The sequence below is a fragment of the Curtobacterium sp. PhB172 genome (assembly GCF_003752545.1).
Lineage (GTDB): Bacteria > Actinomycetota > Actinomycetes > Actinomycetales > Microbacteriaceae > Curtobacterium.
Window position 1 is genome coordinate 1 of the sequence record NZ_RKIF01000013.1, and the last position, 115,343, is coordinate 115,343.

Sequence of the window (115,343 nt, forward strand, 5' to 3'; positions counted from 1 at the left end):
GGGCCCCGCCCGCGCCGCGGGGGGGGGGGCGGCGCGTGGCGTGGGGGGGGGGGGGGGCCTTGTTTCTTTTTTCGTTTTCTTTCTTGCTGGCGGGGGGGGGGGGGGGGCCCCCCCCCCCCCCCCGACCCCGGGGAGTTGGTGCCGGTGCTACTTGGTCGAGACCGTGAAGCCCTGGTCCTTGCCGTACTTGGCGAGGGCCTTCTGCCAGGCCTCGAGGCCGGCGTCGAGCGAGGTGCCGTTCTCGTACGCCTGACCGACGGTGTCGGCGTAGACGCTGTTCGCGTACACCTGGTACGGCAGGTAGGTGAAGTCGTTGTCCGAGGACTTCGACGCGTCGACGAGCACCTTGTTGATCTGCTGCCCACCGAAGTAGGACGGCTTCTCGTCGAGGAAGGCCGACGAGTCGAGGTCAGCGGTCGTCGAGGGGAACCCACCGGACTTCATGAAGACGCCGGTCGACTCCTTGGACGAGTTCAGCCACTTCAGGAAGCCCGCGGCGAGGGCCGGGTTCTTCGACTGCTTCATGACGACCTCGGCGCTGCCGCCGTTGTTCGCGGTCTGGGCGGTGCCGCCGTCGTAGGTCGGCATCGGAGCGACGCGCCAGTCACCCGAGGCCTGGGCGACGCCGGACTCCAGGTTGCCGGGCATCCAGGCGCCGGTGATCATCGTGGCGATCTCACCGTTGCCGAGCTGCTTGTACCAGTCGTCGGTCCAGCCGACGGTCTTCGACAGCAGGCCCTGCTCGACGAGCTCGTTCCAGGTGCTCGTCCACTTCTTCGAGCCCTCGTCCTGCAGGTTGATGGTCACCTTGTCACCGTCGGTGGTGAACGGGGTGCCGCCGGCCTGGGCGATCATGCTCGTGGTGAACCCGGCGTCGCCGGAGTCGGCCGCGATGTAGGCGTTCGGGTCGGCCTCGTGCAGCTTCTTCGCGGCAGCGACGTACTCGTCCCACGTCTTCGGCACGGCGATGTCGTGCTTGTCGAAGACCGTCTTGTTGTAGAACAGCGCCATGGGGCCGGAGTCCTGCGGCAGGCCGTAGACCTTGTCGTCGATCGAGACCGAGCTCCAGGTGCTCTTCGCGAACTTGTCCTCGAGCGAGTCGAAGCCGTAGCCGGACAGGTCGAGCAGCGAGTCGGACAGGGCGAACTGCGGCAGCGCGAAGTACTCGACCTGGGCGACGTCGGGGGCGCCCGAGCCGGCCTTCACGGTGTTCTGCAGCTTGGTGTACTGGTCGGCGCCGGTGCCGGCGTTGACGAGCTTGACCTTCACCTTGGGGTACTGCTTCTCGAACGCGGCGACCTGGGCCTTGGCGGAGGGGGTCCACGACCAGTAGGTCAGGGTGCCACCGTCCTTCAACGCCTTGGTGATGTCGTCGGACGAGCCACCGGACGACGAGCCGCCGGTCGCGCAGGCGGCGAGGGCGATCGTGGCGGTGACGCCGATGGCGAGGGCGCTGAGCCCGCGCCGGAGACGCTTGTTCATGGGGGTGCCTTTCACTTCTTCGTGGAGAGGGGGTAGTGCTGCTGTGTTCCGGACCGGAGGGCGCGGGGCGGGGTCGCCACGGGCCTCCCGTCCGACGGATCAGGCCTTGACGGACCCGGCCGCGAGGCCGGACTGCCAGAAGCGCTGGAGGAAGAGGAACGCGACCACGATCGGGATGATCGTGAGGAGCGATCCCGTGACGACGAGGTTGTAGATCGGCTGCGCACCGGACCCGGTGGCCTGGGCGTTCCACTGGTTCAGGCCGACCGTCAGGGGGTACCACTTCGGGTCGCTCAGCATGATGAGCGGCAGGAAGTAGTTGTTCCAGGTGGCGACGACCGCGAAGAGCAGGACGGTGACGACACCGGGAGCGAGGAGGCGGAGCGCGATGGTGAAGAAGATCCGGAACTCGCCGGCGCCGTCCATGCGGGCGGCCTCGAGGAGCTCGGCGGGGATCGCGTCGACCGCGTAGGTCCAGATCAGGTACATGCCGAACGGGCTGATGAGCGACGGCAGGATGATCGACCACGGGGTGTTGGTCAGGCCGACCTGCGAGAAGAGCAGGAAGGTCGGGACCGCCAGGGCCGTTCCGGGGACCGCGATGGCACCGAGCACGATGGCGAACACCGCGCGGCGTCCGGGGAACTGGAACTTCGCCATGCCGTAGCCGGCGACCGTCGCGAGCAGGGTGGCGCCACCGGCACCGACGACCACGTAGAGCAGCGTGTTGCCGAACCACTGCAGGAAGATGCCGTCGTTGTACGTGACGGTGTCGACGATGTTCTGCCAGAGGTTGAAGTCTCCGCCGAACCAGAGCCCGAACGTGGAGAGCAGCGACGCCTGCGTCTTCGTGCTGTTCACGAGCAGGTAGAACAGCGGCGCGAACGAGTAGACGACGAAGACGACCATGACCGCGGTCAGCAGGCCGGAACGCTTCGGCTTGCGTCCGTCGACGTGCTGCTCGGCCTTCCGCTCGGCCTTCCTGGAGGCCCGGGTCGAGCGGGTGCGCGGGTCGCGCTGCGTCGTGGTCGCCTCGGTGACCGTGGCCGGCCCGGCGGCGCCGGTCGCGGGGTGCTGGATGGTGCTCATCGGTTCTCCTGGCGGGTTCCGCGGACCTGGACGACGTAGGCGATCACCGCGGTGATCACGCCCATCACGATCGCGACGGTGGCGGAGTAGTTGAACTGCTGGCCGCTGAAGGACAGCGAGTAGGCGTACATGTTCGGGGTGAAGGCACTGCCGATGACGTTCGGGGCCAGGGTCTTCAGCAGGTTCGGCTCGTTGAAGAGCTGGAAGCTGCCGATGATCGAGAAGATCGTGGCGATGACCATCGGGCCGCGCAGGGCCGGGAGTTTGATCGAGAAGACCGTGCGCAGGGGGCCGGCGCCGTCGAGCTCGGCGGCCTCGTACAGCTCACCGGGGACCGTGCGGAGTGCGGCGTAGAAGATCAGCATGTTGTAGCCGAGGAACTCCCACGTGACCACGTTGCCGATGGAGGTCAGCACCCAGCTGGGGCTGAACGGCTGCAGCAGGTCGATGCCGAGCGCGTCGTTCGCCGCACCCGTCAGGCCGAACTGGTTGCCGTAGATGAAGCCCCAGATCAGGGCCGCGACGACACCGGGGACGGCGTAGGGCAGGAACACCGCGATGCGGAAGAACGACGTGCCCCAGAGCCGTGCGCTGTCGAGCGCGAGGGCGGCCACGAGTGCGAGCCCGAGCATGATCGGCACCTGGACGACCAGGAAGATCGCGACCCGACCGAAGCCGGACCAGAACTTGGCATCCTGGAAGAGCTGGACGTAGTTGGCGAACCAGACGAACTGGTTGCCGCCGATGAGCTGGTCGCGGAACAGGCTGAGCCAGAGGGCGTAGCCGATCGGGACGATGAGCATGGCGATCAGGACGACCACGAAGGGGCCGACGAACAGCCAACCGGTGTAGCGCCCCCGCGCCTTGGTCCGGCGACCTGCCGGGCGGGGGGCTGCCGGCTGCGCTGCGGCTGCCTCGCCGGGCCGCGCTGCGAGCGTGCTCATGTGACTCCTTCGTCTGCTGCGTTCGGGTGTCCGGTGTCGTCTGCCGCGACCCGGGCCCGGTGACGGGCGCTCTGGCGGTCGCAGATGTTGACGTCAACATCGAACGTCAGGACGATAGCATGGCAACGTCAACATGCGCTAGCGTCCGGGAACGCAGACTGCGTGATCCCGCAACGGAAGGAGCTCGAGCCGATGACGACCGAGTCCCCCGCCGGCACCCGCCGCTCCCCCTCGATGGCCGCCGTCGCCGACGCCGCCGGGGTCTCGATGCAGACCGTCTCGCGCGTCGCACGCGGGTTCGACAACGTCAGCCCGGACACCCGCGACCGCGTGCAGCGCGCCATGGACACCCTGGGCTACCGGCCGAACCGTGCCGCGCGGGCCCTGCGATCGGGGCGCTTCCGCACCATCGGCGTGATCATGTTCACGCTCGCGTCCTTCGGCAACATGCGCACGCTCGAGGCGATCGCCGACGCCGCCGGTGCGGCGGACTTCACGATCACGCTGCTGCCGATGGCCTCGCGCACCGAAGAGGGCGTGCGCTCCGCGTTCTCCCGCCTGCACGAACAGGCCGTCGACGGCGTCGTGATCATCATCGAGTCGCACATCATCGACACGGCCGAGGTCGTGCTGCCCGACGGCGTGCCCATGGTCATCATCGACTCCACCGGCAGCACCGACCACCCCGCGATCGACACCGACCAGACCGACGGCGCGCGCCAGGCCACCCAGCACCTGCTCGACCTCGGCCACGAGACCGTCTGGCACGTCGCCGGACCGACCTCGTCGTACTCCGCCGCACGCCGGTTGGCCGCGTGGCAGGACACCCTCGAGCGCGCCGGGCGGCACGTCCCGCCGGTGTTCCACGGCGGGTGGAGCACCGACTCCGGCTACCGCGCCGGCCTGACCATCGCCGCACGCCCGGACATCACCGCCGTGTTCGCCGCCAACGACCAGACCGCGCTCGGGGTGCTCCGCGCCGCGCACGAGTTCGGGCGGTCCGTGCCGTCGTCGCTCAGCGTGGTGGGGTTCGACGACTCCCCCGAGTCCGACTCCTTCTGGCCGCCGCTCACCACCGTGCACCAGTCCTTCGACGAGGTCGGGCGCCGAGCCGTCGCGAACCTGCTCGCCCAGATCGACGGCGAGTCCGTGTCCTCCGCCCCCGACCTGGTGCCCGTGCGCCTGGTGGAGCGGGCGAGCACGGCGCCGCCGCCTGCCGCGCGCTGACGCGCTGCGCGCTGCCGCGGTTCGCCCCGGTTCGCGAAAGCGACACTGTGCCGCCAACCTTCCGCGGAGAACTGTCGCGTTCGCGGACCCGACGGCGCAGCCGGCCGCACATCTGTCGCTTTCGCGACCAACAGGCGGACGGGAGGCACGGTGCCAGCCCGCCACGGGCCTCCCGTCCGCCGCCCGGGGCACACCCGCGAAAGCGACAGTGTGCCGCCAACCATTTGCGGAGAACTGTCGCTTTCGCGGTCCGGACGCCGCAGCATGCCGGGCGACTGTCGCTTTCGCGAACCGGACCCGACCGACACACGACACGCGACACGCGCGCGGAACGAGCAGAGGACGTCGGGCGCGAGCGCCCGACGTCCTCTGTGCTCACTCGACGCCCGCCGCAGCGAACGCCGAGGCGTCTCAGCCGATCGACACGGCAGTCCAGGACACGGGCGGCAGCTCGATCGTGATGGTGTCGCCGTCGCGGCTCACCGTCTCGTTCGTGCGGAGCCCGACGCGCTCGGTGGACGAAAGGTCGTTCACGGCGTGGATGTCGTCGTCCCAGACGCCCTCGGCACGGACGTCGCCCGAGGCCGCCAGGCCCGCGAGGTCGATCGTGACGGTGGTCGACTCGGACGGGTGACGGTTGATCAGGAAGACCGCTGCCGTGCCGTCCTCGGTCACGGTGGCGGCCGAGTCCACGACCGGCACCTCGCCGTACTTGCCGCCGTCGACGGTGTCACCCGAGGACTTGACCTGCAGCGACGTGCCGTTCGCCAGGCGCGACGTCACCGAGAACGGGAAGAACGTCGTCTGGCGCCAGGCCGGGCCGCCGGGCTCGGTCATGATCGGGCCGATGACGTTGACGAGCTGCGCGAGCGAGGCCGAGGCGACGCGGTCCGCGTGGCGGAGCAGCGAGATGAGCAGCCCACCCACGACGACGGCGTCGGCGACGGTGTAGACGTCCTCGAGCAGGCGCGGGGCGACCGGCCAGTCCTGCGGCCCGAAGGTCTTCTGCTGCTCGTTCCACTTCGAGATCGACCAGACGTTCCACTCGTCGAACGAGATGTCGATGCGCTTGTCGGACTTCTTCTGCGCCTGCACGTGGTCGGCGGCGGTGGTGACCGTCTTGATGAAGTGGTCCATGTTGACGCCGGCGGCGAGGAACGACGGCAGGTCGTCGCCCTCTTCGTAGTAGGCGTGCGCCGAGATGTAGTCCACGTCGTCGTAGGTGTGCTCGAGGACGGTGCGCTCCCACTCGCCGAACGTCGGCATCGACGCTCCGGACGAACCGCAGGCGACCAGCTCGAGGTCGGGCTGGATCTGGCGCATGGCCTTCGCGGTCATGGCGGCGAGCTTGCCGTAGTCGTCGGCGTTCTTGTGGCCGAGCTGCCACGGGCCGTCCATCTCGTTGCCGAGGCACCACATCTTGATGGCGAAGGGCTCCTGGCGACCGTTGGACTTGCGGTACTCGGACAGTGCGGTGCCGGCGTCGATGTTCGCGTACTCGAGCAGCTCGATCGCCTCGGCGGTGCCACGTGTGCCGAGGTTCACGGCGAGCATGAGCTCCGAACCGACCTGGTCGAGCCAGTGCTGGAACTCGTGCAGGCCGACCTCGTTGGTCTCGGTCGAGTGCCAGGCCAGGTCGAGGCGCTTCGGGCGCTGCTCGACGGGGCCGACGCCGTCCTCCCACTTGTAGCCGGAGACGAAGTTGCCGCCGGGGTAGCGGATGGCGGAGACGCCGAGTTCCTTGACGAGCTCGACGACGTCCTTGCGGAAGCCGTGCTCGTCGGCGGTCTCGTGCGCGGGCTCGTGGATGCCGTCGTAGACGTGGCGGCCGAGGTGCTCGACGAACCCGCCGAACAGGCGACGTCGCACCGGCCCCACGGTGAACGCGGCGTCGAGGACGAGGTGTGTGCGGGGCATGGATCTCCTTCGATCGTGCGAGAGCGGGTACTGCGGGTCGTGCGGTGCGCGTGCTCGGTCCGGCGCCAGGGGTAGCGAAGCGGACCGTCACGAAAGTGAGCGCTCACCTGACAGAAACGCTACCGGGTTCCACGGCGACGCGAAAGGGGTGGCGGATGATCTTCGCGAGCGCTAATGTGAGCGCTCACGGAGCACCGACCCACGGCTCTCGTGCACGGAGCAGCAGTGTTCCGCGAACGGAGCAGCGATGCCCCGGCGGGAGCACCGACCCTGCTCCCGAGCCCGGCCCATCCCGATGGAGTGATGCCATGCCGAACCGCCCAGCAACACCCGCGTCGCGCCTCTCGCGCCGCGGCTTCCTCGCCGCAGGAGCGGCGGCCGCGACGGTCCTGCCGCTCGCCGCGTGCTCGAGCCCGATCGCAGCCGGCCTGGCCGGCAGTGCCCTCAACCCCGAGACTCTCGTCTTCTGGAACCTCTTCGGCGGCGGTGACGGCCTCCGCATGCAGGCGATGGAGGACGGCTACGCGAAGCAGCACGGCGGATCGAGCTCGCTGCAGGCCACCACGTTCGCGTGGGGCAACCCGTACTACTCGAAGCTGACACTGGCCACCGTCGGGAACAAGCCGCCGGACGTCGCGGTCGCCCACCTGACCCGGGCGAAGCCGCTGTGGGACGGCGACCTGCTCGACCCGATCACGTCCGAGGACCTGGCGAGCGTCGGCCTCAGCGCCGCCGACTTCAACCAGAAGGCCTGGACGGCGCAGAAGACCGACGGCAACAACATCGCGATCCCGCTCGACACCCACCCCTTCGTGCTCTTCTACAACGTTGACGTGTGCAAGAAGGCGGGCCTGCTCGACAGCGACGGCAACCTCAAGGACCTGTCCGGCATGGACACGTTCGAGAGTGCCCTCGCCGCGGTCGCGAAGGTCACCGGCGGCACCGCGCTCAACGTCGCCAACGTCGTGCCGGAGACCGCCACCCCGTGGCGCTTCTTCTGGACGATGTACAACCAGATCAACGACGCGACCCCCTTCATCAGCGACGGCGGCGCGAAGCTCACGGTCAACGAGGACGCCTACAACGAGGTCACCAGCCGCACCCAGAAGTGGGTCAAGCAGGGCTGGATGAACAAGGCGCTCGACTACGCCACGGCGCAGTCCCTGATGTTCGACGGCAAGGCCGGCTTCTTCATGCAGGGCGAGTGGGAGATCAGCACGGCGCAGTCCATCAAGGGACTGAAGTTCGGCATGGCCCCGATCCCGCAGCTGTACGACAAGCCCGCGACGCAGGCGGACTCGCACACCTTCGTGCTGCCGAAGAAGGACCGCACGCCGGAGCAGCGCAAGCAGCACATGCTCTTCATCAAGCAGATGCTCGAGCAGAGCCTGACCTGGGCCGAGGGCGGGCACGTCCCCGCCTACATCCCGACCTTCGACAGCAGCGCCTACAAGGAGCTCAAGCCCCAGTCGAACTACGCGGCCGCAGCCGAGACCGCCGTGTTCGACGACCCCGCCTGGTACGGCGGCTCCGGCTCGACCTTCGAGGGCACCGTCGGCGCCCAGCTGGCCCTCGTGCAGCAGGGCAGCTCGTCGCCCGCACAGGCGCTCAGTGCCATCAAGTCGCAGCTCGCGACCTACCTGAACACCCCGAGCCCCCTGTGACCGGGCACGCGACCACCGGGCATGCACCTGCCCGGCACGTGAACGCCGTGAACACCGCGCGAAAGGCACGATGACGTGACCACAGCACCTGTCCTCGACCGGCCCACGGATGCGGCCACCGCGTCGCGTCCGCGCCGGAACCGCACCTACGGCACCAGCCTCACCCGTGGCCAGGGCCGCAGCGGCTGGCTCTTCCTCGCCCCGTTCGGCCTGTTCTACGCGGCGTTCCTGCTCGGCCCGACGGTCTGGATGATCGTCTCGAGCTTCTTCAACACCTCGACCGTCCGCACAGGCCTCGGCAGCTTCGCCGGGTTCGCGAACTACGCGGAGATGCTCGGACGCTCCGACTTCTGGTCGTCGCTCTGGCACACGCTGCAGTTCACGCTCTACACGACGCCGCCGCTCGTCATCCTGGCGTTCGTGTTCGCCGTACTGACGAACCGGATGAACCGCGGCCAGTGGTTCTTCCGACTGGCGTTCTTCCTGCCGTTCATCCTGCCGTCGGCGACGATCTCGCTCATCTGGGTGTTCATCTTCACGCCGGCGACCGGCCTGTGGGCGAGCATGCAGTCGGCCATCGGCCTCACCCCGGGCTCCGGCATGCTGTCCAGCCCGAACACCGCGATGATCGGTGTCGCGATCGCCACCGTCTGGTGGACCCTCGGCTTCAACTTCGTGCTCTACCTGGCCGGCCTGCAGGAGATCCCGCGCGAACTGTACGAAGCGGCCGCCGTCGACGGTGCGTCGAACTGGCAGCAGATCAAGTCGATCACGCTGCCGCTGCTCGGCCGCACCACGACGCTGGTCATCCTGTTGCAGATCATCGCGAGCCTGAAGATCTTCGACCAGGTGTACCTGATGACGAACGGCGGACCGGGCATCTCCACCCAGGTCTCGCTGCAGCTCATCACGGGCGTCGGCTTCACCGACAACCGACTCGGTGCCGCCTCGGCAGCGTCGGTGCTCCTGTTCATCGTGATCGTCGCGATCGCGGTCATCCGGCAGCTCGTCGAGCGCGCTGCCGCCAAGCGAGAGATCGGGGCCTGACATGACCGCCACCGAGAGCATCACCACCGGCCGCGCCAAGCTCCGCACCGGCGTCTCGGCCGCCGCCCCCGCGAACGCCGCCAAGATCGGCGTCTCCGGCAAGGGCTTCAACCTGGTCGCCGGGATCATCCTGATCGTCTTCGCGATCATCTGGCTCATCCCCAGCCTGTTCGCCCTGAAGACGTCGCTGTCCGACAACGGCGTCGCCGCCCTCGGCGCGAACTCGATCCTGTCGAACTGGAACCCGACGCTGCACTCGTACGCGTCGCTGTTCCAGGCCGGCGACATCTGGAACTGGTACCTCGCCAGCGCCATCACGAGCGTCATCACGGCCGTCCTGACGGTCATGTTCGCCTCGATGGCGGCGTTCGCGCTGTCCCGCCTGGTGTTCCGCGGTCGGAACATCGCGTTCCTGCTCATCATCCTCGGCATCATGATCCCGACGCAGGTCCTGATCATCCCGATCTTCCAGGAGCTCAACGCCGTCGGCCTGCTGAACACCTACTGGTCGGTCATCTTCCCGCAGGTGCCCGCCGTGATCGCGGTGTTCATCTTCAAGCAGTTCTTCGACGGGATCCCGAAGGAGCTGGAGGAAGCGGCACGCATCGACGGTGCCAACATCTGGAAGATCTACTGGTCGGTCATCCTGCCGCTGTCGCGTCCGGTGATCGCCGCGGTGACGATCCTGACCTTCGTCGGTGTCTGGAACAACCTGCTGCTGCCGCTGTTCGTGCTGTCGAACCCGGACCTCATGACGATCCCGGTCGGGCTCGCCACGGTCCAGGGCAGCTTCGGTCAGCGCTACGCGGACATCCAGGCCGGAGCGATCCTGGCGGCGTTGCCGCTGATCATCCTCTACCTGATCTTCCAGCGGCAGATCGTGGAGGGCGTGACGGGTTCCGGCCTCAAGGGCTGACGCCACCCCACGACGGACGGGAGGCCCGGTGCCAGCTGGCAGCGGGCCTCCCGTCCGTCCTGTTGGTCGCGTTCCAGGCGTGGGTCGCCTGCCGAATCGGGCGTACCTGGCGAACTCGGGCGTACCTGGCGAGAAGTTCCGTGCCGGTACGCCCGAAAGCACCAGGCATCGCACATGCCATGGGAAGGAACGTGCACCGCTCAGGCGGAGACGGACTCCTTGGCCTCGTGCTTCCAGAAGCCGGAGAACGTGATGCGCGCCTTCGGCAGACCCGCACGGTGCAGGTGCCGGCGGCCCTCGGTGGCGAGGGTCGACTCGCCGACCACGAAGGCGTAGCCCCGGTCGTCGACGGGCACGTGCCGCTGCAGTTCGGCGAGCGCCGCGCGGCCCGGGACGGCGTGGTGGTCGACCTCGTCGCGGACGATCCACGTGACCGTGACCCCGGCCGGTGCGTCGATCTCGCGGACGTCGCCGGCGGTGGGGACCTCTTGGATGATGCGGCCGACGGCGTTCCGGGGCAGTGACGCGGCGATGCCGAGCACGCCGGGCAGCCCGGTCTCCTCGGCCGCGATCACGATCTCGCTGGTGTCGTCCGGGCAGTCGAAGATGCAGCCCTGGTCGAGCATCGCCAGCTGGTCGCCGGGGCGGGCACCGCAGGCCCAGATCGCGGCACGGCCCTCGGGCTCGCCGGCGGCGTCGGTGTGCACGACGAAGTCGATGTCCATCTCGGCGGTGCCGTCGGGCATCGGGCGGAACGCGGCGACGGTGTAGTTCGCGCAGTGCGGCCGGACGTCCTCGGGGATGGCCAGGAACGTCGGCCACCACTTCTTGCCGTCGAGGTCCGGCATCCGGAACGCGTCCTGGTCCGGGCGCCCGGTGAACAGGCGGAACCAGTGGTCGAAGCCGAGGAACGGGAACTCGTGCAGGTCGTCGCCGGTGACGGTGACGCGCTGCATCGACGGCGTCGTGCGCTCGGTCCGCAGGACTCGGGCGCGGAAGAGCCGGGGATTCTCGGGCAGGAGCCGCGGAGTCTTCGCCATGAGGCAAGGCTAACCTAAGATGTTCTCCGTGCCAGCCCCCTCCCCTGCCCTGGCTTCCGTCTCGGAGGCCCGCACCGCCGATGCGTCAGCAGCCCTCGGTGTCCACCGCACCGCCGTCCGTCGCCGCGTCCTGGTGATCGCCGGACTGGTCGTCGTGCTGGTCCTGGTGGCGGTCGCGAGCATGCTCCTCGGCAGCAACCGGATCGGCGTCGACCGGGTGCTCGACGGCCTGTTCCGGACCGGCTCGACCACCGACGAGGCGATCGTCTGGGGCTCCCGGGTCCCGCGCACGCTCATCGGTGCCGCGGTCGGTGCGGCCCTGGGGATCGCGGGGCTCCTGATGCAGGGACACACCCGCAACCCGCTCGCCGACCCCGGACTGTTCGGGGTCTCGTCGGGTGCCGGGCTCGCCGTCGTCCTCGGCGTCTACGTGTTCGGGGTCACGAGCACCGGCGCGACGGTGTGGTTCGCCCTCGGCGGGGCACTGGTCGCGAGCGTCGTGGTGTTCTCGGTGACCATCGCGGGCAGCGGGACGGCGAGCCCGGTCCCTCTCGCCCTCGCCGGCGCTGCCGTCTCGGCCCTGTTGGGCGCGCTGACCTCGTTCGTCGTCCTGACCGACCAGGACTCGCTCGACGCGTACCGGCTGTGGGTCGTCGGTTCCCTCGCCGCACGGCAGCTCGACATCCTCGGCGCGGTGTGGCCGTTCCTGGTCGCCGGGCTGGTGCTCGCGGTCCTGAACGTCCGGGCACTCGATGCACTCGGGCTCGGCTCGGACCTGGCCAAGGGCCTGGGCGAGAACGTGCTCGTCGCGCGGCTCGTCGGACTCGGGGCCATCACGTTGCTCGCAGCCGGAGCGACCGCCGCCGCCGGACCGATCGGGTTCGTCGGCCTGACGGTGCCGCACGTCGCCCGGGCCCTCGTCGGCACCGGGCACCGGTGGACCCTGCCGGTCTCCGGGCTCGTCGGAGCGGCGCTCGTGCTGCTCGCCGACGTCGTCGGACGCCTGATCGGCGGGTTCTCGGAGGTCGAGGTCGGCATCGTCCTGGCCGTCATCGGCGGCCCCGTCTTCGTCGCCGTCGCCCGTCGCCGATCGCTGGTGTCCCTGTGACCGGCACGACCGAACGAGCATCCGTGTCCATGTCCGGCGCAGCCGTCCGAGCGCCCGGCCGGACCGGGGTCCGCATCGGTCCGATCGGCCTCGCCTGGCGCCCGCGGGTGTTCTGGTACACGGTGGCCTCGCTCGGTCTGGTCCTGGTGCTCGTCGTCCTCGGTGTCGCGATCGGCTCGACCTGGATCGCCCCGGGCATCGTGCTCCGCTCCCTGGTCGGGCTCGAGACCGGCCCGGACGGCTTCATCATCACCACACTCCGGCTCCCCCGTGTCCTCACCGGCGCGCTCGTCGGGCTGACCCTCGGCATCGCCGGCGCACTGACCCAGACGTTCACGCGGAACCCCCTGGGCACCCCGGACATCATCGGCGTGACGTCGGGCGCGAGCGTCGGCGCCGTGGCGGCCATCGTGCTCGGTGGGGGCACGTACTCGGTGTCCTCGATCGTGCTCAGCGGCGGGATCCCGGTGGCCGCGACGATCGGCGCGCTCGTGGCCGCCGCCGTCGTGTACGGCCTCGGCTGGCGCGGCGGGGTGCAGAGCTACCGGCTCATCCTGGTCGGCATCGGCGTGAGCGCGACCCTGGACGCCGTGACGAGCTACCTGCTCGTCCGCGCCAAGATCACCATCGCGACCGCGGCGTCGCAGTGGCTCGTCGGCAGCCTGTCGAGCACCTCGTGGTCGAGCGTCTGGCCGCTCCTCATCGTCGCCGCGGTCGCGGTGCCGATCGCCCTGGCGACGAGTGCGGCGCTCGGCATCGGACAGCTCGGTGACGAGGTCGCGACCGGGGTGGGGCTCGCGGTCCAGCGGCACCGCCTGCTCGTGATCGCCCTGGCCGTCGTGCTCACCGCCGCCGCCGTCGCCGCTGCGGGACCGGTCGGCTTCGTCGCGTTCGTGGTGCCGCAGGTCGGACTCCGGCTGGCCGGGACGAACCGGCCGCCACTGCTGCTCGCCGGTCTGCTCGGCGCCGCGCTGGTCCTCGCGGCGGACCTGCTGTCCCGATCGGCGTTCCCGTGGCAGGTGCCCGTCGGCATCATCACGACCGTGATCGGCGCCCCGTACCTGATCTGGCTCCTCATCCGTCACCGCAAGGAGATGTCCCGATGACTCCCCCGTCGACACCCCCGTCCACCCCGGTCCTCGAAGCCCGCGGCCTGTCCGTCGGCTACGACCGGCACCCCGTGCTGACCGACCTCGACCTGCGCATCGAGCGCGGGACAGTGACGACGTTCCTCGGCGCGAACGGCTGCGGCAAGTCGACCCTGCTCAAGGCCTTCGGGCGCGTGCTGAAGCCGCAGTCCGGCGAGGTCCTGCTCGACGGTGCCCCGATCCGCAAGGAACCGAACCGCCAGGTCGCACGGAAGCTCGCGATCCTGCCGCAGTCCCCCGTCGCTCCTGCGGGCACGAGCGTGCTCGACCTGGTGATGCGCGGCCGCAACCCGCACCAGTCGTGGGCGAAGCCCTGGACCGCGGACGACGCCGACGTGGCGGAGCATGCCATCGCGGCGACCGGGCTGACCGACGTCGCCCACCGCGACGTCGCGAGCCTGTCGGGTGGCCAGCGACAGCGTGCGTGGATCGCCCTGGTGGTGGCGCAGCAGGCCGACACGTTGCTGCTCGACGAACCGACGACCTACCTGGACCTCGCACACCAGCTCGAGGTCCTGCGCCTGGTCCGCCGACTCAACCGCGAGCAGGGCTCCACCATCGTGATGGTCCTGCACGACCTGTCGCTCGCGGCTCGGTTCTCCGACCGGCTCGTCGTCCTGCACGACGGCGGCGTCGCTGCCGACGGGGCACCGCACGAGGTACTGACCCCCGCGTTGCTCGAGCGCGCCTTCGGGCTGCACGCGCGCGTGTTCCCGGACCCCGTGACCGGCGCCCCGATGATCGTGCCCGAGGCCGACGAGCACGACCCGGCGCCGCATGCCGAACCGGACGTCGAACTGGCGGGTGCCGCGCACTTAGGTTAGCCTCTCCTAACGTGAAGCTCTCCCGACGCGGCTCCCTCCGAGCCACCCTCCTGACCTCCGTGGCCGTCTCGGCCCTCCTCCTCGCCGGCTGCTCGAGCACCGACTCGAACGACTCCGACGGTGACACCGCGGCGTCGAAGGCCTGGTCCTACGAGGACGCCACCGGCACGACCGTCAAGGTCGACCACACGCCGAAGCGCGTCGTCGTGCTGAACGACATCGCGATCTCGTTCATCGAGTACGGCCTGAAGCCGGTCGGCACCTTCGGCCAGCTGACCATGGCGAAGGACGCCCGGTTCGACGACCTGGACACCGACGGCATCACGCAGCTCGGCACCGCCTACGGCGACATCGACCTCGAGAAGCTCGCCGCGCTGAAGCCCGACCTCATCGTGACCTCGGTCTACCCGACCGACGAGAAGGGCACGCTCGACGACACGCAGCCCGGCTACGGCTTCAAGGACAACGAGCAGGAGAAGCAGATCGAGGCCATCGCGCCGGTCGTCCAGGTCAAGTGGGGCGGCAAGGGCGAGGACGTCATCGAGAAGATCGCCGACCTGAGCGAGTCCCTCGGCGCGAAGGAGTCGACGATCGAGGCCGCCGAGAAGCGCTTCGACACCGCCGGCGACGAGCTCGAGAAGGTCGCGAAGGAGAAGGACCTGTCGGTCGTCTCCATGTACGCCGACGGCGACGGCGCCTACGTCACCCGTCCGACCGACGAGCCGCTGCTGCAGATGTACTCGTCCTTCGGGGTCGACTTCGTGACCCCGAAGCCGAAGGGCTTCTACTGGGGCATCTACTCGTGGGAGAACGCGGGCCAGATCACCGGTGACGTGCTGCTGCTGTCGCAGCAGGGCTACCAGGTCGCGGACCTCGAGAAGCAGCCGACCTTCGCCGACAACGCAGCGCTCGAGGCCGGCCAGGTGCACAGCTTCACCTTCCCGGCGCTCGACTACGCCTCGCAGGCCGACTACATGAAGCAGCTCGCGGGCTGGCTCGAGGACAGCAAGAAGCTGTCCTAGAACGCAACCGACGAACAGACGGGAGGCCCGTTGCCAGCTGGCAACGGGCCTCCCGTCTGTTCGGTGTCGCGTCTCGTGCACGTGACCCGCTGCTGTCGTCAGCCCACCGGCAAGGCGGCGTTCACAGCGGTCTGCGCATCGCGCCAGACCGCTGCGCGGGACCCCGCGTAGGTGCCGCCCTGACCGTTCGAGTAGTACCGCAGGTTGTGCTTCCCGCCGTCGGTGTTGCCCTGCCAGTACGCGGTCACCGCGCGCGAGCTCCCGCCGACCAACCACACCTGGTCGGCGGCGTCGGCCGTCCCGGTCTTGCCGAACAGCGTGGTGCCGTCCGGGGTCTGGCCGCCGCTCGCCGTGCCGCCTCGGAACGCGCCCTGCATGACCTCGAACGCCGTCGCCGCGGTCTGCGGCGAGACGGCCTGCGAGCAGGTGCGCGGCTGCCCGCCGAGCTCCGTGCCGTCCGGTGCGGTCACCTGGTCGATGACGACCGGCGCGCAGTACCGACCACCGTTCGCGACGCCCGCGTACGCCGCCGCCATCGTCAGCGGCGCGATGCTCTCGGTACCGAGCAGCGACGCTGGGTTCCACGGCAGCTCACCGCCGGCGGCCAGGTGCACACCGAGGCGCTTCGCGACGTCGCGGATGTCGCACAGGTCGAGCTGCGCGGCCATCGACTGGTAGGCGGCGTTCACGGACTGGGCCGTGGCGGAGCGCACCGAGTACGGCCCCTTCTGGCCGGGCGAGTCGTTCTTCGGCTGCCAGAACGCCGTCGTCTGCTCGCCGCACGCCGTCCACGTGCTCTGCGGGTGCGGGGTGCCGTTCACGACCGTGTCCGGGCTGCGGCCGGCCTCGAGCCACGCCAGCAGCGTGAACATCTTGTACGTCGAGCCGGTCTGGAAGCCCGTCGAATCTCCGTCGGCCTGGTCGACGGCGTAGTTCAGCGACGTCGCCGTCGGTGGCGCCTGCTCCGACCGGTCGTAGTCGGTGTTCTGCGCCATCGTGAGCACCCGGCCGGTGCCCGCCTCGACGGTGTTCAGCGTCGCGCCCAGCGCGAGACGAGTCTCGGTCTTCGGGTCGTACCGGTCGAGCAGGTCCTTCTGCTTCGCGTTCAGGTCGAGGTCGAGCGTCGTCTGGATGCGGTACCCACCCGTCCGCCAAGCATCGGCGCGCTGCTGCTTCGTCGCGCCGAGCTGCGGCAGCCGTGCGGCGACGCGCTTGGCGTAGTCGCAGAAGAACTCCGCCCCGGTCTCGACGGCCTCGCACCCCTGCTGCGGCGCGGTGATGCGCACGTAATCAGCCACCTGAGACAGCCGTGCCGTGCGGTACTCGTCGGTCGTCAGGTGCCCCTGCTCGTGCATCGAACGGAGGATCACGTTCCGCCGTGCGGCGTTGTCGCGGTAGTGCTCCGGCGTGGACAGGTCGCGGCGCTCCGGCCACTGCACGATCGCGATGAGCGATGCCGCCTCGGCCGGGGTCAGGTCGGTGGCGGACTTGCCGTAGAAGTGCTGCGCGGCCGACTGCACGCCGTAGGTCTGGTCGCCGAAGTAGGCGATGTTCAGGTACGCCGTCAGGATCTGCTCCTTGGTGTACTTCTTCGCAAGGCCGATCGCGAGCTTCATCTCGGCGAGCTTCCGCTGGGGCGACCGCTTCGTCGCCTCCTTGTAGCCGGCCTTCTGCTCCACGAGCGTCGGCAGCTCGCTCGCCCGCTGGATCTTGATGTTGCGCACGAGCTGCATCGTGAGCGTCGAGCCACCCGAGCCGCCCTCGCCCTGCGACGCGGCGACGCTCACCAGGGAGCGGACCATCGACGTCGCGTCCACACCACCGGTCTCGTAGAACCGCTTGTCCTCACCGTCGACCGCAGCGTGCTTGAGCTGGTCGCTGATCTGGTCGAAGGACAGCTCCTGCCGATCCTGCGCCCACACGTTCGCCAGGTGCACCGGTTCACCGCCACGGTAGGCCCAGACCTCGTTCCGCTGCGGCAGGTCCCCGATCTCGATGTGCTCCGGCAGCGACTCGAACACCCCGATCGCCGACGTCGTGCTCACGCCGGCGACCGCGATCATCGGCGTCACGCCGACCCCGACCATCAACCCGGCGAGCACACTGCCGCCCACGAAGCCGAGCGCGGCTCCCCCTGCACGTCTCATCGTCATCGCTGTGGATCCCCCGTGGTGCATCACGCACCGATCTGGTGCAGTAGTTCGGGAGCGTCCCAGCCGATCTCGGGCGGTCGCCGGGACTTCGCCGCGGAACGCCGCCGTGTCCGCTGGGAAAGCGCCCGTCGTGACGGGATCGTGACGTCAGCGGGGGCGATCTCGGCCCGCCGGACGATGACGGGCGGCTCCGAGAGTGCCCGCCTCTGCCCGTTCGTCGCCGGCGGTCATCTCAGTACGAGCGTGCAGCACGTGAGACACGAGATCCCGATGCACCTCCATCGACAACACGTCGGTCGTCGCGGCGCACGCCCGCGGCAACGAGGGGTCCTCGCGCCGAGCCGTGTCCCCCTGCCGGACCCACAGGCGAGCCGGACCCGATCTGCGTCGCCACCCTTGTCTCGCAAGCCACTGTCAATGACACCTTCACCGAAGACGCTTGCGAGACATGGTTGTGAGAACCGCCGCACCCCGGATTCCGCGGGACGGAGCGCCTCGGCGGTGCTACCGACGAGACGTTTCGCAACCGTAGGGGTGCAAGACGGTACTCGCGGCCCTACTCGGGCGAGTCCGCGAGCCAACGAGTCCGAGCGAGTACCTCGTCGAAGGCAAACACTTCGCAGTCCGGCAGCGGGCACTGGTTCGCACCACGGTCGAGACGGGTGAGAGCTCGAATGACTAGCGAATGATGTCGACTCAGGTCCGATAATGGTGCCTCTCGGAACGTTTCAGCGGAGATGGAAGCGCTCCTCACCGTTTAGGGAGCCGTGACAGCACAAGACCCCGACACCCCGGTGAGGGGCAGTCGGGGCCGGAGCGGGTGTCCCGGCCGTCACGCTGACAACGACTCAGCGACCGAAACGAGAGAATATGCCAAGGAAGGGGCGGGAGCGGGAACGCCCTCGCCCCTTCTCGGCGTGTTAATAGATATTAACTTGCACGCCGCTTCGCCCGGATGACTCCGACAATGAGAGCAACCACAAATGTGACGATTCCCGCAACGCCAATGACCATCCCCCCAACGAAAGCACCGGCTGCACCGAACGGGAAGCCTCCTTCGGAGGGATCAAGCAGGACGCTTCCACCCCAAGCCGTCAGCACAAAGCCTGCAATCAGCAATGAAGTGCTCACTAGATGAGCCGCGCGTGAGATATTCATGCCTTACTACCCTTCCCAACATAATGGGACTTACCGTACTTTCGAACGAAGGCGTAGTACACGCCTGCCCAAGCAGGGCAACCCGCGAGAACTGCCCCCACCTTACCGCCATATGCAGCGTAGCAAGCCTTGAGCATGTTGGCCTTCAAAGCTTTATCGCAGTTCAAGCGCGACGTCTTTGAGTTTTTTCCGTAACAAATGTCATGTGCGTCACAGGCCGGTTTGAAGTTCGCCAAGAAGATGCGGTCTGGGGATTTCGTGCATCCATTGGGAGCAGCCCTCACGGACATGCCCCCGCCCTCGGCGGCAAATCCGGGCTGGGTGGTTGCTTCGCCTTCAGCCGCAACTCGGAAGTGCCAGGACGGCGACTCGAGCGACCCGGTCGTACCCCAACTGTTCGCAGCGTGCACGATCGTCGACCACGCGTAGGAATGCCCTCGAATGAGGGGTTCGTCGTCAATTAAGAGGGGCTCGTCTTGAAGCTGCTCCACCCGCACTGCACCCGTGGTCTCGTCGACAAGGGTGTACGAGACGCGAGCGTCCGAAGGGAGGACTGCCGACGTTGAGAGGAACGGGAATAGCGCGATCGTTGGCTCCGTGATAGCCCCGTCTTCAGTTGACGGGATGAGGCTTTCCGAGTCCCAGGATCCCACACCGAACTGAGTGCTAGTCGTCGCACTCGATGTAGTGCCGTCGGTCACGACAGCTTCGATCGTGACTATCCCGGTCAGATACTGCAGGTTGTACGTGAAGGTTGAGCGGCCGGATTCATTGAGCACCTCAGTTGAGTCCAGCGCACCGTTCACAATGAATTGAAGCTCTTGGCTGCTCGTGCTTGCTGCCGGGGCGGTGACTGTACAAGTAACACCGTTTGCCTGCGCTTGTTCGTCCCGAACCCAGGAACCCGCAGCAAAGGGTGCAGCGCAGCCAATTGTCGGCGCAGTGGGGTCTACATACCACCCCTGCACGTCGATGACGTAGTTGGTGGGGTCGGCGACGTTGTTGAGGTTGATCTTCCCGTTGGCGCCGAGGGCGACGGTGACGGTGTTGGTGCGGATCTCGTCGGTCTGGAAGTTGATCGACGTCGTCTCCGGCTGCGTGGTCCCGTTGGCCCAGACGGATGCGCGACCGTCGCTGCCGCCGTGTGCGGCGGTCAGTGTCAGCACGACTGCGGTGATGCCGGAGCCCATGACGGGGACACCGGCCTGCCCGGCGACCTGGATGGCGCGGGTTTCGTTTTTGGCGAGGATCGTGTTTCCCGTCGCGCGGGAGTCGAAGACCCGACCGATGCCGGGCGTGAAGGTTGCGCCAGTGACGCCGGCCTTCGTGAAGTACCCCTGGAGGTCGATGACGAGGTTGATGGTGGACGAGCCGTTGTAGATCGTCATCTTCCCGCTCGAGGACAGGCGCACCTGCGCCTGGATCGAGGTGTTCACCGACGGTGCGTAGTGCAACGCGTTGTCGGGACGGGTGGTCCCGGTCGCGTACGGGGTGAGGTAGCCGTCGGAAGCGGTGGAGTTGATCGGGAGGAGGTTCACGACCGCGCTGGACGCGCCGGCCGGGACGCCGTTGGCACCGGTGACCTGAATGTCGACGCTCTTCCCGGGTGCGAGGAGCGCCTTCGGGGCGCCGAGCCCGGAGCGGGTGTCGACGATGCGCTTGCCTGCGACGGGGACGAAGCCGCCGGCGGCGGTGCCGTCGGTGTTGGCGGTGTAGTAGCCCTGCACGTCGAGGATCAGTCGTGCGGCCGTCTCGGTCGACACCTGGATGGTGCCGGCGGCGCTGACGGCGACGATCGCGGTGTTGGAGACGTACTCGCCAGTGTTGGCGTTGTAGATAAGCATCGTCGTGCGCGACGTGTCCGCATCCGGACGACCGAAGAGCGTGCCTGCGGACGGTGTACCGCTGACGGTTGCGTTCAGCGAGACAGCACCGACGGTGCCGTCATTGGGGATCCCGGCGACGCCGGCGATCTTGATGGTCCGGTACTTGCCCGCCTCCATCGGCGTAGTGAACCCGCCTGTACCAGCCTTGGTGTCCAGGACACGGCCGGATGCGGGCACGAACACGCCCCCGGTTCCGGTGTCATTGATGGCCTGCGCCGGTGTGGCGACGAGTAGTGATCCGACAAGTGCGAGCGCGCCGAGGGTTGCAGCAGCGATACTGCGCTTCCTCGTGCGCGGAGCGTGCAGCAGTGTGCGCACGAAACCCCCTACGTGATCGACAGCACGGGTTGCTGTCAGTTTGCGCAGCATATGAGGAGGCTGGGTGTCGGCACCCGGCCCCCGTCCTGGGGGCAGAACGCAAAACCCCAGGTCAGAACAGGTAGTTTCACATCGGGCTTAATGAATGCTCAGACAAGGGTTATGCCCACGTGATCTTTATCGCTCGAGGCAGCTTCCGGGTGAATCCTGGTGCAGGGCGGCGCCAGGCGCCGTGCTGGCCGGCACAACAGTCAGAGACGATCGTTCGTGAACGCGATCCCGGCCACACCTGCACGCACCAAGCTGGCCGCCGAGTGCTGGGGCGATGAGGGGTGCGCCGCCGGCAACCGAGGGGCCGACGGGCTCGTGACATCAGCTGGCCGAGGACTCCATCGGGACGGTACCCGCGAGCAGATCGAGCACGCCGTCCGGGAACACCGGCGCGTCCGTCTCGGCGGGCACCCAGCGCACCGGGCTGCCCTCGTCCAGCACCACGAGTTCGGCGTCGAGCGGCTCTTCGTCCAGATCGGCCGACCGGACGGCGAACACGTGGACGTACTCGTGCCCGGGCTGCCCCTCGTACTCGAACAGGTTCTCGAGGACACCGAGCTGCCGGACCTCGTCGAGTGCGACGTCGAGCTCCTCGCGGAACTCGCGACGGAGCGCCTGGACGGCGGTCTCCCCGAACTCGATGCCGCCGCCGACCGCGCGGTGGAAGCGCAGGCCGCGCCTCTGGTCGAACGACTCGGACAGCAGCACGTGGCCGTCCTTGACCGGCAGCCCGACCGCGATGTTCCGGATGCTCCCCATCACGCCACTCTGCCACCGGTGCGGGTTCGGTAGGTTCGGACCATGCACCACATCCGCTCGATCGTCACTCTCGCGATCGTCTTCCTCGGTCTGGGCTTCCTGCTCACTGCCGGTGGTTCCGTCTGGACGATCCTCACCCCGGACGGCACCGGCGTGAACTTCGCAGCGGGGTTCATGTACATGGGCGGCATGGTCATCGGCATCGCCGGGATCGCACTCGGGGTCGCCGCGCTCGTGACCGTCGCCCGGGCGGCGAAGCGCTTCGGCCGCTAACCGGCGAGCGCCCCGGCGGCAGCGCCCCACCCGGTGGGGTCATCCCCCGGCGGGACGAACAGCATCGTGTTCCAGAGCACCAGGACGTCCCACCACGCGAGCTCGTCGGCGGTGAGCGCGCTCACCGAGCGGTAGCCGTCGAGCAGCTGCCGATGGACGGTTTCGGGGACCGGCCCCCAGTCGTGGAAGAGCGTCCCGAGCAGGACGGCCGACCGCGCCAGTTCGACGATGCGGTGGTCGCGGCGCAGGTCCTCGAAGTCGATGACGGCGACGACGTCCGCGTCAGCGCACAGGACGTTCGCCGCCCGGTAGTCCCCGTGCACGATCTGGACCGGCAGCCCGTCGGACGGCGCGGCCGCCAGCAGCCGTCGCAGTGCCACCCGGGCACGGTCCGGCACCTGCCCCGGCGCGCCGTTCAGCCAACCCTCGATCTGCTGCGTGAGTGGGGTCGGCGGCGGGCGCACACCGGTTGCACGCGCCCGATCGGGGCTGTCGCGCAGGGCGTCGTGGAAGCGGGCCAGCGTCGCACCGGCCGCGCGGACCTGTGCCGGTTCACGGACGTCCAGCAGTGTTCCGTCGATGACGTGCTGGAGCCCCATCGAGACTCCGTCGTCCTCGACCTGCACCCGTCCGTCGGGCGTCGGCACCGGGGTGGAAACGGGCAAGCCGCGCTCCGTGAGCCACGTCGTGACGTCCGCCGCGAACGCCAAGCGCTCGAACCCCTCCGGTGCGATCGACCACTTCAGGAGCATCCGTCCCTCGGCGGTCGACACCCAGGCGAGTGCGTTGTGGTCACTCATCACGATGCGCTCGCACGCGACGACGTGCACGTTCCACCACCGGTCGAGCGTCCGGATGACCCAGTCCTCGGCAGCGTCGACGTCCGTGAACCCGAAGCGGCTCCGCAGCACCTGGGCTGGATCGGCTCGTTCCCAGAGCATCTCGAGGGTCATCGCTCCACCCTCGCAGGTCGCGCTACCATCCGGTACCGGTCCACGCACGGAAGCGAGTCGCCATGACCTCCCAGAGCACGAGGGTCCTGCACCTGATGTGCACGGTGTTCCTGTTGGGCGCCTTCCTGTCGGTCGGGATCGGTGCGTGGTCGCTCGCGAACGACACCGGGGGCGGTGCGAACATCGGCGGCGGAATCCTGATGCTGTTCGGCTACCTGCTCGGTCTGATCGGGATCGCGCTCGGCGTCGCCACGCTCGTCGTCGCCACCGTGTCGCGGCGACGGTCACGCACGCGCAGCTGACGCCTCAGCGGCGAGTGCGGAGTCGCTGCACGCCCACCCATCCGGCGACCGCGAAGCAGCCGAGCGCGAGGACGTACGCGACGAGCAGGTCGGCCCATGCGCGCGGGTTGATCGATCCGTCGGGCAACCGCTCCTGGAGTTGGAACGACGTCGGGAACAGCCAGTAGGACGTCGCGTAGACGGTCAGCGCCAGTCCGACGACGACTGAGCCGACGATGATCCACCGAGCGGCGCGCGCTCCGACGGTCACGCGGACGCCCCCTTCACGGATCGTCGCGACGCCGACCGCGGTGGGTTCGATCGCAGGTGCTCGCTGATGCGCCCGAGGACCCGGGCGAGGTCATTGGCATCGTCGTCCGAGATGGGAGCGAACAGGAGTCCGTGCACGGTGCCGATGTGGCCGGGGAACACGTCGGCAAGGACGTCGCGCCCCGCGTCGGTGATCGCGACGACGGTGCTGCGTTCATCGTCCGGCGACGGGGACCTCGTGACGAGCCCGCGCTGTTCGAGCAGTTGCGCCTGGTAGGTCAGCCCGCTGCGGCTGTAGACGACACCGTCGGCAAGGTCCGTCATGCGCAGGTGCCCCTCCGGAGCATCCCCCAACCGCGCCAGGAGCTGGAACTGCACGGTGCTCAACCCGCCGACGTCGCGGAGCTGCTTCTCGACCGCGGGGCGCAGGAGTGCACTCACCTCGGTCAGCGCGAAGTAGGCGCCGAGCTGTGTCGGGGTCAGCGCGGTTGGGGTGTTGCTCATGCAGCCATCTTACCTGTTGCTTCGAGTTCGAAGCAGTGTTAGCGTCTCCAGCAAGCGCTTCGAATTCGAAGCAACTACGAAAGGCATGACCATGCAGGCAGTGCAGTTCCACGAAGTCGGCGGACCCGAGGTCCTCCAGTACGGCGAGGTCGAGCAGCCGACTCCGGCAGCAGGACAGGTGCGACTGCGCGTCGCGGCGTCCGCGTACAACGCCGCGGACAACGGCATGCGGGCCGGCTTCCTGCCGATCCCGATCCAGCTACCGCACGTCCCCGGCTACGACGTCTCCGGCACGGTCGAGGCGATCGGCGAGGGCGTGACCGGTCTGACCGTGGGCGACGCGGTCATCGCGTTCCTCCCCATGGACCGCGACGGCGGGGCAGCCGAGTACGTCATCGCACCGGCGGACGCCGTGGTCGCAGCACCGACGAGCATCCCACTGACCGACGCAGCCGCGCTGCCGTCCGTCGCGCTGACGGCATGGCAGGCCCTGTTCGACGACGGCCGACTCACCGCCGGGCAGCGTCTGCTCGTCGTGGGTGCCGGCGGGGTCGTCGGCAAGTACGCCGTCCAGCTCGCCAAGCGCGCCGGAGCACACGTCATCGCGACCGCCAGCCCACGCAGTGCCGACGCCGTGCGCACGGCCGGTGCCGACCAGGTCATCGACCACACCGACACCGACCTGCTCGACGCCCTCGACGGTCAGGTCGACGTCTTGCTCAACCTGGCGCCGATCGAGCCCGAGCAGTTCGCGGCGGACGTCGCAGCGGTCCGTGACGGCGGAGTCGTCGTGAGCACGACGGCGTTCATGGCCACGCCGGGTGACGAGTCCCGAGGCGTTCGTGCAGCGACCGTGTTCGTCCTGCCCAACCGCGAACGCCTGACAGAGCTCGTCGCACTGGTCGACGACGGTGCTCTGACGGTCGAGGTCACGCGACGCATCCCGCTCGCCGAGCTGCGCGCACTGCACGCCGAGGGCGCAGCCGGGCGGATCGCCGGCAAGGTCATCGTCCTGCCCTGAACCCGATCACGGGAGCGGCCAGTGCCCTGGACGGTCGAGGTCGTCGGGCAGCACCGAGGACGCATCGCCCTGCGCAGCGTTCACCTGGGGTTGAGTCAAGAACAGCGCGTTCGACAGGTCCGCTCCCCCGAGCCGGGTGTCGCGCAGGTCCGCCCCGAGCAGGTCGACACCCGACAGGTCGCATCCCCGCAGGTCCGCGGCGATCAGGACGGCACCTCGGAGATCGGCGCCGACCAGGAAGTGAGATCGCAGGTCGCGGCCAGCCAGGTCGGCCGACGGGTGCAGGTCGCCGGCCGCCTCGCCGGCGGCGGGGTACCCGCCTCGGGCCTCGGCACTGACGTCGATCAGGACGGAACGGACCTCGGACCGGAGCGACTCGACGTCCACCGCGAGGAGGCCCGACAGCTCGCCGTCGAGGATCTGCTGGACCCGGTGCCGGAGCCCGGTCGGCACTTCCGCCGACCCCAGAGTCGTCGAGCGGGACACCGCCTCGGCCAGGTACCAGAGCATCTCGTGGAGCTGCCGGGCGACGGCGAAGGCCCGGAACATCTCGGGCTTCGAGTCCGGCCGGTCCACCCAACTCGTGCCGTCGAACAGGACCTGCGAGACGTACTGGCCAGCCCCGAAGCAGTCGAACGTGGTGCACCCGGTGAAGCCCCGCGGACGGAGCGTCTGGTGGATCGTGCAGGAGAAGTCGTCGGCCAGGTTCCGGCACGGGGTGCCGGCGGGCTTGTCGATCGGGAAGTCGCTGGACCGCTGGAACCCGAAGGCGGTGCAGCAGAGGGCGAAGCAGTCACCGCACGAAGCGCGGAGCCCCGAGCGGTCGGCGGGAGCAGAAGGAGAGGATGAAGAAGAAGACGATGACATGGACGAACGGTCTCTCTGGAGTGGTCTCGACAGGGCGCCGGGTTGCTGGGGAACTCCGTCGGGAGTCCCCGTTCCGGGCGCACGAGATCACCGCCCCTCGTCCGAGGAGCGAACCGGTGTCGCTGGATGGGCTCTGCGTCACAGAGCGGGAGAACGTGTCACTGCGGCCAGGCTAGCGGCGCGCGACTGCGCCCGTCCGCAGTCCCGTCGCGTACGGTGCACCTGTGACCAGAACCCACCCGGCAAGACCGCACCGCCTCGTGCTGATCGCCGCCGCCGTCGTGCTGGTGATCGGCATCGTGCTCCTGTTCACCCCGTGGGACGGGCTGATCCCCGTGCTCGCCTGGGTGCTGATCGTCGCGTCCATCGCCCTCGGCGCGATCACCCTGTTCTTCGCGAGGGCCCCGCGCAGCTAGGACCGCGGCACGAGACCGTGCTCGTAGGCGAAGATCACCGCGTGCACTCGATCGCGCAGGCCGAGCTTGCCGAGCACCCGCCCGACGTGGGTCTTGACCGTGGACTCGCTCGTCACCAGGTGTGCGGCGATCTCGGGGTTCGACAACCCGCGGGCCATCGCGAGCAGCACGTCGCGCTCCCGCGGGGTCAGGGGCTCCAGCGGGTCCGGGCCCGCCGGCCGTTCGTCCGGCAGCACGGAGCCGAAGAGCTCGAGCATCCGCTGCGTCACCCGCGGTGAGACGGCGGCCTCCCCCGCTGCCACGGACCGGACGGCGTCGAGGAGCTGCGCGGCACTGACGTCCTTGAGCAGGAACCCGCTCGCCCCGGCACGCAGGCCACCGAACGCGTACTCGTCCAGGTCGAACGTCGTCAGCACGAGCACCCGGGTCTCGGGGACCTGCTCGACGATCGCGGCCGTCGCCGTCACGCCGTCGACGTGGGGCATCCGGACGTCCATGAGCACGACGTCCGGACGCAGGGCACGCACGAGCCGAACACCCGCGCCGCCGTCACCGGCCTCACCGACGACCTCGATGTCGGGCTGCGCCTCGAGCAGCAGCCGGAACCCGGTCCGGATGAGCTGCTGGTCGTCGACGATCGCCACGCGGATCACCGGTCCTCCGTCCTGACCGGGATCGTCGCCCGGATCTGCCAACCGTCGGTGCCGTCGCGGGAGCCCGCGCGCACCTGCCCACCCAGCGCGCGGATGCGCTCGTCGATCCCGATGAGCCCTCGACCCGACCCCGCTGGGGCGTGGGCCGATCCGCCCGGCCGAGCCGGGCCTCCTGGCCGTCCGTCGTCGGTGACGACCACGGTGACCTCGGTGGCGGACGCTGCCACGCGGACGTCGACCGATCGGACGCGCTGCGCGTGCCGGGCGGTGTTGGTGAGGCCCTCCTGCACGACCCGGTACACGGCGAGCTGCAGGGCATCGTCGTCGGGGACGACGCCGATGCGTTCGAGGGCGACGGGGGTGCCCAGCGCGCGGAACCGGTCGACGAGCTGCGGGACGTCGTGGATGCCCGGTTGCGGCGCGAGCGCGGGTTCGCCGTCGCCTCCGAGCACCCCGAGCATGCGGCGCATGTCGCCCATCGCGCCACGGCCGACGTCGGCGACTCCGCGCATGGCAGCGGCAGCGGACCCCGCCGAACCGGTGGGAGTACCGGCGGACGCCCCCGCCGCCGCGCCCTCGGCCAGCCGCACCATCACCGTGAGCGAGTGCGACACGATGTCGTGCATCTCCCGCGCGATCCGGGCCCGCTCCGCGGCGGTGGCGAGCTGCGCCTGCTGGTCGCGCTCCCGGGCCAGCTGGTGTGCCCGGTCGATCAGCGCCTGCGTGTAGCGACGGCGGTTCGACACGTTGACCCCGATCAGGACCGCTGCCAGCAGGAACGTCGTGGGCTGCGGGTACAGGACGTCCGCGAGTCCTCCGGACCCCGGCGCGACCACGAAGACGCGCAGCGCAGTCGCCCCCGCGGCCAGCACGACGGCGACCGCGGCCGTCCACCACCCGGCGGCACGCGACCACCACACGGTCGCGGCGTACACGGTGAAGAGCACCGGCGAGTACCCCGCTTCCGTCCACGTCATCGCGACGACGGAAGCGAGCCCGAGCACCGCCGTCACCGCGGGGTGCGTGCGCCGGAGCGGGATGCCGGAGACGGCGATGACCACGAGGACGACGACCGTGACCCGCGCAGCGGGGCTCCCGTCGACCTGCCACGCACTCCGGAACGCCACGACGACCTCGATCGCACCCCAGAAGACCATGAGCAGCACGTCGGTCATGACCGGGTGGCGCGCCCAGAACCGCCGGAGACGACCGGGTGCATCGGGCAGGGCGATGCCCCCGATGCCGTCCACGACGGCACCGGGGGCGAGGTCGGCAGGGGTCACGCGTCCCGCTTCTCGACCAGGGCGAGTGCCGTCACCGAGGCGACGACCACCCAGGCCAGCAGTACCGCGAATCCGCTCCATCCCCCCAAGGCTAGGACGCCGTCGTGCCACCCCGACGTCACCTCGGTGCCGAACTGCATGAGCGGTTGGCCCGCGTTCTGCGGCAGCAGGTTCGTCAGCGTGCCGAGCCAGTCCGCTCCCGTGAACGACTGCACCAGCTGCACGACGACCGGGGCGACGAGCATCAGCCCGAGCACACCCGCGATCGCCCCGGCGGTGGAACGCAGGACCACACCGACCGCGAAGGCGAGCAGGGCGATGAGCGTCAGGTAGACGGAGGCACCCAGCAGCGGCATCGCGACGCTCGCGTCCAGCGACGCCTCGACGTTCCGTCCCGCGGCGATGGGCAGGGTGATGAAGGCGGTGGCCCAGACGCTCACGGCACTCGTGACGAAGACGGCCACGGCGAGGACGATCCCCTTCGCCGCCAGTGCGACCGACCGCCGTGGGACCGCCGCGAACGAGGAGCGGATCATGCCGGTGCCGTACTCGCCGGTGACGACGAGGGCACCGATCACCGCGACGATCAGCGACGAGAGCATCGTGCCGCTCGTGCTGTAGAGGACGAGCGCGTTCCGAGCCGCGTCACCCGTGAGCCCCTGACCGCCGTTGTCCGCGAAGGCCGCCAGGAGCACGCCGATGCCGATCGGCAGGACGAGCACCAGCAGGAAGCTCCACGCCGTCGACCGCAGCGAGCGGAGCTTGATCCACTCCGAGCGCAGGACGCCGGAGAAGTGGACGCCGGACGAGTGGCTGCCGGCTCCGTCGTGCCGCGGCAGGGCGTTGCTCGTGACCGCGCTCATCGGGCCACCTCCGATCGGTACTCGACCTGGTCGTGCGTGAGTTCGAGGTAGGCCTGCTCCAGGCTCGCCTCGGTGGTGGCCAGCTGGTGCAGGACGATCCCCGCGGCACCGGCTGCCTCGCCGATCTGCTCGGCACCGAGGCCACGGACCTGCAGCGCCCCGTCGCCCTCGTAGCCGATCGTGACGTCCGGGCCGGCGATCGCGTCGAGGAGCCGCTCGGGCTCCGGCGTCCGCACGGTGACCGACCGCTCCGTGGCGGCGGCGACCAGGTCCGCGATGTCCGTGTCCGCGAGCACCCGGCCGCGACCCATCACGACGATGCGGTCGGCGGTCAGCGCCATCTCGCTCATGAGGTGGCTCGAGATGAAGACCGCACGCCCCTCGGCGGCCAGGCTGCGGGCGAGTCGACGCACCCACACGACGCCCTCGGGGTCGAGGCCGTTGACCGGCTCGTCGAGGATCAGCGTCTGCGGATCGCCGAGCAGAGCCGCCGCGATCCCGAGCCGCTGCCCCATGCCGAGCGAGAACCCGCCGACGCGCTTCTTCGCGACGTTCTCGAGGCCGGTCATCCCGATGACCTCGTGCACCCGGGCCGTCGGGATCCGGTGCGTCGCGGCGAGCGCCGACAGGTGGTCGAAGGCACTGCGTCCCTTGTGGACCGCCTTCGCCTCGAGCAGTGCGCCGACGCGACGCAGCGGGTCGCGCAGCTCGCGGTAGGGGCGTCCGTCGACGTGGGCGGTGCCCGAGGTCGGCCGGTCCAGTCCGACGACGGCGCGCATCGTGGTGGACTTGCCCGCGCCGTTCGGACCGAGGAAGCCGGTGACGACGCCGGGGCGCACCGTGAAGGACACGTCGTCGACGGCGACCTTCTCGCCGTAGCGCTTGGAGAGGTTCTGGATCTCGATCATGCGGCAACGGTACGGAGACGACCGGGTCCGCCACATCGCCGTCGCAGACGATCTCCGCGGAGCGACCGTGGTACCCCGGTACCACCCGCAGCGGCGCCGGATACGGTGGGGTCATGGTCGTCCAGCGGTGGCACGAGGACGTCCTCGGGGCGCCCTACGAGCAACTCGAACTGCCGCTCGGCACCGACTCCGAGGGGCTGGTCGTCGCCACCCTCGTCCGTCGTCGGCACACCCCGACGGACCTGCTGCTGCACGGGCGCGGACCGCTGCACGGCGCCGACGTGCTGTACGTGCACGGGTGGTCGGACTACTTCTTCCAGACCGAGCTGGCGGAGCGGGTCGAACGGCTCGGGGCCCGCTTCCACGCGTTGGACCTGCGGAAGTACGGCCGGAGCCTCCGCCCCCACCAGACCCCGGGCAACGTCGACGACCTGGCGGTGTACGACGAGGACATCGCCGCGGCGCTCGACGCGGTGTCCGCCGAGCACCCCGGTCCCGGCGAGCGGCGGCTCGTGCTGATGGGGCACTCCACCGGCGGTCTGACCCTGTCGCTGTGGGCTGCGCGCCACCCCGAACTCGTCGACGGCATCGTCCTGAACAGTCCGTGGCTCGAGTTCCAGGCGACCGCCGTGGGCCGGGCGATCGTCGCGCCCGTCATCAAGCTCGGCGCCAAGCGGAACCCCCTCGCCCCGATGCCCGCCGTCGACCCCGGCTTCTACACGCGCACCGTGTCGGCCGCCGGCGAGGGCTCGTGGACGTACGACCAGCAGTGGCGACCGGACCGCGGGTTCCCCCTGCACCCCGGTTGGCTCGCGGCGGTCTTCGCGGGGCAGGAGACGGTCGAGCACGGGCTCGACATCCAGGTCCCCGTCCTGGTCATGCTCAGCGACAAGAGCATGTTGCAGCCCCGGTGGGACCCCGGGATGGCACACGCGGACGTCGCGTTGAACGTCGACACGGTGGCCCATCGCGCCCTGTCGCTCGGCAACGAGGTGACGGTCCGGCGGTTGCCCGGAGCCGTACACGACGTGGTGCTGTCCGCGCCCGACGTGCGGGAGCAGGCGTACGACGCGATCGGACGCTGGGCCACCACGCTGCGTCCCCGCTAGCGTGGCGGGATGACCGAGCGCTCCGTCCGGCTGACCCGGCTCGACCCGATCGGGATCGACCACGATGCCCTCGTCGACTTCCTGTCGACCGAGGACTTCCCGTTCCACGTGCGGCGGTCGTGGACCCGTGCGGAGGCCGTCGAGGCCGTGGCGTCCGGCTCGTACCGCGACGACGAGCACGACTCGTACTGGGTCGACCACACGGAGCACGGCCGCATCGGGTTCGTCCGGCTGGAGGACCTGGAGGACCCGGTCCCGCTGTTCGACCTGCGCATCGCCGGCGCGTTCCGAGGTCGCGGACTCGGCGTCCCGACACTGCGTGCGGTCACCGACCACGTCTTCGGCACCCTGCCGTCAGTGACCCGCTTCGAGGGCCAGACCCGCGAGGACAACACGGCGATGCGCCGGGTCTTCGTGCGTGCCGGGTGGGTCAAGGAGGCGCACTACCGCGAGGGGTGGCCGATCGAAGGCGGCCGCGCGGTCGCGTCGGTCGGGTACGGGGTCCTCCGCCACGACTGGGAGACGGGCGAGACGACGCCGGTGCCGTGGGCCGACGACGTGCTTCCTGACAGCTGAGCGGACGGGAGGCCCGGGTGGCGCCCGCCACGCATCCTCGCGCCAGCCAGGTGGACGCGTCCAGGGCATGACGTGCGATCAGCCGCCGGTGGCCGCCCGCAGCGCGGCGCACGTCCGACGGAACGCCGCGCCGAGCAACTCCCCCGCGGGGCGCTCCGCCCACGCGTCGAACGCGGCGCGCAGCGCGAGCAGGGCCAACGGCACCGCGAACCGGTCGGCGCCCTGCCACGCCGACTGCAGCTCCAGCGTCTGCGCGGCGTCCCGCTCGAGCACGGCGGACAGCAGTGCCGGATCGGCCACGAGCAGCGCGCGCACCCGGACCAGGCGCTCGAGGTCGTCGTGGCGGTCGCGCTCGAACGTCCCGAGCACCTCGGCGATCACCTCGGTCAACGCACCGAACGGCACCGGGGCGGTCACCGCGGCGGTGACGGCGTCGTGGACGTCGCGCGAGACGAACAGGAACGCGTCGACCTTCGAAGCGCAGTACCGGAAGAACGTGCGCTCGGTGATGCCGGCCGCGGTCGCGATCTCGGCCCCGGTGACGACGTCGAACCCGCGCGCGCCGACCAGCGCGACCGCTGCGTCCTCGACGGCACGCTCCGTCGACCGCCGGTTCTGCGCCCGCCGGTTCTGCGCCCGGACCTCCGTCACGACACCGACCGCCCGGAGACCGTCTCGCGCTGCCAGAGCTCCGGCAGCCGGAGGTCGACACCGTCGGCGTCCGCCAGGCGTGCGAACGCGCGCATCGTGACGTCGAGGCGGTCGAGCTTCTTCGGCAGCGGCCTGAGCGGACGGGTCAACGGACGCCAGAACGCGTCCCAGTGCACCGGTCGGACGACGCTCGAGTGCAGGGCGCCGACGGTCTCCTGCCAGTACTGCTCGATCCAGGCCGTCGGCTTCGCGCCGGCGGCGCCCGCACCCAGGTAGACGGCGTCGGCGTGGAGCCCCGCGAACGCTCCGGGGATGCAGTTCGCCGTCGGGTGGACCAGCACCGATCCGTCCGGGTGCTCGAACAGGAACGAGAAGCAGCCGCCGGTCCGGAAGTCGCGCATCCGGGCCGGCAGGATGACCGGCTCGGTGATCTCGCCCGGCACCGCGTCGCCGTCACTGTGCAGGGCGTGCAGCGGCGTGACCGTGAAGGCCCCCACCGCGAACGACTCGCGGTCGTGGAGCTCCCGGAAGGGCACGCGGTCGAGCCCGTACCCGGTGGCGATCATCCGGGTGGACGCCGAGCCGCCGAGTTCCGCCCCGGTCCGGTCCGCGACCACGGGAGCGTCGAGGGCGTGGTCGGCGTGCGAGTGCGAGACGAGCACGGCATCGAGGTGGTCGACGTCGAACCGGGCGAGGGCGTCCTCGATCCGGGTGACGTCCGGTCGGAGCCGGCCGAGCATCAGCCGCGGGAACGAGGGACGACTGAAGAAGCCGTCCACGAGCAGTGACGTCGTGCCGTCCGTGACGAGCACGTTGGACACCCCGCCGAACACCGTGGTGACGCTCATGCGCGGGCCCCGCCGAGCACGTCGTCGAGGAGCCGCATCGTGCGCGCGGCGTCCTCCATCGCGAGGTCGTGGTGCACGCCGCGCACCCGTTCGACGTCCCACCCGAGGCGCTCGTAGACCGGTACCTCGGCGTCGGGCACGACGTGTCGACCGTCGTCGGTGAGCACGAGCGTCGACGGCACGAACGGGGCCGCCGGAGCGACCGGTGCCGTCGCGACCGCTCGCAGGACGTCGCGCAGCATCGTGCGGTCCCAGTGCCGGTGACTCTCCTCGGCCCGGGCGACGTTTGCCGGACCCCACCGCGGATCGGTGCGGTCGTAGGCCTGCACGAGCAACGGCTGCAGCCCGGGCAGCGCCCAGAATGCCTGCCCGAGCACGCTCCGCCCCGGTGCCCGCAGGTGGAAGCCGGGGTCGAGGTACACCGCGCGGGCCGGGCGCAACCGGTCGACGGCGTCGAACAGCACCCGTCCGCCGAGCGAGTGTCCGACGACGGCGTCGAGCCCCTGCGGCAGCGTCTCGGCGAGGTCGTCGGCGAACGCGGCGAGTGTGTACGACGCCGCGCGGTCGCTCTCGCCGTGACCCCGCAGGTCCGGCACGAGGAACGTGTACCGGTCCGGATCGGCGTGGGACACGAGGTCGCGCCACACCAGCGCCGAACCGAGGATGCCGTGCACGAGTCCGACCCGGACAGGGCCGTGTCCGTGGGTCTCGACGTGGAGCTGCATGTGCACTCAATTCTGTCAGTGACTGACAGAATACACGGTCAAGCGGGACGGCTGAAGAGGTTCACGAGGTTGCCGTCAGGGTCACGGAACAGCGCCGATCGGTTTCCCCAGGGCATCGTCGTCGGCGGCAGCACCACGTCGTCGAGGTCGCCACGCAAGACAGCGAACGCGGCGTCGACGTCGTCCACCACGAACTCGAGGAACACGCTGCCGTTCGTGCGGGGCTCGGGCGCGGCCGGTCCGAGCATCGCCACGGTCGCCGGGGTCGCGAGGGCGAGCACGGCGCCGCCGGTCACGATCTCGGCGAAGACGGGTGCGGGTCGCCGCGCCTCGGTCCCGGTGACGCGTTCGTAGAACCGCACCATCCCGTCGAGGTCGTCGGTGATGATCCGGACGGATGCGAACTGCACGGGAAGCCCTCCTGGCCGGCCACCGTGACCGGACTCGTCGAGCATGCGCGACCACCGCGACACCGTCCTGTCGGTGTTTCGGCGAATGAGCAGGCGGATCTGGCGGTTCAGTCCCCGAGCACGGGGCGCAGGACGCCGTGCGGGATGTCGAGTTCGTCGAGTCGGACCACTCGGGGCGGTGCCGGTTCGTCGGTCTCCTCGACCGCCAGCACCCGGTCGCCGCGGAAGGCACGGACGCCGTCGCGCAACCGGCACCACGCGACCAGGTACCAGTCCTCGCCCTTCCCGATGTAGCCGAGCGGTTCGACGATGCGATCGGTCTCCGTGCCCGCCGCGTCGCGGTACCGCATCCGGACGACGCGCCCGCCCGTCAGCGCACCGGCGAGCGCCGTGGGAGCCGGCGTGCGCTCCCCCGACTCCAGCAGGTGCACGCGACTCGCGAGTCGCGCTGCCCGTCGGGCGTCGTCCTCGGCGAGCACCGCGGTGACCTTGCGGGCAGCGCTGCGCGCCGCGTCTCGGAACGGGCTGGAGGCGAGCGCGCCGAGGCCGATCGCCACCGCGAGCGCTTCGTCGACGGTCAGCCCGAGCGGCGGGAGCGTCGCACGGGCGTCGATCGTGTACCCGCCGGTCCGCCCCGGCTCGGCCCAGATCGGCACTCCGGCTTGCTGCAGGGACAACAGGTCCCGCTCGACCGTGCGCACACTGACCCCGAACCGCTCGGCGAGTCGGCGCGCGCTCCGCAGCGCGGGCGCAGCGGCGCGGAGCTCCTCGACGAGCGCGTACAGGCGGTCGGTCCGGTTCACGACGCGACCCTAGCCCGTGACGTGACCAGGCACCGGACGGGAGGCGCGGTGCCAGCTGGAACCGGGCCTCCCGTCCGCCGTCCGGTCACGCGCAGGGCGCGACTCGCGTCACGAACGCGACAAGCGTTCGACCGTGGCGTGGGCGCCGTCGGCGATGAGCCCGTCGAGGGCGTCCCGGTAGGCGGCGACGAACCGTTCATCGTCGATCAGGTCACCGAAGACCTGCCGGTTCGCGATGAAGGCGAGCCGGTCGTCGCGCTGGGTGAGGGCGATGCGGTGCAGCGGTTCGGCCAGCCGGTCGACGATCTGGATCGGCTCGCCGGACTCGTCCGTGCCCTCGTCGTAACGCGCCCACGACGCGACGATGCCGGCGGACAACGTGACGGGCCGGCCGGCGGCGAGGTTGTCGCGGACCACCGGCAGCAGCCACTTCGGGATCCGGTCGCTCGACTCGGCACACAGGCGCGCGAGGGTGTCGCGGACCTCGGGGTTCTGGAAGCGCTCGATGAGGGTGGACTTGTAGTCCTCGAGGTCGATGCCGGGCACGGGGTGCAGGGTCGGCGAGCCCTCTTCGTCCATGTAGCGGCGCAGGAACGTGGCGATCGCGGGGTCCTGCGTGGCCTCGTGGGCGTAGCGGTACCCCGAGAGGTACCCGAAGTAGCACAGGCCCTGGTGCGAGGCGTTGAGCAACCGGAGCTTCATCAGCTCGTACGGCTCGACGTCCTCGACGATCTGCACGTCGGCGTCCTGGTACGGCGGACGCCCGGCGGGGTGGTCGTCCTCGAGCACCCACTGGAAGAACGGTTCGGCGACGACGGGCCAGGCGTCCTCGATGCCGAGCTCGTCGCGGACCCAGGCGCGGTCCTCGTCGGCGGTGACCGGTGTGATGCGGTCGACCATCGAGTTCGGGAACGACACGTGCTCGTCCATCCAGTCGGCGAACGTCGGGTCCTGCAGGCGTGCGTAGGCGGTGAACATGTCGCGGGCGACGTGGCCGTTGCCCTGGATGTTGTCGCAGGACATCACGGTGAACGGCTGCTCGCCGCGGTCACGCCGTCGACGCAGGGCTTCGACGACCAGGCCGAACACGGTGCGGGGCGGTCCGTCGCCCCGCAGGTCGGCCGCGACGCCGGGCTCGTCCGCGACGAACTCGCCGGTGACGTGGTCGAAGTTGTAGCCCCCCTCGGTGATGGTCAGGCTGACGATCTTGGTGTCGGGGTGCGCCATCTTCTCGACGACGGCGTCCGGGTCGTCGACGGCGAGCAGGTAGTCGACGATGCTGCCGACGACACGGGACTCGCGGGTGCCGTCGGGGTGCTTGAGGACGAGCGTGTAGAGCCCGCCCTGCTCCGCCATGGCCGTGGCCATCCGGCGGTCCTGCTCCAGGACACCGACGCCGCAGATGCCGTACTCGCGCGCCTCGCCCTGCTGGAGCAGCCGGTCGATCACCATCGCCTGGTGCGCGCGGTGGAAGCCGCCGACGCCGAAGTGCACGATGCCGGCGGTGATCCCGCTGCGGTCGTAGGTCGGGACGGCGACACCGCTCGCGGCGATCTCGTCGAGGGTCTCCGGGGACAGGCGGACGGGCATCGAGTACTCCTTCGTACGGCGGTCGTTCTGGCGGTCGCGCCGCCGGTCGCACCGGCGGTCGTGCTGGGTGCAGTCAACCACGCGCACATCTGTTCAGAACCGAGTTTCCACCGCGGGGTACGAACCTGAGGATGCACTCGTAGTCGTTGCACCGAGTGCATCGATGCACCTAGTGTTGTCATTCGTGACCCTCACGACCGACCGCCGCGCCGCCCTCAAGGCGAAGCACCGTGCGGCGATCCTGCAGGCCGCACGCGACCTGGTCGACGAACGCGGCGGCCGTGAGTTCAGCGTCGACGACCTGGCAGCACGGGCCGACATCGCGCGGCGGACGGTGTTCAACCACTTCGCCTCGCTCGACGAGGTCCTGCTGGCCGTGTGCGAGCAGGAGCTGTCCGTGATCATCGACCGGTTCCTCGCCGACATGGCACGCACCCCGGTCGGCGACGGCAGCCGGGCCTCGATGTTCGACGAGCTCGAGTCCGCCGCACGCGGAGCCGACCTGGCGGCCGCGATCTCGAGCATGTACCGGATCCTCGGCGACCCGGGCAAGGACGACCCGAAGGCCGCGGTCCTCACCCAGACGGCGTTCTCGCGGGTCACCGAACGACTCCGCGACGAGGTCGCACGCCGCTACCCGGCAGCGGATCCCCTCGACGCCGCCCTGCTCGTCGAGTCGCTCATGAGCGGCATCGTCGTGATCGCGGAACACTGGCTGGCCACCTCCGGCCCCGCGATCGACGAGCAGTCCGTCGCCGACTGGGACGCCCTGCTGGCACGACTCGTGCACAGCGTCCGCAGCGGCTACATGCCCACCGACTGACACTTCCCTCCCCAGGGGTCCACCGGCGCACCCCGCTCCACACAGCACCTGCAACGAAAGGAACGGGGCAACCGCATGGCCGGTCTCCTCTACCGTCTCGGACGGTTCTCCGCACGACGCCACTGGCTCGTGATCATCACCTGGGTGGTGATCATGGCCGTCGCCGGCGTCACCTACAGCCTGTTCTCGGGCACGATCTCGTCCGCGATCTCGATCCCGAACACCAAGACCAGTCAGGTGCAGGACGAGCTCGCCGACAAGTTCCCGTCGGCGAACGGCGGCAACGGCACGATCGTCTTCGAGACGACGAACGGCAAGGCGTTCACCGACGCGCAGAAGTCGGAGGTCGCGGACTTCCTGACCAAGGTCGAGAAGCTCGACGGCGTCAAGGGCGCGACGAGCGGCTTCGACACCCAGGACCAGCTCGACGAGCAGCGCCAGAAGATCGTCGACGGCCGCAAGGAGATCACCGACGGCCGCGCGAAGCTCGAGACCGGCCAGGACCAGCTCGACGCCCAGAAGGCGCAGCTGACCTCCGGCAAGCAGCAGATCGAGGACGCCCAGGCGCAGCTCGACGCCCAGAAGGCCCAGTCCGAGGCCGCCAGCGCAGCGCTCCCTGCAGCGCAGGCGCAGGCCGCGGCAGCGCAGCTCCAGCAGGCGCAGGCGCAGATCGACGCTCAGCAGGCGCAGCTCGACGCCGGCGAGCAGCAGATCGCCGACGCGCAGAAGACGATCGACGCCAACACGAAGAAGCTCGACGACAGCGCCGACGAGCTGGAGCAGGGCTCGAAGCTCCTCGACCTGTCGAAGGACGTCCGCTTCGTGTCGTCGAACGGCAGCGCCGCCATCGGCACGGTCCAGTTCACGAAGTCGACCTACGAGGTCCCCGCCGACACGAAGACCGCCATCGCGGACGACGCCGACTCGGCCGACATCAGCGGCGTGAACGTCTACGTGTCGAACGACATCGCGCAGGGCGTGCCGTCGATCCTCGGACCGGGCGAGATCGTCGGCGTCATCATCGCCGCGCTCGTGCTCTTCCTGATGCTCCGCACCGTCATCGGTGCGGCGATCCCGCTCGTCAGCGCCGTGCTCGGTGTCGGCGTGGCGTCACTTGCATCCCTGTCGTTCTCCGGCCTGGTCGAGTTCATCTCGGTCACGCCGGTGCTGGGGGTGATGTTGGGCCTGGCGGTCGGCATCGACTACTCGCTCTTCATCCTGAACCGACACCGCACCCAGCTGAAGCAGGGCATGCAGGTGCACGAGTCCATCGGCCTCGCGAACGGCACCTCCGGCAACGCCGTGGTGTTCGCCGGCGCGACCGTCATCGTCGCCCTGCTCGCGCTGAACATCACCGGCATCCCCTTCCTCGGGCTGATGGGCACGGTCGGTGCGGTCGCGGTGTTCTTCGCGATCCTCATCGCCACGTCGTTCACGCCGGCGCTGCTGTCCCTGATCGGGATGCGGATCCTGCGGAAGAAGGAGCGAGCGAAGATCGGCAACACCGGCTCGACCCGGGTGCCGAACAAGCCGATGAAGACCTGGCGCGCGATCGTCACGCTCGTCGCCGGTGTCGCCGTGCTCGGTGTCATCGCGCTCCCCGCGACGCAGATGCGCCTCGGCCTGCCGACCGGCGCGTCCGAGTCCGTCGACTCGAGCCAGTACAAGGCGTACAAGGCCCTCGACGAGGAGTTCGGTGCCGGCCAGAACGGCCCGCTGCTCGTCGTCGCGACGCTGCCGGAGTCGATCAGCAAGTCCGACGTCACCGCGACCGAGGTCACCATCGGCGAGGCCCTGGCGAAGAACGACGACGTCACGGCCGTCCTGCCGATCGGCACCTCGTCGGACCGCGACATCATCGCGTTCCAGGTGAAGCCCGGCGGCGGTCCCGACAGCATCTCCACCGAGAACCTGGTCAAGGACCTGCGCGAGCAGACCGTCACGACCGACGACGGCACGGTCACGCTCGGTGTCGCGGGCAACGCGTCCGCCAACATCGACGTGTCCGAGAAGCTGTCGAACGTCCTGCCGCTCTACCTCGTGGTGGTCGTCGGCCTGTCGCTCATCATCCTGATCATCGTGTTCCGGTCCTTCCTGGTCCCGATCACGGCGACGGCGGGCTTCATCCTGTCCGTGATGGCGTCGTTCGGTGGCCTGACCGCGATCTACCAGTGGGGCTGGCTCGGCTCCGTGTTCGGCGTGCACGACCCGGCGCCGATCCTGAGCTTCCTGCCCATCATCGAGATCGGCATCCTGTTCGGCCTGGCGATGGACTACCAGCTGTTCCTGGTGTCCGGCATGCGCGAGGCCTACGCCCACGGCGCCTCGGCGAAGGTCGCGGTCCAGCGCGGGCTGCACGCCGGTCGCGCGGTGGTCACGGCAGCGGCGATCATCATGATCTCCGTGTTCGCGGGCTTCATCTTCTCGGACTCCTCCACCATCAAGCCGATCGGCTTCGGGCTGGCGTTCGGCGTGCTCATCGACGCGTTCGTCGTCCGCATGCTGCTCATCCCGGCAGCGATGCACCTGCTCGGCCAGAGCGCCTGGTGGTTCCCGAAGTGGCTCGACCGGATCGTGCCGGACGTCGACGTCGAGGGCGCGAAGCTCGAGCGGTCGCACCCGGTCGCCGGCCAGCCCGGTCAGCCCGGTCAGCCCGGTCAGCCCGGTCACGAGGACACCCACACGGGGTCGCACGCCCTCCCCGTTGCGCCGGACGCCAACGCGCACGAGTCGGGGCACCCGCCCGCGCACCGCGCGTAGTCGACGCACCCAGCCTGGAGGCCCGGGGCCGGTCCACGAGACCGGCACCGGGCCTCCCGTGCGTGCGCCCACCGCGCGCGCGGCCGACGCCGACCCGCGACCCGGAACGACATCCTCGATGTCGTACGACATCGAGGATGTCGCCAGCCCGCGCCTGCAACTGTTGCGGCCGCGCCAGTGCGACAAGATCGATGTCGTACGACGTCGAACTTGTCGCACCGACCCGCACCGACCCGCACCACCCACCGCGCCCCGGGAACACTTCGTGGGCGAACGGTATCGTGGGCACATGACCTCCGCACCCGACCCACTCGCGCTCGACCGGCAGCTCTGCTTCGCCCTCGCGGCCACGAGCCGGAGCGTCATCGGGCTGTACCGCGACCTGCTCGAGCCGATGGGCCTGACGCATCCGCAGTACCTCGTGATGCTCGCACTCTGGGAGCAGGACCCGCGATCGGTGCGCGAGATCGCCGGCGAACTGCGGCTCGACTCGGCCACCCTCAGCCCGCTGTTGAAGCGGCTCGAGGCCTCCGGCTACGTCCGCCGGGCCCGCAGCGCCGCCGACGAACGGCAACTCGAGGTCTCGCTCACCACCGCCGGTCGGGCACTGCGCGACCGCGCACGAGCGGTCCCCCTGGCGGTCGCGGACCGACTCGGGTGGCCACTGGAACGCCTCGAAGCACTCAAGGACGACCTGACGGAACTGTTGGAGCGCGTCGACCAGGTGTGATCCGGGGCCGATGGTGCCATAATGGTTCGTGCACGAACGAAAGGATGCACCGTGGGGCGCTTCGGCAAGTGGTACGAACGGTGGAACACGACGCTCATCAACAAGATGGGACCGTCGCAGATCGGCGCCGGACACCCCGAGGGGGTCGACGACCGGTCAGTGGACCGCGGCTGCCCGATCTGCGGCAAGCCCCTCTCCCTGCACCAGGTGATCCGCCCCGAGGGCCAGGTCCGTTCGTCGACCCTGGTCTGCCCGCGCGACTGACGGCGGGAATTGCACCGAGCAACACGACGTTCCACTCCCTCGTGAAGCTCTTCGAACCCACCTCCTTCGGCGCCCTGCGCCTGTCGAACCGCGTCGTCATGGCCCCGCTCACGCGCACCCGCGCCGGTGAGCACGGCATCCCGAACGACCTGCTCGTCGAGCACTACCGTCAGCGTGCGGGCCTCGGCATGATCATCACCGAGGGCACCTGGCCCGTGCAGGAAGGCCGCTCCTACCCCGGGCAGCCCGGCATCGAGACCGACGAGCAGATCGCCGGCTGGCGCCGCGTCGCCGACGCCGTGCACGCCGAGGGCGGCACCATCGTGATGCAGCTCATGCACGGTGGCCGTGTCTCGCACCCCGACATCTCGCAGACGCCGCGCATCGTCGCCCCGAGCGCCATCGCCGCTCCCGGACAGACCCACACCGCGACCGGCAAGGCCGACATGCCCGTCCCCCACGAGCTGACCACCGCCGAGGTGCAGGACGCCGTGCAGGGCTTCGCGCAGGCTGCCCGCAACGCCATCGCCGCCGGACTCGACGGCGTCGAGGTCCACGGCGCCAACGGTTACCTGGTGCACGAGTTCATGTCCCCGGTGTCGAACACCCGCACCGACCAGTACGGCGGCTCCCCCGAGAACCGCGCCCGCTTCGCGATCGAGGTCACGACCGCCGTCGCCGAGGCCGTCGGCGCAGACCGCACCGGCATCCGCCTGTCGCCCGAGCACGGCATCCAGGGCGTCATCGAGGACGACGCGGCCGACGTCCGCGCGACCTACACCGCGATCGCCGAGGGCCTCGCGCCGCTCGGACTCGCCTTCATCGACGTCCTGCACGCCGAGCCGACCGGTGACCTGGTGCAGCACGTCCGTCGCACCGCGGGCGCACCGTTCGTGGTCAACTCCGGCTTCTCGGCGCTGACCACCCGCGACGAGGCCATCGCACTCGTCGACGCCGACCACGCCGACGCTGTCGCCGCCGGCCGCCCCGCCATCGCGAACCCGGACCTCGCGCATCGCTGGGAGCAGGACGCGGAGCTCAACGAGGCCCGTCCCGAGCTCTTCTACGGCGCGACCGCCGAGGGCTACACCGACTACCCGTCGCTGGCAGAGGTGCGCGCGACCGTCTGACGCTGCGCCCGGATCCACGACACGCGGCGCGCTGTGCGTCGAGGTTCCACGACACCCCGCGTGCGTTCCGTCGAGGTTCCGATCAGGACGGCACGTGCCCGCGAGGTTCCGAGATCTCGGAACCCCGCGGGGTGGGGGCGAGGGACGACGGACGGGAGGCCCGTGGCGAGACCGCCACGGGCCTCCCGTCCGTCCCGGGGATGGTTCCGATGCGTGACGCGCTTCTCGCAGGATCGTGGCAGTGCCGCGCGCTTCGTGAGCAGAAATGGTCGGGTCCCGCCGACGAACCCGACCATTTCTGCTCACGAAGTCGGCCCGGCTGATCAGCAGCGCCACCAGCGGGTGCGCACCGAGGGCCGCGAACACCGACCTCGTCGTCGTGCTTCACTCTGACCATGACCTCGGCCACCGTCCTCGCATCCTGTGCCGTCGGGACTGTCGACTGCCACGACACCGCTTCGGTCGACCTGCTGCCCCTGCTCGTCGTCGTAGCGCTCGTCGTCGTGGCGCTGGTCGTGCTGCGGATCGCACTGCTCGGGCGTCGGCGTCGGTGAGGCGATCTGAAGCACCAACGACGAAGGGCCCCGACGGAATCCGCCGGGGCCCTTCATCTGTTCGGTGTCATGCCGTTCAACCGGCACTGTGCGCTCGAAGGGACTCGAACCCCCAACCTTCTGATCCGTAGTCAGATGCTCTATCCATTGAGCTACGAGCGCGTGGCCTTGCGGCCGTGGAAGACTCTACAACAGCTCCGGCCCGGGCGCCAATCGAGGGCGCCCGACCGCTCCACCCGGCGTGTCGCGAGCCCCCGACGTCACAGCACCGCGGCCTCCTCGCCGAACACCTCGGCCAGGAACACCTGCAACGCCTGCCACGATCGGCGGTCGGCGCGCTCCTGGTACTGGGCGCCGTGGTCGGGCGCGTCGGTCCCCGGCACGGCGAACGCGTGCATGGCCCCGGCGTAGGTGACGACCTGCCAGTCGACGCCGGGCTCGGTGCGCATCTCGTCCTGCCAGGCGTGCACGGCGTCGTCGGGCACGACCGGGTCCGCTCCCCCGGTCAGCACGAGCAGCTTCGCCCGGATCGCCGAGGCGTCGGCGGGGTCGTGCGTGATGAGCCCGCCGTGGAACGACACCGCACCGACGAGGTCCGCGCCGGTGCGCGCGAGCTCGATCGCGGTGGAGCCGCCGAAGCAGTAGCCGATGACAACGATGCGGGCCGGGTCGACGTCGGGGTCCTGTCGCAGCCGCTCGAGTCCGGCGGTCGCACGTGCCCGGAGCAACGGCAGGTCCTGGTAGTACGACCCGGCGACCTGGCCGGCGGTGTCGTCTCCAGGCCGCACGCCGGCGCCGTAGATGTCCGCGCCGAACGCCACGTAGCCGAGGCGCGCGAGTATCGTCACCCGTGCTTCCACGTGCTCGTTCACGCCGTGCCAGTCGTGCACGACCAGGACTGCCGGGCGGGGACCGGCGCCGGCCGCGTCCTTGGCGAGCACGCCGAGCAGGTCGGTGCCGTCGTGGTCGTAGTGGACGGGCTCGACACGGATGTCGGCGCCGGCGGGTTCGGGAACGGTCTGCAGGACGTCGTCGATGGTGGTCACGTCGTCCGACGCTACGCCGCCGTCCGGCTCAGGCGTCGATGTTGTCCCAGTGCTCAGGACCGCTCGACCCGGCCGGGTACTCGTCGAGCGGCGTCGTGCCGGCCTTCCACGCCTCGAGGAACGGTCCGACGACCTTCCAGCCCTGCACGGCGCTGTCGCCACGGACCGACAGGGTCGCGTCGCCCTCGAGCACACCGGCCAGGACCTCGCCGTAGGCACTGAGCCGTCCGGGGTTGAACGTCGTCTCGAGACTCGTGCGGTCGATCGTGTACGGGTCGCCGGGGCCGTTGACGTTGAGCTCGAGCTGCATCTCGTCCGGGGCGATCCAGATCCGGAGCCGGTCCGGGTGGGCGGCGCCGGACAGACCGACGGGCACCTGCGGGGAGTCCTTGAACGTGATGACGATCTCGCGGCGCTGCTTCGCGAGCGCCTTGCCGGACCGCAGCGTGAACGGGACTCCGGCCCACCGCCAGTTCGCGATCTCCAGGGTCAGCTGGGCCAGGGTCTCGGTGCCGAGCGACGGGTCGACACCGTCCTCGTCGGCGTACGACGGCAGCGTGCGGTCGCCGACCGTGCCCGCGGTGTACCGGGCGCGCTTGCCGGCAGCGACGACGTCCCCGCCCCACGGCCGCACGGCGCGCAGCACGAGTTCCTTCTGGGTCCGCAGGTCGTCGGCGTCGATCGACGCCGGCGCCTCCATGGCCACGACGGCCATGACCTGGAGCAGGTGGCTCTGGATCATGTCGGTGAGGGCGCCGGCCTTGTCGTAGTAGCGGGCGCGTCCCTCGAGCCCGAGGGTCTCGTCGTACACGATGTCGACGCGTTCGACGTGCTGCGAGGACAGCAGGGGCTCGATGATGCGGTTCGCGAAGCGCAGCCCGATCAGGTTGAGCACCGTCGAACGGCCGAGGAAGTGGTCGACCCGGTGGATGCGCTCCTCGGGGATGAACGAGTGCAGCAGGTCGTTCAGGTGCTCGGCGCTTGCTGCGTCGGTACCGAACGGCTTCTCGAGCGCCAGGCGGGTGCGCTCCGGCAGGTCGAGGTGGGCGAGCTGTTCGCAGCTCTTCTCGGTCACGGCCGGGGGCAGCGCGAAGTAGATCGCGGGGTCGTGGTCGCAGGCTCCGAGCAGCGCGCGCAGGTCGTCGGCGCTCGTGACGTCGGCCTTGCGGTACGAGGACGCGTCGATCACGGCCTGCAGCCGCTCCGACAGCGACGACTCGCCCTCCGCGCCTTCGTCGCCCTCGTTCTTCGACGCCTGCGCGTTCTCGAAGGACTCGCGCACCTGCGCCTTCCAGTCGGCGTCGGAGAGGTCCTCGACACCCGCCCCGATGAGCTGGACGTCCCAGTCGTCCTTGACCTCGAGCAGGGTCGCGAGACCCGGCAGGAGCAGGCGCTTGGACAGGTCGCCGCTGGCTCCGAGGATGAGCAGGCTGGTCTGGAGGCTCGACATGCCTCCGACCGTACTCATCGGCCCCGGTGGACGGCCGGGCCGCTACGGTGGTGACAGTTCGGCGCGAGGGAGCACCATGAGCAGTGGGTACGAAGGACGACGCCTCCGCGTCGTCGTGATCGGCACCGGCATGATCGCGGGGGTCCACGCCCGCGCGGCCCGGGCCGCTGGTGCCGAGGTGCTCGGGGTGCTCGGCCGGAACGCATCGCGCTCCGAGCAGGTCGCGGCGCAACTCGACCTGCCTCGTGGGTACGCCTCGCTCGACGACGTCATCGCGGACGCCCCCGACGTCGTGCACATCTGCACGCCGAACGACCAGCACCACCCACAGGCGATGGCGGTCATCGCCGCGGGCATCCACGTGGTGTGCGAGAAGCCCCTCGCGATCGACCCGGCGCAGGCCGCCGAACTCGTCGCCGCGGCGGCGGACGCCGGTGTCGTCGCCACGGTGCCGTTCGTGTACCGCTACCACCCGATGATCCGTGAGATCCGCGCGCGCATCGCCGACGGCGACCTCGGTCGACTGCTCGCCGTGCACGGCCACTACCTGCAGGACTGGATGCTGGACGAGGACGCCTCGAGCTGGCGGGTCGACCCGACCTCGAGCGGGTTGTCCCGCGCGTTCGCCGACATCGGCTCGCACTGGTGCGACCTGGTCGAGTTCGTCACCGGCGAGCGCTTCACCTCGGTGTCCGCGGCGACCGACATCGTCTACCCGACCCGGCCCGCGGCCTCGGGGCCGTCGTTCTCCGGCTCGCCGGACCCCGACCCGGTCGCCGACGCCGCGGAACGGGCCGAGGTCACCACCGAGGACACCGCGGTCGCGACCTTCCGCACCGGCACCGGGCGCATCGGCAACGTGGTGATCTCGCAGGTGGCGTCCGGTCGGAAGAACCGCCTGTGGTTCGAGGTCGACGGCACCCGGGGCAGCGCCGCCTTCGACCAGGAACAGCCCGAGTCCGCGTGGTTCGGCAACGAGCGTGGTGCGCAGATCGTCGTGCGCGACCCGTCGCAGGGGTACCCGGACCAGCGGCGTCTGGCGATCGTGCCGTCCGGGCACCCGCAGGGCTACCTCGACGCCTTCGCCGCGTTCGTCGCCGACACCTACACCGCGGTCCGTACCGGTGTGGCCCCCGACGGCCTGCCGACCTTCGCGGACGGCGCACGTTCCGCCGACATCATCGACGCGGTGATCACCAGCGCGGCCGAGACCACATGGCGGGAGATCCGGTGAAGCTCGGCATGCTGACGGCCTGCCTGCCCGGCTGGACCCTCGACCGCATCGCGGACTTCGCCGCCGAGCAAGGGTACGAGCGGCTCGAGGTCGGCGTGTGGCCCGGCACGGGTGGCCGCGACTTCGAGGCGGCGCACATGCCGGTGGCGACGTTCACCGACGAGGACGCCGCCACGACCCGTGACCTGCTCGACCGTACCGGCCTCGAGATCTCGGCGCTCGCGTACTACGAGAACAACCTGCACCAGGACCTCGCCCGGCGCGAGGAGGTCCGCACCCACCTCAAGCACGCGATCGATGCCGCGCAGGTGCTCGGCGTGCCGTACGTCGGCACGTTCATCGGCCGCGACAACAGCAAGTCGGTGCGGGAGAACATGGCCGAAGGGAACCGGGTCCTCCCCGAGCTCGTCGACTACGCCGGCGAGCGCGGCGTGCGGTTGATCATCGAGAACTGCGTGATGGAGGGCTGGCACCCGGACGGCTACCCCGGCAACCTGGCGTACTCCCCCGAGCTCTGGGGCTGGGTCACCGGCCTCGGCTTCGGTCTGAACTGGGACCCGTCGCACCTGACCTGGATCGGCATCGACCCGGTCGAGACGATCCTGCCGTTCGCCGAGCACATCGTGCACGCGCAGGCGAAGGACCTCGAGCTGTTCCCCCGGGAGCGCGACGAGTACGGCTTCTTCGGCAAGGTCGACAAGGGCGGCGACCCGTGGGACATGGGCTGGTGGCGCTTCCGGGTGCCGGGCCGTGGCGTCGTGGACTGGCCGCACGTCGTCGACCGCCTGTACGAAGCGGGGTTCGACGGCACCCTGTCGGTCGAGCACGAGGACCCACTCTGGGGCGGCACGGACGAGAAGGTCCTCGAGGGGCTGCGCATCGCCCACCGCACGCTCCGCCCCCTCATCGCCGCGGAGTGACGGCACGTCGAGCAGCACGCAGCACGACGGGTGTTGCGCATGTGAACGTCGTGTGACGACTTCGACCCGACACTGGCGGGTCGGCTGTGCGTCCTCATAGGTTCTCGGACGATGAACCTCCACTCCTCTCCGCGCCGCCGACGGCGCATCACCAGCGGCGCGGCCTTCGCCACCGCGGGTGTGCTCGTCGCACTGTCCGTCCCCTCCACCGCCGTCGCCGCCGAGGGCGACACGACGATCGACATCATCGACGTCAACGACTTCCACGGCCGCATCGAGTCCGAGGGCACCGCCGTCGACAAGGCCGCCGGTGCCGCCAAGCTCGCCGGTGTCGTGCAGTCGTACCGCGAGGCCAACCCGAACACGATCTTCGCCAGCGTCGGCGACAACGTCGGTGCCTCGACGTTCACCTCGCTGATCCAGCAGGACGCCCCGACGATCGATGCGCTCAACGCCATGGACCTCGACGTCAGCGCGATCGGCAACCACGAGCTCGACAAGGGCCAGGACGACCTGACCGGGCGCATCGAGGACCGGGCCGACTGGCCCTACGTCTCGGCGAACATCGTCAAGCAGGGCACGACCGACCCCGCGTTCACCCCGTACTCCATCGTGGAGAAGGGCGGCGTGAAGGTCGGCTTCATCGGCGCGACCACCGAGGACCTCATCCCCGGGCTCGTCAGCCCGGGTGGCGTGCAGGGGCTCGCGATGGCCCCGATCGTCAGCCAGGTCAACAAGTACGCCGACCAGCTCACCGACGGCGACGACGCCAACGACGAGGCCGACGTGCTCGTGCTCCTCGTGCACGAGGGCGCCACCACGAACGCCCTCGCCGACGCGACCGGGTCCGGTGCGTTCGGCACGATCACCTCGGGCGTCTCGTCGAAGGTGTCCGCGATCGTCTCGGCACACACCCACGCGAACTACAACCACCGGATCGCCGGCCCGGACGGCACGACCCGCCCGGTGATCCAGACCGGTTCGTACGGCGTGAACTACGGGCACCTGCAGCTCACCGTCGACGCCGACAAGCAGCTCACCGGCATCACGTCCGAAGTGAAGTCCGTCAACGGTGAGACCCGCGTACCGGCCGACGCCACGTCCGTCAACGCGGTCACCGGCATCGTGACGGCCGCGAAGGCCGTCGCCGACGTCGAGGGCAGCAAGAAGCTCGGCGAGATCACCGGCGACCTGCGTCGTGCGGTGCAGTCGGACCGGAAGACGGAGAACCGCGGCGGCGAGTCCGCGCTCGGCAATTACATCGCCGAGGTGCAGCGCTCCGCGACCGAGCGCAACGGCTCGCAGGTCGCCTTCATGAACCCCGGCGGGCTCCGCACGGACATGGTGTACGCGTCGAGCGGCGCCGGCGACCCCGACGGCACAGTGACCTACAAGGAGGCCGCGCTCGTCCAGCCGTTCGCGAACACCCTGGTCACCGAGGACATGACCGGCCAGCAGATCAAGAACGCCCTCGAGCAGCAGTGGCAGCCCGACGGCCTGGAGCGTCCGTTCCTCAAGCTCGGCGTCTCGAACGGCTTCGCGTACACCTACGACCCCGCGAAGGGTCGCGGCGAGCGCATCACCGGCATGACCCTGAACGGCGAGCCGATCGCGCTCGGCGACACCCTCAAGGTGACGGTCAACTCGTTCCTGTCGACCGGCGGCGACAACTTCGCCGCCTTCGCGACCGGCACGAACATCGCCGACTCGGGCCAGGTCGACCTGCAGGCGCAGGTGGACTTCTTCCTCGCCAACCCGACGGTCACGCCGCCGACCGACCAGCGCGCCGTCGGCGCCACGGTGACGCCGACCCCCGAGGGCGGGTTCCAGCCCGGTGACGAGATCACGATCGACCTGTCGTCGCTCGTGTTCAGCAGCGACGACCCCGCTGCGGCCGGCACCGTGTCGGTCGGTGCCGGTGACGTCGAGCTCGCCACCGCCGAGATCGACCCGACGATCGTCGACAAGACCGACGAGCAGGGTCGCGCGACACTGACCTTCGCCGTGCCGACCATCGAGTCGTCGGCCGACGCAGCGACGGTCCGTGCGGCTGCCCGTGCCGCGGCCACGACGGACGCACCGCTCGTGGTCACCCTGCCGGGTGGCCAGACGATCACGCTCGCCGTGACCATCCCGCTCGCCGCAGCCGTCGACCCGACGGACCCGACCGAGCCCACGGACCCGACGGACCCGGCCGACCCGGGCGCGGGCAACGGGGACACCCCCGGCGCCGGCAACGGCAACGGCAACGGCAACGGCAACGGCAACGCTCCCGGAGCGGGCACGGACCTGGCGGGCGACCCCGCCGACTCCACGAACGCCGGCGGTGACCTCGCCTACACGGGCGCGGACCTGACGGTGCCGGGGATCGCAGCGGGCCTGCTCCTGCTGGCGGGCATCACCGCACTCGTCGCCGTGCGCCGGAAGCGCGCACGGACCGACGCGAGCGTCCAGACGGACTGACACCGCGCCTCCCGTCCGACACGAACGGGCCGTCTCACCACCGTGAGGCGGCCCGTTCCGTCATGCCGGGAGGCACGGATCGCGTCCGGCGCGCACCGCGCGCCGATCCGCTGCCGCGCTCCCTGTCCCATAGCAGCGCTCGCACTGCGGATCCGGGGATCGGCGGGGTACTCTCGGGGCTGTCGCATCGCGACGCGTCGCGCTGGGTCGCCTCTCAGGTCGGCGGTGGTTCCGTTCGACGAGACCCCGCGGCGCGGGTGCCCTCCGCCTCCAGGGAAACGGCGGAGGGCGCCCTCTCCCCCAGCGGTGTCAGCGCGCTCCGGGCACGGTCAGCGGAACAGCTGCTCGCCGATGTACGACCCCTTGCGCGGTGCCGGTGGGATCGCGAACACCGCGGAGCCGATGTGCGAGACGTACTCGTTCAACCGGTCCGAGGCGCCGAGCTTCCGCTGCAGCCGGGTGAAGTGCTCCGGGTCGTTCATGTACGCCAGGAACAGCAGCCCGGCGTCGAGCTGGCCGTACTCGTTGAGGCCGTCGGTGTAGTTGTACGGACGACGGAGGATCTTCACGCCGCCGTTCGCCTCGTGGGCGGCCAGGGCGATGTGGGACGTCGCATCGATCTTCGCTGCACCGTCCTTCCCGGTCGCCGCGAAGTCCGGCGTCGTGTGCTCGGTCCCGCCGGACAGCGGTGCGCCCTCGATCTTGGTCCGACCGAACACGCGCTGCTGGTCGCTGACGACGTCGGCGTCCCAGATCTCGATGTTCATCCGGATCTTCCGCACCACCTGGTAGGTGCCGCCGGTCATCCACTCCGCACCGTCGCCCGGGTCGTCGACCCACACGAATCGGTCGTGGTCCTCGTCCGTCGTGACGTTCCTGGTGCCGTCCTTGAAGCCCATCAGGTTGCGCGGCGTCGTCTGGTGCGGGCCGGCCGACGCGCGGCCGAAGCCGAGCACGGTCCACCGCACGGTCGCCGTCCCCCGCGCCATCCGGGCCAGGTCGCGGACGGCGTGGTACGCCACCTGCGGGTCGTCGGCGCAGGCCTGCAACGACAGGTCGCCGCCGGTCAGTCCGGCCTGCAGGTTGTCGCTCGGCAGCCGAGGCACGTCGGCGAGGTCCGCCGGACGCTTGTCGGCCAACCCGAAGCGCTCGTCGAACACGCCGGGACCGAACCCCACCGTGACCGTCAGGGACGCCGGGCCGAGGTCGAGCGCCTCACCGGTGTCCGCGCCGACGCCGTCACCGTGCGCGGGCTCGACGCTGCCGACGGTCTTCCCCGCCTGCAGCTGCGCGATCGCCGCGGACCAGCGGGCGAGGAGCACCTGCAGCTCGGTCGCGACGCTGGTTGACAGGTCGAAGGTCATGAAAACGCAGTACCGCTGGGGGGCGGTCTGCACCCCGCCCTGCGGCTGCCGTGCGGCGGTCGCGTAGAACGGGTGGCTCTGGGACAGGTCGATGGACTCGTCACCGTTGGCGGCCGCCGTGAACGGGTTGACCCCCGTCGCGGCCGTCGCGCCGCCGATGCCGACCGCGGCGCCCGCCCCGGCTCCGGCCGCGGCGAGTCCCGCGCCGAACAGCCCGCGCCGGGAGACTCCGGTGCGGGCTGCGCGGTCGTCGTCGGGCTGCGTCACGCGGTGGCGACCTTCTCGGCGAGGCGGGACAGCGGGTCCTGTAGGGCCTGGATCTGCTGCGAGATGCGGTTCGCGTCGGACTTCTTGGTCGCTGCGTCCCACGTGTCGAAGCCGCCGAGGTCGTCGGCGTTGCGGTAGCCGTCCATCATCGTGTTCGTCGCGTCGAACTGCTTCGCGATCTGCTCGGTGAGGGTCGGGTCGAGCTTCGTCAGGCCCGGCTTGAGGTACGCGAAGGCCTGACGGGCGCCCTCGACGTTGGCGGCGAGGTCGACGAGGTCGATGTGGCTGTACGCCTCTTCCTCACCGGTGACCTTGTTCGACTGGACCTCCTCGAGCAGGCCGGCGGCACCGTTCGCCAGGTCCTCGGGCTTGTAGTCGAGCGTCGGGACGAGCTTCGCGAGCAGCTGCACGTTCTCGGTCAGGTCGGCCGCCGTCTTCTTGGTCGACGCGGTGATCTCCCCCGCCTGGAACAGGTCCTTCTCGACGGCGTGGAACCCGCTCCAGCCGACGGCCGGGTCGAGGTTCGAGGCGCGCATGTCGATCAGGTAGTCGAGGTTGCCGGCGTTGTCGGTCGCCTTGTGGCCCTTCTTGACGAAGCCGTCGACGTCGCTCTCGACGTGCTCGTAGAACGGTCGGGCGTTCGCGTAGTCGGTCTTCGCGGCGTCGAGGTCGCCGGCGTCGATGTCCTTCTGCAGGAGTTCGACCGCGGTGACCATGTCGGTGACCTGGCCGTCGACGTAGTCGGCGTAGCCCTTCGTGCCCTCGTCGAGCAGGGTGGCGGCGCTGCTGTTCGCGGTCGAGGTGACCTTGCCCGTGACCGTGAAGTCGGTGAGCTCGGTGTCGGCTCCGGGGCAGTACACCTGGTACTCCCCACCGGTCAGGGTCGCGGTGAACTGCACGGCGTCGAGGCCGGGTGCGAGGTTCTCCTTCTCGCCCAGGATCCGCTGGTCCTGCAGCAGTTCGACCTCGGTGATGGCGGTCGAGGACTCGTTCTTCACCGAGAACGTGACCGGCCCGGCGGGGACCTTCGTCTCGGAGACCTTGCACTGGTCCGAGCCGTCGTTCGTCAGGGTGATGGTGACGCGCGAGACCTTCGCGGCGTCGGTGGAGCTGTCGGAGGCACCGTCGGAGCTCGCGCAGCCGGTCAGTGCGAGGGCGGTGACGACGCCGAGGGCGCCGAGGGTGATCAGGGGTCGAACGGGCTTACCGAACGGCATAGTCGTTGCTCCTTGCAGGGTCCCCGGCGGGTGGGCCGCGCGTCGGGACGGTTTCGGGGGTGGGGTTCACGGGTGCCGTCCGACGACGGCGGTCACGGAGCGCGAGCAGCGCCTGGGCGGCAGCCGCGACGCCGAGGGCGATCGGCAACCAGGCCTTCCAGAGCAGCAGCTCGGCGGACCGCGTGTCCGCGGTCGCCACCGCAGTGGCGGACCGCTCGACGCGGGAGTCGGGGACGGACCACACGGAGCGGTCCAGGGTCGTGGTGCGCGCGGACGGGAGGCCCCCGTCGCTCAGCGTCAGCACGGTGCGTTCGTCGCGGGTGGCGTCCAGGACCCCACCACCGACCGTCCACAGGGTCACGGTGTCGCGCACCGCCCAGCGGGCGGTGAACGGGCCGGGGTTCGTCGACGGCGAGACGCCGACCGGGATCCGGCCGAACAGGTCGACGAGGTCGTCGAGCGTCAGCGTGCTGGGGCGGTCCGCTGCGGTGGCCGACGTGCGCACCCGCCACCGGTCGGCGGCCACGCCCGCGCGGGTGACGCGGCGGTGGGCCGACGTCGGCAACGTCAGCCGTGCCTCCTGGCCGGTGGTGGTGCCGGCGACGCGGAGGACGCCGGACGCGCCGTGGACGTCCGCCGAGACGGAGGTGGCGTCCCCGCTGACCGCAGCGGTGCGCGGCAGGTCGACCCCGCCCGTCGGGACGGCGATCGCCAGTGCTGCGGCGGCGACCGCGAGCGCACCGGCGACCGTCGCACGGATCGCGGGGACGCGTGCCGCCGACGGACGCCAGGCGCGGGGCCAGAGCGTCAGGGCGAGGACGGGCACGACGTACAGGACCCAGCCGAGCACCTCGATCACCCGAGGGTCCGGCGGGATGCCGAGCACGCCCGTGACGAGCGCACCCTGCACCGAGCCGTTCGGAGCGAGCCAGGACAGGTCGACGGTCCGCTGCTGCCCGATGACGATCCACCCGGCCTCGTGCGCGCGCCGGAGCACCGTCAGCACGAGCCCGCCGGCGACGAACACCAGGAAGACGCCGGTGCCGGTGAAGAACTTCGACAGGTTCAGCCGGACGCCGCCGGTGTAGATGCCGTAGCCGATGACGACGGCGCCCGCGATGCCGATGACCGCGCCGAGGGCGGCGAGACCGGTGTCCGACGAGGCCTGGAAGGTCGCGAGGAGGAAGACCGCGGTCTCGAAGCCCTCCTTGAGCACGGCGAGGAAGGCCATGCCGGCCAGTGCCCACGCGGTGCCGCGGCCGAGCGCCTCGGTCGCGCTCGCCTCGAGTTCCTTGGTCAGGGTGCGCGCGTGGGTGCGCATCCAGACGATCATGCCGGTGACGAAGACCACGGCGACGATGCCGATGATCGCCTCCATGCCCTCCTGCTGCGCCTGCGGCAGGGCCTGCTCGACGACCTGCAGGCCGAACCCGACGCCGATGCTGAGCACGACGGCGACCCCGACGCCGAACCACATGGGGGCGAGGGGGACACGGTTGCGACGCAGGAACGCGGCGATGATGCCGACGATGAGCGTCGCTTCGAGGCCTTCACGGAGGCCGATGACGAGAGTGGCGAGCATGACGTAGGTGAGGCTAACCTAACCGTCGTTCTGCCCGCCAGTCGTTCGGCGTGGGGTTTGATGGTTCTCATGAACCTGCTGTCCGTCGATGGCCTGGCGTCGGTCACGAACGTGCTCGACCTGGCCGGGGTGTTCGCGTCCGCCCTGCTCGGTGGATCGATCGCCCGCGCGATGGACTTCGACCTGTTCGGGTTCCTGGTCGTCGGCTTCGTCTCGGGGCTCGGCGGCGGCATGCTGCGCGACACCCTGCTGCAGAACGGCCCCCCGGTCGCACTCGTCGACCCGCTCTACGTGCCGGTCGCCCTGGCCGGGGCACTCATCGCCTTCTTCGTGTCGTTCTCCGAGATCACCTGGGACCGACTGTTCACCGTGCTCGACGCGGCAGTGATCGGGTTCTGGGCGGTGGTCGGGGTGCAGCGCACCTACGACGCCGGCCTGGAGTGGCCCGCCGCGATCATCATGGGGACGATCACGGCGGTCGGCGGCGGCGCGATGCGGGACCTGCTGCTCCGCCGGGTTCCAGCGGTGTTCGGCGGGAACGCGCTGTACGCCACCGTCGCCGTCGCGGCGTCGGTGGTGATGGTCGTCGCGTCCGCCCTCGGGTCGCCGTCGATCGGGATCGTGGCCGCGATCGCGCTGTCGCTCGGTCTGCGCTGGGGTGCGGTCCGCCGCGGCTGGGGACTGCCCAACGGTCGTGACTGGCAGCCGAAGTCGACGCTCGGCTCGCTGCTGCGGCGCGGTCGGAGCCTGCGACCCGACGCACTCCGGCTGCTCCGACGCCCCGGACGGCGGACGGGAGCGGGCAGTGTGCGCGAAGAACACGACACGGCAACGGATTCCTCGTTCGACGACTGAGGGGTGTCATCTGTCAGTGCTCCGGCGTAGCATCCCTACCGTCGGGTATCGACCCGGCTCATGTCGTCCGCACCGAACCGACGCGACCCGAACGCGGCGGTTCCGCGCAGACGTGGTGATGGGGGCTTCGCTGATGCCGCGCGTGATCAGACGCGCGGCGCGGCAGGTCTCCCACCCCAAGCTCGCCCGCCCCCAGCTCGCCCGCCCGGGTTCCAGCCCCGGTGCCCCGCCCCGGCAGGAACGATGAACGACGACGTCTCCGACTCCCCCACGCCGCGGACACCACGGGCCGAGGTCCGAGAACGTCTCCTCATCGCCGGCGCTGCCGTCTTCGCCGAACAGGGCGTGCACGGAGCACGTCTCGACGAGGTCGCCGCTCGTGCCGGGTTCAGCAAGGGCGCGGTCTACTCGAACTTCTCGTCGAAGGAGGACCTGCTCGCGCAGGTCATGCAGCGCGGGACGAACCTGGTGCTCGGGTCGCTGCAGGAGCTCATCCGAGCCGACATCGCCGCGGCGGACATCGCGGACGTCGTGCGGGCCGCCTTCGGACGGCACGACCAGCGCGCGCAGTTCGCCCTGCTGTCGGAGTTCCGCGCCTACGCCATCCGGCACACCGACCTGCTGCCGGAGTTCGTGCGGCAACGTCGCGTGCTGCAGGACGGCGTGCACGAGCTGGTGCGACTGTGGTTCGAGGCGCACCCGGAGGTCGACGCCGGCATGCCGCTCGACGTGTTCGCCACGGCGCTCGTCGCCGCCAACGTCGGGGTCGTGTTCGACGGGCCCGCGCTGCCGGGGGTCGACCCCGGCGAGGTCATCGCCGCCCTGGTCGAGGCGGTCGTCCGCCGCCGCTGACCGGGCGCGGCGCGGCGCGGCGGCGCGGCGCGGTGCGGCGGCGCGGCGCGGCGCGGCGGCGCGGCGCGGCGCGGCGCACGGTGCGGCGGCGGTGATCCCGTGCCGTGTTGACCGCTCGGTGGCAGGCTGTAGAGCCGCACGGAGCCGTCAACCTCGCACCACCCGGCGACCCTCGCACGGTGCGACGGCGGCGGGGCGCGGCGCGGCGCGGCGCGGCGGCGCACCGTGCGACCGCGACCATTCCGTGCCGCGTTGACCGCTCGGTGGCAGGCTGTAGAGCCGCACGGAGCCGTCAACCTCGCACCACCCGGCGACCCTCGCACGGTGCGACGGCGGCGTGGCGCGGTGGCGCACGGTGCGGCGGCGGCGATCCCGTGCCGCGTTGACCGCTCGGCGCCCGGTTGTAGAGCCGCACGGAGCCGTCAACCTCGCACCACCCGGCGACCCTCGCACGGTGCGACGAGCGGTGAGCCCGGGTCAGCCCGGGTCAGGCGGGGTCAGGCGGGGCGACGGGAGCGGCGACGGCCCTCGTGCGACCACGCGGACGACGGCAGCAGGCTCGGCGGCAGCAGGCGAGACCGCAGCACCCGTCCACCGGAAACCGAGGCGTCGAGGGCCTCCCGCGCCTGCTGCACGTGCCGCACGAGCGCACCACCGTCGACCGCTGCGACCCCGCCAGCCGCGAACCGTTCACGGTCGACGGCGTCGACCACGGCGTCGAGGTGCGGGAGTGCCGAGGCCGGCAGCACCGGACGGAGTCGCCCGAGGACGGCCCGGGCGGTCCGGGCCGCAGCCCCTGCGTCACCGGGTGGTGCAAGCCCCGGGGCGTAGCCGTGGTCGGCGACGTCGTCGAGGGCCTCACGCCAGGCGTTCACCGCGGGTGAGCGACCAGCGGCGACGGCCGACAACCGCGACCGCCGTCGGAGCGCTCGGACGAGTCCGGGGGCGATGAGCAACGCGAGGACGAGTGCGGCGCCGAACAGCAGGCCGGCCGGACCGCTGCCGCCCGGGGCACCGGCCGCACCGGGCTGCGCCGACGCCGAGGGGGTCGGCGTCGCCGAGGACTCGGCGGGAGCTGACTGCTCGGGCGCGGGCAGCGGGGACTCGGGCGTCGCGGCAGTCGGGGTCTCGGTGGGTTCGGTCGAGGGTTGCGCTGCCGCGTCGGAGTCCGGCGTCGGCTCGAACGCGACCCAGCCGGCCCCCTTGATGTACAGCTCGGGCCAGGAGTGCAGCTGCCGGTTCGACACCGCGTACTCACCGTCGGGCTGCGCCGCCCCGGCCCGGTACCCCACCGCGATCCGGGACGGGATGCCGAGCGTCCGGGCCATCACGGCCATCGCCGACGAGAAGTGCACGCAGTAGCCCTCGCGCACCTGCAGGAAGGTCGAGACGACGTCCATGCTGTCGCCGTCGTAGCCCTGCTCGACGGGGGCGGTCTCGGAGTAGGTGAACAGGTCGCTGCGGAACCACTGCTCGAGGGCGCGGGCCTGCGCGTAGTCGTCGGACGCGGCCCCGGCCACCCGCTCCGCGGTCGACGAGATGTTCGCGGGGAGGTCCTTCGGCAGCGTCAGGTCGGTCTGCAGCTGGTCACCGCTCGGCTCGCGGAACCCCCGGCCGTCGGCACGGGACAGGACACCCGAGGCCGCGACGGCGTCGAGGTACGCGTTCGCGAAGGTCGAGGCACCGTAGACCTCGTACGTCGCACCGCGCGGCGTGGCCGGACCGGTCGACCGCACGGTGCTCGAGGACCCCATCCAGCGCCACTGCGACAGGTCGAGGTTGGTGGAACGCGACTCGATCGACACCGCCCCGGACGGCACCGGCAGGTACGTGCTCGACAGCCCGGTGATCCGGACCGTGACGTCGCCGCGCGTCGCCAGGCGGGGGTTCACGCCCTCGGCCCACTGCTGCTGGTCGGCGGTGTCGGCCTCGGCGGCGTTCGTCACCGTCGGCACCCAGTCCCCGGTGCCGAACTCGTCCAGGTCGGCGAGCTTGAGGTACTCGGGCTGGCCGTCGGACGACCGGTAGCGGAGCACTTCGAGTTCGCTCGGCTGCCGCAGGTCGTTGCCGAGCTCGAGCAGGGTGCCGGGTCGCCCGGGCTGGATCGGCGACTGGATGGCCCCGGTGACGCCGGACAGCCAGCTCGCGTTGAGCGGCACGATCGCGGGCAGGCCGATCGCGACGACGAGCCCGATCGCACCGACGACCGCGGCCGGGAGCGCTCGCTGCACGGGTCGGACCGACAGCCACAGCAGGGCGAGGAAGGCGACGGCGGTGGTGATGACGAGCGCGGTGCCCGCCGGCTGTCCGGTGATGATCCCCGGCACGATGAGGATGACGAGTGCGGGCGCGGCGGCGAGCGACGGGATCCGGGCGATCGCGGCGAGGAACAACGAGACGCCCGCCACCCAGGCGATCGACACGGTCACGACCAGTCGGATCGCGTCGGTCTGCGGTAACGGCGCGGGGTTCAGGCGGATGGCGGCGAGCGTCTCGCCCAGTGCCCCGTCGGCGTCGAGCCAGCCGAGGGGTTGCACGTCGTTGACCAGGGCGGCGGCGCACGAGCACAGCACGAGGGTGGCGACGAGTGTCACGAACCGGACCCCGGGGGGCCGGCGACGCACCGCGAGCATGACGGCCACGAGCACCGCGACGACCACGACGCCGGACACCCACCAGGCGGTGCCCTGCACGAGTGGGCGGATCGCGAGCGCGGCGATGAGCACGGGCACCGGCGCGAGCGCGACGACCCAGGTGCTCGGGGTGTCACGGGTGTCGTCGTCGCGGTCCAGGACCTCGCGCACGTCGACGGGGCGACGCGACGACGCAGCGGTGCCGCTCACCGTGCGGCTCCGGACGCGGTCGCCCCGGCGACCGGCACCACGAGGGTGCGCCAACCCCCGCGGTCGAGGATCCCGCGGACCACCGGGTCCGGCGGCACGATCGTCGCCATGATCCCGCGGCTCGATCCGCTCGTCGCCGTCACGAGTTCAGCCGCCTGCTCGGCGGTGCAGTTGCCGGTGACCACCGCGGTCATGCCGTGCACGTCCCGTCCACGCACCTCGGGCAGGACCTCGGTGACCGGACGGGCGTCGCTGCGGAGCCGGACGTCCGCGAGTCCGACGAGCACGTCGGTGAGGCCGCCGACGTCACCGGCGTGCCGGGTGCTGCCGGACGGTCCGTCGCTCACGAGCACGACGCGCGAGGTCCGGGCGGCGAGGGCGCGGGCGACACTGGCAGCGACGACGACGGCGTGCTCGAAGGCCTGGTCACCGCCCAGGTCGGACAGCTCCGCCAGGTCCTCACGCCCGAGGCCCTGGTACGACTCGCGCCGGACGTCGAGCGCGATGACGGCCTCGGGGGGTTGCGCCTGCGTGGTCTGCCGGACGTGCAGTTCGCCGCGGCGAGCACTCTGCGCCCAGTGCACCCGACGGATGGGGTCGCCGGGACGGTACGGCCGGAGTTCGCTGTCGTCGGCGGACCCGCCCTGCCCGACCCGTCCTTCGTCGGCGGAGACGGCCCCGGCGAGGGCGCCGGTGTCGATCGCGGCGAGGGGTGCGCTCGCGGGGACGACGACGACCTCTTCTGCCGGCACCACCGGGCGGTCGATGCGGAGCAGGCCGAACGGGTCCTCGACCCGGATGGTGACGGGTCCGACGAGCGTGCGGCCGCGGTGCATCGCGAGTGCCTCGACGTCGAGCACCGCTGGCGGCAGGCCCGGGCCGACGAGCGCGTAGGTCTCCGCCTCGGACGCACTCGCGAAGGCGTCCTCGAGCTGTTCGCGGACGAGCAGGGTCGACCGCGGGCCGATCGGCAGACTGGTGCTGCCGAGGGTGATCCGCTCGCGGTACACCTCGCCGACCTGCACGATCGCGCGGGCCGTGCTCCGGCTGCCCCGGAGCGGTGCGGCGACCACGAACGCCATCACGATGCCGAGCACGACGAGCACGAGCAGCAGCAGCCCGGCCGAGACGGCGACGCTGGTGGTGCCCACGAGTCCACCCCCGATCAGCCCGATGCCGATCGCGATGACGGTCCAGCCGCGCACGGTCGGACGGGGGAACGGCGTGCGCCGGAGCAGGGACAGCCCACGGCGGCCGAAGCGCCCGAGCGTCGAGCGCGCGGCACCGGTGCGCCGCAGCAGCGACGACGGTGCCGATCGGCCGGGCATCAGGAGCGGACGGGGGTCGCCGTGAACGGCACGGCGGTGTCGGAGACGATGCGGACGACGATCTCGCGCACGGTGTCCTCGCCCGTGCCACCGAGTCCGCGCGCCACCGGCACGAGCCGGTGGGCGAGCACGATCGGCGCCAGGGCGGCGACGTCGTCCGGCGTGACGAACGGCCGGCCGAGCAACGCCGCGTGGGCGCGGGCCGCCTGGGCCAGGTGCAGCGTGGCGCGGGGGCTGGCGCCGAGCACCAGGTCGGGGTGGGTGCGTGTGGAGCGGACGATCGCGATGACGTACGCCTCGACGTCGGGGGCGATGTGGACGTTCGCCACCGCCTCGATGATCCCGCGCAGCGTGGTCACGTCGACGATCGGTCGCAGGTGCGACAGCGGGTCGCCGCCGCCGCGGTTCGCGAGCATCTGCCGTTCGGCGTCGACGCTCGGGTACCCCATCGTGATGCGCGCCATGAAGCGGTCACGCTGGGCCTCGGGCAGCGGGTACGTGCCCTCCATGTCGATCGGGTTCTGCGTCGCCACGATCATGAAGGGGCGATCGAGCAGCCGGGTCACGCCGTCGACCGTGACCTGCGACTCGGCCATCGCCTCGAGCAGGGCGGACTGGGTCTTCGGGCTGGTGCGGTTGATCTCGTCACCGATGACGACGTTCGCGAACACCGGCCCCGGTGAGAACCGGAACGTGCCCGAGGACTGGTCGAAGATGTTCACCCCGGTGACGTCCGACGGCAGCATGTCGGACGTGAACTGGATGCGGTTCACCGAGCCGCCCACCGAGGCGCCGAGTGCCTTCGCCAGGACCGTCTTGCCGACGCCGGGGACGTCCTCGACGAGCAGGTGCCCCTCGGCCAGCATCACGGTGAGGGCGGTGCGGATCGCCTCGGTCTTGCCGTCGATCACCGTCGAGACGGACGCGACGATGGCGTCGCCGACCTCTCGGATGCGCTCGAGGGGGAAGGCGGGGTCGGTCGGCTCCGGCACGCAGGGCTCCTCGTCTCGGGACAGGTGTCGTGCATGCTACATCGGTCCGGTGACAGCGCCCGGTGGGCGTGTCACCGATGCGCACTGGACGGGAGGCCCGTGGGACGTGCGCCGATCAGCGCACGTCCCACGGGCCTCCCGTTGCGGATCACGTGGTGCGTCTCAGACGCGGCTCACGCGCGCGTCGTGAGCGCCGTGTCGGCTGCGAGCAGGACCTTCGCGGCGACCGCGACCCCTTCTTCGCGACCGAGCTCGGTGTCCTCGTGCTCGATGTTGACCCACATGTCCGGGTCCACCTCGCGCAGGGCCTCGAGGAACGCCGACCAGTACGCCTTGTCGTGACCCCTGCCGAGCGCGACGAAGTCCCACGCGGACGGCTTCGGCCACTCGTTGGCCCACTCGTCGCCACCGAGGTTCGTGCGCGGCTCGTCCGGCGACAGCCGACGGAACGAGTTGTCGAGCACGCCGTTGATCGCCGCGTGCGGGTTGATCCGGACATCCTTCGCGGCGGCGTGGAAGACCAGGTCGCCGAGGTCGCGGACGACCGCCACCGGGTCCATCTGCTGCCAGAACAGGTGACTCGCGTCGAGTTCGACGCCGATGTTCGTCAGGCCACCGCGCTGCACGAGCTCGCGGATCGTCGCCGGGTTGAACACCACGTTCTGCGGGTGCAGCTCGAGTGCGACCTTGACCCCGTGCTCCCGCGCCAGGGCGTCGATCTCCTGCCAGAACGGCACGGCGACGCTCCACTGGTACTCGATGACGTCGAGCGCGGCGGAGTTCCAGGCGTTCACGATCCAGTTCGGTCGGGTGCCGCCGGGCTCGCCGGCCGGCAGCCCGGACATCGTGACGACGCGGTCCTGGCCGAGGCGCGCGGCGAGGCGGATGCTGCGCCGGATGTCCTCGGCGTGGGCCTGGCCGATCGCTCGGTCCGGGTGCAGCGGGTTGCCGTTGCAGTTCAGGCCGGCGATGGACACCCCGGTGCCCTCGAACCGGGCGAGGAAGGCGTCACGTGCGGCGTCGTCCTCGATGATCGCGTCGATGTCCGGCACGTGCACCGGCGGCAGGAACCCGCCGGTGTTCAGCTCGATGCCGGTCAGGCCGTTGCCCGCGATGGCCGTCAGGGCCTCGGCGAGCGGCCGGTCGTGGAAGATCGCGTTGTACAGACCCAGCTTCATGCGTGCGCTCCTTCGGTGGTGCGGACGGACGGCACGTCGAGGGAGGCCCCACCGGCCCCGGCGGACCGTGCCACCGCGTCGAGGATCTCCATGTTGTGCACGCCGTCGTCGAACGTGGCGTTGGCCGGCAGCGGGTCCGCGACGCCGGCGACCTCGTCGAGGAACGCGCGCGCCTGGTACTCGAACATCTGGTTCTGCCCCCAGCCGACTCCGGGCGCGTCCATCGCCATGCCGCCGGCGACGTAGGGGTGGTCCGGGCCGAGCACGACCTGGCGGTACCCACCGAGGCGGGAGCCGTCGGACTGCAGCGCGAGGCCGATCTCCGAGGCGCGCTCCTGGTCCCAGCGCGCTGCACCGTTCTCGCAGAAGACCTCGATGACCAGGCCGTTCGGGTGTGCCGTGGCGACCCGGGACACCTCGAGTGAGCCCACCACGGAGCCGTCGCCGAAGCGTGCGTTGAAGGTGGCGTAGTCGTCGTTCTCGACGTCGGCGAACTCACCGGTCAGCGGGACGGCCTGGCCGCGCAGGGCGAACCCGGCGGCGATCGGGCGCTTCGTGATCGCAGTGGTGAACATGCCGCCGTTGACGCTCTGCACCTCGCCGGCCAGGAACTCGGCCACGTACGCCAGGTGCGAGCCGACGTCGGCGAGGGCTCCGGTGCCGGGGGCACCCGCGAAGCGCCACGAGAAGGGCACGTCGGGCGACGAACCGTAGTCGGTCCAGTAGCGGGCGGAGACGTGCAGGACGCGGCCGAGCGTGCCGTCCTCGACGAGCTGCTTGATCGCGGCGAGGCCAGGGGCGCGGCGGTAGGTGAACCCGACGCGGGCGACGAGCCCACGCTGCGATGCCTCGGTGGCCGCGGTGGCCATCGCCCGTGCGTCCTCGAGCGAGTCCGACAGCGGCTTCTCGCACAGGACGTGCTTGCCGGCGGCCAGCAGCCCCTCGACGATCTCGCGGTGGAGCTTGTTCGCGACGACGACGCTCACGACGTCGATGTCGTCGGCCTCGGCGATGGCTCGCCAGTCCGTGTCGTGGCGGGCGTAGCCGAAGCGCTGCGCAGCCTCGGCCGCCAGCGGCTCGTACACGTCGCCGATCGACACGAGCCGCACGGGCGGCAGCGTCGGGGCGAAGAGTGAGGGTGCGTTCCGCCACGCGGCCATGTGGGCCTTGCCCGCCATGCCCGCCCCGATGACGGCGACGCCGATGCTGTCGCTCATGGTTCTCTCCTTCGAGAAGTCCGGTGCCGATTCTGGAACGTTCCAGAACGTGTCGGTAGACTGTAGACCGACCACCCCATGTCCTGTCAAGGAGCCGCGTGTCACGACCCCCGACGATCATCGACGTCGCGACCCGTGCCGGCGTCTCGAAGTCACTCGTCTCGATGGTGCTCCGCGACGATCCGGGCGTCTCCGACGCACGCCGCTCGGCCGTGCTCGCGGCGGCCGCCGAGCTCGGCTACCGCCCCAACCGCGCCGCCGCGATCCTCGCCGGCACCCGGACCCGCACCGTCGGCGTCATCGTCGACGACTTCCGCAACCCGTGGTTCGTCCCCCTGCTCGACGGCATCCGCGACGCGCTCGCACCGCACGGCCTGCGACTCACCCTCGCGGACACCCGTGCGAACGCCCACCTCGACTCCTCGCCGTTCGACGACCTCGTCTCACTGCGGGTCGACGGCGTCGTCCTCGCCGCCGAGGGCTTCCCCGACCTGGTCGTGCCGGCCGACACCCCCGTCGTCGTCGCCGGCGCCCGGGCCGACGTACCGGGAGGGCTCGACGTCGTCGCCTCGGACGAGGCCGCTGGCGGCCGGTTGGCAGCGGATCACCTGATCGGGCTCGGTCACCGCCGCATCGTCCACGTCACGGGTTCGGGAGGCCCGGCTGCGGTCCGCCGCGAGGGCACCGTCGCGCGGATGGTCGCGTCCGGCATCGCGCCGCTGGTCTACGGCGACGGCCCGACGTCCGAGACGACCGGGTACGAGGGCACCCGCCGCGCACTGCGGGACCACCCGGACCTGACGGCGGTGTTCGCCGCGAACGACGTCATGGCGATGGGCGCGATCGCCGCCGTGCGCGAAGCCGGACTCCGGGTCCCCGAGGACGTCTCGGTGGTCGGCAACGACGAGACCCCGCTCGCCGCCTCACCCCTGCTGCGCCTGACCACGGTCGACCCGCACAACGACGAGGTCGGGCGGCTCGCGGCGAACCGGCTCGTGGAGCTCGTCGGCGCGGCCGAACGACCCGCTCCGAGCAGCGTCCTGGTGCCGCCGTCGCTCGTCGTGCGGTCCACGACGGCGCCGCCGCGGGCCTGAGGCGCCACCGCCCACCGACCGCAGTGCGCGGGGCGGCGGTGATCCGGGCCTCCCGGCCGACGGATCAGACGCTGGCACCCTCGAGCCGGTCGACCGCGACCGCGAGTTCCTCGAGCTCGGGGACCTCGCGCGCTTCGGCGAGCGCCCCCTCGAGCGCAGCGGCGTGGATCGGCGTGGCCGCGTCCAGCAGCCGCTGACCGGCATGGGTGAGCTCCGTGTAGAGCCCGCGGCGGTCGTCGGCGCAGAGCACGCGGGTGAGGAGCGCACGTTCCTCGAGCCGGTTGACCAGCCGGGTCGTGGCACTCGGGCTGAGGGCCGCCGCGCGGGCGAGCTGCTGCATGCGCATGTGGAAGCCGTCCTGTCGGCGCAGCGCGTCGAGCACGGTGTACTCGACCACGGACAGGTCGACGTCGCGCAGCGCGCGCTCGAGTCGCGTCTCGATCAGGCCGTGCAGCGCCGCCAGGGTGCGCCAACCGTGGGCGCGGACGGCGGTGGAGGTGTCGTCAACGGACATCGGGCTCCTTCTGGTCGGTTGCGCGGTCGGTTGCGGCGGTCGGTTGCGGCGGTCGGTTGCGGCGGTCGGTCGCCACGGTCGGTCGCTGCGGTCGTTGCGGGCGCGTGTAGTTGCTTGCGCTGATACCCCGCGTATGCAACTATCGATACCGCGCGTCTGCAACAACCAGCGTACGCGGCACAGCGCCACCGCACAACGGAAGGAACCCCCATGCCCGCGGGACTCATCGCCCTCGCACTCGGCGGATTCGGCATCGGACTGACCGAGTTCGTCATCACCGGCCTGCTACCCGAGGTCGCCGCCGACTACGGCGTCACCGAGACCACGGCCGGCTGGCTCGTCACCGGCTACGCACTCGCCGTCATCGTCGGCGCCCTCGGCCTGACCGCAGCCACCACCCGGCTCCCCCGCAAGCCCGTCCTGCTCGGGCTGCTCGTGCTGTTCATCATCGGCAACACGCTGTCGGCGATCGCACCGACCTACGAGGTGATGATGTCCGGACGCGTCATCGCGGCACTCTGCCACGGAGCGTTCTTCGGCATCGGCTCCGTCGTCGCCGCGAACATGGTCGAGCGCTCGAAGCGCGCCTCCGCGGTCGCCCTGATGTTCACGGGGCTGACAGCGTCGAACGTGCTCGGGGTGCCGTTCGGCACGTTCCTTGGCCAGGCGCTCGGCTGGCGTTCGACCTTCTGGGCCATCGTCGCGATCGGTGTCGTCGCCCTGGTCGGCGTCCTCGTGCTCGTCCCCGCCGTCCGTCAGACCGACACCCCGTCACTGGCCCGCGAGCTCGGCGCCTTCCGCTCCGACCAGGTGTGGCTGTCGCTCGGCATGACCGTGCTCGGCTACGGCGGGATGTTCGGGGCGTTCACCTACATCGCGTACACGCTGACCTCGGTGTCCGGCTTCCCGTCCTCGGCGGTGCCGTGGCTGCTCGTGGTGTTCGGCGTCGGGCTGTTCGTCGGGAACTTCGTCGGCGGCAAGCTCGCCGCACGTTCGATCGACCGGACCCTGCTCGTCGTGCTCGTCGCCCTCACCGTGGTGCTCGGGCTGTTCGCCCTCGTCGCGACCTCGCCCGTGCTGACCGTCATCGCACTCGTGCTGATGGGTGCCTTCGGGTTCGCGACCGTGCCGGCCCTGCAGACGCGCGTGATGCAGTACGCAGACCACGCGCCGACCCTGGCGAGCGGGGCGAACATCGCGGCGTTCAACCTCGGGAACGCGTTCGGTGCCTGGATCGGTGGGCTCACCATCGCCGCTGGGCTCGGCTACACCTCGCCGATCTGGGCGGGCGCCGGGATCACCCTGGCCGCCGTGGCCCTGACGCTCGTCGCCATGGGTGCCGTGCGGCGTGGGCGTTCGCGCGGCGCTGGCGAGCTGACCTCGACAGGGAGCATCGCGACGGCCTGACGGCAGCCCGGCGGAACCAGGTTCCGGACACAGCACCACGCCGTTCCGCGGTGCCGTGTCCGGAACCTGGTTCACGCGGCGTGCAGACCAGCACGGAGACGACGAAACCCCGGTCCGATCGGACCGGGGTTTCATGGAGTGGGGTAGTTCACGACTAGTCCTACATCGCCATTCTCAAGCGGATCCTGCGGTGGTCGTACGAGCCGATGAGCACAGCGCAGCATGCTCGCCTGGCACAGATGCGGCCCATCGAACGCGCATTGCTCGCCCTCGCCCGTTCTCCCGCGACTCGTCTGCGCCCTTCGTGCGGCGCTGGCTCTCGCGAACCGCTTGGCGCGCAAAGCCACGCGCCGCGGAACCCGCCAGACCCCTGTTTGGGCAGGATCCGGCGGCGGGATCTAATCGTCGACAAGCTTCGTTTGATCGGTGCCACTGAGCGGTGTCCACGCCGTCGTAGTGCCACGGTCCGTCCGTCCGTGGCCGGGCGCAAAAAGGTGTCGCACGTAACGGTTGGTCCGGCACGTCCGATTGTGGTGGTTATGGATGTAGTCGACGAATCGAGTCTCCCCAGTGTGCTTCGCGGACCGTCGGGAGATGCGATTGTGTCCGCGCACGCCCTTGGGGTGCCACAGCAGTCCATTGCGATGTATGCCCGGTGGTGGCAACTTGAAGCCTGGGCACGCGACCTGGTCTACATGGAGCTGCGGGCCGCATTCGGGGCCGAGTGGACGGAGGCGGTCAAGCGAGCCCAACGACGCGAGGAGCGTGACGCGTCGTTCTCGCACATGACAGGGGTCGACAACGACAACCCACTCGCCTACCTCGATTACTCACAGCTCGTGCAGATCATTCGTAGTGACTGGCATCTGTTTGCGCCGTCCCTCTTCGAACAGACTGCGTGGGAGGGGCGCCAAGCCGAACTCCTGCAAATTCGTCACCGGATCGGCCACATCAGGCGCCCAAACCGAGACGATCTTGCTCGTATTGAGCAGACTCTGCGCGACCTTGAGGCTGGCGCGTTCATAGCCATGTCCGATTACAACTCTCGGTGGCGTCCGCCGACCACTGGAGCCGATGCGGTCACTGATGGCTGGGTCCGCGGTAATCATCCCACCGCACAGCGACTCACGGAGCACGCCCAGCGGCGCTACGACATCGAGTACCAAGTTCAGTTCAGTGCCCGACCGTGGGCGACCGCGCCGTTCGAGTACGGCGCCGGGATCCTCTGCCACGTCGACTTCCACGCTGGGCAGCGCACGATCGATGTCGCGCAGCTTTGGCGTGATCTGCGAGCCCTCGGGTTACTCAAGTACGTCGTCGCCATCGACGTGGGCAACGCATCGTGGGTAGGCGTCACCTTCTCGGGCGCTGATGACGCCGATGTCGTCTCCGATGCGATCGGGAAGACGTTCGAAGTCGTTCTGCAGGTCAGCAGCCCCGGGTATGACCCCGAACGATGGGCGAAGCGCGAGCAGTCGTATCGGCAGATTGATTACCGCGTCCACGTGGACACCGGCTGGAACATCGTCGCCGCGGACACCCTGCCAATCAGCAACTTCAACTCTGGTGGAGGGGTTGAGTTCCCTCCGTCGCGGACGTGATGAGCGACGGCGGGGACGATCGCAGGTGAGGTCCGCGATGACAGGGTACAAGGTTCGAATATTCGAGCACCGTCTGCTATTCTCGGGGCATGACATCGAGCCTCGCCGACCGCGCCGCACTGCTGCGCACACTCCGAGTCGCTCATGGACTCACGCAGGCGGACCTGGTGGAAGCGACGAAGATCTCGCAGGCCGCTTTATCGAAGGCGGAGCGAGCACGAGAGGACCTCGACTCAGATCGCTGGGCAGCGCTTGAGCGCGCACTCGCTGTCCCCTCCGGCTCGTTTGCGGATGCTCCGGTAGCGCGTTCGGATGCGAGGGTGTTCCACCGGAAACAGAAGACAACCCCGGAGACCGCGCTGAAGCGAATCCGAGCTGAGCTTGATCTGACGAGTCTCCGAGCGAGCCAGCTCCTCGGCACCTCGGCCACGTCACCGCGGCTGCGTCGTCGATCACTTCCGGAGGATGGTTTCGACACTCCCGCGGACATCGCTGCCCTTGTCAGGCGGGACCTTGACGTTGCAGCCGGTCCCATCGGCGACCTCACCGCGGTTGTCGAGGCGGCCGGCGTGGTTGTTCTGACCGCGGATCTTGATTCCGCGCAGGTCGATGCGATTGCGGGCTGGCCAGACGAAACTGTTCCGATCATCTTGGTGTCTCGGCACACCTCGGCGGAGCGGCAACGATTCACGCTCGCTCACGAGCTTGGACATGCGGTCATGCATGACACGGCTGCTTCGCCGCTGCACGAGCAGCAAGCGGATGCCTTCGCAAGCGCCTTCCTGATGCCCGAGCGGGAGTTCCGGCGCGACTGGGCAGGATCCGACCTGGACGCATTACTTCGACTTAAGCGCCTCTGGCGCGTGTCGTTGGGCGCCGTCATCCGGCGGGCGTTCGATCTGGACTTGGTGTCGGATCGGGAGTACCGCGGACTGAATGTCACCCTCGCAACCACCGGGATGCGCCGCCGCGAACCGGAGCCGCTTGCCGTTGAGATCCCCACGATGTTGCGGCGGGCCGTCGAGGACGCACTCAGCCGTGGCGTCACCGCCGAGCAGCTTGCCCGCTCCGCTTACATGCTCGAGCCCGAATTCCGTGCCACCTTCTTGGAGGATCCGCACCATGCCTGACCAATACAGCGTGATCAGCAATCAGAACCTCCGAGGTTCCCTCCAAGCGAGCGCGCCCACCCGTCGCGTTGAGGTTGGCGATGCACGCAGTCTGCTGCGCGGACGTCAGCTCTTCGTGCTCGGCGAAGAGGTCATCGACGCAGCGCCGTGGATTTCAGCTTCAGCGAGCGGGATCGTAACGACGGGTGCGTACGGGGTTCGACAGGCACGGCAGTTGAAGGATGCGCATCCCGAGCACGCGCTGATCATCGAGCCGACCCGTATCGAGGGCGAATCCGGCCACTGGGCGAACCCGGAGCAACCGTTTTACCTCGGTGACCCGAACATGATGCTCCGGCCGACCCTCGATGAGGCCCTCACGGAGATGCGTGCTGCTCACAGCGCGATTGCGATCACGCCAACCGGGCAGTTCAAGGTGGGTGACTCCGACTCTTTGAAGACGGCACTGTCGATGGTGAACGACGTTGACCGGACCGATACCGCGTTCCTCATCCCCATCAGCGGAGCGGTCCTCGATCGGGAGGACACCGTTCGTCAGCTCATCGCAGTCATCAATCGCAGCAACCACCCTGTGCTGCTTGCTCTGACATCTGACAAGAACCCAGTCCACAACGAGCGCCGTCGCCGCGCATACCGGCGCATCTTCGAGGGAGCCACGAACATGGTGATCCCGTGGCGTGTGGACCTGAGCGGCTTTGACGCGCTAGCTCACGGAGCCGTAGGCATGGCAGCCGGAGTGATCCCATCGAAGCGACGCCTGACCCCTGCCGGCCGAAAGGGTGGCAGGGCTGCAGACCCCTCGGACATGGCACCCCACATGTTCATCGGGGACCTACTGCGCTTCGTCCGCTCCACCGAGCTTCGTCGACACTGGTTCGTTGACGTGGAAAGCATCGCCTGCACGTGTGCGATCTGCGAGAACCAGCCGATCGACCGGCTCTTCCATAGCAGCGAGGACCGGCTCACCGGACACCTCCACAACGCCCTGGATCTGCAACGCCTCCACCATCAGACACTCGGACTCTCCCCGACCGAGATCGGTGCGTGGTGGGCCACTCAAGCTGCGGCAGCCTTAGACGCCTACGCACAGCTGGAGTCCTACCTCGGACGTGCAATACCGATTGACGACGAGGTGATGTTCTGGAACGAGCGCTGAGGTGATGACGCTCGCGCAGTGCCGTTCGGGAACAGGTCAGCTTCGGACAGCGTCAACGAACTGTCGGTAGACCGTCTCGGCGAAGAGCCAGCGAGCGGCGGTGAATCGTCGCGGGTTGAACGTGTCCGCGTCGATGATGACGCGGGCACCGCTGCCATCTTCGATGGTGAGTCCGATGCCGTAGTGGCTGGCTTCGATGGAGGCGGCCAACTCATCCGACACTCCCCTCGCCATCACAATCTTCCGAGGGCCGTAGCCGTTCCATCGGTGGGCCGCCTGCATGGCTAACGGCCATCGCGAAGAAGCGATTTCAATCTCGACGACTCGAACGGGGACGTCCACACGTCGGCAAGCCCACACGTCGCCATCAGGGTCGGCGAAGATGTCCACCGTGCTAGCCGAATGCGATGCCAGGTCGATCGCGACATCCACGAAGCGTGGTGGTACTGGGGCAAGGTCGTCTGTCGGCAGAGCTAAGAGCATCGCGAGTGCTCGTTCATCCTCGATCGCAGCAGTGCCAACCTTCTCGCGTCGTGCATGCTCCTCCGCGTTGACCGCGTACGTAACCGTGATGCGAGAGCCGAATACGTCGGCGGTGTGACGGCAAAGCATCTCACCAGGCAACAGTTTCGCGGCGTCACCTAGCGCGACTGCTTCCAGATGCACGTCCTTCACCTCTCTACCTCGATCGCCGCGTTCAACAGCGCGGACGCCGCGGCCCAAAATGGGTGCCCCTCGGCACGACGGTACCGTTGAGGTTCGGTCCGGCTTGCCCGGCCCAGCCGGTCGAGCAGACGCACTCCTTCGAGGTCCACGATCACGCGGCGGACCGCGGGCTGGGTCAGTCTAAGTTCCGCTTGCAGGACGGTTGCATCCGTCTCTGCCGGCCCTTGGCCGATCGCGGTGGCCACACGCAGGAAGTGGACGTCGTTGAACAACGTCTTCGACCACGTTCGGGCGGTCGCTTCATGCCGATGCTGCATGGGTCTAGCGTAATGCGTAAATCGTTTTTCGTATAGCAGCGTCAGATGACAGGTCCATGTCGCTCCATGGTTCGCAGATCCCGGTGAGACCCAGCCACTGACGCATCAGCCCGGCGCAACCTCACCAGGCCCGGCGGTCACGTATGAAACTGCCCGCGTCTGACACTGCGTTCGATGGGGTGCAGCTCCGTCGACGTCTTGGGGCGCAACCCTGTGAGCAGCTGCGCTTGGCGTCGGCTTGTTCGCTTCGGTCCGTGTCGTCAAGACGCTCGCGGCTGCCCTGGGGGCTGCGGTTTTCCGCATGCCCCCGTTTGGGGGGTGCGACTTATGCAGGGATGCCGTTAGGTTTCGAACAACCCTCATCTGAGCTGACAGTGCTGTCGACGGGTGATGCGGGCGTTTCACGCCATTCGAGTGGCCTTGGGGTGTCTTGGCCACGTTTCATCACCCGCGTCATCGTGCTCTTCCGCTAGGGGAACCCGTGCTTCTTGCTCCACGCCGTAAGGCTGTCCATTCATCGTTCGGTTGGAAGGTTGCGCTCGTCGGCGCGGTCAGCGTCGCCCTCGTGGGCGGTGTCACCGAAGTCGCTCACGCGGCGATCCCGACGGGTCCAACAACGACCGGATTGACCGGGTCTCGGCCGTCGGCGACCACGTTGCCGTTCGCGGTCTCGGACCAGGTCGGCGTCGCCGTTGACGTGGCCACGGGCAACCTCGAGGTCACGACCGCTGGGTTGTCGCTGCCGGGTGCGAGCGGGACGAACGCGATCACGCAGACGTACAACTCGTTGGGCTGGCAGGCCGCGAATGCCAACACGCATCAGGCGGTGCGTTGGACGACGGGGATCGCCGGTGCCGGCTCGTTCTCTGCCGGTGCATCGGGATCTGTCGTGTACACGGCGCCCGACGGTGCGACGTGGAACTTCGCGTCCGCGACGTCGACGACGTTCACCGCGCCGGCCGGGTTCCTCCGCAAGCTTGTCGCCTCTGGGACGACGAACCCGACGTACACGATGACGGATCCGGCGACGGGGCAGGTCATCACCTCGAACGTCAACGGGTTCCCGGTGTCGGTTGCGGACCGCAACGGCAACACGACGATGGAGACGAACACGGCGAGCGTGCCGGTGAAGATCATCAGCACCGCAGGTACCGACGCAGCAAAGACCGCCAACGGCGCGTACGACGCGACCACGCGCGCGTACACGGTGACGCAGGGCTCCGGTTCTGCTGCCCGGTCGGTGAAGTGGGTGAAGGACACCAACGGCAACCTCACCTCCTACGTCGATGGCGCCGGGAAGACGACGACGTTCGCGTACTCCGGAAATGACCTGACGCAGATCACGAGCCCGACGGGTGCGACGACGACGATCAGTTACTCCGGCACCACGCACAAGGTGTCCCAGGTGCTGCAGTCGAACACCACTTCCGGTAGCGCAGGGGCGTCAACGACGCGGCTGAGCTATGCGTCGGCGACGTCGACGCTGGTCGCGTCCCCGAACACGGACACCGCGACCGCGGTGGCGTCGGTGCCGCACACGACGTACGCGATCAACTCGTCGCAGAAGCTCGTCAACACTGTCACGGACGCAGCCGGCCGGGTCCGGTCGAAGACGTACAACGGTGCGAACCTGCAGCCGTCCACGTCGACCGTCGGATCGGGATCGTCGGCGTCAACGACGACCGCGACGTATGGGGCGAACAGCAGCCAGTCCCTGACGAAGGTCGCTTCCACCGGCGGTGCGTCGCAGTCGATCGGTTACAACGCATCTCCCGCGGCCACGGCGTACTCGCCGGCATCGACCACGGACGACGCCGGCAACACGTCGAACCTCACCTACGACGGTGTCGGCAACCAGCTGACCAGCAGCACCGGGTCCGGTGCCACCGCCGCGACGGCGACGCTGACCTACACGGCCGGGCAGGTTGCCACGGCGACTGCGCCGGGCAACGGCACGAACAAGACCAACTACACGTACGAGAACAAGCAGCTCAAGACCGTCACGCCCGTCACCGGCACCAGCCTCGCCGCCCGCACGTACTCCTACGACGCGCTCGGCCGGATCGCGTCAGCGTCCGACGGTGCCGGACGGACGACGAACTACACCTACGACGGTGACGACCGGTTGCTCACCACGAGCTTCTCGGATGGCACCCCGACGGTGACGAACACGTACGACAACGCCGGGCACCTGCTCACCCAGGCTTCCGCCGGCGGGACGATCACGAACACGTACGACCAGCTCGGACACCTGCTCTCGACCGGCAACACCGCGAACGGCTCTGTCAGCTACACGTACGACAAGGTCGGCAACCAGACCTCGTTCACCGGGCCCGACGGCACTATCACGTCGGCGTATGACGACTCCGGTGTGCTGACCTCGACGACGACCCCGTCGCCCTCGAGCAGTGGCACGCAGCAGTTCCACTTCATCACCGACGACAACGGCCGCCGCACCGACACGTACACGGACGCCAACAGCACCAACAGCACCTGGGCGAGCCGCACGCACACCGACTACGACACCAACGGCCGCATCACCGAAACCCAAGGCTTCGTCGGCCCGTCGTCGACGGACAACAGCCAGATCTACGACCTCCGCTACTGCTACAACGCCGGCAGCACCGCACCCGCCTGCGGCACCACGACCACGAACGACCGGTCCAAGGTGCAATGGGTGACCGACAATCTCACCGGGCAGAGCACCACGTACACGTACGACAGTCGCGGCCGCATCACGAAGGCCGTCACCACTGGCTCCGGCACCGCGACCGCGGGCACGTGGGAGTTCGGGTACGACGTGCGGGGCAACCGCACCTCGGCGAAGTTCACCACCGCTGGCGGCACCGTCACCACCAACCAGGCGCTGACGTACAACGCGGCGAACCAGATCACCAACACCGGGTACACGTACGACGGGGCCGGGAACCTCACCGCAGCACCCGAGTACACGTTCACCTACAACGCCGCCGAGCAGATGACCTCCGCCGTGCACAACGGATCCCAGACGACGACGTACACGTACGCCGGCGCTGACCAGAAGTCGCTGCTGTCCCTGTCCACAGCCGGCGGAACCACCCGCACGTACATGTACGGCAGTGCGGACCAGAACGGCAACCCGACCCTGGTCACCTCCACCCGGAACGGGCAGCGGTCGAACATCGTCAACGACGCCAAGACCGGGCAACCCATCGCCCTCGCCACCCCGTCCTACGTCACTGGGCTGTACGCGTACGACGGGACCGGGAACCCGTTCGCGCTCCTCGTCGACGACGCAGCCGCGTTCTCCCACTCCTACGACCCGTACGGCACCGAGACCGTCAGCTACGACGGCGGCGGCGACGGCCTCCCGTCCAACCCGTTCACCTTCAAGGCCGGCATCGGCGACATCGCCACCGGCCTCGTGAAGTTCGGGCAACGCTGGTACAACCCCTACATCGGCGCCTGGACCCAGCAAGACACCCTCGACTCGCCACTCGACCCCAGCAACGGCAACCGGTACGCGTACGCAGCCAGTGATCCAATCAACAACTACGACCCGCGAGGCTTGGCCTACTGCTCGTCCTCCGTGGCGTGCTATACCACTCCGGATGGCGTGAACCACCTTGGAACCGGCCCAGCGGAGACCGATGCTCAGCTGCGAGCAGCCAACGGCTGTATTCTCTCGTTGGGTATCGCGGCATTCTCAGGGGCTGGCGCCATTGCCTACGGCCTTGGCGTCGGAGCCGTTCTCGGAATTTGCGGATACTCTTTGTAGGGATAATCTTGAAAAAAGTATTTCTGCTACTCTTCGGCAGAGTGAGCACAAGTGCCAGCGTGGTATTTGGCGTCGCCTTCATCGCCGTAGGCGCTTATATCCTATATAACGGGCATGGAATAGCTGCAATTATTGCCTTCATCGTCGGGGGGCTGGCCCTCGTTGCAGCCCTGTTCCAGTATCGGCTAAGCCACGACGACGGCGCACCCCGAGATAATCAAAAAGACACGGATTCTTAAGGAACCTCAGTAGTCGGACGGCTCGGCCGCACCCGCAACAGGAGGCGCAAGCGTTGTCGTGGGCGTGAACGCCATTGCGAACTCGGTGGGAATTTTCACCACACCCGTGGGCGCCACTCTCACTCTGGCTTGCTGAGGACCAAATCGACAATAAATATCGAGTTCAAGCTGTTATCGCTGGCGCTTTAGGTATCGCGGTGTTGATAGTAGGTCTAGTCACCATCAACAAGGGCAACCCTGTGGTGAGTGTCGTACTGCTGGTGGTGGCAGCACTCGTGATATTGCTTGCAATCCGCAATATCGTGACATTCAGTCGAAGAAAATAGTTGACGTGATTGCGCCCACCTGAGTAATTAGAAGCGCCCCGCCGAAGATGGCGGGGCGCTTCTCGCATGTCTACGGTTGCGAGACGTCTCATCGCTGCCACGGACGCAACCGCTCGGACCAGGCATCAACGACCAGGCCAACTCCCGCCGCCAACTGGACCGGCAGGTGAACCAGTCGCTGCGACGCCTCGGCCGGGACAACGTCGACCTCTACCAGCTCCACGCATGGGACCCGATGGGACTGCTGCAGGTTTGGTTGACTCGTTCGATTAGGCCGCGAGTGCATCGCCGCGTTGTCCGCGCACGCGCCGACCCGCCCCATCGATCCGGGCAGCCCGGCGTCCGATAGCGCCCGAACGAACTTCTTCGAACGAAACTGGCCGTATTCAACCGGTCGTCGCAACAGTGGTTTGTTGGCTCGAGCGTAGTTGGTCGGCGAAGACCTCAGCAGGAGTGCGCCAGCCAAGGATGCCCCGTGGTCGGTTGTTGATCGCATCGGCAATGGCGGCGATTTCCGCGGCGCTCCAGCGAGACAGGTCGGTGCCTTTCGGGAAGTACTGCCGCAGCAGCCCGTTGAGGTGCTCGTTGCTGCCGCGCTGCCAGGGGCTCTTCGCGTCGGCGAAGTAGACCGGCATCCCGATCTGTGCGGTCAGGAGTGTGTGCGCGGACATCTCTTTCCCGCGGTCCCAGGTCAACGAGCGACGCAATGATGCGGGCAGTGCGTCGAAAGTGGCGACGAGCGCGTTCTTCATGGTCACAGCCCCGTAGCCAGCCAAGGCCGGCCCGTTCTTCCGCGGCGGTATGAGCCCGTAGCCGACCTGCCTCGGCAGGTGCACCAGCATCGCGAACCGTGTGCTCCGATCGATCAGCGTTCCGATCGCGGATCGCTTGAGCCCGATGATGAGGTCCCCTTCCCAGTGCCCAGCGACGTCACGGCCGTCCGCTTCCGCGGGCCGCTGCTTCAGCGTCGTGCTGGCCGTGACGTGCGCCCACGCCTGCATCCGGGTCCGTGCTCGAGGTTTGCGCTTCGTCCGCCCGCGTCGCAGATGCCACGACTGCTCCCTCGTCAGGCCGCCTCGATCAGGGACGTAGAGGGCTTGGTAGATCGCTTCGTGCGAGATCCGCATGGACGGGTCGTGCGGGAACTCGACCGGGAGTCGTCTCGCGATCTGCTGCGGACTCCACGCAGCAACCGACTCTCGGTCCTCGCGGTGCGGCTTGTTCTTCCCGTCCCACGCCGGTCCTTCCGGACCGATCCGGTTCCCAGCACTGTCGTGGAGGCGGCCGCTGAGCTTATCGGCGACATAGTCGCGAAGCCGCTGGTTCGTGCGTAGCTTCGCCACCTTCGGTCGGCGCGCTCGACGTTCCGCGTGCCACTGCGCCGTCGAGGCCTTGTAGTTCAGCCGGTAGGTGCGTGTTGATGCGTTTCGTCGCAGCTCGCGGGAGATCGTCGACGGCGCACGGCCAAGGCTGGCCGCGATCTCGCGCACGCCGTCACCGCGCGCCCGCATCAACGCGATGTCCTCACGCTCGTGCGACGACAGATACCTTCCTGACAGCGTCGGAGCGAGGTTGGGGTTCACGCCGCCAGCGTGCCGGAACCATCGATGCGCGACGGGCTCGGACACGCCCGCGGCGACACCGGCCTCTCGCGTCTTCACACCCGCCGCGATCGCCGCCCAGAACGCGACCCGATCCTCCCGCCACGCCACCGTCGGTCTGCCCGGCGACGGAATCTGCCCCCGATACGCCTGGACTTGTCGCTGACGATCTCGAACCCGCATCGAACACCTCCGGTATCAGGTGTTGCGACGACCGGTTGAATACGGCCTGGCTGCCCCGATCCGAATGGGCCACCCCCTGACGGGTTCCGGCGGGAGATCGCCATCTGCAGAGCCGCGAGGGCAAGCGAGGACCGCATCCGGTCACTGATCGCATAGCCGACGATGCGCCGCGACCACGCGTCCTTGATCGCGCAGAGGTAGAGCTTGCCCTCACCGGTCGGGTGCTCCGCGATGTCCGTCAGCCACAGCCGGTCCAGGTCCGGTGCCGTGAACGCACGCCGGACCCGGTCGTCGTGCACCGGCGGCCCGGCCTTGCGATTCAGGCTGCGCTTCTTCGCATGCAACGACCAGAGCCGCTGCTGCGAGCACAACCGCCACACCCCCCGTTCTGATGCTCGGTGGCCGGCAGCATGAAGGTCATCGGCGATGAACCGGTACCCGAACGTGGGATCGTCCCGATGCGAATCGATCGCTGCGTTGGTCAGGTGCGCGTCCGCCCAGTCGCGATCAGTCACAGGATCGGCGCGCCACCGATAGAAGGCCTGCTTCGAGAAGCCCAACACCCGGCAGGCCACCGCGACAGGAACACCGTCGTCGGCGAGTTCGAGGACCAGCGGGTAGATCATTTTAGGAGCTGGGACTTGGCGAAGTAGGCCGCTGCCCTGCGGAGGATCTCGTTCTCCTGCTCGAGCAGCCGGATCCGTTTCTGCGCGTCCCGCAGCTCCGCCTGCTCCACCGCTTTCGCCGACGGCGCCGACGGCGCCGCTGCAACATTGATGCCGTCGTCGCGGTCCGCGAGCCGCAACCAGCGGGCCAGGCAAGACTCGAACACACCGAAGTCCTTCGCGACCTGCCGCACCGACGTCTCGCCCTTCCGGGCGACCGCGATCACATCACGGCGGAACTCCTCCGGATACGCCTTCACCATGGCGCACATCCTTCCAGCAGGAGCCAATGCTCCTACCTCACAGGAGTCAACCAAACCTGCGGCAGTCCCACACGATAGTGAATTAGCGTTTGCTGGTGACCCCGGATCGATTTACCCTCTTGCGCGAGGACCTGGGCCCCCGCACCCTTGCGTACCTGCTCGGCGCAGACTTGAGCGCCGTCGTCGCATGGGACAGTCAAATCGAACTGGATAAGCTAGGTCCATCGCAGCTCGCGGTCCTCGAGCAGCTCAACCTCACTCGAGCTGTCCGCATCGAGTCATCCGGGAGTCACCCGCAGGCCACCTGGTCACAAGTACTCATCGATGGCGCAAATATTGACGGCCGCGGGCTCGGCACAGTCTGGCGAATACTCGCCGGAGGCGCCGCCCACGGCTTCGATGTGACGGATCTGTCCCTCGCAACCCTCCTGACACGGATCGCTGTCGACGCGTACCCGAGCTTGCTGCTCCACGACAGCTTCAGGTCCGACGGATTCGGTATGTCGATGGTGTCGCTGAGGACACATCCTCTCTTTGAGCGATTCCAAGCGGCGGCCATGGAGGACGAGGTACTCGGGCCTCTCTTCACGATCGGGCGCGAGGCAGGCAACGAACAGGACTTGTTGTACCGCAGCGTGGGGCAGGGGTTCACGTTCCAACCGTCCCTATTTGTTGACCAACTGGTGACAGCGGCCTGGATCGGAGCGCAGCTGCAGTCGCTGGTCCCGACTCCTGTTGATCTCGCCGCCGAAGTCGAACTCCAGCTCGAGCGCGCACGCGAGGCGCTCGACGGCGCTGTTCAGATTCCAGTACGAATCGGCTTCACCGGCGTGCTGCTCCCTCGCGATGTCGAGAGAATCGATCTCGGCTGGGGCACCCTCCGACGCGTCGACGAACGCGATCGCTACTTCGCCGACATCGCTCGGATATCAGGCGGCACAAGCACCACCGACGAGGACGGCTATACAACCGCCATCGCCTATAGCGGCGACCTCGTCCTTGAGACGTCGGCGCCCTACACAGCGTCGATCACCCACCGTCCCGCAGACCAGCCCTGGATCCCGCCGCTGCTTCAGACGACTACCGCGATCGAAGAGGCCGCCGAGACACTCCGTCTCGCGCTGCTGCTGAGCACCGGGAATCCTCAATCGTCGATCTACCCCACATGGCGCGCAGCCATGGAGCCCTTCAGCTACGGCCGCATTGTCAACTGGGGCGATCCGGTAAACGCCGTGGGCCTGTTGCCCGCTCGACTGACAAGACCAGAGGTCGATTCCTGGCGCCGGTGGGCGGTCGCCGTACATGATCACCGCCCTCACGTTGGCGTTGCCGTCCGACGGTTGCTGCAGGCAATCAACGAGCGTAAGCGCGCTGAGGACATCCTCGTTGACGCGGTCATCGTGTGGGAGAGCTTGTTCGGCATCACGCCCGGCACGACGAAGGGTGTCACGGAGGCACTCGATCACCTGCTGCACCGACCGGGCCAGGATCAGGAGGCCAACAAACAGCACCTCCGGGATATCTACAACGCTCGGAGCCGCGTGGTGCACGGCGACAGTGAATTGGACGATTGGACCCTCCGACAGATGGCCTCCGACGCCGTCGCCATCGCCATCGCTGCACTGCAGCAATTGTTCGAATCACGGACGGATCTACTCAGTCTCCCAACCGCCAAACACCGCAACCGTGCTGTCCGGCAACCGAGATGACCGGGCGAGAAGCCGCCTCTGATCAAGCCCTCCCGGTCAGCGCCGCGGCCACATATAAGCCCAAAGCGGACACTTCTCGGACGCGCGGCGTCAACACCCTGACGCCCAGTTGGGCTGTGAGCCAGATCGACACAGGCGAGCGGATCATTCGTGGTGACTGAAACCCGTTTATGCCGCGATCAGGGCCAACCGGTGAACGGGAGACCGAGCCGTCGGAGGTCGGTGACGAACTCCACTTCCACTGGTGAGAGTCTTTGCCGCCGCAACGCGTCCGCGGCGTCGCGGTCGGTCTGACTGAAGTCGGGTTCCGCGGTGCCGAAGACGATCAAGTTTGCACCGAGCATCTCGGCAGCGTCTAGTCGTTTCTTGATCATCTCGCGACGCTGCGCCCCGTTTCCTAGAGGGCCGGATTTTGTCTCGCCGACGATGAGTTGCCCATCGCAGAGCGCGATCAGATCGATCTCGTAGTGACGTTTGACGTGATCGGCGTCCCAGAATTCGATCTCCGAGATGTCGACGTACGCGGATCGCATCCGTCCGAGCCGATTTCCGAGTAGCAGCGGCAGGTCACCGTTGTGCTGCAGCATGGTGCGCCAGGTTGGGTGCAGGTCGTAGCTGAACGGCGGTTCGGTATCGCTGGCGTGCCACCGTTGTCTGTTCAACGAGTTCTCAGCGTCACACTGCGGGCATGAGAAACGCTGTCCGATGTTGTCGACGGAGATAAACGACACGGCGCCACACTCACCACAGTTAAGGATCAGGCCGCGCCGCAGCAGGCCCGCATCGAGCAGCTCGTCGAGACCGTCGCGAAGCTGCCCATTGTCGGACATCCTGCCCGTCTGGCTGAGCGCATCGAACGTGAAATACGACTCGTTGCGTTCTGCCCGTCGTAAGCGTGTTCGACCGCCTTCCGAGACGGCGTCGTCGAGAAACTCACGCAGCAGGGCGCCCATCGGTGATGCGGTGATGGCGCGCAGTCGCGCGCGGCTGCCGAGGCGTCTAGCGACCAGGTCGGCGTGCTGTCCCGGCCGGGATGGTTGGGCTGTGAGCTGCCGCGTCGCAGCGCGACCTTGCACCCACGGCAGCAAGCCAAGGAACCGCAGCCGAGGTCGGGCAGTGCGATGGTGCAGCAACGTGCCGGGGGCGACGTACCCGGTGTGGCCGCCGTCGAAGCTGATCCCGGTCTTGCTGGCGCGGACGGTGGCCCACGTTTGCCGATCGAGCCGTACCAGGGAGTCCGGGTCGGCGCCGCGTCCAGTCGGCATGGAGACCCGCTCGATGGCGACATCGACGACCCAACCGGGTAGGCCACGTCCGGTGAGGTAGCGTTCGGGCGAGTTTGGAGTGTCGGGCTCGAGTTCGCGGGCGAAGGTGACCGTTTGGTCGCCGTCGGTGATGACCGGCATACTGCTGCGTCGTCCCACTTCGCCGTTGAGGAGCAGGCGGCTTTCCTCGGTCACGATCGGCGTCCTGGTAGAGATGAGGCGATCGAGGTCGTCTTCGTCGACGAAGGAGCGGAGTGGCTCAAGAATGCGTTGACGTGCTGCCTCGACGGTATCCGGGTCAGTTGCCGTGATGAAGGCGGCCCGCTCGTGCTGGTCGCGATGAAGTCGTCGATGGACGCCTTGGGCGATGCTGCTTGTGGTCTGTTCGTCGGAGAGCATCGCGTCGGTGATCCAGAGCGCGTCGCCGTGGATACGGTCGAGCAGCACGGCGAGTGCGAAGTCGCTCGCTGAGGATCCGTAGGCGATGGTCAGCGGCGCGGTGTCCGCTTCTTCCAGGTACCACGACAAGCCATCTCGTGTCTCGTCGAACCAGGGGAACATGGCAGAAGTGCCGAGAGCCAGCTCCATTCCCGCGAACCACGCCAGCTCTTCTGGCGCATCGTCATTGTCGCGGGTGAGAAGCCAGGTGGCCAGCTGCGTGGGCGCTGGGGCGGTGGCGGCTTTCGAGGGCTCGTCGAGGGCGGGTCGACCGGTGACGAACGCGCCAAACAACGCCAGGTCGGAATCCCATTCCGGCCGGACCACCAGCGCTGCTGCGGGCCGCGAGATCGGGTCCACCAGCACAAGCTCCGGTGGCAGCGGATTGCCGCGTTCGCGGAGCATGATGAAGCGGGAGTCCCAGTACTCGGCAAAGATGCCAGGCATCGACGAGCAGAGGGTGTGCGCGGTGTCGGCGGCGATCGAGGCCGCCCTGGGAATGAAGGTCTCCCCCACCGGGCGTGCATCATCGGCGCGGTCTGTGATGAGTTCGGGTGAGAGCTGGAGCCAGGTTGCCGATTCGGCAGCGAAGTGCGCTATTCGGTCCGGGTCGTACCGGCGTAGCTCTTCCAGAACGGCGGGATGAATGCTGCCGTCCGATGAGTATGGGACCAGCACGAACCCGTTTCCGCCCCATACGTCCGAGACGGCCTCCAGCACCTTCAGGCTCCAGTCTCGCCACGTCGCATCTCCACCGAATACGAGCACGGCAACGCGCGGCGGCCGCAGCCAGGTGGTTACCTCTCGATGCTCATACGCAGTTGCCACGACATCATTTTGGGTTCTCATTGCGTGTCGATGTGCGCGGCTCGCTGATGATCGGCGCCACCGCCGGATGAGACGGGTGAGGCAGCTGTTTGGAGGACGACTGAGGACCGTTGGGCACGCTAGGCGATCGAGCCGGTGTCACCGCTACTGCGACCAACGCCCGCATCGAGTGAACGCTGTCTTAGCGGGCACGTCCGGGTCGGACCAGAACTGATCTTGCCGAAGCGCTGGTGGGCAGCAACGATATGACGTGGTGCCATGTGGCGCGCCGGCTCGCTCGGCCGATGCGCGGTAGTGCGAAGAGTCCTTAAACATGCGTTGACGGTTCAGAATGGGCTCGAGGAGGGGAACGGTGTCCGGTTTGATTTCTGCCACATGGAGCGAATGGTGGGCGCTGCTGCTCGCGGCAAACGCGGTCATGGTGTGGTTGCTGAGCCTGGCGCTCCTCGGGGGCGCGTCCACTGGGCCTACGACCAACGCGTCAGAGATGACATCGTTAGAGGTCCTCGCCCGAAGGTGGTCACGGATTCGCGGGACCGTATACGCCGCGACGGCCGCGACGCTGCCATCCGGGCCACGCACGGCACGTTTTATCGCCGCGCACCGTCCGCGTGCGGAAGACCTGTGGCGAGCGAATCGAGGTGCGTTCGGTCCGGCGCGCTTGCTCAACCAGCTCAGCCTTCTCATTGGCGCCGCGCAACTGCTGCTGGCCGTCATCGTTTGGGTACCAGAGCTCGACGCTCCCGGCTGGGTCTTCCTCGCCTTGTCCATCTTTGGCGTTGATCTCATGTTCGGCATTGCCACGGTGATGTCCGAACACGGGCGATGGCGGCGAAGAGCGCCCTTCGAGGCGCAACTCGTCCACGCGTCGCTGGCGGCGCTACGGCGACCAAAGAAACCGTTGCACTGGTCGGAAGCACGATCTCGACTTGCGCGGATCGAACGCGTGATGGTCAATCGCTACGCCCGTGCGACCGATCAGCCGGCAGCGCGGCACCACCGGGACGCGCTGTGGTGGCGACGTGTCGCCGACTGGGGTGCAGAACTTGCAGCCCTCGACTTGCAGACTCGACTCCCCGGGGGCGATTTCGGCGCTGTCGTGACCGATCAGGTAGAAGCAGCGGTCGGAGCGACAGCCCGAACAGCGAAGCTCCGGAGACAGGCTCAAACCGTGGTCACCCTCGACGTGGGACGCCTCGACCCGCAGGTTCGGGCGGGGTGGATCCTCGTGGCGCTTAGCGGCGCTGTAGTCGTACTCTTCGCAGCGCTAGCCGCGACCGTGTTCCTGCAGAGCACGCAGACGCCTCTGCCATCGCTGGAGGACGTGCGCGCTTGGGTGCCCGCGGTCGGGACAATGATGACAGTGACGAGCATTGTCATCGGTGCGATCGCCTGGGGCGTGCGCAAACTCAGCACCCGATGACGCCCGCGCGGCATCTCCCCGACACCCGGTACGACGTAACTTATGAGCGTGTGGAGGCGGTCACAAGATGAGCCAGGAGCCGTGACCTGAGTGGTGTCTCGCCCCGGCTCTATGGCGTAGCGCCGAAGGCCCGCCAGTGTCGGAAGTTCTAAGACAGCGCTCGCGCGGTGGTGTCGCCGATGCACGTCGTGGTCGAGGTGGCCGCACTCCGGCTGGGCGGACCTTCTGCTTGGCAAACAGTTCCCAGAGGCATTCCAAGCGATCAATCACCCACACCTGTCTGATGCGGGGCGTCTCAGTTCTCGGCGTCAGCGGGCGCCTGGCTAGGAGCTTGGTAGGTCGTTGAAGCTTGCGCCGGGCAGTGCGATGCCGCTGGGCTGGATACGAGTAAGCGTTTGGTGATGAGCTTCATGACCTGCATCTCGTGCCAGGGCGCTTTCTCGAGATACACCGGCGGTGCCCCAGGAGCGTTGCTGCACTCGATGGCGCCGAAGAGCCGGTCAACTTTGCGGCTGAGCTGCTGTCGCACGCTCAGTTCGAAGTCGCCCGTGTTCCACGTGCCGCCCAGATTGCCGCTCGTGTCTTCGAACAGGGCGTTGACTCCGCTGATGGCCGCGACCAACTTGTCGGGTCGAACTGCGTGTAGTCACGCTGGAGCTGCTCCACTGCGTAACAAAAACGTTCGAATCACCGCCGGGTTGTTCCGCTCCGTCAAGCTGAGCGCGGGCCCGCGCTCAGCTCTTCGCGCACGCGTTCGAGCTTGATCGTCCCGCTGACACAGAAGTCTTCCGGATCGTGGTCCGAGTAGGCGATGGCGTCCGCGAGATCCATGATGGACCCCTCAAGACTCTGCTGCGGTCCGCTCGTCACGGCGACGTAGTCGACGCTGTGATCGTGTGGCATGACCGCGGACCGAGCCTGCTGCAGCGCGTTCGATCAGTGGAGTGGGCGCTAAACTTCACGCGATGCCTCCTGTGCGGGAGGTGGTGTCCCGCGGCCGATGTCGTGGGTGCGTGTCACGGACCCACTGGTACTCGGCGATCGCGGCGACCGTGACGTTGGTGAGGTCGAGCGGAGCGCCATGTCGGCGACCGTCCAGAACGGCGACGATTCGCAAGCGACGCTGTTCGCACACAGCAGCGCGCCGCGGTCTAACCGCCGCGGCCCCGCAACGGGGGTGCGCAACAGTACGCTGCAGTGCGATATCGTCAAGTCCTCATGTTTGTGCCTCGGTTGTTTTCACGCGATCACTCCTGGCCGTGGATCCAGGGCATGCCGATCGATGAAGCCGACGCCGCGGTGCAGCCCGAGTCGCCGACCGACGGACCCGGGCAAGATCCCACCGGAGAGATCGAATGGCAGGAGCTGTTGTTTCGACGGGTGACTGGCAGGTTCGGCACCCTCACTCCGACCGAGAACACAGAGAAAGCTGAAAGCATCCTCTTCGGAGGGCAGCACTTCGTCTACTACGGGGTGGGGCGGAACTCGCCGCACTTCGGGGACTACGTAACCGTGTTCGCCCCTGTCCAAAACGACGCGCTGCGCGGCGCCGTTGCACCATTCGATACCGGCGGCATCGCGCTGCGGAAGATCCCGGTTCGCACACCAAAGCTCACGCCAAAGCAGCTCGTCGCGCGCGAAAGCATGCAACTCTCGACTCATCAGTCCGAGCTGCGAGCATGGATCCGCGATGCCTTCGACCGCCCATCGGACTACAACAGCGATACGCCCGGCACGATCCCGACAAGCCCACGGGTACCTGAGGTTATCTTCGGGGGCAACCCGGACCCGCGACGCTGGGCCTGGGAGGGTCGGCTTCCCGCCGTCCGAACTTCTCCTCGATCGGTGCGGCTCCTCGCAGCATATTTGCGTCCGGGGTACCTCAAGCTGTACCGCGAGTGGCTGTCCGCTGAGAAGCCGCTCCGCTCGACCGAGAACGTGCGCCACCAGCGCAACTTTTTGCGTGTCGCCACCGAAACCATGGACCCGTACTCCGGCATGATGGAAGCACTACGAAATGGACGGTTCTCGTGAACACAGTCACGCTCATCGGTTTCGCTGGCAGCCTCCGCGGCAACGAAGCTAACATCGTCACCGCAGACCCCGTCGTCGCCATCAAGCAGCACCACTACGTCGCGGTCGGAGGCAGCCTTGCTCCCTCTTCGCTCCGGCCCATCGCGAACGGCGACCACCAGTTCGTCCACTTGTTCGCGCAGGAAGGGCAGCGTCGCGCGTTCACGCCAGGGCACGTCGTCGCACTAGCAGGGCCGGCCCTGACGGCCGAGGTCGAGTCGCTTGCTCACTCAGTTCGCGCGCTGCACCCCATGAGCCAAACATTACGGTCGTGGAGCCCAACCCATCGGGGGTTCGCATGGGCGCTGGCGGAACCGGCGGAACTAGAAGACATACGCATTCGAGCCCGCAACGTCGTCGAACCATTACTGATCTCAGCCCTCGCGGAACGCCTAAACGCCGAGCAAGGCTACGCAGACACGTATTTTCGCCTGTATTCAGCGTTATCGCCGTCCGAGGACGACGACTACCTCCTTACTCGTGCCGTGTACTTTCACCAGAGGCACGATGACCATGCCCTGCAGATGCTGATCGATTACGCGCCCCGACAGTCCAAATCCGTTCGAACTAAGGCCGCATTCAAACGACGCATTCGTGCACGAATTGCGCGAATGAACGAAGAACGTGTCGCACCACAGCCGGTGACGGTTGAGCGTACAATCCCGACTGCGGTGGACACCCCCGTACAAAACGCATACATGGTCCGCAACCCGCCGGTGAGCGACTGGACTGAGCCCAGCGCCGCCGCGCGCCAGCGCGGCCTCCCCGTCGCGACTCGGCAAGGAAGAAGTCGACGATGACCGATACCGCCGGGACACAAGATGAGCCCATCGGAGGCGGCTCCACGACCGAGGATGATCCTTTCATAGAACGGTATCGCGAGGCTACAAAGGAACCGGACTACGTCGACAATCTTTCGAACGCACTCCGCGTCTACCAAAGGGAAGAACAATTTAACGTTGGCGATCTCGTCACCTGGAAGCCAGGCATGCGAACCAAGCAGCTTCCCATCTACGACGCGCCAGCTATTGTCATCGAATACATAACCAGCCCCATTGAGCCTAGCGCGTTCTTCCCGGAGCAAGAGCGTGAAGACCTCCGCGTCGGCTTGCTCGACGGGCAGGATACATTCCACGTATTCTCTTTTCCGAGCAGCCGCTTCCAAGTGTGGAAACCCCATAATGCCCGGGATTGACCCCGTTCTCGCTCCGCACTCCATCGTCGCGCCTGTGAGGCTGAGTATCGATTTCTCCCCAGATACCCCATTTTAAATTTGTGCAGACCGAGCGCGATCGGCTGCCTTGAGCAGGACAGCATCTCCCCGCGGGACGGCGCAGAGCATTGCGCCATCACACCTAGGGTCTGAAGCAAGCCAAGCCGCCGCGCCGGTAGATACGAGCGAGGCAAGAGTGGTCGTTACTTACTGCTGCACATTCAAGCCGCCGCGAGATGCGGTTTGACGCCGCGGGTAGTGACTGCTCGGTAGAGTTCTTGCATGAGCAGCCAGTACCGCACCCACCCGCAGGTCAAGTTCAAAGAGTTTCGTGAGCTTGAACGTCGACGAGTTGAAGCGAGCGACACCGTTTGGGCCTTGCTCGTCGGTTCCAAGCTCGCCGTGAAGACGATGGCGGATGAGCCCAATCAACGTAGTTTGCTAGCAGCCGTCTACCCTGAACTCCCGCATGTTCAGCGAATGAATCAGCGCCTAGATCGCGCCACGGCGCTGCTTGCGGCGGCAGAGGGAGAAGTCTGCACAATGGCGTTGAACTTCACATTCGGCCTGCACGAAGACTTTGTTCGTTCATGCATCCGACTCCTCATCCCCCACGGACTCGCCTCGAATAGCGCAGCGACGGTGAACTCCGATCAGATGCATGAGAAGTTTTCCACGCTAACTGGTTATTCTGTCGACGGCGACGCGTTGGCATTGTTCCACCTCACGCGCCGCATCCGCAACGCGCATACGCATGCCGCGGGCCTCGTTCGTCAGGACCTGGTCGACCAATACGTTTCCCTTAGCTCAAGTCAACGAGCGACCTGGGAGTCGCTTACAAGCGAGCGACTCAGGATCCCGGCCGTGGGTGATCCAGCGCTTGTTGGCACTGCAGGTCTCGTTGGCGCGCTCGCTGTGCAAAAGCGACTGGCTTACGAAGTGAATAGGGGCTTGCAACTCGCCATCCCGCGCGATGCGTGGACCGACATGGCGGTGCACGAGTACTTCTGCGAAAGCGGCAAATCCTTGAGGGACCCGAGCGCTGCCCGCAGCGTGAAGGGCTACCTTCGTGGCGGTTTCGACGCATTGAAACTCACGGACGACGAGGTGCGAGCCGGGATCGAGCGGCTGAAGAAAAGTGGGACGCTCTAGACCGCTGAGCTACAGCACCACGCGTGTGCCGCCAGGATTCGAACCTGGGTCTCCCAACTCTGTGAGCGCTTAGGTCGCGAACCCACGGGTCCCTCACGGACGAACGCACAGCAACACTCTACCCTGATCGACCCGTCCCTCTGGTCGCGCACTGCGCGCCCCACTCGAACGGGCCGTCGACGCCGTCGAAGAGTCGCCGCTCACCGGCGCGCCGGCCTCGGCCCAGATCTCACTCGATTCACGGACGGCTGGAGCCTAAGTCCAGTTCGGTGTCGGTCCGTCCGCCGAGCGCGTCGTACAGCTGGACGACGCGGTCGCCGGACCGGTCGTCGGCGGGCTTTACCGACTCGACGCGCACACCTGGCGACGAGGACATCACCGTAGCGGTCAGGTCCGGGCCACTCCCTCCCGCCCGCAGCAGCAGGTTCGCGTCGTACCCGCTCGCGACAATGGCGGCGATGTTAGCGCCCGGGTGGACCGCGTAGGCGAAGGTGTTGTGGCCCAGGTCCTGTTCTGGATCAGGTGACTGCGCGCTGGGAACGAGTGGTCCCGCAGCGGGGATACCGGCTCGAGCGGCTGAACGAGCGGCCCAGGCCTCGACAGGGAACTCGTCGGCACGCAGCGTATCGATCGCGAACCGGAGGACGACGGCGCATCTGGCCGTTCGCTCGACTCGCTACGTGTGGTTGGCAGCGCCGCCGCACCCAGAGCGCTCCCGAGGACGAAGTCCCCGAACACGGGCGGCTGATCACGAAACTGGCGATTGACGCGGTCGAGGTGCTGCAGGACCAAAGCGCTCGGGCCGAACAGGAGCGTGCGCAGCAGACCCGGCTCGCGGTCGCCGACGAGCGCAACCGCATCGCGCGGGACATGCACGACGTCATCGCCCACGGCCTGCCGTGATCGACACCCTCGCAGCGGCCAGCACCGGCAGGCTGGCTCGGCAGCCGGAGCGTGTGGATGCAGCCGTCGGGTTGATCGAACGAACTGCCCGCACGACCCTCAATGACACCCGCCACGCAGTCGGGACGATCCGAGGGTCCAATGGGTTGCTGCCCACACCGAGCATCGACGGGCTGGCGGCGCTGCTCAAGGTCATCAGCGCGACGGGCCTGCGGGCAACGCTGCAGACCGAGGGCACCTCAGAGCAAGTGCCGATGGCGGTCGGTGTCGACGTGTACCAGGTGACGCAGGAGGCCGTCACAAACACGCTCAAACACGCGAGTGCGTCCAACGTCACCGGGACGTCACCGGCCGTCCGCGTCCCCGTCGTCTCGCACTGACCCGAACGAACTCGCCAAGATCCGCAGCTGGGCGGCGGAGAACGGCCACGAGGTTTCTTCTCGCGGTCGTATCAGCGGGCTGTGCGGGACGCGTACGAAGCAGCCCACTGACGCGCTAGAAGGCGGTGACCGGCAGCACACGATCGACCGGTCACCGCCCGAAGCCGCGGAAAGCCAACGACGTTCTCACGACGATGTCATGTCGGAGTGCGCCACGCTGTGACGCGGAGGTCGACGTCAGCTGCGCTGGGAGCGTCCCAGTACTGCGCGGACAACGGCGCGGCAATCCGGACCGATGGGGGACGCGCACCCCAGGGGACTGGCCCCCATTCGTCGTAGACACGCGGTCGCAGGTCAGTGTGTGTCATTGGGTCGGTGAGGGTCGCACCGATGACAGCAAGCAACGAGATGCACGTGGGGGGCTCGTCCGCGCCGACGTCGTAGCCCAGCGTGATGACAATGTCCTGTCCCAGCCCTCGATCGCGGCGCTCGAGGGCGAAACGCCGCACGCTGACGTACGGGGCGTTGGTTGCGACGTCGACCGGGAAAGTTGCTTGGGTGCTTCGGTTCATGCCGGTGAGGATCATGGATGCCGCTTCCGTTGCGTGCGAGGCGCAGTGCTCGGACCTTCGGGACCGGCGGTCGGGCGGAGCAGGTACCCGATTGGTTCGCCGTGAAGCGTCACGATGAATCGACGGCCCCGGCGCACGTACCGGTGGATCCGGCGTGCGTGACGGCGCAACCACAGCTCGTCAAAAAACTGCCATCGCGTCTCGGTGTGGCCCCCTTCGAGGTCTTTGTCGATGAGTGCGCGGGCAGCGGTGACGGCCGCGACGACCATGTAGTCGCTGACGTTTGTGCTCTCGTGAATGCTGCTGGCCGTGAGAAGATTTGCGGTTCGGGTCGGCAGTGTGATGGTGATCTGGCGGGTTTCGTTGGTGATGGTGTTCATCGGTGAGCCCAGCCTTCGATGATGCGGAGGACCGCGTCGGCGGGGTAGCCCGCCATCAGCCACTGGCGGGGGGTCAGCGCCGCTTCGGCGGAGAGGGCAGGTTGTGAAAGAGTCATGAAGCCCGCCAACGTCTGCGCTGAGATACGGGCTTTGTGTGCGCCGGTGAGGATCGCGGGTAATCCGGGCAGAAGGCTCGTCGGCAGGGCGTCGGTGTACTGCCATCGCGGCACTCTGACGCTGCCGGCGATTTGGACTGTGAGGAGGCGTCCCCCTTCGACGATGTCCGCGAACGGTTTGGCTTCGATCCGGAGGAGCCGCGCCGCAGTCGCGACGGAGTCAGATCCAGCGACGGCGACCGCGGCGTTCTCGGCTGCGTACGTCTGGAAAGCACCTGCAGCTATCTGTTCGATGGCGTCCTCCAGGTCAGTCTCGTCCAGCTTCAGTGTCGGAGGGATCGCCGGCCGGTGGGGAGGGCCGCTGCGGTGCAAGGAGTAGAGGATGGCGCTGTAGAACGCGTCCGGGTTCATGTCGTACTGGTGGAGCAGATGATCGATGCGATCCGTCAGGTCGTTCGTTCCAGGCATGGTTGGTTCTCCTGTCTTTGGTTCGGGGGCTACTCGGAGCACTGTCGTTGTCGCGCGCGGGTCAGGAGGCGCTCAGAGGGGTGCCAAACCGTCCCGGGTCGCGGCCGGCGTCCCGGGCGTTGTCGCGGTCGGCGAGATGCAGTTGAACAAGTTGGGGTGCCCATTCCGGATCTGTAGAGGCCCGGGCCGTGGCCACGCGAAGGGCAACGGTGTACTTCGCGTACGCAGGGTCCCCGCTTCGCTGGAGGAGGCGGGCTGCTCGCTTGATCGGCAGCTGCTCGGTCATGGCGTTTCCTCGTGTTGTTTGTCGAGTTCGTCTCGTACTTCCGCAGCGGACGGCCGATGCGATCCGTCAGCTGGCGACGTGTGCTCAGGGTTGGTTTCTCCTGGTGGCGGGTTTCGGTGGTCGTGAGCTTGGACGGCGATCCGGGCGTTTGGGTTGGATCCAACGGCGCCGCAGCCGGTCGCGAGGGTGTGCCCGGCGGCGCGGGCCCGGTGGGCTCATCGGTTCGGCGGGGCCTCGCTCCAGTTGAAGTCGAGGAAGTGGTCGTCGCTGACGGTGAGGACGCCGACGTTGCCGGGCTTTCCGGCGACGGCGAGACTGAACGTTGATCGTCCGTCGGCGGTGTGGGCTTCGCCCCGGACGTGCATGTGCCCGTGGAAGATGCGCGACGGGGTGACGGCTGCGACGAGGTCGGTGATCAGCGCACGTGATTGCGCTGATCGTTCGAGCCGCTCCGGTGGCCATCGCTCTGCTCGGCCAGTGATGGCGTCGACTTGTGGGATGCCGGCTTCGGGCGGTTCATGGGTGAGGAGCACGTCGACCCGTCCTCCGCGGCTCGCCCGGTCGACGTCGACACGTGTCGGCGCTTCGTTGACGCTCCATGAGCTGCTGCCGGGTCCGCGGTCCAAGGACACTGCCCCGCCGAATGACATGAACGTGGCCTCACCGATCTGGAATCGGAAGCCCCTGGGGGCGATCCAGATTCGGGGGCTAATGCGGTACATGCGATCCGGGTGCCGTTCGAACTCGGCGTGCAGTTGGTCCCACCAGTCGTGGTTTCCTGCGGTGAGGATCAGCCGGTTGAATCGGAGCTGTTCGAGGAGTTCGTCGAGGTCGCTGATGAAGCGACGACCCGGTACGCCAGCGCTTGTGCTGCGGGGGGCTTCGTAGCGGAGATCGCCGAGGTGCAGAATCGTCAGGATGTCGGGTGCACGTCGTCGAAGCGCCTGGAGCGTCGCCGCGACTGATGGCCAGTCCGATTCCCAGTCGCCCGCGATGGCGACGCGGTGCTCGTAGGGGTAGGTCAGGTCGAAGCGTGGCGCTCCGGTCGGGGTTGGCCAGAGGCGGCGCTGTCCTGAAGACAGGCGGACCGTTCGGGGGGTCGCGGGCCTGTTGCCCTTGCCTCGGATGACAGGCAGTTGCGGGGCACCGTTCACGAGAGTCGGGTGGGTCATGGGGTCTCCTTGGCGAGGATCGGTGGCGCGTGGGCGCGCCGGCGGGTGGGGTGCGCCGAGAGTGGTCGACGGCGCACCCCATGGAGGGTTTCGCGTCAGGTGGTTGTGCGACTGCGGCGTCGGGGCTGAAGGTGTGTGGGCGTGACCTTGGGCTTCCGTCGGCGCTGCGGGGCCACGTCGTGGGTGGAGGTAGGGCGGGTGGGGTCGGTGGCGCCGTAGGCGTCGCGGAGCATGCTGATGTTCACGGCGATGCAGTTCAGGACCAGCACGAGGGTGTTCGCGGTAGTTCCAAACACATGGGTGCTGTGGCGGCGCATTGAACCTCGCCAGTACTTCAGCTGCGAGTTCTGGCTTTCCACCATGTTCCGCAGCCCGTAGTAGGCGGCCCACTTGGTGGTGCCGTAGACGTACTGCTGGCGCTCCCAGGCTCCTTCGGTGGCGGGAATTACCTTCGTCGCCGCGCAGGCGCACGGCTCCCCTGGCACGCAGTTGCTGCGGGGCACGTGCGCGCCGAGCCGTGCCGAGGGCGGGTAGTTCGGGCAGCGAAGGTGCCCGGCGCGCGCAGGGCCCTTGTACTGGATGTCGCCGTTGTCGAAGCGTCGGTTGGGAACGAACGCCCACTGTGCGCGCTCGTCGTAGCGGGCGAGCAGCTCGTCGCGTTCCTTTCGACTGGTGCGTGCCTTGAAGCCGGGCAGCTTTCGCATCCGGGTGGGTAGCGACGTTGGGAACAGGGTTCCGTCCAGCCAGAACGCTCCCGGCAGGCTGTCAGAGGGGTGCGGGCGGCGCTGGCTGGTGTGGAGATCGTGGACGTACTTCAGGCCACGAGCCGCAAGCGGCTTCGCCCACGCTTCGGACCTCGCGTGGCTGTATCCACGGTCGGCAGTGAGGTGGTCGAACTGGATGCCGCCGTGCAGTGAGTCCAACAGGTCGAGTCCAGCCTGCGCCTTGTAGCTGCCCGCCGGTCGCACGGTGACGCCGCGGATAAGTGGTACCCAGAACTTCGATCCCGGGTTGCCGGCGTCGACCAGGAGGTGCGCGTCGTACCCGTTGAACGCGTTCGTGGCCCGCCCGTCAGTCTTGGTCCGCCAACCGATGCGGGCCTGCAGGTCGGCGCTGACGATCTTCCGGCTGTCGAGGTGCCCGATCTTCGGCCACTCGTTGGGGTCTTCATTCCACTCCCGATTCGGGGTGGAGTCGTCGGGCTCGTACTCGTCAAGGCTGTCCGGCCGCTTCGTCCACGCGCGGGCGCGGGCGTGGGTTTCGATGTCGGTCGAGTCGATCGCCTGCACCTGTGTCCACGGCAGCGGCGCCCTCCAGTCGCGCAGCTTCCAGGACCCCGAGAGCAGGGAGTTCGCGAACTCGTCCAAGCTCAACAGGTCCGGGCGGCGGACACTGATGATCGTGCCGTTTGAGTCGATGCGGCGGTCGCTTCCATCGGGTTCCAACGCTTCGGCCAGAGCTTTGAACGTGGTCTGGAAGTTGAAGTAGGTCCACCCTCGCGGGACACCCAGTCGACGCAGCTGTCCGGGGGCAAGGGCGCTGACCCAGCGGGCGATGTCGGCGATCTTCACGTCCCGCTTGGGGTCCTGCACCTTGAACGCGATGCTGGCGGCGAGCATCGCTGCGAAGCTGACGTGCCGTCCACGTCCCGGGGTGGTGCGCTCCAGCTTGTTGAGGAGCGGCTCTAGGCCGGAGTTGGAGAGGATGGCCAGGGCGGTAGTGATCGCTTCGACGCGGTCCATGGGGCGACCTTCGGGCAGCCAGGACGGCATCGGGTTGTGGGAGTCGGTGGTGTTCGTCATGCGTTGTGCCCGGCGAGGGCGCGTGCGACCTCGCTGGTGTCCTTTCTGTGCAGGTGGGGAAGTAGGTGTGCGAAGCGGAAGTCGGTGACTCCCGCGACGTCGACGAAGGTGGCGAGCTGGATGTCCTCGTTGAGGACAGACACCATCCAGGTGGCGCGGAGGCGTCGCACTTCCAGCGGTGGCGCCCAGGAGGGGATCTCCAGCAGTGCCTTGACGCGGGAGAACGGGTCCCGCTGATGTGGTTTGAAGGGTCCGAGTAGCGGCTCTTCGGGGTGCTCGAACGCCAGCTCCAACACGTCGTGGGCGTGGTCACGACGGATCGGGACGGTACGTTCCCGGTCGCCGCGGACGTGCACCATGACGAGGTCGTCGCGTTGTTCGACGTCGGCGCCGGTGATCCGTTCCAGTTCGGGCCCGCGGAATCCGCCGCCCAATCCCAGCCGCACGGCGCCGCGGCATGCGCGCCGACGACGCTCGGTCGCTTGGATATCGATCAGGCTGATCAGTCGGTGCTGTTCCAGGCTCGAGTATGGCTCTGCCGCGGCGGGCTTCGGAAACCGGGTTTCCGGTGGCGGCCACGCGACTCGACGGGTGATCGTTCGGCCGACCAGGCGGAGTGATCCGCGCTGGGTGGACCGGGAGTGTTCGCCGTGCTCGGTCAGCTCAGTTTGGACGTACCACTCGACGTTCTCCGGCGTGAACAGCTTTTCGGGGTCGAAGGGGATGTCGTGCTTGTGAGCGAAGCGGGCGAACTGGCAGACGTACATCGTGTTCTTGTACGCGGCCGTCGGAGTCGACGCGTTTACGCTTCGCGCCCAACCGATGAGTTGCTCGCGTGCCGCGACGAACCAGCGTTCGTCGCAGAACCACGGTCGGTAGCGGGCGTAGACCTCGTCGGTGGTGTGCGCCCACACCCCGCCGACGTAGGCGCGGCTCACCACGCTGCCGCCTGCGTGCGCCGGCGACCACGGGTGAGATCGGGCACGCGGGTCCCAGGGCGGGTGCGTGTAGCGGGCCGTCTCCGAGGGTAGGGCGGTACGACGTGTGGTGCTTCGAGTGGCTCGGAACGGGGTCCGGGCATGATGGTGTGAAGGGTCGACGAAACCAGGGGTTGCGCGTTCCCGGAGCGGCGTGTAGCCTCGAAGTAATCTTTTTGGCGAGAGATACCTCGAAGGCCATCACCCTGCGGATGTTCCGCTCCGGTGGTGGCTTTTGTGGTTTCGCCGCCGTGTTGGCGGCTGTGCATGGCGAGTTCCTCGTACTCCTCCCTGTCCGTGGACAGTGAATCGGGGCGTTAGCCCATCGGTCCGGCGATGTCGTCGCCGGAAGTCGTGTTGTCCTCATTGAGGCGGGGGCCTCGGGACTGCTTGCGCTTTCCGAGCAGCGGTGTGGACTCGTAGCGTCCACGCCCCATGCGGATCAGCTCCCCACGCTTGACCATCGAGTCGATGGTCGAGTGCAGGATGTTGCTCGATGACGGATGGATGCGGTCCACGCCGAGCGTCTTGCGGAGGTCGGTGAGCGTGAACTCCCGCCGGTACGGGATCGCTGCTCGCACGGTCGCCGCGAACGGAACACCGAGTTGGGGCTCAGGCGCCTCGGCGGCAATGCGCTTCCGAAGACCTTGGTCGCGGAGCTGCGCGTGAGTGCGTTCCCAGTCCATATGGAGCTTCGAGCCCCACGCGGGGTTGCGTCCGTCGCTGACGTCCGCGAGTCCCTGAAGGTCGCCTTGCACGCTGGCGGCAACATGCATGAGCGTCTCGATCGCTGACTCAATCTCGTGCAGCTGCGACTGCCGTTCGGCCGTCAGGTCTTCGTTACTCATCACACGCTTCCCTCCTCGTCTCCTCATGGTGACAGGTCGAAAGCGGGCAACCGCGGCCTCGAGTGCATGGCTCTTGATCGAACGGCCGTACAGTACGCCTTGGGCATCGCGAAGCGTTTCGCGGAGCTGCGGACCGATAGTCGCGTCGTCGAGAAACCGCTGCAGCTCGCGGATGTGCAGGTAGCGCTTGCCGTGCACAAGCTTGTTCAGCTGGTTGACGGACAGCTCGTATCTACGCGCGACCTCCTCACGGATCTGAGGTTGCGTGGTTCTGTGAGTGCGCGTGTGACTCCACAGCTGACGAAGTGATCGGATGTCCTGCTGCAGGTTCCAGGCGACGATCGTGGTCAGGACAAAATCAATTGACTCTCCCGCAAGATTCGGCTGATCTGCGGGTGAGAAGGGCCAGTCGAGCCCGAACTTTTGACGCGCGTGCTCGCGGGGTTGAGCGGGGTCAGCGGGCACCACCGAACCTTACAGCTCAGATCGTCAACCTCACAACAGGGAAACATGTGAGTAGCAGAGCTTTCAAAACAGGTGTCACATGCCCCCGACGCCGCTCACAGACGACTCATCGGAGCCCATCTCGAGCGAGATATCGGCCATCGCCGAGAGGCTCAGGCGCTCGTCATCGTCCCGCAACGCCGGAAGCAGCAAGGGCAAGTCCAGCGTCTGCAACCCAGCAGCAGCCAGCACCGCCCGCAGCGGAACTCGCCGATTCAACATGTCCGCCAACCACGTGTTCCGAAGCCGACGCGGATCAAACGACGGCAGCGCCGCGGGAACTTCAATCTCCCGCCGAATCACCTTCAGCGGGTCGTACGTAGCCGACCCGCTCGCAGCATGCGCAAGCGTTTCCCCGCGCGCTTGATCCAACAGTTCCCGCAGCCACTCCGTGTAGGCCGAGTCGACAGCAACCGCCCGATTCGGCATGCGGCTCTTCACCGTGTGCTTCTCCGTGACGCGCACCACGAAGAAACCATCGCGCTGCTCAAAATCCGATTCATCAACGAACCGCAGCTCGTTGTGTTTCAGGCCCGCACCGTGATGCAGAACCAACGCCGCCCGCATATAACGCGACCGCCGCGTCGTCGCTTGCGTCTGAGCGACTTCCCGGAACCAATCCATCTGCTCGGGTGAATACGGCGCGCTCAGCTTCTCGTCCTTCGGCGCAGCAACACGCACCTTCCACGGCGCGCGGCGAGTCGCGGCACGCCCCACGCGAGTTATCGCCCACCGAGCGACCACATGCGTATTCGACACCCACTCCCGCCGATCCCCCGTCGAGAGGTACTCGTCCAATCGATCCGGCGTGAACACAGCTTCAACGTTCTCCGGCAGATCCTGCGCGCGCGCCCACATTACGAAGGGCGCGACGTTGTACATGAGCCGGTAGGCGTCAGCGGTCGTCGCCGGCTTCGCCTTCATGACCGCAGCGCGCGCGAAATCGCCACCCGCAACGGCCCAATACTCAGACACGACCTGCGGACGGTAGTTCTCAATCGCCGCGGCGATCGCCGCCAGCGCCAGATCCTGATCAGTTCCCATGACGTCAGAGAGCCTAAGCGTCACTCGAAGCGTGCGAGTTCTCTCGTCGAGCGCTCCAGCGCCGCGCACGCCAAGACAAGGCGGGGGTGAACCAGGCTATGGACGACACGCACACCGCCGCTACGGCCTTGACAACCCCGGAAACCCAAGGGCTAGGCGGCATCAGACTCAACAGCTGCAGATTCCGCCGAACGAAGGGCGGCGACCGAAGGAGCTGAAAACAGAGCGGCTACATCGCCGTCACGCCGGGGTTCTGGCCCACTCATTCGTGAACCCGAACCCCGGCGATTCGACAACTTGCCGGAGTGCGGAGACGGAGGGATTTGAACCCTCGGTCCCCTAAAGGGGACTCCACCTTAGCAGGGTGGTGCACTCGGCCGGACTATGCGACGTCTCCAAGCGCTCTCGCGAGCGCTCCGACCACCATACAGGAGGACCGGGCCACTCTCGACCCGACCGCACCCCCGCGCGTGGCACGGTCGCGGAACGCGGGTCCCCCGAAGTGGGGACACCTCGGGGTTGTCCCGACGTACCCCGGTGAATAGCATCATCGAGACGCGGCGATCACATTCCGGGGCTCGTCCCCGTAGTCGCGACACAGCACCGACGTCGCTCTCCGAGCCGGGCCCGGCGCGCCCGGTTGCCTGGCGCCCGCTCGGGGAGCGGCTTCCGGGGGCGCGGTCCACCACCGCGCCCCCGTTTCTGCGTCCGGGCACGGCGGCCGACCAGTACGCGAAAGCGACAGTGTGCCGGCACGGCCCGTGGTCTGTGCCGTCAGCGCGACAGTGTGCCGCGGATGTTCGGCGGCAGACTGTCGCTTTCGCGAGACGCGGGGCGGGGGCCTGAGCCGCCGGGTCAGTAGCCGAAGGCCTTGGAGCACGTTTCCTGGTCGGCGGACTGCCCCTCGAGCCCGTCGATGGTCTCCGGCGTCGCGGATGCCGTCGGAGCAGCGGCGGCAGGCGACGACGGCGCAGCAGCCGCGGGTGCGGACGCCGGAGCCGACGGCGCCGCAGCAGCCGGCGACGAGGCCGCTTCCGACGGCGCCGCGTTCGCCTCGGACCCGATGCCCGTGCTGTCCTCCCCCAGGGAGAACGACTGGTCCGCCTTGATCTTCGCGAACAGCTGGTCGGCCAGGTACGTCGTCGGCTGGACCTTGCCCTCGTAGACCCCGGTGCCGCCGGTCGTGCCCGGGTACTGCACGAAGTTCACCTGCGACAGCGGGAGGTCCTGCAGCGCCCGACCCATCTGCACCATCGTCCCGATGTCGTTCAGGCTCTGGGACAGCTGCATGTTCGACGCCGCGGCACGGGCCAGCTTGTACAGGGTGGTCGGCGACGTGAGCGTGTCGTTCGACTTCACGGTCCGGAGCAGCGACGACAGGAACACCTGCTGGCTCGAGATCCGGCCGAGGTCGGAACCGTCACCGACGCCGTGCCGGGTCCGGAGGAACGCCAGGGCTTCGTCGCCCTGCAGGGTCGAGGTGCCGGCGGGCAGGTCGAGCCCGGTGTAGGGGTCCTCGATCGGCTGCGCCACGCAGACCGGCACACCACCGATCGCGTTCGACATCTCGATGACGCCGTTGAACGAGACCGCGGCCGAGTACTGGATGTCCAAGCCGGTGAGCCCCTGCACGGTCTGGGTCACGCAGTTCAGCCCGCCGTCGCTGAACGAGGTGTTGATCGGCTGCGCGGCCATGGCCGGCGCGGTGCCGGAGCCGTCGGTCTTCTTGCACGCGGGGATCGGGGTGACGAGGTCACGGGGGATGCTCACCGCGGTCGCGTTGGTGTGGTCCGCCGAGACGTGGAGCAGGATGTTGACGTCGTTGAGCGTCGCGTCGCGCTCCCCGAACTCCGCGGACTGGTCCGGGTCGTTGTCCGTCCCGACGACGAGCATGTTGAAGCCGCCCTTGTACGCGCTGAGCGACGGGGCCTTGGTGCCGTTCGATCGCGGCGCGGGCTGCCCCTCGATCTGCACGCCGTCACCGAGGTCGTCGGTCACCTGCTTCGCGGCGATCGCGGCGACCGAGGCGGTGCTGACGAGCGCGACTGCGGCCACGCTCGCGACCAGCGCAGCGACGGTCCGGAAGGGTCCGGACCGACGGAGACGTCCGTGCCGTGCGATCCCGTCGGCTCGGTTGAGACGGTGGGAGCGATCGCGGACGTCGTTCACGGGCTCTCCTGTCGTCGGTGGACGCGCCTGGGGTGGCAACCGGTCAAGGCTGCCACGGAGATCCCTGGCGATCCAGTGCGGACGACGTCGGAGCGGACCCACCGATCCGCCGTCGACCCCCGGATCCGCGGGGCTCGATGCCGACCTGTGCGAACCCGCAGCCGGGACGACTCAGGAGGCCACGGCCACCCGGAACCGGTCCGGCAGGGCGATGAGCGCCGCCGCGAGCTCGAGCAGCACCACGGCGCAGTCGTCGAGCGCATCGCGCTCCGCTGCCCGCACGGCCTGGTCGACGAGGTCGAGTCGCCGCGCCCGGTCGACCACGGCGTCGATCCCGTTGGCCAGTGCGACGTCGTCGGTGAAGAACGTGTCGAGCACGGTGCGCTGCGACAGCATCCAGTCGGCGCTGACCGAGGCTCCGCGCCGCCGGAGGAACCACGCGGCGAGTTCGACGAAGGCCCCGGCTTCGGTCCAGCACTCGCGGAGCCAGGCCGGGTCGAAGCGGTCGTCGTGGCCCGTGCCGCCCACCGGCGGGTCGACGACCAGCGCCCGGGCGATGCGCAGACGCTCGGTCATCTGCCCGACGGTCCACTGCGTGATCACCACGCCGACGTACCGCTGCACGGTGACGAGCTGATGGGACTCGAGGGAGACGAGGGCTTCGCGCACCGGCGTGCGGGAGACCCGCATGTCCTCGGCGATGGTGTCGAGGCGCAGGCGCTGCCCGCGGCGGTACTCGCCGCGCAGCACGCTGTCGAGCAGGCGGAGGAAGACCGCGTCGCGCAACAGACTGCGCCGGAGGCCGTGGGGATCGCGGTCGCCCCGGCCGACACGCATCGGTGACTGCTCCATCGCGCCAGTTTCACGCACGGCGGTCACCCCGGCCGACCGCACCGGCACCGTCGTGGATCGTCGTGGTGGGTGTCGCGCTGTGGAGGAGTGCCATGCCAGCACCGTGACACCACGACGACGGCCGTGCTAAACACTCTGAATACAGAATGTTGCATGGCCGCCGTCGCTGTTCAGCGCCGCTGCTGTTCCGCGTCCCCGGTGAGGACGGACAGGGGCTGGGTGACGTCCTCGAGCCCCTTCCGCGCGGCATCGACCCCGAAGACCAGGGCTATCACCCCGCCGCCGATCATCACCGCGGACCCGAGCAGGTACCCCCAGAAGAGCGGTTCACGCGAGGACCCGTCCCCGATGAAGGCACCGTAGATCAGCGGTGCGACCGCACCGAAGACCTGCGCGAGGGCGAAGAAGTACGAGATGGCCTGCGACCGCAGCTCGAGGGGGAAGATCTCGCTGACCGTCAGGTACGCACTCGAGGCCCCGGCGGAGGCGAAGAAGAACGACACGCACCAGAAGGCCACCTGCACCGTCGCGGAGATCGCGTCGGCGCGGAACAGGAACGCCGAGGTCGCCAGGACGAGCCCCGACACCAGGTACGTCAGGAAGATCATCTGCCGACGGCCCCACGTGTCGAAGAACCGACCGAGGATGATCGGTCCGAGCAGGTTCCCGATTGCGAACGGGAAGAAGTAGATCGACGTCTGCGCGGTCTTCAGGCCGAAGAAGTTCGTCAGGACGAGCGCGTAGGTGAAGAAGATCGCGTTGTAGAGGAACGCCTGCGTGATCATCATCGACGCTCCGACCAGGGTGCGCGTCGGGTACTGCTTGAGCAGCACGCGCGCGATGGTCAGGAACCCGACGCGGTCGGTCGGCGTGACGGTCATGGCCTTCGACTCGTCGACGTCCGGCAGCCGCTTGCCGGTGGACTTCTCGACCGCCTCCTCGATCTGGGTGACGGTCGCTTCGGCCTCTTCCTCGCGCCCGTGGGTCATGAGCCAGCGCGGACTCTCGGGGATGTGCCGCCGCAGGAAGATGATCGCGATGCCGAGCACCGGACCGAGGAAGAAGCCGATGCGCCAGCCGATGCTCTCCGAGAAGTTGGCCGTGTCGAGCAGGTAGATGTTCGCGAAGGCGCCGAGCGCGGCGCCGCCCCAGTAGGTGCCGTTGATGGCGATGTCGACGTGGCCGCGGTACTTCGCGGGGATCAGTTCGTCGATCGCCGAGTTGATCGCCGCGTACTCGCCGCCGATGCCGAGGCCGGCGACGAACCGGAACGCGGCCAGGAACCAGAAGTCCTGGGCGAGACCGGCGACGCCCGAGCCGATCAGGTAGATCGCGAGCGTCAGGATGAAGAGCTTGCGCCGCCCGAGCCGGTCGGACATGCGCCCGAACACCAGCGCTCCGACCACCTGGCCGACCAGGTAGATCGTGCCGAGGGAGGTCACCTGTTGCGTCGACAGGTTCAGGTCGGCCTGGAAGCCGGCGTTGGAGACGATCTGGATCTCCAGACCGTCCAGGATCCAGGAGACCCCGAGTCCGACGACGACACTCCAGTGGAACCTCGTCCACGGCAGTCTGTCCATCCTGGCGGGGACCAGGCTCTTGATCGCCCCGTTCGTGCTGCTCACGAGAGGGGAACCTACGCCGAGATCGGCGAGATGGTTCACATTCGGTACGACGGGGCCGGCTCGGAGCCGGATCCCCCTATCGAATCCGGCTCCGATGCCGGAGTCTCAATCATTGCGGTTGCTATGGAAACCCACAAGCGGACGGAGGCGCGGGGCGGGCCCGCCACGGGCCTCCCGTCCGCCTTCCGGTCGCTTTCGCGATCGCGGCGTAGCGTCGAAGCGGTGACCCGACCCGACATCCGCACGGTCGGCGAGCTCCGCACTTCTGGCCACGTCCAGAAGACGGTCCGCGCCGAGATCCGCGACAACCTGCTCACCGCGCTGCGCGCGGGAGACGACCCCTGGCCCGGCCTGCACGGGTTCGAGACGACCGTGATCCCGCAACTCGAACGTGCCCTGATCGCCGGACACGACGTCGTCCTGCTCGGTGAGCGCGGCCAAGGCAAGACCCGCCTGCTCCGCACCCTGCAGGGCCTGCTCGACGAGTGGACCCCGGTGATCACCGGCTCCGAGCTCGGCGAGCACCCCTACGAGCCCATCACCACCGCGAGCGCCCGCCGAGCCGACGACCTCGGCGACGCCCTGCCGATCTCGTGGCGGCACCGCGACGACCGCTACGTCGAGAAGCTCGCGACGCCGGACACGAGCGTCGCCGACCTGATCGGCGACGTCGACCCGATGAAGGTCGCGGAAGGGCGCAGCCTGGGCGACCCGGAGACCATCCACTTCGGACTCGTCCCACGGGGCCACCGCGGCATCGTCGCGATCAACGAGCTGCCCGACCTCGCCGAACGCATCCAGGTGGCGATGCTCAACGTGATGGAGGAACGCGACGTCCAGATCCGTGGCTACGTGCTCCGGCTTCCCCTCGACGTGCTCGTGGTGGCCAGCGCGAACCCGGAGGACTACACGAACCGCGGCCGGATCATCACGCCGCTCAAGGACCGCTTCGGCGCGGAGATCCGGACCCACTACCCGATCGAACTCGAGGACGAGATCGCGGTCATCCGGCAGGAGGCGCAGCTCACCGCCGAGGTGCCGGACGCGATCGTCGAGATCCTCGCCCGCTTCACCCGCGCCCTGCGCGGGTCGAGCGCGGTCGACCAGCGCAGCGGTGTCAGCGCCCGGTTCGCGATCGCCGGCGCCGAGACGGTCGCCGCGGCGGCCGTGCACCGTGCAGCACGCCAGGGCGAGCCGGAGGCCGTCGCGCGACCGATCGACCTCGAGACGGCGGTCGACGTGCTCGGCGGCAAGATCGAGTTCGAGAACGGCGAAGAGGACCGCGCGGACGAGGTCCTCGAGCACCTGCTGCGGACCGCCACGGCCGAGACGGTGCGTGCCCGGTTCCGCGGATTCGACTTCGGGGTGCTCGTCGAGGCGCTCGACGGCGGGACGATGGTGACGACGGGCGAACAGGTCGGGGCGCGGGCGTTCCTCGAGGGGCTGCCGTCGATCGGCGAGTCCGACCTGTACGACCAGGTCTGCGAACGCCTCGGTGCCACGAACGACGGCGAGCGCGCGGGTGCGATCGAACTCGCGCTCGAGGGGCTCTTCCTCGCCCGCCGCATCAGCAAGGAGTCCGGCGGGGGCGAAGCCGTCTATGGCTAGGCAGAACCGACGACTGACGCGGGACACCCGGTACGGCGCCGCAGCGCTGTACGGGAAGTACCACGACGGTCCGGATCCGCTCGCGCCGCCCGCCGACCTCGCCGAAGCGCTCGACGCCATCGGGCAGGACGTGATGACCGGCACCTCACCGGAGCGCGCGATGCGGGAGTTCCTGCGCCGTGGCGGCCGGACGCAGCGCGGACTCGACGACCTCGCGCGCAAGGTCGCGGAACGGCGCCGCGAACTCACCGCGAAGAACAACCTCGACGGCACCCTGCAGCAGGTCCGCGAACTGCTCGACCAGGCGCTCCGCGCCGAACGCGGCGAACTCGCCCGCAACGTCGAGCTCGACGACTGCGACCGCGCCCTGGCCGAGATGCAGCTCGACAGCCTGTCCCCATCGCCGGCCGCCGCGGTGCAGGAGCTCGGCGGGTACGACTGGACGAGCCGCGAGGCCCGGCAGAAGTACGACGAGATCAAGGACCTGCTCGGTCGTGAGGTGCTCGACCAGCGCTTCGCGGGCATGAAGCAGGCGCTCGAGGGGGCCACGGACGAAGACCGTGCCGCGGTCAGCGCGATGATGCAGGACCTCAACCAGTTGCTCGAGGACCACCGCGCCGGCACCGACTCGCAGGAGCAGTTCGACGCGTTCATGGCGGAGCACGCGGAGTACTTCCCGTCGAACCCCGCGAACGTCGACGAGCTGCTCGACGACCTCGCGGCACGGGCCGCCGCCGCCCAGCGCATGCGGAACTCGATGACCGAGGAGCAGCGCGACGAACTCGACGCCCTCGCCCAGCAGGCCTTCGGCTCCCCCGACCTGATGGGGCAGCTGTCCCAGCTCGACGGCAACCTGCGGTCCCTCCGCCCCGGTGAGGACTGGGGCGGATCCGAGCGCATGGAGGGCGACCAGGGGCTCGGACTCGGCGACGGTACCGGGGTCTTCCAGGACATCGCCGACCTCGACGCCCTCGCCGACCAACTCGCCCAGTCCGGACCGGGCTCCGAGCTCGACGACCTGGACCTCGACGCCCTGACCCGGCAGCTCGGTGCCGAGGCCGCCGTGGACGCCAGGACCCTGCAGCAGCTCGAGAAGGCCCTGCGGAACTCCGGGGCGATGCGCCGCGGAGCGGACGGGCAGCTCCGGCTCACCCCGAAGGCCATGCGGCAGCTCGGCAAGAGCCTGCTCCGTGACGTCGCCGAGCGGATGTCCGGCCGACAGGGTGCCCGCGACATCCGGCAGTCCGGCGCGGCCGGCGAACCCTCGGGCGCGACCCGGCAGTGGGCGTACGGCGACACCGAGCCGTGGGACGTCACCCGGTCGATCACGAACGCGCTGACCCGGACCGCGGCCGACGGGCGGGTGGGCCCTGGCGTCCGCCTGACCATCGACGACGTCGAGGTGCAGGAGACCGAGTCCCGCACACAGGCCTGCGTGGCGCTGCTCGTCGACACGTCGTTCTCGATGGCGATGGAGGACCGCTGGGTGCCGATGAAGCGCACGGCCCTGGCGCTGCACACGCTCGTCTCGACGCGGTTCCGCGGCGACGACCTGCAGCTCATCGCGTTCGGACGCGAGGCCGAAGTCGTGGACATCGAGCAGCTCGTCGGTCTCGACGCGATGTGGGACAAGGGCACGAACCTGCACCACGCCCTGCTCCTCGCCAACCGGCACTTCCGGAAGCACCCGACCGCCCAACCCGTGCTGCTCATCGTCACCGACGGGGAACCGACGTCGCACCTCGAGCCGAACGGACAGGTGTGGTTCGACTACCCGCCGGACCCGGTGACGATCGCGCTGACCGTTCGGGAGCTCGAGAACGCCGGTCGGCTCGGCGCCCAGACGACGTTCTTCCGCCTCGGCGACGACCCGGGGCTCGCACGGTTCATCGACGCGATGGCGAAGCGGGTGGACGGCTCGGTCGTCGCTCCGGAGAACGACGACCTCGGGGTCGCCGTCGTGGGGTCGTACCTCGGGTCGCGCCGCGGCGGGCAGTCGTTGTTCGACTAGCCGCCGAGTCGATCCCGACAGGGACTGTTGCGCGGGGTTCCGCAGTCGTATGCTGAGCGCCACCACAGTTGCCCCAGACCCCGGCCGCCGTGATCGTTCTTCCTGCGCCGACGTCGTCGGCGCGCCGGAAGCGGTCGGCCGAGTGCACCTGATCCGTTCTCGACCGGTCGACTCCCGCGGGGTCCCGGAGTGCAACGGCGCACGCCACCGGACGCCACGGGTCTCCGCGTCCACGGATCACGGACGCGGACCGGTCGGTGGGGTCCGGACCCGACGGGCCCCACCGTCCCGGACCGGATTCGCCACGGCAGGGCAGGCCGGGGCGCCGGCTCACGACGGGTGCGTCAGAACAACGGCCACGGCACCGCGGGGCCGTGGCCCGGCGGTGGCGGGAAGATGCCGACGGCCCGCAGCGCCGCACACCGCGCGCGCACCGTGTCGACTTCCTCCGGCGTCAGGTGTTCGGCGAGTTCGTCGCCCAGGGCACCGCGGAGCGCCTCCGACACCCGGTCGAGCCCCTCGAGTTCGTCCGGCCCGAGCGGCTCGCCGATCCACCCCCACAGCACCGTGCGGAGCTTGTGCTCGACGTGGAAGGCCAGCCCGTGGTCGACACCGAACCGGTGTCCGTCGGGCATCGCCAGCACGTGGCCACCCTTGCGGTCGGCGTTGTTCACGACGACGTCGAAGACGGCCATGCGGCGCAACGCCTCGGAGTCCTCGTGCACGAGCGTCACCGGCTGGTCGTGCTCGTCGATCGCCTCGAGCACGGGCAGCCACGGCGAACCGTCCGCCTCGGCGGCCTCGGGGGTGACGAGGTCGACGGCGTCCTGGTCCGGGTCGATCGTCTGCCAGCGCTGCACCATGCCGGGGCCGAACGGTCCGTCACCGAGCCACGTCGGTGGCACGATGCCCCAGCCGAACGCCTCGGACACCAGGTGCGCGGCGACCTCGCGGCCGGCGAGCGTGCCGTCCGGGAAGTCCCAGAGCGGGCGCTCCCCCTCGATCGGCTTGTAGACGACCGCCTCGCCGTCCAGCTCGGCCAGGAACGTCGCGTTCGAGGCCTCGCGGATCCGCGCCGTGATGCTCAGTGAGCCGTCGCTCATGCGTCGCCGGGCGGACGGCCGGCGGCGACGATCTCGCGGGTGCGTTCGACGAACGCGCGCGCGGTCCCGACCGGGATCTTGACCTGGAAGAGCTCGTCGGGTTCGGGGATCTCGACGACCGCCTCGATCTCGAGGCCGTCCTCGCTCTCCTCGGACACGATCTCGACGTCGTCGTCGATCGGGTACGCCTCGATGACCACCTGCGCCGTCGACGGGTCGAAGCCCAGGCTCAGGGCACCGGCACGGAACTCGGGCTCCACCGGCTGGTCGAGCGGTTCCGGGTCGCGGAGCTCCACGGGGGCGGTGTCCGGCACGCTGAAGCGGTTCGCCTCGACCGTGGCGACCTCGTCCAGCAGCTCGTCGATCTTCTCGGCGAGCACGGCGGTCTGCTCCTTCTCGAGGGCGACGCTCGTGACGCGCTTGCCGGAGCGGGCCTGCAGGTAGAAGGCGCGCTCGCCCGGACGGCCGATGGTGCCGACGACGAGGCGGTCCGGCCAGTCGAAGCCGTGGACGATGGAGGGCATACCCGCATTGTAGGAGTGCGGGCCTGCGCCCGTTCAGGGTCTGGCAGGGCCTGCCTCGGACGGGGCCTCCGGATGTCCGGCCCCGCCGCCGACCGCCGCGTCCCCGCTGGGCGCCGGAGCGGTCGCGAGCCACGAGAGATCGCCGGACTCGGTGTTCGTCGCGACCACCTCGGGCCGGTGCTCGCCGTACCGCACGACGGAGACCGACGCCGGCCCGACGCCGATGCGCTGGAACAGGTCGAGGTGCATGCCGAACGCGTCGGCCAGGACGGACTTGATGATGTCGCCGTGGCTCACCGCGACCCAGACCGCTCCGGGCCCGTGCTCCGCCTCGACCTCGGCGTCGATGCGCCGGACGGCCGACACCGCCCGGGACTGCATGGTCTGCATGGACTCACCGCCGGGGAACACCACGGCGCTCGGGTTCGCCTGCACCGTCCGCCAGAGCGGCTCCTTCGCCAGGTCGGCGAGCTTCCGCCCCTGCCACTCGCCGTAGTCCGCCTCGGTGATCGCCCGCTCGATGGCCGACGCGGGGTCGCCCGACTGGCGCTCCAGGATCGCCCGGGCCGTCTGCCGGCACCGCTCGAGCGGACTCGACACGACGGCGACGACCGGCACGGCCGCGATGCGCTCCGCGGTGCGGTCGGCCTGCTTCCGGCCGACGGCGTCGAGTCGCACGCCGGCGGTGCGTCCGGCGAGCACGCCCGTGGCGTTCGCGGTGGTGCGTCCGTGTCGGACGAGGAGGACGGTCGCCATGTGCCCGATCCTAGGCGGCGATCACCGGCGCCCCGGCCAGCCGACCGTCCACCACCGTGACGAGTTCGTCGAGGGTCCCGCGGTGCACCAGGTCGTGGGTGACCAGCATCGTCGCGGTGTCGCGCTCGCGCGTGAGTCGGGCGATGAGCTCCATGATCGCCGCGCCGCGCTCCTGGTCCAGCGCGCTCGTCGGCTCGTCCACGAGCAGGACGTCGGGTTCGTGCACGAGTGCCCGGGCGATCGCGACGCGCTGCCGCTGCCCGCCGGACAGCTGCGCCGGCCGCTTGTCCAGGTGGTCGGACAGCCCCACCGCGTCCAGCAGGTCGTCGGCCCGGTCCCGGAGCCCTTCCGCGCGACGACCGCCGGCGGGGTGCCGCTCGCCGAGGTGCGCCATCACGAGCAACTGCTCCCGTGCGGTCAGCGACGGCAGCAGGTTCGACTGCTGGAACACGATCCCGATCCGCGCACGCCGCAGCGCGGTGGCTTCGTCCCGGGACAGCGCGGCCGCGTCGACGTCGCCGATGAGCACCCGACCGGAGTCCGGCCGGATGAGCGTCGCGGCGACGGCGAGCAGCGACGACTTGCCCGATCCGGAGGGGCCGGTGACGCCGGTCACGACGCCGGGCCGGGCGACGAGGGACACGTGGTCGACCGCGGTGATCCGCCGATCGCCGTCGGGGAAGGTCACGGTGACGTCGTCGAGGGTGATCATCGGTTGCTCCCGAGGGCGGTGAGGGGGTCGGCGGAGGTGACGGTGCGCAGTGCCACGGCGGCGCCGGCGAGTCCGAGGACGGCCATCGCGGCGGCCGGCACGACGGTGGTGACCGGGCTGAGCAGGAACGGCAGTGCACCGCCGGCGAGCGCGCCGAGTCCGACGACGGCCAGCATCCCGACGCCGATCCCCAGGACGAGCACGACGAGCGCCTGTCCGAGCGCATCGCGGACGAGTGATCCGGTGCTGGCGCCGAGGGCCTTGAGCACCGCGACGTCACCGGCGCGCTGCATGGTCCAGACCGTGAAGAACGCCCCGACGACGAGCGCGGACACCCCGAAGAGCATGACGATCATCAGGCCGAGCGACCCGATCTCGGACCGGAAGGTCTCGAGGGCGGTCAGCGACGCGAGCGGCGACGCGGCGGACGTGCCGGTGGACGCTGCGACGGCGTCCCAGTCCGGGCTGCCGCTGACGGCGAGGACGGTCGGCGCACCGTCGCCGCCGAGTCGCCGGTCGACCGCGGCCCACGCCTCCGGGGTCATGGCGAGCACCGGCGTGTGGCTGTACCAGGCGTCGCCGCCGACGACGGCGACGCGGTAGTCCGTCCCGGTGACGGTGATGCGGTCGCCGACCTGCACGCCGAGGTCGGCCGCAGCCCCCGACGACAGCCCGACCTGGTCGTCGCGACCCGGGGCGAGGTCGGTGACGGGGGTCGACCGAGCGCCCGTCGGCAGCCCGACCAGCGCGACGCCGACGGCCGCGCCCGACGCAGCAGCACCGGACCCCGCGGCGCCGGACCCCGCCCCCGCCGTCGCCCGGCCCTGGACGATGCCCACCGGCATCACCGCGTCGACCCCGGTGGCCGCCTGCCAGCCGTCCACGGCCCGCTGCCCGATGGTCGAGTCGCCGAACGACGGCTGCCCGGCGGACGGTTGCTGCAAGACCAGGCGGTCGCCGGGCAGGTCGAGCACGGCGGAGACGTTCTGCGCTGCGAGCCCACCGGTCAGCCCGGCGAGGAACCCGACGAGCAGGGTGATGAGTGCCACGACCGAGCCGATGAGGACGAACCGACCGCGGGCGAACCGGAGATCGCGCCAAGCGACGAACACGGAGTTCCCTTCCCTGGTCACGGACCCTCCGCGACCACGACTCCCAGCCTCGCCGCGGCGCTCCCCCGCGGCATCGCCGGAGGGTTCGGTCCTCCGATCGAACTTTCGGTTGATCTGCACCGGCCGGCGCCTCCGTACGCTGGGGACCACATGGCGCACAGCACCCTCACCCCGGTCTTCGTCGGTCTGCGGACCGGCCTGCACGTGCTGTCGGCCGCGCTGCTCACCCTGGTCGTCGTGCGGGTGCTCGTGGACGGTGACCCCGGCACGTGGGTGCGGCTGGTCCTGGCTGCGGTGTTCGCGGGCGTGTACCTGCTCGGGGCGTTCGTGGCACGCGGCGACGGCCGCCGTCGGACGGTCGCCGGTGCGGTCTGGCTCGTCGCCCTCACCCTCGTCTGGATCGCCCTGCTCGTCGGAGTCCCCGAGGCCGCCTACCTCGTCTTCCCGCTCTTCTTCCTGTACCTGCACGTCCTGCCGCGCATCGTCGGACCGGTGGCCGTCATCGCCGCGACCCTGGTCGCCGTCGTCGCCCTCGGACTGCACGGCGGCTTCACCGTCGGTGGTGTGGTCGGCCCGCTCGTCGGAGCAGGTGTCGCCCTGCTCATCGGTCTGGGGTACCGGGCGCTCGCGCGCGAGGCGGTCGAACGCGAGGCCCTGGTCGCCGAGCTCCTCGCCACGCGCGACCGGTTGGCCGTCACCGAGCGCGAGCAAGGCGTCCTCGCCGAACGGGCCCGGTTGGCCCGTGAGATCCACGACACGGTCGCGCAGGGGTTGTCGAGCATCCAGATGCTGCTGCACGCGGCGGAACGCGCGGACGGGGAACGTCCGGGGACGGAGCACATCCGGCTCGCCCGTGAGACCGCTGCCGAGGGCCTCGCCGACACCCGGCGGTTCATCCGCGAACTCGCACCACCGGCGCTCGAACGCGGACTCGGAGCAGCGCTGGAACGGTTGGCCGGCTCCCAGTGGTCGCGCGACGGCCTCGACGTCACGGTCGACGTCGCGGAGGCCTCGTTGCCGATGGACGTCCAGACCGCGCTGCTCCGCATCGCCCAGGGCGCCGTCGCCAACGTGGTGCAGCACGCCGCGGCCACCCACGTCCGACTGTCACTCACCGTGGACGGTCAGGAGGCCCGGCTCACCATCGCGGACGACGGCGTCGGTTTCGACCCGGTCGCCGTCCACGACCGGTCGGGCACGACCGACTCGTTCGGGTTGCGTGCCACCGAAGAGCGCGTCGAGCAGTTCGGCGGCCGGCTCGAGGTCGACTCGGCCCCTGGCCGCGGGACGACGCTCGTCGCGACCCTGGAGGTCCGGTGATCCGCATCCTCATCGCCGACGACCACCCGGTGGTCCGCGCCGGGCTCCGAGCACTCCTCGACGGCCTCGACGGCCTCGTCGTCGCGGGCGAGGCGTCCACCCCCGACGAGGCCGTGGACCTCGCCGCCCGGCTCTCGCCGGAACTCGTGCTCATGGACCTGCAGTTCGGGCAGGACCTCACCGGGGCGGACGCGACGCGACGGATCCGCGCGCTCGACGCCGCGCCCTACGTGCTCGTGCTGACGAACTACGACTCCGACGGGGACATCCTCGGTGCAGTCGAGGCCGGCGCGAGCGGGTACCTGCTCAAGGACGCGCCCCCGCACGAACTCGTCGCGGCCGTCCGCGCCGCCGCGTCCGGACAGAGCGCCCTCGCGCCGACGATCGCGGGTCGGCTCATGGCGCGGATGCGCGCCCCGTCGGTGAGCCTGTCGGCGCGGGAGCTCGAGGTGCTGCGCCTCGTCGCCGAGGGCGCGTCGAACGGCGCCGTCGCCGCTCGCCTGCACATCAGCGACGCCACCGTGAAGTCGCACCTGGTGCACGTGTTCTCGAAACTCGGGGTGTCCTCGCGCACGGCCGCGGTCTCCGAGGCCCGCGCCCTCGGCATGCTCCGCTGACGACCGCACCCTTGACGGGCCGTCGGCGGACCGATCAGATGGTCACATGACCCGGCACCCTCGAGGGGCCCTGTTCGCCACGTCGACGATGACCGGCTTCGGCATCGCCACGTGGGTGACCAGGACGCCCGCCATCCGCGACGAACTCGGGGCGTCGATCGAGGCGATGGGGCTCGTGCTCCTCGGGCTGTCGATCGGGTCGATGATCGGGATCCTCGGTGCCGGTGCGCTCGTCCGCCGCCTCGGGACACGACCGTTGATCCTGCTCGGTGGCGCGCTGCCCGTGGTCGGGATGGTCCTCGTCGCCCTGCTCGCCCCGGCGCAGGCGCCGGCGGGTGTCTGGGCGGGGCTGTTCCTGATCGGGTTCGGGTCGGGGGTCGCCGAGATCGGGCTGAACGTCGAGGCCGCCGCGGTCGAACGGCGCATCGGCCGCCCGGTGGTGCCGGTGCTGCACGCCTGCTTCAGCCTGGGGACCGTCGTCGGCGGGGTCGTCGGCATCGCGATGACGGCTGCCCGGACACCGGTGCTCGTGCACCTGCTCGTGGGGGCTGCGGTGATGGCGGCACTCGCGGCGTTCGCTGCCCTCAACCTGCAGCCGCTGCCGCTGCCGCGTGCGACGGTGCAGACGGACGGAGCCGACGCCGAGGACGCGACAGGCGCGTCCCGCGTCACCACGGCCACCCGCCGCTCCGTCATCACCGTGCAGCTCGCGCTCATCGCGGTGATCACGCTCGCGATGGCCTTCGCCGAGGGTGCCGCCAGCGACTGGCTCCCGCTCCTGATGACGACCGACCACGACGCCCCGGAAGCGGTCGGCTCGCTGGTCTTCACCGGGTTCGCACTCGCCATGCTCATCGGCCGGTCGGCCGGTACCCCGCTCGTCACGCGGCTCGGGCGGGGCCCGGTCGTCCGGCTCTGCGCCGCGGTCGGCGGGATCGGGGTCCTGCTCGTGGTCGTCTCGCCGAGTCCGGTCGTCACGGCGATCGCCGCCGCCGTCTGGGGGCTCGGCATCGCGCTCGGGTTCCCGCTCGCGATCTCGGCAGCGGGTGATCACCCGACCGACGGGGACCGCCGGGTGTCGGTCGTGGCCACCGCCGGGTACATCGCGTTCCTGGTCGGACCGCCCCTGCTCGGCTTCGTCGGCGAGCACCTCGGGCTGCAGGCGGCGATGCTGGTGCCCCTCGTGCTGCTCGTCGCCGCCTTCGTCGTCGCGCCCGCCGCACGGGACTCCCACGACGTCGACGTCCGGCGGACCGTCTCCACCTGATCCGCGACGCCGGGCGCGGGTCCGGGCGCGCCGCCCCGCGGATCAGTACGGTCGATCCCATGCCGTTCTTCCGCGACAGCCCCCAGCCGACCACCGCCTCGAAGATCCAGGCGGCGTGGTCCGACTCGACGGGCCGCCTCGCGACGCGGTGCCTGCAGGTGATCATTGTCGTCGTGGTCATCGCCGGCGTCGTCTACGCCGGCAGCGTGCTGAGCGTCGTCACCATCCCGGTGCTCCTCGCGCTCATCATCGCCTCGGCCATGCACCCGATCGTGTCCTGGTTGCGCAAGCACAAGGTGCCGTCGGTCCTGGCGACCCTCGCGGTGCTCATCGGCGTCCTCGCGGTGCTCGGGCTCATCGGGTGGCTCATCGTCGTCGCCGTCGAGAACCAGTGGTCGCAGCTGCAGAAGTCGGCCGTCGACGGGTTCCAGCAGTTGCAGGACTTCGCGAAGAACCTGCCGATCTCGATCTCGGACAAGCAGGTCGACGACGCCGTGGCGTCCGTCACCGACTTCATCACGAGTGCGCAGTTCGGCTCCGGCGCCCTGGCCGGTGCCTCGGCCACCGCGAACTTCCTGACCGGCCTCGTGCTGATGATCGTGGTGCTGTTCTTCTTCCTCAAGGACGGCCCGAGCATCTGGGAGTTCCTGCTCCGCCCGTTCACCGGTGAGCGCTACGACCGTGCACGCCGGGTGGGCGACCGGGTGGTCTCGACCCTCGGCGGGTACGTGCGCGGCACCGCCACGGTCGCCGCTGTCGACGCCATCGGCATCGGTGTCGGCATCGCGATCGTCGGCGTCCCGCTGGCACTCCCCCTGGCCGTCGTCGTGTTCATCACGGCCTTCATCCCGATCGTCGGTGCGACGGCAGCCGGCATCCTGGCCGCCCTGGTCGCGCTCGTCGCACTCGGTCCGGTCCAGGCGCTCATCGTCGTCGGGATCGTGATCCTCGTGAACCAGCTCGAGGGCAACCTGCTCCAGCCGGTGCTGATGGGACGCACCCTGAAGCTGCACGGCCTGGTCATCCTTATCGGCCTGACCGCGGGCACCGTCCTGGCGGGCATCACCGGTGCCATCATCTCGGTGCCGCTGCTGGCCGCCGCGTGGGGCGCGATCCTGGTCTGGGACGGCCCGAACACCCCCGCGCGTCCGTGGCGCAAGAAGCGCAACGAGGACGTCACGGCCCACGAACTCCCCGCCGACTGACACCATGGACCCGTGCTCGTCTCCATCGTCTACATGAGTCGCGCCGTCGTCCCGTTCGACGACGGCGACCTCGCGACGCTGCTGGACGGCTCACGGCTCCGCAACGAGGCGCTCGGCGTCTCCGGGCTGCTCGTCGTGAAGGGCGGCCGCTTCATGCAGTTGCT

101 protein-coding genes, 2 tRNA genes and 2 pseudogenes (1 of these 105 running past the window's edge) are annotated in these 115,343 nt (G+C 69.1%); 48 read left to right on the top strand and 57 right to left on the bottom strand.

Annotated features, from left to right (window positions below; all coding sequences use genetic code 11):
- Window positions 1-147: 147 nt before the first annotated feature.
- From EDF42_RS17955 to EDF42_RS17965, 3 genes are all read right to left on the bottom strand, one after another.
- Complete coding sequence (locus EDF42_RS17955; protein WP_173169216.1) at window positions 148-1,482, bottom strand: sugar ABC transporter substrate-binding protein; 1,335 nt, start codon at window positions 1,480-1,482, stop codon at window positions 148-150.
- 99 nt (window positions 1,483-1,581) lie between these two features.
- A complete protein-coding gene (locus EDF42_RS17960) occupies window positions 1,582-2,571 on the bottom strand; it encodes a carbohydrate ABC transporter permease (RefSeq protein WP_207906668.1) in 990 nt (329 codons plus the stop codon).
- Complete coding sequence (locus EDF42_RS17965; RefSeq protein ID WP_111086247.1) at window positions 2,568-3,515, bottom strand: carbohydrate ABC transporter permease; 948 nt, start codon at window positions 3,513-3,515, stop codon at window positions 2,568-2,570. The genes EDF42_RS17960 and EDF42_RS17965 overlap by 4 nt, the downstream gene beginning before the upstream one ends.
- Window positions 3,516-3,707: 192 nt before the next feature.
- Here EDF42_RS17965 and EDF42_RS17970 point away from each other — a divergent pair, with 192 nt between their 5' ends.
- Entirely contained in the window at window positions 3,708-4,742 is a 1,035-nt protein-coding gene (locus tag EDF42_RS17970) for a LacI family DNA-binding transcriptional regulator (protein WP_123339025.1), read from the top strand.
- A 411-nt stretch (window positions 4,743-5,153) separates the two neighbouring features.
- Here EDF42_RS17970 and EDF42_RS17975 read toward each other — a convergent pair whose 3' ends face one another.
- On the bottom strand, window positions 5,154-6,659 hold the full coding sequence (locus EDF42_RS17975) for an alpha-N-arabinofuranosidase (RefSeq protein WP_123673809.1): 1,506 nt from the start codon (window positions 6,657-6,659) through the stop codon (window positions 5,154-5,156).
- 308 nt (window positions 6,660-6,967) lie between these two features.
- On the opposite strand from EDF42_RS17975, the gene EDF42_RS17980 reads away from it, so the two are divergent.
- The 3 genes from EDF42_RS17980 (at window position 6,968) to EDF42_RS17990 (ending at window position 10,286) form a co-directional block, all read left to right on the top strand.
- A complete protein-coding gene (locus EDF42_RS17980) occupies window positions 6,968-8,323 on the top strand; it encodes an extracellular solute-binding protein (protein ID WP_111086245.1) in 1,356 nt (451 codons plus the stop codon).
- Between the two features lie 75 nt (window positions 8,324-8,398).
- Window positions 8,399-9,370 (top strand): carbohydrate ABC transporter permease, encoded by a 972-nt coding sequence (locus tag EDF42_RS17985; RefSeq protein ID WP_111086244.1) that lies wholly within the window; start codon window positions 8,399-8,401, stop codon window positions 9,368-9,370.
- Window position 9,371: 1 nt separating this feature from the next.
- Window positions 9,372-10,286: a carbohydrate ABC transporter permease gene (locus EDF42_RS17990; RefSeq protein ID WP_111086243.1), complete on the top strand. Its 915-nt coding sequence runs from the start codon at window positions 9,372-9,374 to the stop codon at window positions 10,284-10,286.
- 200 nt (window positions 10,287-10,486) lie between these two features.
- Here the strand turns inward: EDF42_RS17990 and EDF42_RS17995 are convergent, their stop codons facing one another.
- Window positions 10,487-11,326 carry a siderophore-interacting protein gene (locus tag EDF42_RS17995; RefSeq protein WP_123673811.1) on the bottom strand — a complete coding sequence of 280 codons (840 nt, stop codon included), beginning with the start codon at window positions 11,324-11,326 and terminating at the stop codon, window positions 10,487-10,489.
- Window positions 11,327-11,354: 28 nt separating this feature from the next.
- Between EDF42_RS17995 and EDF42_RS18000 the strand changes: the two genes are divergently transcribed.
- From EDF42_RS18000 to EDF42_RS18015, 4 genes are read left to right on the top strand one after another with little or no spacing between them, the layout of a single operon-like run.
- On the top strand, window positions 11,355-12,434 hold the full coding sequence (locus EDF42_RS18000; RefSeq protein WP_260212509.1) for an iron ABC transporter permease: 1,080 nt from the start codon (window positions 11,355-11,357) through the stop codon (window positions 12,432-12,434).
- Window positions 12,435-12,463: 29 nt separating this feature from the next.
- Window positions 12,464-13,540 carry an iron ABC transporter permease gene (locus EDF42_RS18005; protein ID WP_260235563.1) on the top strand — a complete coding sequence of 359 codons (1,077 nt, stop codon included), beginning with the start codon at window positions 12,464-12,466 and terminating at the stop codon, window positions 13,538-13,540.
- Window positions 13,537-14,406: an ABC transporter ATP-binding protein gene (locus tag EDF42_RS18010; RefSeq protein WP_123673813.1), complete on the top strand. Its 870-nt coding sequence runs from the start codon at window positions 13,537-13,539 to the stop codon at window positions 14,404-14,406. The genes EDF42_RS18005 and EDF42_RS18010 overlap by 4 nt, the downstream gene beginning before the upstream one ends.
- Before the next feature lie 11 nt (window positions 14,407-14,417).
- Entirely contained in the window at window positions 14,418-15,428 is a 1,011-nt protein-coding gene (locus EDF42_RS18015; RefSeq protein WP_123673815.1) for an ABC transporter substrate-binding protein, read from the top strand.
- Window positions 15,429-15,526: 98 nt separating this feature from the next.
- On the opposite strand, the gene EDF42_RS18020 is transcribed toward EDF42_RS18015, so the two are convergent.
- From EDF42_RS18020 to EDF42_RS18030, 3 genes are all read right to left on the bottom strand, one after another.
- The gene (locus EDF42_RS18020) at window positions 15,527-17,581 is read right to left on the bottom strand and encodes a transglycosylase domain-containing protein (protein WP_260235564.1); all 2,055 of its coding nucleotides are present in this window, start codon (window positions 17,579-17,581) and stop codon (window positions 15,527-15,529) included.
- 1,154 nt (window positions 17,582-18,735) lie between these two features.
- Entirely contained in the window at window positions 18,736-20,994 is a 2,259-nt protein-coding gene (locus EDF42_RS18025) for a phospholipase A2 (RefSeq protein ID WP_221181046.1), read from the bottom strand.
- A gap of 321 nt (window positions 20,995-21,315) precedes the next feature.
- Window positions 21,316-21,753: an NUDIX hydrolase gene (locus tag EDF42_RS18030; RefSeq protein ID WP_123673821.1), complete on the bottom strand. Its 438-nt coding sequence runs from the start codon at window positions 21,751-21,753 to the stop codon at window positions 21,316-21,318.
- A gap of 42 nt (window positions 21,754-21,795) precedes the next feature.
- On the opposite strand from EDF42_RS18030, the gene EDF42_RS18035 reads away from it, so the two are divergent.
- Window positions 21,796-22,026 (top strand): hypothetical protein, encoded by a 231-nt coding sequence (locus EDF42_RS18035; RefSeq protein ID WP_123673823.1) that lies wholly within the window; start codon window positions 21,796-21,798, stop codon window positions 22,024-22,026.
- Here EDF42_RS18035 and EDF42_RS18040 read toward each other — a convergent pair.
- The gene (locus tag EDF42_RS18040) at window positions 22,023-22,979 is read right to left on the bottom strand and encodes a phosphotransferase (protein ID WP_123673825.1); all 957 of its coding nucleotides are present in this window, start codon (window positions 22,977-22,979) and stop codon (window positions 22,023-22,025) included. The genes EDF42_RS18035 and EDF42_RS18040 overlap by 4 nt on opposite strands.
- Window positions 22,980-23,041: 62 nt before the next feature.
- Here EDF42_RS18040 and EDF42_RS18045 point away from each other — a divergent pair, with 62 nt between their 5' ends.
- Window positions 23,042-23,281 (top strand): hypothetical protein, encoded by a 240-nt coding sequence (locus EDF42_RS18045; protein ID WP_123673827.1) that lies wholly within the window; start codon window positions 23,042-23,044, stop codon window positions 23,279-23,281.
- Between the two features lie 4 nt (window positions 23,282-23,285).
- On the opposite strand, the gene EDF42_RS18050 is transcribed toward EDF42_RS18045, so the two are convergent.
- Both EDF42_RS18050 and EDF42_RS18055 read right to left on the bottom strand, forming a co-directional pair.
- Window positions 23,286-23,531 carry a hypothetical protein gene (locus EDF42_RS18050; protein ID WP_123673829.1) on the bottom strand — a complete coding sequence of 82 codons (246 nt, stop codon included), beginning with the start codon at window positions 23,529-23,531 and terminating at the stop codon, window positions 23,286-23,288.
- Complete coding sequence (locus EDF42_RS18055) at window positions 23,528-24,034, bottom strand: MarR family winged helix-turn-helix transcriptional regulator (protein WP_123673831.1); 507 nt, start codon at window positions 24,032-24,034, stop codon at window positions 23,528-23,530. The genes EDF42_RS18050 and EDF42_RS18055 overlap by 4 nt, the downstream gene beginning before the upstream one ends.
- Window positions 24,035-24,125: 91 nt before the next feature.
- On the opposite strand from EDF42_RS18055, the gene EDF42_RS18060 reads away from it, so the two are divergent.
- Window positions 24,126-25,055, top strand: a complete 930-nt coding sequence (locus tag EDF42_RS18060) for an NADP-dependent oxidoreductase (RefSeq protein WP_185041074.1) — start codon at window positions 24,126-24,128, stop codon at window positions 25,053-25,055.
- A gap of 6 nt (window positions 25,056-25,061) precedes the next feature.
- On the opposite strand, the gene EDF42_RS18065 is transcribed toward EDF42_RS18060, so the two are convergent.
- Window positions 25,062-25,922, bottom strand: a complete 861-nt coding sequence (locus EDF42_RS18065; RefSeq protein WP_123673835.1) for a pentapeptide repeat-containing protein — start codon at window positions 25,920-25,922, stop codon at window positions 25,062-25,064.
- 224 nt (window positions 25,923-26,146) lie between these two features.
- Here EDF42_RS18065 and EDF42_RS18720 point away from each other — a divergent pair, with 224 nt between their 5' ends.
- Entirely contained in the window at window positions 26,147-26,338 is a 192-nt protein-coding gene (locus EDF42_RS18720; protein WP_123938330.1) for a hypothetical protein, read from the top strand.
- Here EDF42_RS18720 and EDF42_RS18070 read toward each other — a convergent pair.
- The 4 genes from EDF42_RS18070 to EDF42_RS18085 are packed head-to-tail and all read right to left on the bottom strand — an operon-like array spanning window position 26,335 to window position 30,045.
- Window positions 26,335-26,991 (bottom strand): response regulator transcription factor, encoded by a 657-nt coding sequence (locus EDF42_RS18070; protein WP_123673837.1) that lies wholly within the window; start codon window positions 26,989-26,991, stop codon window positions 26,335-26,337. The genes EDF42_RS18720 and EDF42_RS18070 overlap by 4 nt on opposite strands.
- Window positions 26,988-28,274, bottom strand: coding sequence for a sensor histidine kinase (locus EDF42_RS18075; protein WP_185041056.1), 1,287 nt, complete (start codon window positions 28,272-28,274; stop codon window positions 26,988-26,990). The genes EDF42_RS18070 and EDF42_RS18075 overlap by 4 nt, the downstream gene beginning before the upstream one ends.
- Entirely contained in the window at window positions 28,271-29,137 is an 867-nt protein-coding gene (locus EDF42_RS18080; protein WP_123673840.1) for an ABC transporter permease subunit, read from the bottom strand. The genes EDF42_RS18075 and EDF42_RS18080 overlap by 4 nt, the downstream gene beginning before the upstream one ends.
- Window positions 29,134-30,045, bottom strand: a complete 912-nt coding sequence (locus EDF42_RS18085) for an ABC transporter ATP-binding protein (protein WP_123673842.1) — start codon at window positions 30,043-30,045, stop codon at window positions 29,134-29,136. Before EDF42_RS18085 ends, EDF42_RS18080 begins: the two co-directional genes overlap by 4 nt.
- Window positions 30,046-30,158: 113 nt before the next feature.
- Between EDF42_RS18085 and EDF42_RS18090 the strand changes: the two genes are divergently transcribed.
- Window positions 30,159-31,154, top strand: coding sequence for an alpha/beta hydrolase (locus EDF42_RS18090; RefSeq protein WP_123673844.1), 996 nt, complete (start codon window positions 30,159-30,161; stop codon window positions 31,152-31,154).
- Between the two features lie 9 nt (window positions 31,155-31,163).
- A complete protein-coding gene (locus EDF42_RS18095) occupies window positions 31,164-31,730 on the top strand; it encodes a GNAT family N-acetyltransferase (protein ID WP_123673846.1) in 567 nt (188 codons plus the stop codon).
- A gap of 78 nt (window positions 31,731-31,808) precedes the next feature.
- Here the strand turns inward: EDF42_RS18095 and EDF42_RS18100 are convergent, their stop codons facing one another.
- From EDF42_RS18100 to EDF42_RS18125, 6 genes are all read right to left on the bottom strand, one after another.
- Window positions 31,809-32,381: a TetR family transcriptional regulator gene (locus EDF42_RS18100; protein ID WP_123673847.1), complete on the bottom strand. Its 573-nt coding sequence runs from the start codon at window positions 32,379-32,381 to the stop codon at window positions 31,809-31,811.
- The gene (locus tag EDF42_RS18105) at window positions 32,378-33,229 is read right to left on the bottom strand and encodes an MBL fold metallo-hydrolase (RefSeq protein WP_123673849.1); all 852 of its coding nucleotides are present in this window, start codon (window positions 33,227-33,229) and stop codon (window positions 32,378-32,380) included. Before EDF42_RS18105 ends, EDF42_RS18100 begins: the two co-directional genes overlap by 4 nt.
- Window positions 33,226-33,954: an alpha/beta fold hydrolase gene (locus EDF42_RS18110; RefSeq protein WP_123673851.1), complete on the bottom strand. Its 729-nt coding sequence runs from the start codon at window positions 33,952-33,954 to the stop codon at window positions 33,226-33,228. The genes EDF42_RS18105 and EDF42_RS18110 overlap by 4 nt, the downstream gene beginning before the upstream one ends.
- Window positions 33,955-33,992: 38 nt before the next feature.
- Window positions 33,993-34,364: a VOC family protein gene (locus EDF42_RS18115; protein WP_123673853.1), complete on the bottom strand. Its 372-nt coding sequence runs from the start codon at window positions 34,362-34,364 to the stop codon at window positions 33,993-33,995.
- A gap of 107 nt (window positions 34,365-34,471) precedes the next feature.
- Window positions 34,472-35,167 (bottom strand): YafY family protein, encoded by a 696-nt coding sequence (locus tag EDF42_RS18120; RefSeq protein ID WP_123673855.1) that lies wholly within the window; start codon window positions 35,165-35,167, stop codon window positions 34,472-34,474.
- A gap of 108 nt (window positions 35,168-35,275) precedes the next feature.
- Entirely contained in the window at window positions 35,276-36,757 is a 1,482-nt protein-coding gene (locus EDF42_RS18125; protein WP_123338661.1) for a mannitol dehydrogenase family protein, read from the bottom strand.
- A 184-nt stretch (window positions 36,758-36,941) separates the two neighbouring features.
- Between EDF42_RS18125 and EDF42_RS18130 the strand changes: the two genes are divergently transcribed.
- The 6 genes from EDF42_RS18130 (at window position 36,942) to EDF42_RS19095 (ending at window position 43,018) form a co-directional block, all read left to right on the top strand.
- Complete coding sequence (locus EDF42_RS18130; RefSeq protein ID WP_165901448.1) at window positions 36,942-37,580, top strand: TetR/AcrR family transcriptional regulator; 639 nt, start codon at window positions 36,942-36,944, stop codon at window positions 37,578-37,580.
- 75 nt (window positions 37,581-37,655) lie between these two features.
- Window positions 37,656-40,340: an MMPL family transporter gene (locus EDF42_RS18135; RefSeq protein ID WP_123673859.1), complete on the top strand. Its 2,685-nt coding sequence runs from the start codon at window positions 37,656-37,658 to the stop codon at window positions 40,338-40,340.
- 289 nt (window positions 40,341-40,629) lie between these two features.
- Window positions 40,630-41,070 carry a MarR family winged helix-turn-helix transcriptional regulator gene (locus tag EDF42_RS18140; RefSeq protein WP_123673861.1) on the top strand — a complete coding sequence of 147 codons (441 nt, stop codon included), beginning with the start codon at window positions 40,630-40,632 and terminating at the stop codon, window positions 41,068-41,070.
- Window positions 41,071-41,121: 51 nt separating this feature from the next.
- A complete protein-coding gene (locus EDF42_RS18145) occupies window positions 41,122-41,334 on the top strand; it encodes a hypothetical protein (protein WP_173169183.1) in 213 nt (70 codons plus the stop codon).
- A 41-nt stretch (window positions 41,335-41,375) separates the two neighbouring features.
- Entirely contained in the window at window positions 41,376-42,464 is a 1,089-nt protein-coding gene (locus EDF42_RS18150) for an alkene reductase (protein ID WP_123673863.1), read from the top strand.
- Window positions 42,465-42,859: 395 nt separating this feature from the next.
- Entirely contained in the window at window positions 42,860-43,018 is a 159-nt protein-coding gene (locus tag EDF42_RS19095; protein WP_185041058.1) for a hypothetical protein, read from the top strand.
- An 89-nt stretch (window positions 43,019-43,107) separates the two neighbouring features.
- Here EDF42_RS19095 and EDF42_RS18155 read toward each other — a convergent pair.
- From EDF42_RS18155 to EDF42_RS18165, 3 genes are all read right to left on the bottom strand, one after another.
- Window positions 43,108-43,180: transfer RNA gene (locus tag EDF42_RS18155), tRNA-Arg, on the bottom strand.
- A 98-nt stretch (window positions 43,181-43,278) separates the two neighbouring features.
- Window positions 43,279-44,064, bottom strand: coding sequence for a dienelactone hydrolase family protein (locus EDF42_RS18160; protein WP_123673865.1), 786 nt, complete (start codon window positions 44,062-44,064; stop codon window positions 43,279-43,281).
- 28 nt (window positions 44,065-44,092) lie between these two features.
- A complete protein-coding gene (locus EDF42_RS18165) occupies window positions 44,093-45,514 on the bottom strand; it encodes a glucose-6-phosphate dehydrogenase (RefSeq protein ID WP_123673867.1) in 1,422 nt (473 codons plus the stop codon).
- A 76-nt stretch (window positions 45,515-45,590) separates the two neighbouring features.
- Here EDF42_RS18165 and EDF42_RS18170 point away from each other — a divergent pair, with 76 nt between their 5' ends.
- From EDF42_RS18170 to EDF42_RS18180, 3 genes are all read left to right on the top strand, one after another.
- On the top strand, window positions 45,591-46,748 hold the full coding sequence (locus EDF42_RS18170; RefSeq protein WP_185041061.1) for a Gfo/Idh/MocA family protein: 1,158 nt from the start codon (window positions 45,591-45,593) through the stop codon (window positions 46,746-46,748).
- Entirely contained in the window at window positions 46,745-47,668 is a 924-nt protein-coding gene (locus EDF42_RS18175; RefSeq protein WP_123673955.1) for a sugar phosphate isomerase/epimerase, read from the top strand. Before EDF42_RS18170 ends, EDF42_RS18175 begins: the two co-directional genes overlap by 4 nt.
- Before the next feature lie 111 nt (window positions 47,669-47,779).
- Entirely contained in the window at window positions 47,780-50,131 is a 2,352-nt protein-coding gene (locus tag EDF42_RS18180; protein WP_123673869.1) for a bifunctional UDP-sugar hydrolase/5'-nucleotidase, read from the top strand.
- Between the two features lie 329 nt (window positions 50,132-50,460).
- Here EDF42_RS18180 and efeB read toward each other — a convergent pair whose 3' ends face one another.
- The 3 genes from efeB to efeU are packed head-to-tail and all read right to left on the bottom strand — an operon-like array spanning window position 50,461 to window position 54,561.
- Window positions 50,461-51,762, bottom strand: a complete 1,302-nt coding sequence (gene efeB / locus EDF42_RS18185; protein ID WP_123673871.1) for an iron uptake transporter deferrochelatase/peroxidase subunit — start codon at window positions 51,760-51,762, stop codon at window positions 50,461-50,463.
- Entirely contained in the window at window positions 51,759-52,979 is a 1,221-nt protein-coding gene (gene efeO / locus EDF42_RS18190; RefSeq protein WP_123338651.1) for an iron uptake system protein EfeO, read from the bottom strand. Before efeO ends, efeB begins: the two co-directional genes overlap by 4 nt.
- The gene (gene efeU / locus EDF42_RS18195) at window positions 52,966-54,561 is read right to left on the bottom strand and encodes an iron uptake transporter permease EfeU (protein WP_123673873.1); all 1,596 of its coding nucleotides are present in this window, start codon (window positions 54,559-54,561) and stop codon (window positions 52,966-52,968) included. The genes efeO and efeU overlap by 14 nt, the downstream gene beginning before the upstream one ends.
- 69 nt (window positions 54,562-54,630) lie before the next feature.
- Between efeU and EDF42_RS18200 the strand changes: the two genes are divergently transcribed.
- Window positions 54,631-55,416, top strand: coding sequence for a trimeric intracellular cation channel family protein (locus EDF42_RS18200; RefSeq protein ID WP_123291876.1), 786 nt, complete (start codon window positions 54,631-54,633; stop codon window positions 55,414-55,416).
- 243 nt (window positions 55,417-55,659) lie between these two features.
- The gene (locus tag EDF42_RS19100) at window positions 55,660-56,268 is read left to right on the top strand and encodes a TetR/AcrR family transcriptional regulator (RefSeq protein ID WP_185041063.1); all 609 of its coding nucleotides are present in this window, start codon (window positions 55,660-55,662) and stop codon (window positions 56,266-56,268) included.
- 497 nt (window positions 56,269-56,765) lie between these two features.
- On the opposite strand, the gene EDF42_RS18210 is transcribed toward EDF42_RS19100, so the two are convergent.
- The 5 genes from EDF42_RS18210 to EDF42_RS18230 form a co-directional block, all read right to left on the bottom strand.
- Window positions 56,766-59,111, bottom strand: coding sequence for a DUF3488 and transglutaminase-like domain-containing protein (locus EDF42_RS18210; RefSeq protein ID WP_148067870.1), 2,346 nt, complete (start codon window positions 59,109-59,111; stop codon window positions 56,766-56,768).
- Entirely contained in the window at window positions 59,108-60,439 is a 1,332-nt protein-coding gene (locus EDF42_RS18215; RefSeq protein WP_123673877.1) for a DUF58 domain-containing protein, read from the bottom strand. The genes EDF42_RS18210 and EDF42_RS18215 overlap by 4 nt, the downstream gene beginning before the upstream one ends.
- The gene (locus EDF42_RS18220) at window positions 60,439-61,431 is read right to left on the bottom strand and encodes a MoxR family ATPase (RefSeq protein ID WP_235035938.1); all 993 of its coding nucleotides are present in this window, start codon (window positions 61,429-61,431) and stop codon (window positions 60,439-60,441) included. Before EDF42_RS18220 ends, EDF42_RS18215 begins: the two co-directional genes overlap by 1 nt.
- A gap of 173 nt (window positions 61,432-61,604) precedes the next feature.
- Window positions 61,605-62,609 carry a sugar phosphate isomerase/epimerase gene (locus EDF42_RS18225; RefSeq protein WP_123673879.1) on the bottom strand — a complete coding sequence of 335 codons (1,005 nt, stop codon included), beginning with the start codon at window positions 62,607-62,609 and terminating at the stop codon, window positions 61,605-61,607.
- The gene (locus tag EDF42_RS18230) at window positions 62,606-63,826 is read right to left on the bottom strand and encodes a Gfo/Idh/MocA family protein (protein ID WP_123673881.1); all 1,221 of its coding nucleotides are present in this window, start codon (window positions 63,824-63,826) and stop codon (window positions 62,606-62,608) included. Before EDF42_RS18230 ends, EDF42_RS18225 begins: the two co-directional genes overlap by 4 nt.
- 98 nt (window positions 63,827-63,924) lie before the next feature.
- On the opposite strand from EDF42_RS18230, the gene EDF42_RS18235 reads away from it, so the two are divergent.
- A complete protein-coding gene (locus tag EDF42_RS18235; protein ID WP_123338643.1) occupies window positions 63,925-64,920 on the top strand; it encodes a LacI family DNA-binding transcriptional regulator in 996 nt (331 codons plus the stop codon).
- 64 nt (window positions 64,921-64,984) lie between these two features.
- Here EDF42_RS18235 and EDF42_RS18240 read toward each other — a convergent pair whose 3' ends face one another.
- Entirely contained in the window at window positions 64,985-65,434 is a 450-nt protein-coding gene (locus EDF42_RS18240; RefSeq protein WP_123291868.1) for a MarR family winged helix-turn-helix transcriptional regulator, read from the bottom strand.
- A gap of 210 nt (window positions 65,435-65,644) precedes the next feature.
- On the opposite strand from EDF42_RS18240, the gene EDF42_RS18245 reads away from it, so the two are divergent.
- The 4 genes from EDF42_RS18245 to EDF42_RS18260 all read left to right on the top strand — a co-directional run bounded on the left by EDF42_RS18245 (window position 65,645) and on the right by EDF42_RS18260 (window position 70,728).
- On the top strand, window positions 65,645-66,841 hold the full coding sequence (locus EDF42_RS18245; protein ID WP_123673883.1) for an MFS transporter: 1,197 nt from the start codon (window positions 65,645-65,647) through the stop codon (window positions 66,839-66,841).
- Window positions 66,842-67,443: 602 nt separating this feature from the next.
- Window positions 67,444-68,442, top strand: coding sequence for a Swt1 family HEPN domain-containing protein (locus tag EDF42_RS18250; RefSeq protein WP_221181047.1), 999 nt, complete (start codon window positions 67,444-67,446; stop codon window positions 68,440-68,442).
- Window positions 68,443-68,531: 89 nt separating this feature from the next.
- On the top strand, window positions 68,532-69,572 hold the full coding sequence (locus EDF42_RS18255) for an ImmA/IrrE family metallo-endopeptidase (protein ID WP_123673885.1): 1,041 nt from the start codon (window positions 68,532-68,534) through the stop codon (window positions 69,570-69,572).
- A complete protein-coding gene (locus tag EDF42_RS18260; protein ID WP_148067872.1) occupies window positions 69,565-70,728 on the top strand; it encodes a hypothetical protein in 1,164 nt (387 codons plus the stop codon). The genes EDF42_RS18255 and EDF42_RS18260 overlap by 8 nt, the downstream gene beginning before the upstream one ends.
- 36 nt (window positions 70,729-70,764) lie before the next feature.
- Here the strand turns inward: EDF42_RS18260 and EDF42_RS18725 are convergent, their stop codons facing one another.
- Both EDF42_RS18725 and EDF42_RS18270 read right to left on the bottom strand, forming a co-directional pair.
- On the bottom strand, window positions 70,765-71,403 hold the full coding sequence (locus tag EDF42_RS18725; protein WP_148067874.1) for a hypothetical protein: 639 nt from the start codon (window positions 71,401-71,403) through the stop codon (window positions 70,765-70,767).
- Window positions 71,400-71,711, bottom strand: coding sequence for a hypothetical protein (locus tag EDF42_RS18270; protein ID WP_123673891.1), 312 nt, complete (start codon window positions 71,709-71,711; stop codon window positions 71,400-71,402). The genes EDF42_RS18725 and EDF42_RS18270 overlap by 4 nt, the downstream gene beginning before the upstream one ends.
- A gap of 625 nt (window positions 71,712-72,336) precedes the next feature.
- Here EDF42_RS18270 and EDF42_RS18275 point away from each other — a divergent pair.
- Window positions 72,337-75,468 carry an RHS repeat domain-containing protein gene (locus tag EDF42_RS18275; RefSeq protein WP_123673893.1) on the top strand — a complete coding sequence of 1,044 codons (3,132 nt, stop codon included), beginning with the start codon at window positions 72,337-72,339 and terminating at the stop codon, window positions 75,466-75,468.
- 641 nt (window positions 75,469-76,109) lie between these two features.
- Window positions 76,110-76,256, top strand: a pseudogene (locus EDF42_RS19310) (aldo/keto reductase); the annotation flags it as partial.
- Between the two features lie 163 nt (window positions 76,257-76,419).
- Here EDF42_RS19310 and EDF42_RS18285 read toward each other — a convergent pair.
- Window positions 76,420-77,817, bottom strand: a complete 1,398-nt coding sequence (locus tag EDF42_RS18285; RefSeq protein ID WP_185041066.1) for an IS30 family transposase — start codon at window positions 77,815-77,817, stop codon at window positions 76,420-76,422.
- A 46-nt stretch (window positions 77,818-77,863) separates the two neighbouring features.
- Window positions 77,864-78,745 (bottom strand): annotated as a pseudogene (locus EDF42_RS19315) (IS3 family transposase); the annotation flags it as partial.
- Between the two features lie 95 nt (window positions 78,746-78,840).
- Between EDF42_RS19315 and EDF42_RS18300 the strand changes: the two are divergent.
- Window positions 78,841-80,454: a HEPN domain-containing protein gene (locus tag EDF42_RS18300; RefSeq protein WP_123673899.1), complete on the top strand. Its 1,614-nt coding sequence runs from the start codon at window positions 78,841-78,843 to the stop codon at window positions 80,452-80,454.
- A gap of 179 nt (window positions 80,455-80,633) precedes the next feature.
- Here the strand turns inward: EDF42_RS18300 and EDF42_RS18305 are convergent, their stop codons facing one another.
- Window positions 80,634-82,985, bottom strand: a complete 2,352-nt coding sequence (locus EDF42_RS18305; RefSeq protein ID WP_148067880.1) for a hypothetical protein — start codon at window positions 82,983-82,985, stop codon at window positions 80,634-80,636.
- A 352-nt stretch (window positions 82,986-83,337) separates the two neighbouring features.
- On the opposite strand from EDF42_RS18305, the gene EDF42_RS18730 reads away from it, so the two are divergent.
- Window positions 83,338-84,408, top strand: a complete 1,071-nt coding sequence (locus EDF42_RS18730) for a hypothetical protein (RefSeq protein ID WP_148067882.1) — start codon at window positions 83,338-83,340, stop codon at window positions 84,406-84,408.
- A 295-nt stretch (window positions 84,409-84,703) separates the two neighbouring features.
- Here EDF42_RS18730 and EDF42_RS18735 read toward each other — a convergent pair whose 3' ends face one another.
- Window positions 84,704-85,030, bottom strand: coding sequence for a hypothetical protein (locus EDF42_RS18735; protein ID WP_148067884.1), 327 nt, complete (start codon window positions 85,028-85,030; stop codon window positions 84,704-84,706).
- 650 nt (window positions 85,031-85,680) lie between these two features.
- On the opposite strand from EDF42_RS18735, the gene EDF42_RS18320 reads away from it, so the two are divergent.
- The 7 genes from EDF42_RS18320 (at window position 85,681) to EDF42_RS19375 (ending at window position 90,352) form a co-directional block, all read left to right on the top strand.
- Window positions 85,681-86,442, top strand: coding sequence for a hypothetical protein (locus EDF42_RS18320; protein WP_148067886.1), 762 nt, complete (start codon window positions 85,681-85,683; stop codon window positions 86,440-86,442).
- Window positions 86,439-87,281, top strand: coding sequence for a hypothetical protein (locus EDF42_RS18740; protein WP_148067888.1), 843 nt, complete (start codon window positions 86,439-86,441; stop codon window positions 87,279-87,281). Before EDF42_RS18320 ends, EDF42_RS18740 begins: the two co-directional genes overlap by 4 nt.
- The gene (locus EDF42_RS18745; RefSeq protein WP_148067890.1) at window positions 87,278-87,676 is read left to right on the top strand and encodes a hypothetical protein; all 399 of its coding nucleotides are present in this window, start codon (window positions 87,278-87,280) and stop codon (window positions 87,674-87,676) included. The genes EDF42_RS18740 and EDF42_RS18745 overlap by 4 nt, the downstream gene beginning before the upstream one ends.
- A 300-nt stretch (window positions 87,677-87,976) precedes the next feature.
- Window positions 87,977-88,846 (top strand): hypothetical protein, encoded by an 870-nt coding sequence (locus tag EDF42_RS18750; protein WP_148067892.1) that lies wholly within the window; start codon window positions 87,977-87,979, stop codon window positions 88,844-88,846.
- Between the two features lie 777 nt (window positions 88,847-89,623).
- Window positions 89,624-89,749, top strand: coding sequence for a histidine kinase (locus EDF42_RS19105; RefSeq protein ID WP_185041070.1), 126 nt, complete (start codon window positions 89,624-89,626; stop codon window positions 89,747-89,749).
- 146 nt (window positions 89,750-89,895) lie between these two features.
- Window positions 89,896-90,129, top strand: a complete 234-nt coding sequence (locus EDF42_RS19110; RefSeq protein ID WP_185041076.1) for a hypothetical protein — start codon at window positions 89,896-89,898, stop codon at window positions 90,127-90,129.
- Window positions 90,071-90,352, top strand: coding sequence for a histone-like nucleoid-structuring protein Lsr2 (locus tag EDF42_RS19375; RefSeq protein WP_311316786.1), 282 nt, complete (start codon window positions 90,071-90,073; stop codon window positions 90,350-90,352). The genes EDF42_RS19110 and EDF42_RS19375 overlap by 59 nt, the downstream gene beginning before the upstream one ends.
- Here the strand turns inward: EDF42_RS19375 and EDF42_RS19140 are convergent.
- The 12 genes from EDF42_RS19140 to EDF42_RS18400 all read right to left on the bottom strand — a co-directional run bounded on the left by EDF42_RS19140 (window position 90,327) and on the right by EDF42_RS18400 (window position 102,944).
- Window positions 90,327-90,716 carry a hypothetical protein gene (locus tag EDF42_RS19140; protein WP_123673915.1) on the bottom strand — a complete coding sequence of 130 codons (390 nt, stop codon included), beginning with the start codon at window positions 90,714-90,716 and terminating at the stop codon, window positions 90,327-90,329. The two genes, EDF42_RS19375 and EDF42_RS19140, sit on opposite strands and share 26 nt — an antisense overlap.
- Window positions 90,713-91,081, bottom strand: a complete 369-nt coding sequence (locus EDF42_RS18350) for a hypothetical protein (protein WP_123673916.1) — start codon at window positions 91,079-91,081, stop codon at window positions 90,713-90,715. Before EDF42_RS18350 ends, EDF42_RS19140 begins: the two co-directional genes overlap by 4 nt.
- The gene (locus tag EDF42_RS18355; RefSeq protein WP_123673918.1) at window positions 91,078-91,665 is read right to left on the bottom strand and encodes a hypothetical protein; all 588 of its coding nucleotides are present in this window, start codon (window positions 91,663-91,665) and stop codon (window positions 91,078-91,080) included. The genes EDF42_RS18350 and EDF42_RS18355 overlap by 4 nt, the downstream gene beginning before the upstream one ends.
- A 501-nt stretch (window positions 91,666-92,166) precedes the next feature.
- Window positions 92,167-93,105 carry a metallophosphoesterase gene (locus EDF42_RS18360; protein ID WP_221181048.1) on the bottom strand — a complete coding sequence of 313 codons (939 nt, stop codon included), beginning with the start codon at window positions 93,103-93,105 and terminating at the stop codon, window positions 92,167-92,169.
- Window positions 93,106-93,218: 113 nt separating this feature from the next.
- Window positions 93,219-94,925, bottom strand: coding sequence for a transposase (locus tag EDF42_RS18365; RefSeq protein WP_123673922.1), 1,707 nt, complete (start codon window positions 94,923-94,925; stop codon window positions 93,219-93,221).
- Entirely contained in the window at window positions 94,922-95,863 is a 942-nt protein-coding gene (locus tag EDF42_RS18370) for a hypothetical protein (RefSeq protein WP_123338611.1), read from the bottom strand. The genes EDF42_RS18365 and EDF42_RS18370 overlap by 4 nt, the downstream gene beginning before the upstream one ends.
- A gap of 356 nt (window positions 95,864-96,219) precedes the next feature.
- Window positions 96,220-97,215, bottom strand: a complete 996-nt coding sequence (locus EDF42_RS18375) for a hypothetical protein (protein ID WP_148067893.1) — start codon at window positions 97,213-97,215, stop codon at window positions 96,220-96,222.
- A 75-nt stretch (window positions 97,216-97,290) separates the two neighbouring features.
- Complete coding sequence (locus EDF42_RS18380; RefSeq protein ID WP_148067895.1) at window positions 97,291-98,298, bottom strand: phage integrase family protein; 1,008 nt, start codon at window positions 98,296-98,298, stop codon at window positions 97,291-97,293.
- 308 nt (window positions 98,299-98,606) lie between these two features.
- Window positions 98,607-98,695, bottom strand: a tRNA-Ser gene (locus EDF42_RS18385).
- 458 nt (window positions 98,696-99,153) lie between these two features.
- Window positions 99,154-100,353: an LCP family protein gene (locus EDF42_RS18390; RefSeq protein WP_260235566.1), complete on the bottom strand. Its 1,200-nt coding sequence runs from the start codon at window positions 100,351-100,353 to the stop codon at window positions 99,154-99,156.
- A 285-nt stretch (window positions 100,354-100,638) separates the two neighbouring features.
- Window positions 100,639-101,319 carry a GntR family transcriptional regulator gene (locus EDF42_RS18395; RefSeq protein WP_123673930.1) on the bottom strand — a complete coding sequence of 227 codons (681 nt, stop codon included), beginning with the start codon at window positions 101,317-101,319 and terminating at the stop codon, window positions 100,639-100,641.
- 170 nt (window positions 101,320-101,489) lie between these two features.
- The gene (locus tag EDF42_RS18400; protein ID WP_311316753.1) at window positions 101,490-102,944 is read right to left on the bottom strand and encodes an MFS transporter; all 1,455 of its coding nucleotides are present in this window, start codon (window positions 102,942-102,944) and stop codon (window positions 101,490-101,492) included.
- A gap of 222 nt (window positions 102,945-103,166) precedes the next feature.
- Here EDF42_RS18400 and EDF42_RS18405 point away from each other — a divergent pair, with 222 nt between their 5' ends.
- Together EDF42_RS18405 and EDF42_RS18410 are read left to right on the top strand one after the other, a co-directional pair.
- The gene (locus EDF42_RS18405; RefSeq protein WP_123673932.1) at window positions 103,167-104,552 is read left to right on the top strand and encodes an AAA family ATPase; all 1,386 of its coding nucleotides are present in this window, start codon (window positions 103,167-103,169) and stop codon (window positions 104,550-104,552) included.
- Window positions 104,545-106,563: a VWA domain-containing protein gene (locus tag EDF42_RS18410; RefSeq protein ID WP_123673934.1), complete on the top strand. Its 2,019-nt coding sequence runs from the start codon at window positions 104,545-104,547 to the stop codon at window positions 106,561-106,563. Before EDF42_RS18405 ends, EDF42_RS18410 begins: the two co-directional genes overlap by 8 nt.
- Before the next feature lie 344 nt (window positions 106,564-106,907).
- Here the strand turns inward: EDF42_RS18410 and EDF42_RS18415 are convergent, their stop codons facing one another.
- From EDF42_RS18415 to EDF42_RS18435, 5 genes are read right to left on the bottom strand one after another with little or no spacing between them, the layout of a single operon-like run.
- Entirely contained in the window at window positions 106,908-107,666 is a 759-nt protein-coding gene (locus tag EDF42_RS18415) for an SCO1664 family protein (protein WP_123291860.1), read from the bottom strand.
- On the bottom strand, window positions 107,663-108,190 hold the full coding sequence (locus EDF42_RS18420) for a DUF3090 domain-containing protein (RefSeq protein ID WP_123291859.1): 528 nt from the start codon (window positions 108,188-108,190) through the stop codon (window positions 107,663-107,665). The genes EDF42_RS18415 and EDF42_RS18420 overlap by 4 nt, the downstream gene beginning before the upstream one ends.
- Before the next feature lie 33 nt (window positions 108,191-108,223).
- Entirely contained in the window at window positions 108,224-108,946 is a 723-nt protein-coding gene (locus tag EDF42_RS18425) for an MSMEG_4193 family putative phosphomutase (protein ID WP_123338602.1), read from the bottom strand.
- A gap of 10 nt (window positions 108,947-108,956) precedes the next feature.
- Window positions 108,957-109,658 (bottom strand): ABC transporter ATP-binding protein, encoded by a 702-nt coding sequence (locus EDF42_RS18430; RefSeq protein WP_123338601.1) that lies wholly within the window; start codon window positions 109,656-109,658, stop codon window positions 108,957-108,959.
- Window positions 109,655-110,770: an ABC transporter permease gene (locus EDF42_RS18435; protein WP_123338600.1), complete on the bottom strand. Its 1,116-nt coding sequence runs from the start codon at window positions 110,768-110,770 to the stop codon at window positions 109,655-109,657. The genes EDF42_RS18430 and EDF42_RS18435 overlap by 4 nt, the downstream gene beginning before the upstream one ends.
- A 150-nt stretch (window positions 110,771-110,920) precedes the next feature.
- On the opposite strand from EDF42_RS18435, the gene EDF42_RS18440 reads away from it, so the two are divergent.
- The 5 genes in view from EDF42_RS18440 to EDF42_RS18460 are tightly spaced (at most 59 nt apart) and all read left to right on the top strand, a layout consistent with a single transcriptional unit that may run on beyond the window.
- On the top strand, window positions 110,921-112,090 hold the full coding sequence (locus tag EDF42_RS18440) for a sensor histidine kinase (protein ID WP_123338599.1): 1,170 nt from the start codon (window positions 110,921-110,923) through the stop codon (window positions 112,088-112,090).
- Window positions 112,087-112,707: a response regulator transcription factor gene (locus tag EDF42_RS18445; protein ID WP_123338598.1), complete on the top strand. Its 621-nt coding sequence runs from the start codon at window positions 112,087-112,089 to the stop codon at window positions 112,705-112,707. Before EDF42_RS18440 ends, EDF42_RS18445 begins: the two co-directional genes overlap by 4 nt.
- Before the next feature lie 46 nt (window positions 112,708-112,753).
- Entirely contained in the window at window positions 112,754-113,974 is a 1,221-nt protein-coding gene (locus EDF42_RS18450; RefSeq protein WP_123673936.1) for an MFS transporter, read from the top strand.
- A 59-nt stretch (window positions 113,975-114,033) separates the two neighbouring features.
- Window positions 114,034-115,179, top strand: a complete 1,146-nt coding sequence (locus EDF42_RS18455; protein WP_123673938.1) for an AI-2E family transporter — start codon at window positions 114,034-114,036, stop codon at window positions 115,177-115,179.
- Window positions 115,180-115,191: 12 nt separating this feature from the next.
- Window positions 115,192-115,343 carry the start of a BLUF domain-containing protein gene (locus tag EDF42_RS18460; protein ID WP_123338593.1) on the top strand. The gene runs 277 nt beyond the window's last position, so 152 of the gene's 429 nt are visible here — the first part of the coding sequence; it begins with the start codon at window positions 115,192-115,194; its stop codon lies beyond the right edge, outside the window.

Bases quoted from the DNA above. Each gene is read 5' to 3' on its own strand.
- EDF42_RS17955 (WP_173169216.1), bottom strand. From the start codon at position 1,482: ATGAACAAGCGTCTCCGGCGCGGGCTCAGCGCCCTCGCCATCGGCGTC.
- EDF42_RS17960 (WP_207906668.1), bottom strand. From the start codon at position 2,571: ATGAGCACCATCCAGCACCCCGCGACCGGCGCCGCCGGGCCGGCCACG.
- EDF42_RS17965 (WP_111086247.1), bottom strand. From the start codon at position 3,515: ATGAGCACGCTCGCAGCGCGGCCCGGCGAGGCAGCCGCAGCGCAGCCG.
- EDF42_RS17970 (WP_123339025.1), top strand. From the start codon at position 3,708: ATGACGACCGAGTCCCCCGCCGGCACCCGCCGCTCCCCCTCGATGGCC.
- EDF42_RS17975 (WP_123673809.1), bottom strand. From the start codon at position 6,659: ATGCCCCGCACACACCTCGTCCTCGACGCCGCGTTCACCGTGGGGCCG.
- EDF42_RS17980 (WP_111086245.1), top strand. From the start codon at position 6,968: ATGCCGAACCGCCCAGCAACACCCGCGTCGCGCCTCTCGCGCCGCGGC.
- EDF42_RS17990 (WP_111086243.1), top strand. From the start codon at position 9,372: ATGACCGCCACCGAGAGCATCACCACCGGCCGCGCCAAGCTCCGCACC.
- EDF42_RS17995 (WP_123673811.1), bottom strand. From the start codon at position 11,326: ATGGCGAAGACTCCGCGGCTCCTGCCCGAGAATCCCCGGCTCTTCCGC.
- EDF42_RS18005 (WP_260235563.1), top strand. From the start codon at position 12,464: ATGTCCGGCGCAGCCGTCCGAGCGCCCGGCCGGACCGGGGTCCGCATC.
- EDF42_RS18010 (WP_123673813.1), top strand. From the start codon at position 13,537: ATGACTCCCCCGTCGACACCCCCGTCCACCCCGGTCCTCGAAGCCCGC.
- EDF42_RS18020 (WP_260235564.1), bottom strand. From the start codon at position 17,581: ATGACGATGAGACGTGCAGGGGGAGCCGCGCTCGGCTTCGTGGGCGGC.
- EDF42_RS18025 (WP_221181046.1), bottom strand. From the start codon at position 20,994: ATGCTGCGCAAACTGACAGCAACCCGTGCTGTCGATCACGTAGGGGGT.
- EDF42_RS18030 (WP_123673821.1), bottom strand. From the start codon at position 21,753: ATGGGGAGCATCCGGAACATCGCGGTCGGGCTGCCGGTCAAGGACGGC.
- EDF42_RS18035 (WP_123673823.1), top strand. From the start codon at position 21,796: ATGCACCACATCCGCTCGATCGTCACTCTCGCGATCGTCTTCCTCGGT.
- EDF42_RS18040 (WP_123673825.1), bottom strand. From the start codon at position 22,979: ATGACCCTCGAGATGCTCTGGGAACGAGCCGATCCAGCCCAGGTGCTG.
- EDF42_RS18045 (WP_123673827.1), top strand. From the start codon at position 23,042: ATGACCTCCCAGAGCACGAGGGTCCTGCACCTGATGTGCACGGTGTTC.
- EDF42_RS18055 (WP_123673831.1), bottom strand. From the start codon at position 24,034: ATGAGCAACACCCCAACCGCGCTGACCCCGACACAGCTCGGCGCCTAC.
- EDF42_RS18060 (WP_185041074.1), top strand. From the start codon at position 24,126: ATGCAGGCAGTGCAGTTCCACGAAGTCGGCGGACCCGAGGTCCTCCAG.
- EDF42_RS18065 (WP_123673835.1), bottom strand. From the start codon at position 25,922: ATGTCATCGTCTTCTTCTTCATCCTCTCCTTCTGCTCCCGCCGACCGC.
- EDF42_RS18080 (WP_123673840.1), bottom strand. From the start codon at position 29,137: ATGAGCGCGGTCACGAGCAACGCCCTGCCGCGGCACGACGGAGCCGGC.
- EDF42_RS18085 (WP_123673842.1), bottom strand. From the start codon at position 30,045: ATGATCGAGATCCAGAACCTCTCCAAGCGCTACGGCGAGAAGGTCGCC.
- EDF42_RS18090 (WP_123673844.1), top strand. From the start codon at position 30,159: ATGGTCGTCCAGCGGTGGCACGAGGACGTCCTCGGGGCGCCCTACGAG.
- EDF42_RS18095 (WP_123673846.1), top strand. From the start codon at position 31,164: ATGACCGAGCGCTCCGTCCGGCTGACCCGGCTCGACCCGATCGGGATC.
- EDF42_RS18105 (WP_123673849.1), bottom strand. From the start codon at position 33,229: ATGAGCGTCACCACGGTGTTCGGCGGGGTGTCCAACGTGCTCGTCACG.
- EDF42_RS18110 (WP_123673851.1), bottom strand. From the start codon at position 33,954: ATGCAGCTCCACGTCGAGACCCACGGACACGGCCCTGTCCGGGTCGGA.
- EDF42_RS18125 (WP_123338661.1), bottom strand. From the start codon at position 36,757: ATGCCCGTCCGCCTGTCCCCGGAGACCCTCGACGAGATCGCCGCGAGC.
- EDF42_RS18135 (WP_123673859.1), top strand. From the start codon at position 37,656: ATGGCCGGTCTCCTCTACCGTCTCGGACGGTTCTCCGCACGACGCCAC.
- EDF42_RS18140 (WP_123673861.1), top strand. From the start codon at position 40,630: ATGACCTCCGCACCCGACCCACTCGCGCTCGACCGGCAGCTCTGCTTC.
- EDF42_RS19095 (WP_185041058.1), top strand. From the start codon at position 42,860: ATGACCTCGGCCACCGTCCTCGCATCCTGTGCCGTCGGGACTGTCGAC.
- EDF42_RS18165 (WP_123673867.1), bottom strand. From the start codon at position 45,514: ATGTCGAGCCTCCAGACCAGCCTGCTCATCCTCGGAGCCAGCGGCGAC.
- EDF42_RS18170 (WP_185041061.1), top strand. From the start codon at position 45,591: ATGAGCAGTGGGTACGAAGGACGACGCCTCCGCGTCGTCGTGATCGGC.
- EDF42_RS18180 (WP_123673869.1), top strand. From the start codon at position 47,780: ATGAACCTCCACTCCTCTCCGCGCCGCCGACGGCGCATCACCAGCGGC.
- efeO (WP_123338651.1), bottom strand. From the start codon at position 52,979: ATGCCGTTCGGTAAGCCCGTTCGACCCCTGATCACCCTCGGCGCCCTC.
- efeU (WP_123673873.1), bottom strand. From the start codon at position 54,561: ATGCTCGCCACTCTCGTCATCGGCCTCCGTGAAGGCCTCGAAGCGACG.
- EDF42_RS18200 (WP_123291876.1), top strand. From the start codon at position 54,631: ATGAACCTGCTGTCCGTCGATGGCCTGGCGTCGGTCACGAACGTGCTC.
- EDF42_RS19100 (WP_185041063.1), top strand. From the start codon at position 55,660: ATGAACGACGACGTCTCCGACTCCCCCACGCCGCGGACACCACGGGCC.
- EDF42_RS18215 (WP_123673877.1), bottom strand. From the start codon at position 60,439: ATGCCCGGCCGATCGGCACCGTCGTCGCTGCTGCGGCGCACCGGTGCC.
- EDF42_RS18225 (WP_123673879.1), bottom strand. From the start codon at position 62,609: ATGAAGCTGGGTCTGTACAACGCGATCTTCCACGACCGGCCGCTCGCC.
- EDF42_RS18230 (WP_123673881.1), bottom strand. From the start codon at position 63,826: ATGAGCGACAGCATCGGCGTCGCCGTCATCGGGGCGGGCATGGCGGGC.
- EDF42_RS18240 (WP_123291868.1), bottom strand. From the start codon at position 65,434: ATGTCCGTTGACGACACCTCCACCGCCGTCCGCGCCCACGGTTGGCGC.
- EDF42_RS18245 (WP_123673883.1), top strand. From the start codon at position 65,645: ATGCCCGCGGGACTCATCGCCCTCGCACTCGGCGGATTCGGCATCGGA.
- EDF42_RS18255 (WP_123673885.1), top strand. From the start codon at position 68,532: ATGACATCGAGCCTCGCCGACCGCGCCGCACTGCTGCGCACACTCCGA.
- EDF42_RS18260 (WP_148067872.1), top strand. From the start codon at position 69,565: ATGCCTGACCAATACAGCGTGATCAGCAATCAGAACCTCCGAGGTTCC.
- EDF42_RS18270 (WP_123673891.1), bottom strand. From the start codon at position 71,711: ATGCAGCATCGGCATGAAGCGACCGCCCGAACGTGGTCGAAGACGTTG.
- EDF42_RS18285 (WP_185041066.1), bottom strand. From the start codon at position 77,817: ATGCGGGTTCGAGATCGTCAGCGACAAGTCCAGGCGTATCGGGGGCAG.
- EDF42_RS18320 (WP_148067886.1), top strand. From the start codon at position 85,681: ATGCCGATCGATGAAGCCGACGCCGCGGTGCAGCCCGAGTCGCCGACC.
- EDF42_RS18745 (WP_148067890.1), top strand. From the start codon at position 87,278: ATGACCGATACCGCCGGGACACAAGATGAGCCCATCGGAGGCGGCTCC.
- EDF42_RS18750 (WP_148067892.1), top strand. From the start codon at position 87,977: ATGAGCAGCCAGTACCGCACCCACCCGCAGGTCAAGTTCAAAGAGTTT.
- EDF42_RS19140 (WP_123673915.1), bottom strand. From the start codon at position 90,716: ATGATCCTCACCGGCATGAACCGAAGCACCCAAGCAACTTTCCCGGTC.
- EDF42_RS18350 (WP_123673916.1), bottom strand. From the start codon at position 91,081: ATGAACACCATCACCAACGAAACCCGCCAGATCACCATCACACTGCCG.
- EDF42_RS18355 (WP_123673918.1), bottom strand. From the start codon at position 91,665: ATGCCTGGAACGAACGACCTGACGGATCGCATCGATCATCTGCTCCAC.
- EDF42_RS18365 (WP_123673922.1), bottom strand. From the start codon at position 94,925: ATGACGAACACCACCGACTCCCACAACCCGATGCCGTCCTGGCTGCCC.
- EDF42_RS18380 (WP_148067895.1), bottom strand. From the start codon at position 98,298: ATGGGAACTGATCAGGATCTGGCGCTGGCGGCGATCGCCGCGGCGATT.
- EDF42_RS18395 (WP_123673930.1), bottom strand. From the start codon at position 101,319: ATGGAGCAGTCACCGATGCGTGTCGGCCGGGGCGACCGCGATCCCCAC.
- EDF42_RS18410 (WP_123673934.1), top strand. From the start codon at position 104,545: ATGGCTAGGCAGAACCGACGACTGACGCGGGACACCCGGTACGGCGCC.
- EDF42_RS18415 (WP_123291860.1), bottom strand. From the start codon at position 107,666: ATGAGCGACGGCTCACTGAGCATCACGGCGCGGATCCGCGAGGCCTCG.
- EDF42_RS18420 (WP_123291859.1), bottom strand. From the start codon at position 108,190: ATGCCCTCCATCGTCCACGGCTTCGACTGGCCGGACCGCCTCGTCGTC.
- EDF42_RS18425 (WP_123338602.1), bottom strand. From the start codon at position 108,946: ATGGCGACCGTCCTCCTCGTCCGACACGGACGCACCACCGCGAACGCC.
- EDF42_RS18430 (WP_123338601.1), bottom strand. From the start codon at position 109,658: ATGATCACCCTCGACGACGTCACCGTGACCTTCCCCGACGGCGATCGG.
- EDF42_RS18440 (WP_123338599.1), top strand. From the start codon at position 110,921: ATGGCGCACAGCACCCTCACCCCGGTCTTCGTCGGTCTGCGGACCGGC.
- EDF42_RS18450 (WP_123673936.1), top strand. From the start codon at position 112,754: ATGACCCGGCACCCTCGAGGGGCCCTGTTCGCCACGTCGACGATGACC.
- EDF42_RS18455 (WP_123673938.1), top strand. From the start codon at position 114,034: ATGCCGTTCTTCCGCGACAGCCCCCAGCCGACCACCGCCTCGAAGATC.